The 111637-nt window shown below is 70.1% G+C and carries 112 protein-coding genes, 3 pseudogenes and 1 riboswitch; of the genes and pseudogenes, 53 read left to right on the top strand and 62 right to left on the bottom strand.

From position 1 onward, the window contains the following. Positions 1-436 precede the first annotated feature (436 nt). Together CHB84_RS10855 and CHB84_RS10860 are read left to right on the top strand one after the other, a co-directional pair. The gene (locus tag CHB84_RS10855) at positions 437-1993 is read left to right on the top strand and encodes an MFS transporter (RefSeq protein ID WP_089301451.1); all 1557 of its coding nucleotides are present in this window, start codon (positions 437-439) and stop codon (positions 1991-1993) included. A gap of 4 nt (positions 1994-1997) precedes the next feature. After that, the gene (locus CHB84_RS10860; RefSeq protein WP_089301452.1) at positions 1998-2567 is read left to right on the top strand and encodes a TetR/AcrR family transcriptional regulator; all 570 of its coding nucleotides are present in this window, start codon (positions 1998-2000) and stop codon (positions 2565-2567) included. Between the two features lie 61 nt (positions 2568-2628). Here CHB84_RS10860 and CHB84_RS22890 read toward each other — a convergent pair whose 3' ends face one another. Further along, positions 2629-2775 (bottom strand): hypothetical protein, encoded by a 147-nt coding sequence (locus tag CHB84_RS22890; RefSeq protein ID WP_176439906.1) that lies wholly within the window; start codon positions 2773-2775, stop codon positions 2629-2631. A gap of 134 nt (positions 2776-2909) precedes the next feature. Here CHB84_RS22890 and CHB84_RS10865 point away from each other — a divergent pair, with 134 nt between their 5' ends. Beyond that, on the top strand, positions 2910-4430 hold the full coding sequence (locus CHB84_RS10865; protein WP_089301453.1) for a flavin-containing monooxygenase: 1521 nt from the start codon (positions 2910-2912) through the stop codon (positions 4428-4430). A gap of 43 nt (positions 4431-4473) precedes the next feature. On the opposite strand, the gene CHB84_RS10870 is transcribed toward CHB84_RS10865, so the two are convergent. Both CHB84_RS10870 and CHB84_RS22895 read right to left on the bottom strand, forming a co-directional pair. Beyond that, a complete protein-coding gene (locus CHB84_RS10870; RefSeq protein ID WP_089301454.1) occupies positions 4474-4845 on the bottom strand; it encodes an STAS domain-containing protein in 372 nt (123 codons plus the stop codon). A 104-nt stretch (positions 4846-4949) separates the two neighbouring features. Beyond that, positions 4950-5114, bottom strand: coding sequence for a hypothetical protein (locus CHB84_RS22895; RefSeq protein ID WP_176439907.1), 165 nt, complete (start codon positions 5112-5114; stop codon positions 4950-4952). Positions 5115-5309: 195 nt separating this feature from the next. Here CHB84_RS22895 and CHB84_RS10875 point away from each other — a divergent pair, with 195 nt between their 5' ends. Further along, positions 5310-6476 carry a site-2 protease family protein gene (locus CHB84_RS10875; protein WP_089301455.1) on the top strand — a complete coding sequence of 389 codons (1167 nt, stop codon included), beginning with the start codon at positions 5310-5312 and terminating at the stop codon, positions 6474-6476. Between the two features lie 33 nt (positions 6477-6509). Then, positions 6510-7172 (top strand): dienelactone hydrolase family protein, encoded by a 663-nt coding sequence (locus CHB84_RS10880; protein ID WP_089301456.1) that lies wholly within the window; start codon positions 6510-6512, stop codon positions 7170-7172. Here CHB84_RS10880 and CHB84_RS10885 read toward each other — a convergent pair. Continuing rightward, positions 7169-7513: a hypothetical protein gene (locus CHB84_RS10885; protein ID WP_089301457.1), complete on the bottom strand. Its 345-nt coding sequence runs from the start codon at positions 7511-7513 to the stop codon at positions 7169-7171. The two genes, CHB84_RS10880 and CHB84_RS10885, sit on opposite strands and share 4 nt — an antisense overlap. Positions 7514-7685: 172 nt before the next feature. On the opposite strand from CHB84_RS10885, the gene CHB84_RS22900 reads away from it, so the two are divergent. Further along, on the top strand, positions 7686-7880 hold the full coding sequence (locus CHB84_RS22900) for a ferredoxin (protein ID WP_176439908.1): 195 nt from the start codon (positions 7686-7688) through the stop codon (positions 7878-7880). A gap of 215 nt (positions 7881-8095) precedes the next feature. Here CHB84_RS22900 and CHB84_RS10895 read toward each other — a convergent pair whose 3' ends face one another. Continuing rightward, positions 8096-8461 (bottom strand): hypothetical protein, encoded by a 366-nt coding sequence (locus CHB84_RS10895; RefSeq protein WP_089301458.1) that lies wholly within the window; start codon positions 8459-8461, stop codon positions 8096-8098. Continuing rightward, entirely contained in the window at positions 8461-8862 is a 402-nt protein-coding gene (locus CHB84_RS10900) for a hypothetical protein (RefSeq protein WP_089301459.1), read from the bottom strand. The genes CHB84_RS10895 and CHB84_RS10900 overlap by 1 nt, the downstream gene beginning before the upstream one ends. A 170-nt stretch (positions 8863-9032) precedes the next feature. On the opposite strand from CHB84_RS10900, the gene CHB84_RS10905 reads away from it, so the two are divergent. Together CHB84_RS10905 and CHB84_RS23785 are read left to right on the top strand one after the other, a co-directional pair. Continuing rightward, the gene (locus tag CHB84_RS10905; protein WP_089301460.1) at positions 9033-9890 is read left to right on the top strand and encodes a helix-turn-helix domain-containing protein; all 858 of its coding nucleotides are present in this window, start codon (positions 9033-9035) and stop codon (positions 9888-9890) included. Positions 9891-9915: 25 nt separating this feature from the next. Then, complete coding sequence (locus tag CHB84_RS23785) at positions 9916-10155, top strand: DUF397 domain-containing protein (RefSeq protein ID WP_089301461.1); 240 nt, start codon at positions 9916-9918, stop codon at positions 10153-10155. A gap of 57 nt (positions 10156-10212) precedes the next feature. Here the strand turns inward: CHB84_RS23785 and CHB84_RS10915 are convergent, their stop codons facing one another. The 4 genes from CHB84_RS10915 to CHB84_RS10930 are packed head-to-tail and all read right to left on the bottom strand — an operon-like array spanning position 10213 to position 15478. Then, entirely contained in the window at positions 10213-12237 is a 2025-nt protein-coding gene (locus tag CHB84_RS10915; protein WP_089301462.1) for a CocE/NonD family hydrolase, read from the bottom strand. A 29-nt stretch (positions 12238-12266) separates the two neighbouring features. Continuing rightward, on the bottom strand, positions 12267-13286 hold the full coding sequence (locus CHB84_RS10920) for an ATP-binding protein (protein ID WP_089301607.1): 1020 nt from the start codon (positions 13284-13286) through the stop codon (positions 12267-12269). Positions 13287-13312: 26 nt separating this feature from the next. After that, on the bottom strand, positions 13313-15157 hold the full coding sequence (locus tag CHB84_RS10925; protein ID WP_217898518.1) for a transketolase: 1845 nt from the start codon (positions 15155-15157) through the stop codon (positions 13313-13315). Between the two features lie 57 nt (positions 15158-15214). Continuing rightward, on the bottom strand, positions 15215-15478 hold the full coding sequence (locus CHB84_RS10930; protein WP_089301463.1) for a hypothetical protein: 264 nt from the start codon (positions 15476-15478) through the stop codon (positions 15215-15217). Between the two features lie 22 nt (positions 15479-15500). Between CHB84_RS10930 and CHB84_RS10935 the strand changes: the two genes are divergently transcribed. Next, on the top strand, positions 15501-16475 hold the full coding sequence (locus CHB84_RS10935) for a CPBP family intramembrane glutamic endopeptidase (RefSeq protein WP_245818679.1): 975 nt from the start codon (positions 15501-15503) through the stop codon (positions 16473-16475). A gap of 43 nt (positions 16476-16518) precedes the next feature. On the opposite strand, the gene CHB84_RS10940 is transcribed toward CHB84_RS10935, so the two are convergent. From CHB84_RS10940 to CHB84_RS10950, 3 genes are all read right to left on the bottom strand, one after another. Continuing rightward, entirely contained in the window at positions 16519-16812 is a 294-nt protein-coding gene (locus CHB84_RS10940) for a hypothetical protein (RefSeq protein ID WP_089301464.1), read from the bottom strand. Positions 16813-16882: 70 nt separating this feature from the next. After that, positions 16883-17716, bottom strand: coding sequence for an aldo/keto reductase (locus tag CHB84_RS10945; protein WP_089301465.1), 834 nt, complete (start codon positions 17714-17716; stop codon positions 16883-16885). A 97-nt stretch (positions 17717-17813) separates the two neighbouring features. Next, a complete protein-coding gene (locus CHB84_RS10950; RefSeq protein WP_089301466.1) occupies positions 17814-18389 on the bottom strand; it encodes a hemerythrin domain-containing protein in 576 nt (191 codons plus the stop codon). Between the two features lie 248 nt (positions 18390-18637). Between CHB84_RS10950 and CHB84_RS10955 the strand changes: the two genes are divergently transcribed. The 7 genes from CHB84_RS10955 (at position 18638) to thpD (ending at position 24607) form a co-directional block, all read left to right on the top strand. Continuing rightward, complete coding sequence (locus CHB84_RS10955) at positions 18638-19120, top strand: DUF4383 domain-containing protein (RefSeq protein WP_217898519.1); 483 nt, start codon at positions 18638-18640, stop codon at positions 19118-19120. A gap of 78 nt (positions 19121-19198) precedes the next feature. Then, positions 19199-19795, top strand: coding sequence for a class I SAM-dependent methyltransferase (locus CHB84_RS10960; RefSeq protein ID WP_089301467.1), 597 nt, complete (start codon positions 19199-19201; stop codon positions 19793-19795). Between the two features lie 250 nt (positions 19796-20045). Further along, a complete protein-coding gene (locus tag CHB84_RS10965) occupies positions 20046-20909 on the top strand; it encodes an Abi-alpha family protein (protein ID WP_245818680.1) in 864 nt (287 codons plus the stop codon). A gap of 271 nt (positions 20910-21180) precedes the next feature. After that, the gene (ectA, locus tag CHB84_RS10970) at positions 21181-21789 is read left to right on the top strand and encodes a diaminobutyrate acetyltransferase (RefSeq protein WP_089301468.1); all 609 of its coding nucleotides are present in this window, start codon (positions 21181-21183) and stop codon (positions 21787-21789) included. Positions 21790-21791: 2 nt separating this feature from the next. Further along, positions 21792-23042, top strand: a complete 1251-nt coding sequence (gene ectB / locus CHB84_RS10975; protein WP_089301469.1) for a diaminobutyrate--2-oxoglutarate transaminase — start codon at positions 21792-21794, stop codon at positions 23040-23042. A gap of 88 nt (positions 23043-23130) precedes the next feature. After that, positions 23131-23541 (top strand): ectoine synthase, encoded by a 411-nt coding sequence (locus tag CHB84_RS10980; protein WP_089301470.1) that lies wholly within the window; start codon positions 23131-23133, stop codon positions 23539-23541. Between the two features lie 163 nt (positions 23542-23704). Next, positions 23705-24607: an ectoine hydroxylase gene (gene thpD, locus CHB84_RS10985; protein ID WP_089301471.1), complete on the top strand. Its 903-nt coding sequence runs from the start codon at positions 23705-23707 to the stop codon at positions 24605-24607. Positions 24608-24952: 345 nt separating this feature from the next. Here thpD and CHB84_RS10990 read toward each other — a convergent pair whose 3' ends face one another. Further along, positions 24953-25837: an SGNH/GDSL hydrolase family protein gene (locus CHB84_RS10990; RefSeq protein WP_089301472.1), complete on the bottom strand. Its 885-nt coding sequence runs from the start codon at positions 25835-25837 to the stop codon at positions 24953-24955. Between the two features lie 203 nt (positions 25838-26040). Between CHB84_RS10990 and CHB84_RS10995 the strand changes: the two genes are divergently transcribed. After that, positions 26041-26724, top strand: a complete 684-nt coding sequence (locus CHB84_RS10995; RefSeq protein WP_089301612.1) for a DUF3159 domain-containing protein — start codon at positions 26041-26043, stop codon at positions 26722-26724. An 11-nt stretch (positions 26725-26735) separates the two neighbouring features. Here CHB84_RS10995 and CHB84_RS11000 read toward each other — a convergent pair. Both CHB84_RS11000 and CHB84_RS11005 read right to left on the bottom strand, forming a co-directional pair. After that, positions 26736-28183: pseudogene (locus CHB84_RS11000) on the bottom strand (carotenoid oxygenase family protein). A 196-nt stretch (positions 28184-28379) separates the two neighbouring features. Beyond that, positions 28380-29333: a threonine ammonia-lyase gene (locus CHB84_RS11005; protein ID WP_089301613.1), complete on the bottom strand. Its 954-nt coding sequence runs from the start codon at positions 29331-29333 to the stop codon at positions 28380-28382. A 147-nt stretch (positions 29334-29480) separates the two neighbouring features. Between CHB84_RS11005 and CHB84_RS11010 the strand changes: the two genes are divergently transcribed. Then, positions 29481-30347: a hypothetical protein gene (locus CHB84_RS11010; RefSeq protein WP_089301473.1), complete on the top strand. Its 867-nt coding sequence runs from the start codon at positions 29481-29483 to the stop codon at positions 30345-30347. Between the two features lie 78 nt (positions 30348-30425). Here the strand turns inward: CHB84_RS11010 and thiE are convergent, their stop codons facing one another. Continuing rightward, complete coding sequence (thiE, locus tag CHB84_RS11015; RefSeq protein ID WP_089301614.1) at positions 30426-31103, bottom strand: thiamine phosphate synthase; 678 nt, start codon at positions 31101-31103, stop codon at positions 30426-30428. Positions 31104-31170: 67 nt separating this feature from the next. Further along, a riboswitch (TPP riboswitch) is annotated at positions 31171-31284 on the top strand. Here thiE and thiO point away from each other — a divergent pair. From thiO to thiG, 3 genes are all read left to right on the top strand, one after another. Next, positions 31280-32395 (top strand): glycine oxidase ThiO, encoded by a 1116-nt coding sequence (gene thiO, locus CHB84_RS11020; RefSeq protein ID WP_089301474.1) that lies wholly within the window; start codon positions 31280-31282, stop codon positions 32393-32395. It overlaps the preceding riboswitch by 5 nt. Then, positions 32392-32595: a sulfur carrier protein ThiS gene (thiS, locus tag CHB84_RS11025; RefSeq protein ID WP_425432299.1), complete on the top strand. Its 204-nt coding sequence runs from the start codon at positions 32392-32394 to the stop codon at positions 32593-32595. The genes thiO and thiS overlap by 4 nt, the downstream gene beginning before the upstream one ends. A 37-nt stretch (positions 32596-32632) precedes the next feature. Then, the gene (gene thiG / locus CHB84_RS11030) at positions 32633-33415 is read left to right on the top strand and encodes a thiazole synthase (protein ID WP_089301475.1); all 783 of its coding nucleotides are present in this window, start codon (positions 32633-32635) and stop codon (positions 33413-33415) included. Between the two features lie 248 nt (positions 33416-33663). Here thiG and CHB84_RS11035 read toward each other — a convergent pair whose 3' ends face one another. The 5 genes from CHB84_RS11035 to CHB84_RS11055 form a co-directional block, all read right to left on the bottom strand. Continuing rightward, positions 33664-34467: an ion transporter gene (locus tag CHB84_RS11035; RefSeq protein ID WP_089301616.1), complete on the bottom strand. Its 804-nt coding sequence runs from the start codon at positions 34465-34467 to the stop codon at positions 33664-33666. A 148-nt stretch (positions 34468-34615) separates the two neighbouring features. After that, the gene (thiD, locus tag CHB84_RS11040; protein ID WP_089301476.1) at positions 34616-35443 is read right to left on the bottom strand and encodes a bifunctional hydroxymethylpyrimidine kinase/phosphomethylpyrimidine kinase; all 828 of its coding nucleotides are present in this window, start codon (positions 35441-35443) and stop codon (positions 34616-34618) included. Then, positions 35440-37110 (bottom strand): phosphomethylpyrimidine synthase ThiC, encoded by a 1671-nt coding sequence (gene thiC, locus CHB84_RS11045; RefSeq protein WP_089301477.1) that lies wholly within the window; start codon positions 37108-37110, stop codon positions 35440-35442. Before thiC ends, thiD begins: the two co-directional genes overlap by 4 nt. Positions 37111-37235: 125 nt before the next feature. Next, positions 37236-38486, bottom strand: coding sequence for an MFS transporter (locus CHB84_RS11050; protein WP_089301478.1), 1251 nt, complete (start codon positions 38484-38486; stop codon positions 37236-37238). 18 nt (positions 38487-38504) lie between these two features. Further along, on the bottom strand, positions 38505-39842 hold the full coding sequence (locus CHB84_RS11055; protein WP_089301479.1) for an FAD-dependent oxidoreductase: 1338 nt from the start codon (positions 39840-39842) through the stop codon (positions 38505-38507). 100 nt (positions 39843-39942) lie between these two features. On the opposite strand from CHB84_RS11055, the gene CHB84_RS11060 reads away from it, so the two are divergent. Beyond that, positions 39943-40794, top strand: coding sequence for a helix-turn-helix domain-containing GNAT family N-acetyltransferase (locus tag CHB84_RS11060; RefSeq protein WP_089301617.1), 852 nt, complete (start codon positions 39943-39945; stop codon positions 40792-40794). 16 nt (positions 40795-40810) lie between these two features. Here CHB84_RS11060 and CHB84_RS11065 read toward each other — a convergent pair whose 3' ends face one another. Beyond that, positions 40811-41380, bottom strand: coding sequence for a peptide deformylase (locus CHB84_RS11065; RefSeq protein ID WP_089301480.1), 570 nt, complete (start codon positions 41378-41380; stop codon positions 40811-40813). A 208-nt stretch (positions 41381-41588) separates the two neighbouring features. Here CHB84_RS11065 and CHB84_RS11070 point away from each other — a divergent pair, with 208 nt between their 5' ends. Together CHB84_RS11070 and CHB84_RS11075 are read left to right on the top strand one after the other, a co-directional pair. After that, positions 41589-41909, top strand: coding sequence for a DUF3263 domain-containing protein (locus CHB84_RS11070; protein ID WP_089301481.1), 321 nt, complete (start codon positions 41589-41591; stop codon positions 41907-41909). A gap of 11 nt (positions 41910-41920) precedes the next feature. Beyond that, positions 41921-42559 (top strand): LytR C-terminal domain-containing protein, encoded by a 639-nt coding sequence (locus tag CHB84_RS11075; protein WP_245818682.1) that lies wholly within the window; start codon positions 41921-41923, stop codon positions 42557-42559. A 111-nt stretch (positions 42560-42670) separates the two neighbouring features. On the opposite strand, the gene CHB84_RS11080 is transcribed toward CHB84_RS11075, so the two are convergent. The 3 genes from CHB84_RS11080 to moeA form a co-directional block, all read right to left on the bottom strand. After that, positions 42671-43579, bottom strand: a complete 909-nt coding sequence (locus tag CHB84_RS11080) for a CDP-alcohol phosphatidyltransferase family protein (RefSeq protein ID WP_089301482.1) — start codon at positions 43577-43579, stop codon at positions 42671-42673. Positions 43580-43584: 5 nt separating this feature from the next. Continuing rightward, entirely contained in the window at positions 43585-44334 is a 750-nt protein-coding gene (locus CHB84_RS11085; protein WP_089301483.1) for a phosphatidylserine decarboxylase, read from the bottom strand. Between the two features lie 125 nt (positions 44335-44459). Next, entirely contained in the window at positions 44460-45683 is a 1224-nt protein-coding gene (gene moeA / locus CHB84_RS11090) for a molybdopterin molybdotransferase MoeA (RefSeq protein WP_089301619.1), read from the bottom strand. A gap of 207 nt (positions 45684-45890) precedes the next feature. On the opposite strand from moeA, the gene CHB84_RS11095 reads away from it, so the two are divergent. From CHB84_RS11095 to groL, 3 genes are all read left to right on the top strand, one after another. Then, a complete protein-coding gene (locus tag CHB84_RS11095) occupies positions 45891-46502 on the top strand; it encodes an AIM24 family protein (RefSeq protein ID WP_089301484.1) in 612 nt (203 codons plus the stop codon). A 64-nt stretch (positions 46503-46566) separates the two neighbouring features. Continuing rightward, a complete protein-coding gene (locus CHB84_RS11100) occupies positions 46567-47961 on the top strand; it encodes a serine/threonine-protein kinase (protein WP_245818683.1) in 1395 nt (464 codons plus the stop codon). A gap of 396 nt (positions 47962-48357) precedes the next feature. Then, a complete protein-coding gene (gene groL, locus CHB84_RS11105; RefSeq protein ID WP_089301485.1) occupies positions 48358-49995 on the top strand; it encodes a chaperonin GroEL in 1638 nt (545 codons plus the stop codon). An 81-nt stretch (positions 49996-50076) separates the two neighbouring features. Here the strand turns inward: groL and CHB84_RS11110 are convergent, their stop codons facing one another. The 9 genes from CHB84_RS11110 to CHB84_RS11150 form a co-directional block, all read right to left on the bottom strand. After that, on the bottom strand, positions 50077-50718 hold the full coding sequence (locus tag CHB84_RS11110; RefSeq protein ID WP_089301486.1) for a DUF5701 family protein: 642 nt from the start codon (positions 50716-50718) through the stop codon (positions 50077-50079). A 75-nt stretch (positions 50719-50793) separates the two neighbouring features. Further along, positions 50794-51015: a PspC domain-containing protein gene (locus tag CHB84_RS11115; RefSeq protein ID WP_089301487.1), complete on the bottom strand. Its 222-nt coding sequence runs from the start codon at positions 51013-51015 to the stop codon at positions 50794-50796. 127 nt (positions 51016-51142) lie between these two features. Further along, entirely contained in the window at positions 51143-52045 is a 903-nt protein-coding gene (locus CHB84_RS11120) for a hypothetical protein (RefSeq protein WP_141134645.1), read from the bottom strand. Positions 52046-52149: 104 nt separating this feature from the next. Further along, a complete protein-coding gene (locus tag CHB84_RS11125) occupies positions 52150-53046 on the bottom strand; it encodes a DUF72 domain-containing protein (RefSeq protein WP_089301489.1) in 897 nt (298 codons plus the stop codon). Between the two features lie 92 nt (positions 53047-53138). Further along, the gene (locus CHB84_RS11130) at positions 53139-53375 is read right to left on the bottom strand and encodes a DUF397 domain-containing protein (protein ID WP_089301490.1); all 237 of its coding nucleotides are present in this window, start codon (positions 53373-53375) and stop codon (positions 53139-53141) included. Next, positions 53348-54238 (bottom strand): helix-turn-helix domain-containing protein, encoded by an 891-nt coding sequence (locus CHB84_RS11135; RefSeq protein WP_089301491.1) that lies wholly within the window; start codon positions 54236-54238, stop codon positions 53348-53350. The genes CHB84_RS11130 and CHB84_RS11135 overlap by 28 nt, the downstream gene beginning before the upstream one ends. 250 nt (positions 54239-54488) lie before the next feature. After that, positions 54489-55100 carry a DoxX family membrane protein gene (locus CHB84_RS11140; RefSeq protein WP_089301492.1) on the bottom strand — a complete coding sequence of 204 codons (612 nt, stop codon included), beginning with the start codon at positions 55098-55100 and terminating at the stop codon, positions 54489-54491. A 197-nt stretch (positions 55101-55297) separates the two neighbouring features. Further along, positions 55298-56935 (bottom strand): DNA repair helicase XPB, encoded by a 1638-nt coding sequence (locus tag CHB84_RS11145; protein ID WP_089301493.1) that lies wholly within the window; start codon positions 56933-56935, stop codon positions 55298-55300. 30 nt (positions 56936-56965) lie between these two features. Beyond that, positions 56966-57958, bottom strand: a complete 993-nt coding sequence (locus tag CHB84_RS11150) for an ABC transporter substrate-binding protein (RefSeq protein ID WP_089301494.1) — start codon at positions 57956-57958, stop codon at positions 56966-56968. Positions 57959-58311: 353 nt separating this feature from the next. Between CHB84_RS11150 and CHB84_RS23790 the strand changes: the two genes are divergently transcribed. The 3 genes from CHB84_RS23790 (at position 58312) to CHB84_RS11165 (ending at position 62107) form a co-directional block, all read left to right on the top strand. Beyond that, positions 58312-61128: a sensor histidine kinase gene (locus CHB84_RS23790; protein ID WP_089301495.1), complete on the top strand. Its 2817-nt coding sequence runs from the start codon at positions 58312-58314 to the stop codon at positions 61126-61128. A gap of 87 nt (positions 61129-61215) precedes the next feature. Beyond that, entirely contained in the window at positions 61216-61608 is a 393-nt protein-coding gene (locus tag CHB84_RS11160; protein WP_089301496.1) for a roadblock/LC7 domain-containing protein, read from the top strand. A 79-nt stretch (positions 61609-61687) separates the two neighbouring features. After that, positions 61688-62107, top strand: a complete 420-nt coding sequence (locus tag CHB84_RS11165) for a DUF742 domain-containing protein (RefSeq protein ID WP_089301497.1) — start codon at positions 61688-61690, stop codon at positions 62105-62107. A 34-nt stretch (positions 62108-62141) separates the two neighbouring features. On the opposite strand, the gene CHB84_RS11170 is transcribed toward CHB84_RS11165, so the two are convergent. Beyond that, complete coding sequence (locus CHB84_RS11170) at positions 62142-64481, bottom strand: helicase-associated domain-containing protein (RefSeq protein WP_089301498.1); 2340 nt, start codon at positions 64479-64481, stop codon at positions 62142-62144. Between the two features lie 156 nt (positions 64482-64637). On the opposite strand from CHB84_RS11170, the gene CHB84_RS11175 reads away from it, so the two are divergent. From CHB84_RS11175 to CHB84_RS11190, 4 genes are all read left to right on the top strand, one after another. Continuing rightward, on the top strand, positions 64638-64850 hold the full coding sequence (locus CHB84_RS11175) for a hypothetical protein (protein ID WP_425432300.1): 213 nt from the start codon (positions 64638-64640) through the stop codon (positions 64848-64850). Positions 64851-64923: 73 nt separating this feature from the next. Then, on the top strand, positions 64924-66309 hold the full coding sequence (locus CHB84_RS11180; protein WP_089301499.1) for an NAD-dependent malic enzyme: 1386 nt from the start codon (positions 64924-64926) through the stop codon (positions 66307-66309). Between the two features lie 35 nt (positions 66310-66344). Further along, a complete protein-coding gene (gene moaC / locus CHB84_RS11185) occupies positions 66345-66824 on the top strand; it encodes a cyclic pyranopterin monophosphate synthase MoaC (RefSeq protein WP_089301622.1) in 480 nt (159 codons plus the stop codon). A gap of 3 nt (positions 66825-66827) precedes the next feature. After that, positions 66828-67802 (top strand): molybdenum cofactor biosynthesis protein MoaE, encoded by a 975-nt coding sequence (locus CHB84_RS11190; RefSeq protein ID WP_089301500.1) that lies wholly within the window; start codon positions 66828-66830, stop codon positions 67800-67802. Between the two features lie 109 nt (positions 67803-67911). Here the strand turns inward: CHB84_RS11190 and CHB84_RS11195 are convergent, their stop codons facing one another. Both CHB84_RS11195 and CHB84_RS11200 read right to left on the bottom strand, forming a co-directional pair. Beyond that, positions 67912-68547 carry a transglycosylase family protein gene (locus CHB84_RS11195; protein ID WP_089301501.1) on the bottom strand — a complete coding sequence of 212 codons (636 nt, stop codon included), beginning with the start codon at positions 68545-68547 and terminating at the stop codon, positions 67912-67914. Between the two features lie 439 nt (positions 68548-68986). After that, the gene (locus CHB84_RS11200; RefSeq protein WP_089301502.1) at positions 68987-69271 is read right to left on the bottom strand and encodes a MoaD/ThiS family protein; all 285 of its coding nucleotides are present in this window, start codon (positions 69269-69271) and stop codon (positions 68987-68989) included. 172 nt (positions 69272-69443) lie between these two features. Here CHB84_RS11200 and CHB84_RS11205 point away from each other — a divergent pair. The 6 genes and pseudogenes from CHB84_RS11205 to CHB84_RS11230 all read left to right on the top strand — a co-directional run. After that, positions 69444-69857: pseudogene (locus CHB84_RS11205) on the top strand (TOBE domain-containing protein); the annotation flags it as partial. A gap of 92 nt (positions 69858-69949) precedes the next feature. Then, entirely contained in the window at positions 69950-70720 is a 771-nt protein-coding gene (gene modA, locus CHB84_RS11210; RefSeq protein WP_089301504.1) for a molybdate ABC transporter substrate-binding protein, read from the top strand. A 79-nt stretch (positions 70721-70799) separates the two neighbouring features. Beyond that, positions 70800-71564, top strand: coding sequence for an ABC transporter permease (locus CHB84_RS11215; RefSeq protein WP_245818691.1), 765 nt, complete (start codon positions 70800-70802; stop codon positions 71562-71564). After that, the gene (locus tag CHB84_RS11220) at positions 71561-72700 is read left to right on the top strand and encodes a sulfate/molybdate ABC transporter ATP-binding protein (protein WP_245818684.1); all 1140 of its coding nucleotides are present in this window, start codon (positions 71561-71563) and stop codon (positions 72698-72700) included. Before CHB84_RS11215 ends, CHB84_RS11220 begins: the two co-directional genes overlap by 4 nt. A 45-nt stretch (positions 72701-72745) precedes the next feature. Further along, the gene (locus CHB84_RS11225) at positions 72746-73549 is read left to right on the top strand and encodes a metallophosphoesterase (RefSeq protein ID WP_089301624.1); all 804 of its coding nucleotides are present in this window, start codon (positions 72746-72748) and stop codon (positions 73547-73549) included. A 424-nt stretch (positions 73550-73973) separates the two neighbouring features. Next, entirely contained in the window at positions 73974-75029 is a 1056-nt protein-coding gene (locus tag CHB84_RS11230; protein WP_089301506.1) for a DUF742 domain-containing protein, read from the top strand. Between the two features lie 27 nt (positions 75030-75056). Here CHB84_RS11230 and CHB84_RS11235 read toward each other — a convergent pair whose 3' ends face one another. After that, positions 75057-75296, bottom strand: coding sequence for a hypothetical protein (locus tag CHB84_RS11235; RefSeq protein ID WP_089301507.1), 240 nt, complete (start codon positions 75294-75296; stop codon positions 75057-75059). Positions 75297-75479: 183 nt separating this feature from the next. Here CHB84_RS11235 and CHB84_RS11240 point away from each other — a divergent pair, with 183 nt between their 5' ends. Then, positions 75480-75866 (top strand): cold-shock protein, encoded by a 387-nt coding sequence (locus CHB84_RS11240; RefSeq protein WP_089301508.1) that lies wholly within the window; start codon positions 75480-75482, stop codon positions 75864-75866. A gap of 9 nt (positions 75867-75875) precedes the next feature. On the opposite strand, the gene CHB84_RS11245 is transcribed toward CHB84_RS11240, so the two are convergent. Then, positions 75876-76436 carry a DUF2771 family protein gene (locus tag CHB84_RS11245; RefSeq protein ID WP_089301509.1) on the bottom strand — a complete coding sequence of 187 codons (561 nt, stop codon included), beginning with the start codon at positions 76434-76436 and terminating at the stop codon, positions 75876-75878. A 91-nt stretch (positions 76437-76527) separates the two neighbouring features. Further along, positions 76528-77340, bottom strand: a complete 813-nt coding sequence (locus CHB84_RS11250) for a glutaminyl-peptide cyclotransferase (protein WP_089301510.1) — start codon at positions 77338-77340, stop codon at positions 76528-76530. Between the two features lie 84 nt (positions 77341-77424). Between CHB84_RS11250 and CHB84_RS11255 the strand changes: the two genes are divergently transcribed. Both CHB84_RS11255 and CHB84_RS11260 read left to right on the top strand, forming a co-directional pair. Then, positions 77425-78234 (top strand): DUF3027 domain-containing protein, encoded by an 810-nt coding sequence (locus tag CHB84_RS11255; protein ID WP_089301511.1) that lies wholly within the window; start codon positions 77425-77427, stop codon positions 78232-78234. After that, positions 78231-81278: a sacsin N-terminal ATP-binding-like domain-containing protein gene (locus tag CHB84_RS11260; protein ID WP_089301512.1), complete on the top strand. Its 3048-nt coding sequence runs from the start codon at positions 78231-78233 to the stop codon at positions 81276-81278. The genes CHB84_RS11255 and CHB84_RS11260 overlap by 4 nt, the downstream gene beginning before the upstream one ends. 58 nt (positions 81279-81336) lie before the next feature. Here the strand turns inward: CHB84_RS11260 and CHB84_RS11265 are convergent, their stop codons facing one another. Further along, entirely contained in the window at positions 81337-81600 is a 264-nt protein-coding gene (locus tag CHB84_RS11265) for a DUF2530 domain-containing protein (RefSeq protein ID WP_089301513.1), read from the bottom strand. Between the two features lie 140 nt (positions 81601-81740). Here CHB84_RS11265 and CHB84_RS11270 point away from each other — a divergent pair, with 140 nt between their 5' ends. Continuing rightward, the gene (locus CHB84_RS11270; RefSeq protein ID WP_089301514.1) at positions 81741-82172 is read left to right on the top strand and encodes a MarR family winged helix-turn-helix transcriptional regulator; all 432 of its coding nucleotides are present in this window, start codon (positions 81741-81743) and stop codon (positions 82170-82172) included. 169 nt (positions 82173-82341) lie between these two features. On the opposite strand, the gene CHB84_RS11275 is transcribed toward CHB84_RS11270, so the two are convergent. From CHB84_RS11275 to CHB84_RS11290, 4 genes are all read right to left on the bottom strand, one after another. Beyond that, positions 82342-83118 carry an arylamine N-acetyltransferase family protein gene (locus CHB84_RS11275; protein WP_089301515.1) on the bottom strand — a complete coding sequence of 259 codons (777 nt, stop codon included), beginning with the start codon at positions 83116-83118 and terminating at the stop codon, positions 82342-82344. A gap of 188 nt (positions 83119-83306) precedes the next feature. Continuing rightward, the gene (locus CHB84_RS11280) at positions 83307-83930 is read right to left on the bottom strand and encodes a superoxide dismutase (RefSeq protein WP_089301516.1); all 624 of its coding nucleotides are present in this window, start codon (positions 83928-83930) and stop codon (positions 83307-83309) included. A gap of 193 nt (positions 83931-84123) precedes the next feature. Continuing rightward, on the bottom strand, positions 84124-84801 hold the full coding sequence (locus CHB84_RS11285) for a biliverdin-producing heme oxygenase (protein WP_089301517.1): 678 nt from the start codon (positions 84799-84801) through the stop codon (positions 84124-84126). A gap of 77 nt (positions 84802-84878) precedes the next feature. Continuing rightward, entirely contained in the window at positions 84879-86330 is a 1452-nt protein-coding gene (locus CHB84_RS11290) for a glutamate-cysteine ligase family protein (RefSeq protein WP_089301625.1), read from the bottom strand. 520 nt (positions 86331-86850) lie between these two features. On the opposite strand from CHB84_RS11290, the gene CHB84_RS11295 reads away from it, so the two are divergent. Together CHB84_RS11295 and CHB84_RS11300 are read left to right on the top strand one after the other, a co-directional pair. Next, entirely contained in the window at positions 86851-87693 is an 843-nt protein-coding gene (locus tag CHB84_RS11295) for a TrmH family RNA methyltransferase (protein ID WP_089301518.1), read from the top strand. A gap of 78 nt (positions 87694-87771) precedes the next feature. Beyond that, positions 87772-88437, top strand: a complete 666-nt coding sequence (locus CHB84_RS11300) for a DUF2537 domain-containing protein (protein WP_089301519.1) — start codon at positions 87772-87774, stop codon at positions 88435-88437. Positions 88438-88498: 61 nt separating this feature from the next. On the opposite strand, the gene sepH is transcribed toward CHB84_RS11300, so the two are convergent. The 4 genes from sepH to CHB84_RS11320 form a co-directional block, all read right to left on the bottom strand. Then, a complete protein-coding gene (gene sepH / locus CHB84_RS11305) occupies positions 88499-89443 on the bottom strand; it encodes a septation protein SepH (protein ID WP_089301520.1) in 945 nt (314 codons plus the stop codon). 164 nt (positions 89444-89607) lie between these two features. Continuing rightward, positions 89608-90735 carry a phosphoserine transaminase gene (gene serC, locus CHB84_RS11310; protein ID WP_089301521.1) on the bottom strand — a complete coding sequence of 376 codons (1128 nt, stop codon included), beginning with the start codon at positions 90733-90735 and terminating at the stop codon, positions 89608-89610. A gap of 12 nt (positions 90736-90747) precedes the next feature. Next, a complete protein-coding gene (locus CHB84_RS11315) occupies positions 90748-92139 on the bottom strand; it encodes a serine hydrolase domain-containing protein (protein ID WP_089301626.1) in 1392 nt (463 codons plus the stop codon). A gap of 131 nt (positions 92140-92270) precedes the next feature. Beyond that, positions 92271-93416 carry a citrate synthase 2 gene (locus CHB84_RS11320; RefSeq protein WP_089301522.1) on the bottom strand — a complete coding sequence of 382 codons (1146 nt, stop codon included), beginning with the start codon at positions 93414-93416 and terminating at the stop codon, positions 92271-92273. A gap of 278 nt (positions 93417-93694) precedes the next feature. Between CHB84_RS11320 and pdxH the strand changes: the two genes are divergently transcribed. Further along, positions 93695-94369, top strand: coding sequence for a pyridoxamine 5'-phosphate oxidase (pdxH, locus tag CHB84_RS11325; RefSeq protein ID WP_089301523.1), 675 nt, complete (start codon positions 93695-93697; stop codon positions 94367-94369). 63 nt (positions 94370-94432) lie between these two features. Next, on the top strand, positions 94433-95413 hold the full coding sequence (locus CHB84_RS11330; RefSeq protein WP_281251749.1) for a 2-hydroxyacid dehydrogenase: 981 nt from the start codon (positions 94433-94435) through the stop codon (positions 95411-95413). 237 nt (positions 95414-95650) lie between these two features. Here CHB84_RS11330 and ehuA read toward each other — a convergent pair whose 3' ends face one another. From ehuA to merA, 6 genes are all read right to left on the bottom strand, one after another. Continuing rightward, on the bottom strand, positions 95651-96409 hold the full coding sequence (ehuA, locus tag CHB84_RS11335) for an ectoine/hydroxyectoine ABC transporter ATP-binding protein EhuA (protein WP_089301628.1): 759 nt from the start codon (positions 96407-96409) through the stop codon (positions 95651-95653). A gap of 37 nt (positions 96410-96446) precedes the next feature. Beyond that, complete coding sequence (gene ehuD, locus CHB84_RS11340) at positions 96447-97103, bottom strand: ectoine/hydroxyectoine ABC transporter permease subunit EhuD (protein ID WP_089301524.1); 657 nt, start codon at positions 97101-97103, stop codon at positions 96447-96449. Next, positions 97100-97807, bottom strand: a complete 708-nt coding sequence (gene ehuC, locus CHB84_RS11345; RefSeq protein WP_089301525.1) for an ectoine/hydroxyectoine ABC transporter permease subunit EhuC — start codon at positions 97805-97807, stop codon at positions 97100-97102. Before ehuC ends, ehuD begins: the two co-directional genes overlap by 4 nt. Before the next feature lie 35 nt (positions 97808-97842). Next, positions 97843-98790, bottom strand: a complete 948-nt coding sequence (ehuB, locus tag CHB84_RS11350) for an ectoine/hydroxyectoine ABC transporter substrate-binding protein EhuB (RefSeq protein WP_217898520.1) — start codon at positions 98788-98790, stop codon at positions 97843-97845. Between the two features lie 167 nt (positions 98791-98957). Then, positions 98958-99584: an organomercurial lyase MerB gene (gene merB / locus CHB84_RS11355; RefSeq protein ID WP_089301527.1), complete on the bottom strand. Its 627-nt coding sequence runs from the start codon at positions 99582-99584 to the stop codon at positions 98958-98960. A gap of 28 nt (positions 99585-99612) precedes the next feature. Then, positions 99613-101028, bottom strand: a complete 1416-nt coding sequence (gene merA, locus CHB84_RS11360) for a mercury(II) reductase (protein ID WP_089301528.1) — start codon at positions 101026-101028, stop codon at positions 99613-99615. Positions 101029-101146: 118 nt separating this feature from the next. Between merA and CHB84_RS11365 the strand changes: the two genes are divergently transcribed. Beyond that, complete coding sequence (locus tag CHB84_RS11365) at positions 101147-101521, top strand: ArsR/SmtB family transcription factor (protein WP_089301529.1); 375 nt, start codon at positions 101147-101149, stop codon at positions 101519-101521. A gap of 40 nt (positions 101522-101561) precedes the next feature. Here CHB84_RS11365 and CHB84_RS11370 read toward each other — a convergent pair whose 3' ends face one another. Continuing rightward, entirely contained in the window at positions 101562-102146 is a 585-nt protein-coding gene (locus tag CHB84_RS11370) for a helix-turn-helix domain-containing protein (RefSeq protein WP_089301530.1), read from the bottom strand. A 78-nt stretch (positions 102147-102224) separates the two neighbouring features. Between CHB84_RS11370 and CHB84_RS23515 the strand changes: the two are divergent. From CHB84_RS23515 to CHB84_RS11380, 3 genes and pseudogenes are all read left to right on the top strand, one after another. Next, positions 102225-102305 (top strand): annotated as a pseudogene (locus CHB84_RS23515) (hypothetical protein); the annotation flags it as partial. 58 nt (positions 102306-102363) lie between these two features. Then, positions 102364-103152, top strand: coding sequence for an NAD(P)/FAD-dependent oxidoreductase (locus CHB84_RS11375; RefSeq protein WP_245818685.1), 789 nt, complete (start codon positions 102364-102366; stop codon positions 103150-103152). Positions 103153-103228: 76 nt separating this feature from the next. Further along, positions 103229-103957: a YwaF family protein gene (locus CHB84_RS11380; protein WP_089301531.1), complete on the top strand. Its 729-nt coding sequence runs from the start codon at positions 103229-103231 to the stop codon at positions 103955-103957. A 21-nt stretch (positions 103958-103978) separates the two neighbouring features. Here CHB84_RS11380 and CHB84_RS11385 read toward each other — a convergent pair whose 3' ends face one another. The 3 genes from CHB84_RS11385 to CHB84_RS11395 form a co-directional block, all read right to left on the bottom strand. Beyond that, complete coding sequence (locus tag CHB84_RS11385; RefSeq protein WP_089301532.1) at positions 103979-104614, bottom strand: class I SAM-dependent methyltransferase; 636 nt, start codon at positions 104612-104614, stop codon at positions 103979-103981. A 230-nt stretch (positions 104615-104844) separates the two neighbouring features. Next, positions 104845-105786 (bottom strand): F510_1955 family glycosylhydrolase, encoded by a 942-nt coding sequence (locus CHB84_RS11390; protein WP_141134647.1) that lies wholly within the window; start codon positions 105784-105786, stop codon positions 104845-104847. A 60-nt stretch (positions 105787-105846) separates the two neighbouring features. Beyond that, positions 105847-108498 (bottom strand): MMPL family transporter, encoded by a 2652-nt coding sequence (locus CHB84_RS11395; protein ID WP_089301534.1) that lies wholly within the window; start codon positions 108496-108498, stop codon positions 105847-105849. A 137-nt stretch (positions 108499-108635) separates the two neighbouring features. Here CHB84_RS11395 and CHB84_RS11400 point away from each other — a divergent pair, with 137 nt between their 5' ends. After that, a complete protein-coding gene (locus CHB84_RS11400) occupies positions 108636-109355 on the top strand; it encodes a TetR/AcrR family transcriptional regulator (RefSeq protein ID WP_089301535.1) in 720 nt (239 codons plus the stop codon). 38 nt (positions 109356-109393) lie between these two features. Here the strand turns inward: CHB84_RS11400 and CHB84_RS11405 are convergent, their stop codons facing one another. Next, the gene (locus tag CHB84_RS11405) at positions 109394-110932 is read right to left on the bottom strand and encodes a lysyl oxidase family protein (RefSeq protein ID WP_089301536.1); all 1539 of its coding nucleotides are present in this window, start codon (positions 110930-110932) and stop codon (positions 109394-109396) included. A gap of 80 nt (positions 110933-111012) precedes the next feature. After that, positions 111013-111450: a TIGR03667 family PPOX class F420-dependent oxidoreductase gene (locus CHB84_RS11410; RefSeq protein ID WP_089301537.1), complete on the bottom strand. Its 438-nt coding sequence runs from the start codon at positions 111448-111450 to the stop codon at positions 111013-111015. Positions 111451-111637: the final 187 nt, after the last annotated feature.

Raw genomic sequence — 111637 nt, forward strand, 5'->3', positions numbered from 1 at the left:
AGGGGCGAATAGTTGTAAGAGTCACGACCAGGGCGCGGAGCGACACGACGCTCACCCTGCCAGCCAGTCCCAGACCAGCCACCTGAAGACTCACAGTAGTTGTGGTGGATGTTCCAGACCTTGATCGCGGCCGACCGTTCGTCTGCATTGGTGAAGGGCGGGCGTAGAGGAGTTCCTCGGCGAGCTCGTGGGTGATCCGCTGAGCCGTGCACGTGTTCTCACGTCGCCAGGATTCGATCCGGTTGATCTCACCCGAGCAGGGACGGCATTCGGGCTCGTGAGCGATCGGTCGAGTCTTGCACCTCTCCGCCGGTCGCCGTCTCCCCTCCGCGCTGAGTGGCGCGTTCCCGTGCGGCGCAACTCTGAGCTCTGCTGTCCTCATATGTTGAACTATGGTACAACTAGTACGTAAGTTCAACTAGTTTTGGAGAGCACTATGAGCCCGGAACCGTCGGCGCGTGCGGGGTGGCGGGCGTGGGGTGGTCTCGCGCTGTTGGCGTTGCCGACCATGCTGTTGGGTCTCGACGTGACGGCGCTCTACCTCGTCATTCCGAGTCTTGCTGCGGACCTGGACCCCACGGCGACAGAGACGTTGTGGATCATGGACGCCTACGGCTTCTTCATCGCCGGGTTCCTGGTCACGATGGGGACGTTGGGTGACCGGCTCGGACGGCGCCGCATGCTGATGATCGGCATGACGGCGTTCGGCGTGGCCTCGGTTCTCGCGGCGGTTGCCCCTAGTGCCTTGTGGCTGATCGTGGCTCGGGCGCTGCTCGGGGCGGCCGGGGCAACGCTGATGCCCTCGACGCTGTCGCTGATCAGCAACATGTTCACCGACGTGCGGCAGCGAGCCTTGGCGATCGGCGTGTGGGCCACCGTGTTCGCGCTGGGGATGGCCGCAGGCCCGATCGTGGGCGGCGTGCTGGTTTCCAGCTTCTGGTGGGGTGCGGTCTTTCTCATCGCCGTACCGATCGCCGCGCTGGTGCTGGTTGGTGCACCGGCGCTACTGCCAGAGTTTCGGTCCCGTGCCGGGCGGCTCGACCTGCTCAGCGTGGGGTTGTCCCTGGCGGCGATGCTGCCGATCATCTACGCGATCAAACACGTCGCGGCCCACGGCTTCGACGTGCAGGCGTTGGTCATGCTCCTTGTCGGCAGCGGCGCGACAGTCGGCTTCGTCCGTCGTCAACTGCGCCTGACAGAACCGCTGCTCGATATGAAGCTCTTCACTACCAGCCGGGTCTTCTCCGCAGCCTTGACCATCCTCTTGATCGGTCTGGTCGGTTTTGGCGGGGTGATGTACCTGGTCACCCAATACCTACAGCTCGTCGAGGGCCTGTCGCCCACGACGGCCGGGCTGTGGATGGGCCCACCCGCACTGGCCATGCTGCTCGGAGCTATCGGTGCGCCATTGCTGGCTCGTCGCCTCCCGCCGGGCATCGTCATGGCAGCCACTCTGGCACTGTCGCTATTCGGGTACGCCTTGCTTGCCCTCGCCGACACCAATAGCAAGCTGAGCGTGGTCGCTGGATTCGCCTTCATCTACCTCGCGCTCGGGGTCATCGCCGCACTGGGAACCGATATTGTTGTGGGTGCGGCACCGGCAGAGAAATCCGGCTCTGCCGCTGCGCTATCGGAGACCGTGCAAGAGCTTGGCATCGCGGCAGGGGTGGCGCTCCTCGGCAGTCTCACCACGGCGATCTATCGGACCACGGTCGAGGTTCCCTCCGGGCTGGCCTCATCCGCGGCCGAGGCGTACCGCGACAGCCTCTCCAGCGCATCGTCCGTCGCGAGCCAGCCGGCAGCTGAGAATCTCGAGAACGCACGCGCCGCATTCACAAGCGGGCTCAACACCGCCTCCATCGCAGCAGGAATCGCCATAGCGGCTGCTGCGCTAGCCTGCGTCGTGACACTGCGACACGTGCGGCCCCTCGGGGACATCCACCCTCAGCCGGAGCCGATAGCCTCGACTGACGGGAGCGACGAAATCCGGTGAGACGATGGCGGTTGAAGAAGACACGGAAGACGGGCGCAAACGTCGCGGCCAACGCCGCCGAGCCCAGATCATCGAGGCAACGCTCACGATTGTCCGCCGCGACGGTGCCACCGGCGTCACGCACCGAACCGTCGCCAAGGAGGCCGGCATCACGACCAGCCTGACTCTCTACTACTTCGCCACCCTGGACGACCTGCTGGTAGCAGCACTGACCAGCGTCACCGATGCCTACACGCAGCGCATTCGCCAACTCATCGACACCGAGACCGACCCGCTCGACGGGCTCGCCCAGCTGATTGCCGAATCCGCCGGCCCCGGCCGTGAGCGCGCACTTGCCGAACGCGAGCTCTCCACACTGGCGGCTCGCCGACCCGTCCTACGCCCTGTAGCGCGCCGCTGGCGCGACAACGTCGCGGAACTAGCCCGAACACAGACCGACGACCCCGACATCATCGAAGCCTTCGTCGCCCTATCGGACGGCCTCTGCACAGCCATCCTCCTCGACGAACACGAAGCCGACCCGGACCACATCCGGGCAGTCCTCAGCAAAGCCCTCCCGAGATCCAGCCAATAGCCCAATTGGTCACAGCAGTCAGCACCCCAATTCGCGTCACGAATGTCCCACCCCGCAACAGCTAGTCGGGTGGTTCGATGTAGCCGTCCTCGTCACTGGTGACGTCGTCGACGATGTGCTGCTCCTCGTCAGGGTGTTCGGGTAGGGGTTCGTCGTCGGGGACGAACTCGAGATCCGGATCCACCGGTCCTCCCGGCTGACCACTCATCGTTACCTCCTCGAGGGTCGACGCCGGACGGTCGTGGTACAGGAATACCCGCCCGCTGCCGGTACACAAACCTCGCACCAGCGGCGACGGCCATCTACAGTGGTGGACACGCCATCGCGTGGAGGGCCGAGCGGATGACCGAGACATCAGCAGGGCACCTACCGGAGCAGGTGCGGATCGCGATCGTGGGAAGCGGATTCTCCGGGCTGGGCATGGCCATACGCCTCAAGCAAGCCGGCATCCACGACTTCGTGGTGCTGGAGCGCCGCGAGAGCGTCGGCGGGACGTGGAACGACAACACGTACCCGAACTGCGGCTGCGACGTTCCCTCCCACCTGTACTCCTTCTCGTTCGCGCCGAAACCGGACTGGAGCCGTACCTACTCGAACCAGCCGGAGATCTGGCGTTACCTCGCCGACTGCGCCGAGGAGTACGGGGTCACCGACTACATCCGGTACGGCGTCGAGGTGCGCTCGGCAGCCTGGGACGGCTCGGCTCTGCGGTGGCGGGTCACCACCGACAGCGGCACCCTGTCGGCCCAGGTGGTGATCAGCGCGATGGGGCCGCTGAACGAGCCCCGCTACCCCGACATCGACGGTCTGGACAGCTTCCAGGGCACGATGTTCCACTCCGCGCGCTGGAACCACGAGCACGACCTGCGGGGCAAGCGGGTCGCCTCGGTCGGGACAGGCGCATCGGCCATCCAGTACGTCCCGGCGATCGCGCCCGACGTCGAGCAGCTGTACGTCTTCCAGCGCACCGCACCCTGGGTGGTGCCGCACACCGACCGCCCCCTCACCGAGGTGGAGCGCCGCCTGTACCGCTCGTTCCCTCCGTTGCAGCGGCTGGCCAGGGCGGGCGTCTACGTGGGGCGCGAGCTGATGGTGCCGGGTTTCGTGAAGTACCCGAAGCTGATGCGCGGGCTGGAGTGGCTCGCGCTCGGCCACATGCGCCGCCAGCTGCGTGACCCCGAGCTGCGCCGCAAGGCGACGCCGGACTACACCATCGGGTGCAAGCGGATCCTGCCGTCGAACGCGTGGTACCCGGCCCTCGAACGGTCCAACGTCGAGCTGGTGACCGGTGGGGTGCGCGAGATCCGCGCGAACTCGGTGGTCGGCTCCGACGGCACCGAGTACCCGGTGGACACGATCGTGTTCGGCACCGGGTTCCACGTCACCGACATGCCCGCGGCGCACCAGGTGTACGGCAGGGCCGGCAGGCGCCTCGACGAGATGTTCCGCGGCAGCCCGCGCGCCTACCTGGGGACCACATTCGCCGGATTCCCCAACATGTTCATGATGCTGGGGCCGAACACCGGGCTCGGCCACACCTCGATGGTCTACATGATCGAGTCCCAGATCAGCTATATTCTCGGTGCGCTACGCGAGATGAACCGGCGCGATGCGCACACCGTCGAGGTGCGCGCCGATGTGCAGGACGGTTTCAACCGCTGGGTCGACGGCAAGATGCAACCGACCGTATGGCAGACGGGTTGCTCGAGCTGGTATCTGGACAGCACCGGTCGTAACGCGACGCTGTGGCCGGACTGGACGTGGCGGTACCGGCATCGCATGGCACGCTTCGACCCCAGCGACTACGAGTTCGTCGTGCGATCCCCCAGGGAACGAGCGGGCGCCATCGAGGTCGCGGGCTAGCGATGCGGGCCCGGCAGGCGGCCGGACCCGAGTTCGACGGCTATCACCGGCTCGCCACCAGGTCCGTGTGCGAGGCCACCGCCTCGTCCACGGTCGAGAAGCGCTCGACCTGCCCGGCGAAGTTCGCCGCCCGCAGCGCCCGTTCGACGCAGTGCGGGTTTCCCACCAGGCAGAACCGCCCACCACGGGCATGCATCCGGCGGCTCGCGGCCAGGATGTTTTCCACCGCGCTGATGCCGAGGAAGTGCACCCGGGAGACATCCAGCGCGACCATGGTTACCGCGCACGACAGTCTCGGCGCGAGCAGGTCGTCCAGCCGCCCGACGGTGGCGGCGTCCACCACCCCCGCAGCCGTGACGACCGCAACATCCTGGGTCGGGTGATCGAGTGAGAGGTCGATCGTGTCAGGTCGCATGGCTGTGCTCCTCCCACGGCTCGGGTGAGGTACACAGTTCCTCTCTACTAGCGAAGCCCCGGACGTTCAACCGGTGTGCGGCCACCCACTCAGGGAACGCCTGCTCACTCGGCGTCGTCGGCCGGCGCCTGCCCGACCCCGTAGTCGGGTAGGTCACCGCCGCCGTCACCGTCGCCGCCGTCCGGGCAGCCGGTAGCCAGGAGTGCCGTGGCGGCGACGGCGAGTGTGAGCCTGGCGAGCGAACGTGCGCGTGCAGATGCCGATGTCATGCCCAGTGGGTTCCCCGTGGTCACGGACGCCAAACGGGGCGGCGCGGCGGCGGGAACGAGCGGATACTGGGGGACGAGAGCGGGCGGATGCATACGGGTACCGGGCCGCGGGGTAACCGAGTACCGGGGCGAACACGCCGGCTGCGGTGCGGCGGGAACCACGCGGCCAGGGATGACGGCCAACGGGAGTGAACCATGACAGCCACTGTCACGCTCGGACGGATCGCCGGAGTCCGCATCGGGCTGCACTGGAGCGTGCTCGGGATCGTCGCGGTCCTGGCAGGCGCGGGGTTCGCGCGCTGGCCGGAGATCGTGCCCGGTTACTCCTCCGTGGCGTATGCGGTGGCCGCCGTCACCGGCGCCGTGCTGTTCCTGGTCTCGCTGCTGGTGCACGAGCTGAGCCACGCGCTGGTCGCGCGCAGGCACGGCATCGCGGTTGACGGGATCACGCTGTGGCTGCTCGGCGGTGTCGCGCGGTTGCGCGGGGAGGCGTCCAGGCCGCGCGCCGAGCTGCGCATCGCCGGGGTGGGGCCGCTGGCCAGCGTCGTCGTGGCGGTGCTTTTCGGGCTGCTGGCGTGGGTATCGACGATTCTCGGTATCGCCGGGCTGGTCACCGTCGTGCTGTCCTTCCTCGCCCTGATCAACGTCGTGCTCGCGATCTTCAACCTGATCCCGGCCGCACCGCTGGACGGCGGTCGGATCCTGCGTTCGGCCCTGTGGGCGTGGCGAGGTGACCGGTACCGCGCTGCGGTGTGGAGCGCGCGTGCCGGTAAGGGTTTCGGGTTCGGCCTGATCGTGCTCGGCGGTGTATGGGTACTCACCACAGCGGGGCCGGACGGCATCTGGTGGATACTCATCGGTCTGTTCATCGTGACCGTGGCTACCGCCGAGGAGCAGCAGGCCCGGACGAGCGTCGCGCTGGCAGGCGTGCGCGTGCGGGACGCGATGACGCCGCGGCCGTGCCGGGTGGACGGCTCCACCGGCGTCACGACGTTCCTCAGCGAGGTCGCCCCGGTCCGCAAGCACTCGGCGTTTCCCGTGGTGGACGCCTCCGGCAGGCCGTGCGGTCTGGTCTCCGTCGAGCAGGCCGGGAAGGTCCGCGCGGAGCGCAGGCACGTCACCACGCTCGCCGAGGTGGCTGCCTCGCTCGCGGACGTTCCGGTCGTCGGGCCGGACGAGGCGTTGACCGACGTGCTGCCCCGGTTGGACGGCAGTGCGGGCGGGCGGGCGCTCGTCGTCGAGGACGGCGCGCTCGTCGGCATCCTGACCTCGCGTGACGTCAGCATGATCAGCACGCTGCGAGGCCTCGACGGCAGCGCAGGTGGGCGTGGCGCGGGAACGGTATTCCGGCCGGCCGGGTAGGCCGTAGCGACCGGTGTTGGCGAGGAGGACGGTATGACGGAGTCGTTGCGGTTCCAGGTGGACGGCGCCCTGCTGGAAGGCGATCTCACCCTTCCGGACGGGGCGCAGGGGCTCGTGGTCTTCGCGCACGGTTCGGGCAGTTCACGGCACAGCACCCGGAACAAGGCGGTGGCGCGGCCGCTGCAGGACAGGGGGCTTGCGACGTTGCTGTTCGACCTGCTGCACGCCGAGGAGGAGCGGGAGGACGCCCGGACCGGTCGGTTCCGGTTCGACATCGCGTTGCTGACCGGGCGGCTGATCCACGTGATCGACCAGGTGTCCACATGCGACCGGACGCGGGGGCTGTCACTCGGCCTGTTCGGGGCGAGTACTGGGGCGGCGGTCGCGCTGCTGGCCGCCGCGCGCCGTCCCGACCTGGTCTCGGCGGTCGTTTCCCGTGGCGGGCGTCCCGACCTCGCAGGCGAGGAGGCGCGGCAGGTGCGCGCGCCCACCCTGCTCATCGTCGGCGGGCGGGACGAGCACGTTCTCGAGCTGAACCAGGAGGCCGCGCGCAGGCTCGTCGCGCCGCACGAAGTACGGGTCGTGCCGGGTGCCACGCACCTGTTCGAGGAGGCCGGTGCGCTCGACCAGGTCGCCGACTGGGCGGGCGAGTGGTTCATCGGGCACGGCTCGGGCACGCGTGCCGCAGCGGGTTAGCCCGATGCCTGACCCGGTTCGCGCGGAGACTGGCCGGGGTTGTTGGTGTTGTAGGCGAGTTCCTCGGCGTGCGCGAGCGCCTCGTCCAGCACCCGCTGTTCGCGTTCGTCCAGCTCGGCGCGCAGCTGTGGTCCCGCTGCCCGGATGAGGACGATGAGCCGCTTCGCGATGCCGCGTGCCAGGGTCAGCCGGACCCGGTCGGTGGCCAGCTCGCGCTGCGACTCGGTGATGAGTTTGCGGTAACGGTGGTTGAGCTCGGCGTGCCGGTCGAGGAGGTCGAGCGCGCCGCTGACCGCGGTGAGCTGCTCCGTGGGTATGCCTGCATCCGATGGGTCCGTCACGTCCGGCGAGCATACGCCGCCCGCGTGGCCACGGGGTGGCAGGTCTCGCCCGGTGACGTGTGGGCTGTGGCACCCGCCTTCTGTACGAGTGCTTCGATGTGCGGATACTGGAAGGTGTACCCGGCTCGGTGTCGGCCCGGGGACAGGTGAGCGTGTGGAAAGGTGCCAGCAGGTGAAGGTCAGTGTCGATCCCGACGTGTGCGACGCCCGGGGCCAGTGCGCGGTCGTCGACAGCGAGCTGTTCACCCTCGCCGAGGAGGGCTTCAGCGACATCGGCGAGGGCAAGCCGGTGCCGCCCGGCAAGGAGGACGTCGCCGAGCAGGGTGTCGAGATCTGCCCCGTCCAGGCGTTGTCCATCGACGAGTAGCCGGTATCGCGGGTGGCAGGCGGTGCTCGTTGTGACTACGAGCCGTATCGGCCCGCCATGAGTCGAAGGTCCAGCAGGCGTAGCGGGCGCGTTTTGCGTCTCCGTTTTCAGCGCAGCCCAGCTGCGCCGTGACGAATATCCCGAGCGCGGCTTCGTGCAAGCGATGGCTCTGCGATTGCGCCTTGATCGAAGCCCGCTTCTCTCCGGAGTGGCGCTCATCGCATCGCCCGGCCCGGTACCCACAGCCCGTCGGGCGCGCGCAGCCTGCGGCGCGGCGCGCCGGGCCGGTCGTTGTCGGGTAGCTCCAGGAGCGCGTCGATCACCTCGGCCACGGTTCCCGAGCGGTGCCACAGGGGTTCCGGTTCGATCTGCGCTCCCGGTGCCGGGTAGCGCGCTGCGATGGCCTCATGCATGCCGTGGACCAGGAAGGTGTCCATGACCCCGGCACGCCACCGCTGCGCGTACAGCGCGTCGACTACGGCGCCGCTGGAGTCGTACAGGTGCCGGAAGGTGAAGCCTGCGGTCACGCTGCGGCGCAGCGCCTCGATGTGCGGCCGCTCCTCGTCGCTGTGCGGGTGCATCAGCGACGCGCATCCTCGCCGGGGTGCTCGTCATGGGGCGCGGCGGCCCCCGAGGGGGTCGGGGTCGCCTCGGGAGTCGCCGCGCCGGGGTCCCGGCGCGCGGGCGCGTAGGCGCGGGCTCGCGCCCGGGCCGGGAGCTGGGGGAGCACGCTGTCGATCTCCTCGCGCGTGTAGCCCCACAGCGGGGCGCCGACGTACAGCCGCGCGGCGATGTCGCAGGCCGTACAGGTGGGGAACGGTCCGAGCGTGTGCCGTCTCGGGGCGGTGTCGGCCTCGGTGACCGTAACCGGCTCGGTGTGCCCGAGCGCGGCCACGGTGTCCCCGGCCCTGTTCGGGCACGGGCCGCGCAACCAGTAGGCGTGCAGCGCGCCGCATGCTTCCTGCCAGCGGATCTCGGCCATGACTACCCCGTTCCCCAGTCGTACGTACCGGACGTCGCGAGTGAACTATTGTTGCAAGCTTGCAAAATAGCAAGCATGGTATAGATCGTCACGACACATTTCATCCCAACGAGCGATGCGGGGGACGGTAAGGTGCGTGAGCACAAGCTGAGGGGAAAGGTGATGCAATTATGGCCAAGTCGAAAGGCCCCAGCGTCCGCGAGCGACGGGTCGCGCGGCGGCTGCGCAAGTGGCGGACCGACGTCGCCGGGATCCCGACCCTGGAGCCGGTAGCCTCGCAGCTGCGCTGGTCGCCGTCGAAGCTGTCCCGCCTGGAGAACGCCGAACAGATCGCCGGACCCGCCGAGATCATCGCGTTGGCCACGATCCTGGGAGTCGACGAGGAGGAGCGCGACCGGGTCGTCGCAATGGCGTCGCGTGAGTCAGCCGGCTGGTGGCTGGGATATACGCCGGAGATCGTGCCGAACGCACTGGCCGACTATCTGGAGACTGAGGCCGAGGCCAGCATCGTTCGCAACGTCGAGACGATGTTGGTGCCAGGCTTGTTGCAGACCTCAGCTTACGCCGAGACGCTTATCCGCGCGTGGCCTGCGCCCAGTGAGCACGCGATTGCCGAGCGGCTCAGTGTGCGTCAACAGCGTCAAGCGCGCCTCGATGAGGACCCACCGTTGCCGCTGCATGCCATCGTGCATGAGAACGCACTGCACCTACCGATCGGTGGCCGTGAGGTGATGCTCGAACAGCTGGACTGGCTGCTGTCTCGTGCGAAGCAGAGCAAGATCACGCTGCAGGTGTTGCCGATCAAGATCGGTGCATACGGCGGTATGGGCGCGAGCTATCACATTGTCAGCTTCGACGGGGATGAAGCCGCAGCGGTTTACCTGGACCGGCTTACCGATGGGCAGTTCGTTGAGGAGGACGACCAGGTCGAGACGTTCCACCGGAACTTTCAGCGATTGATTAACGTGGCCTTGGATCCTGACGCTTCGGGGGAACGTATCCTGGAGATCCGCAAGGGGTTCACGTAGCGACGACGAGTAGGAGAACCGGCAGATGGCAGCGAGCGGCTACCCCGATTGCGACTGGGCCGCAGTTCGCGCCACTGCCCGCAAGGCCCAGGCCAGTGATGGACAAGGGGCTTGCGTGATGCTGGCTCGCACCCCGGACGGTGGGGCCGTCTTCTTCGACTCCAAGCTGCCCGAGGACGGGCCGTTCCTGTACTGCACGGCCGAGGCCTTCCGCGCGCACCTGGCCGCCGTGAAGGGCGGCGAGCTCGACGCCCCGCAGGCCTGACCCCGGCCGGGACATGCGTGCGCTGCGTTTCCCGCTCGGCCCCGTCCGGCGCCATCGCTAGACGTTGTCCCTGGGGATCGTGGAGTGCCAGTTCCTGCTGAACACGCGCTCCCCATTCTCGTAGGCGTCCAGCTGGGCGTGCAGCACGAACTCCGCCGGGGTGCACGACAGCGTGGTGTGGGTGGTGGTGTGTACGCGCCAGTCATCGCGCTCGAAGCCGATGTTCCAGTCGATGCTGCCCTGCACGGAGTCGAAGTCATCGGCCACCGACTGGTACTTCTCGTCGACCCGCCTGGTGACGTTCAGCCCGATCTCCTCGAAACGGACCTTGCCCAGGTCCTTCACGACATCCAGCGCGGAGACGTAGTTGACCAGGTCCCGGGAGATGTCCCAGCGCTGCTCACCCGGCCATAGCTGCTGCGTGGCGAGCGGCGGGGTGCCCTCCGGCTCGCCGAACGGAACCGTCGGCGTCAGGTCCGGCTCCGATGTCGGCCGTACCGGCAGCACCAGCTCGCTCGACCCCGCGTACACGGTCAGGTGCACCGGCTCGGGCGGTGGCCAGGCCAGTGGCCAGTAGGACGTCGAGATCGACACTCGAAGCTTGTGCCCGGCAGGGAACACCTGGGCGACGCCGTTCAGCGAGACGCTCACCGAGTAGCGCCTGCCGGGCTCCAGCGGCTCCGGCTCGGCGTGGCTGTCGCGGTGGGTGAGGTTGAGCAGGCCGTAGGACACGCGGGTGGCCTGGCCGTCCGGGGCTATATCGGACAGCCGCACCGTGACCATCGCGTTCGGGGCGCTGGCGGCCACGTCCAGGTTGACGACGGGAGAGCCGAGGATCTCGTGCCGGTTGGTGAGCACGGCGCTGTCGAACACCAGCGACCCGCCGTCCTCCTCCCGCTGGTCGTAAGGCTGGTCCGGGGGTGCGTTGTAGGAGCACCACTTGCCCGCGAACTGCCCGACAGACAGCGGCGACTCCACATCGAGCGGGGTCTCCTCGACCTGCTCGCTGCCCAGGCAGATGCTGTTCACCCCGAGCGTGAAGTGCGCGAGCCGCACGTTCGGCGAGGGCCAGCCGGGCTCGCCGACCCAGCGGCCGGGCCGGCGCTGGTAGGTCGTCGACGGTGGCACGCTCTCCTGCATCCAGATCCGCAACATCGGATCGTCCATGACGCGGTTGTCCACCCCGGACAGCCAGTGGTCCCACCAGCGCACCAGCTCCTGCAGGAACCCGATCGCCGGACCGGGAACGCCGAGATGCGGGTACTTGTGCGACCAGGGCCCGATCAGGCCCTTGCGCGGTACGTCCAGTTCGGACAGCAGGCGGAACACCGCGTTCGAGTAGCCGTCCGCCCAGCCGCTCACGGCGAGCACCGGGACGTCGATGGCCGAGTAGTCCTCGCAGACCGATCCGTGCCGCCAGTAGTCGTCGCGGCGCTGGTGTCGCAGCCACTCCTCCAGCCAGGGCCTGGTGTTCTCCAGGCGCTCGTGCCACATCTCCCGCCACCGCTTCCCGGCGAGCGCCGGATCCGGCGGGCAGGAGCTGTAGGCGAACATCGTCGAGGCCCATGAGAGGTTGTCCGACAGCAGGCAACCGCCCATGTAGTGCACGTCGTCGGCGTAACGGTCATCCGACGAGCAGACCGTCACGATCGCGCGCAGGCTGCTCGGCTTCCTGGCTGCTATCTGCAGTGCGTTGAATCCACCCCAGGAGATCCCCATCATGCCGGTGCGGCCGTCGCACCAGGGCTGCTCCGTGAGCCAGTCCAGCACCTCCAACCCATCGGAGAGTTCTTGCTCCAGGTACTCGTCGAGTAGCAGCCCTTCGGAGTCCCCGCTGCCCCGCAGGTCGACTCGCACGCACGCGTAGCCGTGCCCGGCGAGGTACGGGTGGTGTATCGAGTCGCGCCTGGCGGTGAGGTCCCGCTTGCGGTACGGGATGTACTCCAGGATGGCCGGAACAGGGTCGTTCTCGGACGTCACGGGGCGCCAGATGCGCGCGGCCAGCCGCGTGCCGTCGGAGAGCGGGATCCAGACGTGCTCGTCCTCCTTGACGGAGTAGGGCAGGTTCGTGACGGTCCGCATGCCGGTTGCCTCCTCGGTCCGTGTCGATGTCAGTCCCGGGGTGGCGGCTCGTCGAGTTCCAGCGGCAGCTCGGCCAGGAAGGTCTCGTACTTCTCGGACAGCTCCTCCTCACTGTCCGCTCCGATATGGATAGTCGCTGGTTCGTAGCTGTAGCTGTCCCGGTTCGCGCATTCCGACAGCCAGGCTCCCTCCTCGGCGACGACCTCCGCGGTGCAGCCGGGCACGCGCGACTCGACGTGCCGGATCTCCGCCTCCGTGGGTGATCGCCGGACGTAGGAGTCGGTGAACCGCCGGACGAACCACTTCGCCGCGTGCCGGTAGGTCCCCTCACGGTGCGGGAACCGGGGGTCCAGGCCGAGGCCGAGCCGTACCATGCACTGGTGGTTGGGTGCGCCGTCGACGTGCTCGAACAGCCGGGCGTGCGACTGCGAGTGCCTGGGGTTGACCTCGAGCACAGTGACCCCCTCGCGCTCACGGTCCACGACGAACTCGATGTTGAACGCAGTGGCGTCCAGGCCGAGACGTTCGACCACAGCCCGGGAGATCGTCTCGGCACGCTGCAGCACACCTTCCGGTAGCGCCGACGGGTACTGGAACCGCAGGAAGCTCGGGCTCTCCGGGTAGGGGATCGAGTCCACCGCGCCGTACAGGTGGACCGCGCCGCCGTGGCTGTAGCCCTCCACGGTGAGCTGGGGACCGTCCACGGCTTCCTCGGCCAGGCACGCCTGCCCGCCGGTGCGGGCGACCTCGTCGGGCAGCTCGACCTGGCCGAGCACGAAGTCGAACGCGGGTCCGATGTGCTCGATTCCCGCGGAGATCTCGCTGACGGGGAAGTCCCAGTACCCGACGATGGCGTCGATGCGCCCGTCGAACGCATCTAGCTGGGCTTGTGCCCTGCTCAGCAGGTCGGGCAGGTCCACCCGCTCGCGGCGCAGTTCGGCCATCGACAGCAGCGGGTGGAAACGGTAGTCGCTCGCCCGGTACTGGCGGGCGAGCGAGTCGAGGTTGTGCCGGTCCAGCCCGAGTACGAAGACGTTCCGGTGCGCCACGCCTGCTCCCGTTCCCGCGGTGTGGATCACGACTGGTTGAGCTGGGCCCAGGCGGCGTCGATGATCGCGGAGGAGTCGATCCCGGCGTGGTGCAGTTGCTCGTCCGGCTCCGCGGAGGCGGGCATCGACGTCACACCGAGCTTGGTGACGCGGGGTGCGTCGTGCGCGTCGGTGAGCGCGTCGAGTACCGCGTCGCCGAGCCCGCCGGTCGGCCAGTGGTCCTCGACGGTGATCACCCGCCCCGTGCGCGCGGCGGCGTCCCGGACGGTCTCGCCGTCGAGCGGTTTGACCGAGTAGGCGTCGATCACCCGTGCGGCCATCCCGTGCTCGGCGAGGAAGTCGGCCGCCTCGAGTGCCTCGTGCACGGTGATACCGGCCGCGACGATCGCGACCTGGTCGTCCTCGCCCGCGCGGTGCACGCAGCTGCCTCCGACGGGGAAGGATCGCTCGGCGTCGTAGATCACCGGGGTGGCACCCCGGGTGGTGCGCAGGTAACAGATGCCGGGATGAGCCGCCATCGTCGACGTCAGATGGGCGGTCTGATTGGCGTCACAGGGGTAGAGCACCGTGCTGCCGTAGACGGGGCGGAACGCGGCCATGTCCTCCAGGCCCATCTGGGACGGGCCGTCCTTGCCGATGGAGACCCCGGCGTGCGAACCGACCAGCTGCAGGTCCGCCCGGCCGATCGCGGCCATCCGGATGAAGTCGTAGGCGCGCCCGAGGAACGCCGCGAAGGTCGCGACGTAGGGCGTCCAGCCGCGGGCCTGCATTCCCACGGCAGCGGCGACCATCTGCTGCTCGGCGATGTAGCACTGGAAGAAGCGGTCGGGATGTGCCCGCGCGAAGTACCCCGCGCGGGTGGAGTCGCTGACCTCGCCGTCGAGGGCGACGACGTCGGGGAGGGCGTCGCCGAGGGCCACCAGCGCCTCCCCGTATGCGGTGCGCGTGGCGACCTCCTGGCCGGGCTCGTAGCTCGGCAGCTTTACCGGCTCGCCAGGCATGGTGTGCCCACCGGCGGGTGCGCGCGCCGGAACATCCACGGTGATCGACCGCCTGCCGCCGAGCTCGGCCACCGCCTCGTCGAGGTCCGGCACCGGTTTGCCGTGGGCGTCCTCGACACCCTCGACCGCGCTCACGCCTTTGCCCTTGACCGTGCGCGCGAGGATGGCGGTCGGTTCCGCGGACTCCGCGGCCTCGGTGTAGGCCGCGTCGATCTGTGCGGGGTCGTGGCCGTCGATGTCGACGGTGTGCCAGCCGAGCGCGCGCAGCCGTGTCGCGTGGACCGTGGTGTCCCACCCGTAGCGGGTGGGGCCGCGCTGGCCGAGAGCGTTGATGTCGATGACGGCGGTCAGGTTGTCCAGCCGGTTCTGGCCGGCGTGCTCGAAGGCCTCCCACATCGATCCTTCGGCCAGCTCGCTGTCCCCGCAGAGCACCCATACCCGGTACGGCAGGTGATCGAGGTACCTGCCTGCCAGGGCGAAGCCGACCCCGATGGGCAGGCCCTGGCCGAGCGAGCCGGTGGCCACATCCACCCACGGCAGCCTGGGCGTCGGGTGGCCCTCCAGCCTGCTGCCCAGCGTCCGGTAGCTCAGCAGCTCCTCGTCGTCGATCGTGCCCGCGGCGGCGAACATCGCGTACAGCAGCGGGGACGCGTGCCCCTTGGAGAAGATCAGGCGGTCGTTGTTCGGCTCGTACGGATCGGTGAAGTCGTACCGCAGATGGCGTGCCAGGAGCACCGCCATGAGATCCGCAGCCGACAGCCCGGACGTCGCGTGCCCGGACTGTGCCTGGTGGGTGCAGCGGACCACGTCCACCCGCAGCTGCTGGCCGAGTTCGGAAAGTTCCTGGATCGACGGTTCGGGTCCCGACACGGTCGCCTCCTTGATTCCCTGCCTTCGTGTGCCGTTCCGTCGCCTCTTCCTGCGGTGTCAGGAAGCGCCTGTGGCGGGCGCGGAGTCGGTGAGTACGGAACCGAGGGGGTCGGCGTTGCTCCGCGCGCAGTGCGCGCAGCAGTAGACAGCCTCGCTCGTGTGAACGCCGTGCCCGATGATGCGGCACCGGCAGTGCGCGCACGTGGGCGCGAGACGGCTGATCGCGCACTCGAAGGAGTCGAACGTATGACCGGAACCATCGGGCATGCGCACCTCGAAAGCCTGCTCGAAGTCGTTTCCGCAGGTCTCACACGTAGCCATCGCGGCATCTCCTCTCGCCCGCATGTTCGGCTGGCCACTGGAGGGGTTCCCACCGGCCCGCGAGATCAAACCGCCACTACGCCCGGCGAGTGCCGCGCGCCGTATTATCCGGCGGGAGGGGAGCAGTAGGCTCGCCCATCCGCTGCCGCGCCCGGAGAGCCCGGCCCTTCACGGGGCATGCGATGCCGGGGCCGGCATCGGTCCGGTGTCGACGTGTCCAAGGGGAGGAGGACGCATCGAGGGACAGTGGACGACTCGGGAGCCGCGTGGCCGGCGCACGGGCCTGATCCTGCTCGCCGTGTTCCTGGTCTCCGAGGTGACGTTCGTCGTCGCCTCCGTGCTCATCGTGGTGCCGTTCGTGCTGTTCGGCGCTCGGGATCAGGGGCTCCCGCCGGGGGCGCTCGTGGCGTCTGTGGTGGTGCCCGCGGTACTCGCGGCCGTGGTCGCAGTGACCGGTACGGCACTGTTCGCCGGTGGCGACCGTGTGGCACGCGTGCGCCGCGAGCTCGCGGCACGGTGGAACTGGCGGCACCTCAAGGTGGGACTGGCCATCGGGGTGGCGGGGCTCGTGGTCACGGTGCCTGCCTCGATCGTCTGGGCCGAGGTCGTCGGGCGGGACCACGCCAGCTCGGCTGTCGGTGAGATATTCGCGGGCCGTCACCTGGGTGTGCTGGCCGGGGTCACGATGTTCCTGGGGGTATGGCTGGTGGCGCCGCTGTGCGAGGAGCTGATCTTTCGAGGGGTGCTCTGGAGTTCGCTCGAGCACTGGCGGTGGAACCGCTGGCTCATCCTGCTTGTCACCAGCGTCGTGTTCTCGGTGGCACACCTGGAGGTGCTGCGCAGCCCGCTCCTGCTGGTGCTGTCCATACCGATCGGTCTCGCCAGGATGTACACCGGCAACGTGCTGGCCAGCATCGTCACCCACCAGGTGAACAACTTCCTGCCCGCCGTCGCCCTGCTCTTCGCCACGACGGGATGGGTGGATATCGAGGTGTAGGCGGTCCCGCTCCCCTCGCAGGTGCGTGCGCCCGGCAGCCGGGTCAGCCCGGTTCGCCGCGCCGCTTGCGGTGCGCGACCCACCCCGTATTGACCAGCAGGCCGAGCGCCACGGCGAACAGCGCTAGCGCGAACCACAACCACCCGTCCATGCGCAGTGCGACGATGCCGGTGGCAACGCAGAAGAGGATGCCGATCCCGGACACCCACAGGCGCAGGGTCAGCGCGCTGTACATCGGGGCCGCTCCGGCCCAGCCGGCGGTCGGGTCGTGGTAGTCAGGCAGTCCGCGTGCGTACTCTTCGCGGGTGAGCGTGCGGTGCTGACGTCGTGCGGTCATACTCCCGGGATGCCCCGACACCGCCTCGCCGAAACCGCCGAATGCGTGTTCCGGCCTCGCGGGGTCTCGGTCAGAGGATCGCCAGCGGCGTGGGGGCATCCGGGGGTGGGAACTCCCGGTCCAGCTCGCGCACGTCCTCGTCGGTCAGCGCCAGGTCAAGGGCCGCCTTGTTCTGCTCGACGTGCTCAGGGGTGGCCGCCTTCGGGATCGCGCAGACGCCCGGCTGGTGCAGCACCCAGGCCAGTGCCACCTGCGCGGCCGTGACGCCGTGCCGTTCGGCGACGCGGCGGATCGTTCCGTTGCCGAGCAGCCTGCCCTGCTCGATCGGCGAGTACGCCATCACCGGGACGTCCCGGTCGCGGCACTCGGGCAGCAGGTCGTACTCGGGCCCCCTGCGGGAGAGGTTGTACAGGACCTGGTTGGTCACGACCCGGTTGCCGAGCTCCTCGCCCCACAGGTCCGCCAGGTCGGCGGGGTCGAAGTTGCTCACGCCGTAGTGCAGGATCTTGCCGTCCGAGCGGAGCCGCTCGAACGCCTCGAGTGTCTCCTCGAGCGGGACGTTGCCTCGCCAGTGCAGCAGGTACAGGTCGATCCGGTCGGTGCCGAGGCGGGTGAGACTGCGCTCGCACGCCTCGATCGCGCCACGCTTGCTCGCGTTGTGCGGGAAGACCTTGCTCACCAGGAAGGCCTCGTCGCGCCTGCCGTCGACGGCCTCCGCGATCACCTCCTCGGCCCCGCCGCTGCCGTACATCTCGGCGGTGTCGATCAGCCCGAGTCCCAGGTCCAGCCCGTGCCGCAGCGCACGCACCTCACCCGAGCGATGCTCGGCCCGTTCCCCCATCCCCCAGGTGCCCTGCCCCAGTGCGGGCAGTTGCGCGTCGTCCGTGAGTCGCAGGTACCGCATGCCGTGCTCCGTGTGGTCGATCGATGCGTACGCGGCGCTCCGCGTCGGTCACCGGGAACCCTAAACCCCGGGGCCGCGTACCCCGTTACTCCGCAGCTCACGAGCCGGAGACGTGGGACGACGTCAAGGCGTCCCGGATGCGGTCGACGATGCCGATTCCCGGATCGATGATCAGGTTGCTCGGCGGCTTGTCCGGCGCCCCCGGATGCGGATGGGTCGGTGCGCTGTCCTTGGCCAGTGCCATCTTGGCACCGAGCTGGTTGAGGTGATCGGCGCCGCACGCTGCCTCCAGCTGTGGCAGCATCCGCTCCCGCTCGGTGTCGAAACCCTGCCGGACGCGGTCGGCCAGCGACCCGAGCAACTGGTTGAAGCGCGTTTCCGAGGGCGAGGTGTGCTCAAGCTCCTTCATCGTCTCGTCCGCACGCGCGTGCTCGTCGAGCATCCGGTCGACGAGCACGGACCTGTCGGGGACCCGGTGGCGTACCTCGGGGTAGAGGTACTGCTCCTTGACGGTGATGTGCCGTACGAGCGTGGCGATGATGTGATCCACCAGCTGCCTGCGGTACTCCGGGCTGGCCATGTCCAGGTCGAGCTCGTCGAACATGCCCTCGATCTCGTGCTGCTCGTCGTGGATGGCCTGGATGAGTTCCTCGTCGCCGTTGGTCGTCGTCATCCTGCGCTCCGTTGTCTCCTGAGTGCTCGGTATTTCACCACCCGGGTACCCGTGTGACGGTCGCGACAATCCCGGCAGGGACGGCCCGCATGAGGTGTGATGACGGGGTCGTCGCGGGTAATCGCCACCCGGGGTCGACCCTCGTGTCCAGCGAGCACGGTGACTCCACAGAGGATCAACTTCGTGGCTGTCCGCCGGCGGGCCGATGTCGCCGCGCCCGGTGACGTCAGTGGAAAGGGGTGAGTCGCATGGCACACCTGCCGGTCGAGACGCCGACGACCGTCCCGATGCGGCGGTCGCCGGTGCGGTCGGTCGCGGCGGCGTTCGCGTGCCTGCTGGTCGTGCTCGGTGTGGCTGGGTTCGTTCCCGGGGTCACGACGGACCTGACGCAGCTGAGTGTGGCCGGCCCGGGCTCCGGAGCCATGCTGTTCGGCAGTATCCAGGTCTCGGTGCTGCACAATCTCGTGAACGCCGCCGCCGGTGTGTGGGGCCTGACCGCGATCGACAGGCCGATACCGGCCAGGTCGTTCCTGCTCGGGGCGGGGGTTGCCTACCTGGCACTGTGGTTGTACGGCATGTTCGTCGAGGAGCACTCCGTGGCGAACGTGCTGCCCGCCGATGCCGCCGGGACGATCCTGCACGCGGCCCTCGGGCTTGGCATGGTCATCACCGCTCTCCTGCTGGGCAGGGGGACCGGTATGGGGACGGGAAGCAACCTGATGGCCCGGTGACCGCCGAACATCGGTACCCGAGCGCAGCGGCGTGTGGTAGACAGACCGTACGGACTACTCGGCCGCTGGGGAGGGACCGTGCGTAGCGAGGACTGGGACGCGAAGTTCGCCGCGAGCGAGCCGCTCTTCTCGGATAGTCCCAACCAGTTCGTCGCGGCTGAGCTGGCGGACATGCCGCCGGGCACCGCGCTGGATGTGGCGGCGGGTCAGGGCCGCAACGCCGTCTGGTTGGCCGAGCAGGGGTGGCGAGTCACCGCCGTCGACTTCTCGCCGGTCGGGCTGTCCCGCGCGGAAGCGCTCGCCGCCGAGCGCGCGGTCGACCTGAACCTGGTGCGCGCGGACGTCACCAGCTGGCGACCCCCGGCCGCCGCCTTCGACCTGGTGCTGGTCGCGTACCTGCAGATCCCGCACGGCGAGCTGGTTCCTGTGCTGCGGGCCGCTGCGGGGGCGGTGGCCCCCGGCGGCTCCATGTTCGTCGTCGGCCACGACAGGGACAACCTCACGCACGGCACCGGCGGTCCCCAGGACGTGGGTGTGCTGTACACGGTCGACGTTGTGGCAGGTGCGCTGGACGCCCTGCGCGTGCACCGCGCCGAGCAGGTCACCCGCACCATCCCCACCGACGACGGCCACCGCACCGCCATCGACACCCTGGTCATGGCCACCACCCCATAGGGGGTGGGAGCCCAATGTCACGTTCGGCTCCTTAGAAGAACCCGGTGTCACCTTCGGCTCCTTCCCGCCGGTGTGGTGTGGGCCGGTGCGGGGCGGTACCCGGTGGAGCGGGCGCGCAGGGGAGTGCGAGTGTGTCTCCGGCAACGTCACGCCCGGCCGGTATCGCCCCGGCGGACGCGCAGTGTGATACTGCCGGTACGTCTGCGTGCTCACCCGCCGCGCGCCCGGATCCGTGTCGAAGGAGGACCACGTGGCACTCGAACAGCTCCCCGCTGGATCGCAGCGTGATCGCCGCGGCCGTGCTGACGGCGGTGGCGGGGACTCGTCCGGTGGCCTGTTCGGCATGGCAGGCAAGCTCGTCGGGCAGGCGGCACGGACCAGCTACGACCTGGCGAAACGGTTGCCGGGAGCGGAGACGGCCGAGCGCGAGCTGCACAAGCTCGAGCAGGTGGCACTGACCGAGCTGGGTAAGCGCCTGGACGATGTCACCGACCCCTACCTGGCCCCGCTGCGCAGGCCCGCCGCCGGCCACGGGGACGGCTACGGCACCGCCGGACCGGCGTCCGGGAGCGGATTCGGTGGCGCTGCCCTCCCGACGGGCTCGGAGGGCGAGCTCGAACCGCTCCGGGCGGCCATGGCCGAGCTGCTGAACCGGTCGATCGGCTACACCGAGGACGAGGCGCTGGAGTACCTGTACGCCATGGTGCTGCGGCAGCTCACGCCGGATGAGGCCCGTATGGTGTCCGCGCTGTCCGACGGGTCCCCGTTCCCCGTCGTGCACGTCGCGGAGCGCAGCGGTGTCAGCGGAACCGGCAACACCGTCCTGCGGAACATGTCGAGCCTGGGCAAGGCGGCCGGGGTCACGTTGCCCGAGCTCGTCCCGCACTACGTCACGCGGCTGTGCTCGCTCGATCTCGCCGAGCTCAGCGACGAGTCAACCACGTTGCAGACCCAGTACGAGATCCTGCTGGCCGAGGAAGAGGTCCGCACGGCGCTGGAAGCGACCAAGCGCCCGAAGGTGACGCGCAACACACTCCGCCTCTCGCGGTTCGGTGCGCGCTTCTGGCAGGCCTGTGACCCTACCGGCTGCCCGAACACGGTGGAGCGTCGCTGAAACGCTGCGCCTGCGCGAGTAGCAGAGTCCGGTGCATGATCGGTAGCGCTGCGTCGGCATCATCACACGGGTTTCACCATTACCGCAGGTAGCATGGCCCGGCCACGCGTTCGGAACGGCCGCCGGCGTGCGGTTCTGTTAGGTTGAGATCCGAGGTTTCCCGCTTCCCCGAGCCGTGGAGGAGGTCGATATTCGCCGGCGCGCCGGGCGGGAGCCACGAAAGTCAGGGTGCGTGCGTGGGGTGCACCCGTGTGTTGGATAGTGCGGTGACATGTCCGGGAACGTAGTAATCGAACAGCCGTCTGTAAGCGATGGCGCGGCCATGTGGCGCCTGGCACGAGATTCGGGGTCGCTCGACCTGAATCCCCCGTATACATACCTGCTCTGTTGTCACCAGTTTCACGATACGTCGATTGTTGCCCGTTTTGACGGGGAGGTCGTCGGTTTCCTGACGGGTTTCCGCGAGCAGCGCTCGCCGGAGACGGTATTCTTCTGGCAATTGGCCGTCGACGATTCGCAACGCGGAACCGGGCTCGCGCGAACGATGGTCGACACACTGACCACCAGGGTGGCCGAGCAGGGCGCCCGGTACATCACGCTGTCCGTCACGCCGGACAATCACGCCTCGAACGCGTTGTTCCGGTCGCTCGCCGAACGCTGGAACGTGCAGTTGACCACCAGTTGGTTGTTCGAGAAGGACGTTTTCCCGAGCGAGACCACGCACGAGCCGGAGCAGCACTTCCGCATCGGCCCGTTCCCCGGCCATCGGCGCGATGGGCGGCACGCGCCGCGCCACGGGACAATACCCACTGCCGCACAACGAAGAACAATGTATGGACCACATATAGGAGGATCGCCGACAGGCGACCGAACGGAGTAGTTGTGAGCATTTTCGAGAAGCTTGAATCGCAGGTGCGGAGTTACAGCCGCGGCTGGCCCGTGGTCTTCCACCGGGCGCAAGGCAGCTGGTTGTACACCGAGGACGACAAGCCCTACCTGGACTTCTTCGCCGGGGCGGGTGCCCTCAACTACGGGCACAACAACCCGGTGCTCAAGCAGGCGCTGCTGGACTACATCTCCTCGGACGGCGTGACGCACTCGCTGGACATGCACACCGTCGCCAAGCGCGACTTCCTGAACGCGCTCGACGAGGTCGTGTTCGGTCCGCGTGACCTGCACTACAAGGTGACGTTCCCTGGGCCGGGCGGCGCCAACGCCGTCGAGGCCGCGCTGAAACTGGCCAGGAAGGTGACCGGCAAGGAAGCGGTCATCAACTTCACCAACGCCTTCCACGGCATGACGCTCGGCGCGCTGTCGGTGACAGGCAACTCGATGAAGCGGGGCGGCGCCGGTATCCCGCTGGTGCACGCCACCCCCATGCCGTACGCCAGCTACTTCGGCGGTGCCTACCCGGACTTCCTGTACTTCGAGCGGCTGCTCGACGACTCCGGGAGCGGGTTGAACGAACCCGCCGCGGTGATCGTGGAGACCGTGCAGGGCGAGGGCGGCATCAACGCCGCGGAGCTGGACTGGCTGCGCAGTCTCGACGAGATCTGCAAGCGCCGCGAGATCCTGCTGATCGTCGACGACGTGCAGATGGGCTGCGGCCGGACCGGACCGTTCTTCAGCTTCGAGGACGCGGGGATCAAGCCGGACATGATCTGCCTGTCCAAGTCGATCGGCGGGTACGGGCTGCCGTTGGCGCTGACGCTGATCCGCCCGGACCTGGACGTGTGGGCCCCCGGCGAGCACAACGGCACGTTCCGCGGCATCAGCCCGGCCTTCGTCACAGCGGCCGAGGCGTTGCGTACTTTCTGGACCGACGACTCCCTGGAGAAGTCCACGAGGGCGAAGGGCGAGCGGGTCGGCGCGGTACTGACCGAGATCGCCGACGAGCACGCGGATCTGGGTCTGGTCGCCAAGGGGCGCGGGCTGGCGCGGGGGCTGGAGTTCCCGGACGGCGAGACCGCGGACAAGGTGTGTGCCGCCGCGTTCGAGCGCGGCCTGCTCATGGAGACCTCCGGACCCGACGGGGAGGTGGCCAAGCTCCTGCCCCCGTTGACGGTGACCGATGACGAGGTGGAGCACGGCCTCGGGATAATCAAGGAGTCGGTGGCCGCGACGCTGCGCTGAGCCAGCGGCCGCACTCCGGCCGCGCCTGCCGCGCGCGGTCGCACCGGTACGTCCCCAGGTGGCGACTACGACAGAAGGAGACCGAGAAGTGATCGTCCGCACCCTCGACGAGATCACCGACACCGAGGCCGACATCAAGACGCCGAACTGGCGCAGCAAGCGCATCGTGCTGGCCAAGGAGAAGGTCGGGTTCTCGTTGCACGAGACCACGCTCTACCCGGGAACGGTCAACGATTTTTGGTACGCTAACCATATCGAGGCCGTGTTGATTGTCGAGGGTGAGGGCGAACTCACCGACAAGGAAACCGGCGAGACCTACCAGTTGCGGCCGGGCTCGATGTACCTGCTGAACGAGCACGAGAAGCACCAGGTCCGCCCGACGACGCAGATGCGGGCGGTGTGCGTGTTCAACCCGCCGGTGACGGGTAAGGAGGTGCACGACGAGAACGGCGTGTACCCGCTCGTCGTCGAGGACGGCGAGGAAGAGGTCTCTGCCTGACCACAGCGCCCAGGCGCATAGAAGTACCCGGAAGCGGGTACACAACCGAATAGCGTTAGCACTCGCACCGCCCCGGCCGGCCTCAGCGCTGCCCGGGGCAGTGCACTTTCGTGGCCCGAACGAGGAAAGGAAGTACGTAATCTGAAGCGAGGAGGCTACTGGCATGATGCTCACGGGAACGCGAGTCGCGGACGCTTACCCGACCCGAACCGCCGGTGAGCGTGAACCGTTCGATCGGACCCATCCTGCCGTTTGGGGGACGGCGCAGGACGGTCCACTCGATGCCGCCACGTTGGCGTCGCACGAGTCCAAGGGGTTTTCCGTCGTCGATCAGCTGCTCTCCCCCGCGGAGGTGCAGGGTTACTGGCAGGAGCTGAGCCGGCTGTCGAACGACAAGGAGCTCGCCGGTGACGAGCGGGTGGTCACCGAGAAGAAGTCCGGGGAGGTCCGCTCGATCTTCGACGTGCACAGGCTGAGTGACCTCATCACCGACCTCGTGCACGACCCCCGGGTGCTCGACCGCGCCCGCCAGATCCTCGGCGACGACGTCTACGTCCACCAGTGCCGGGTCAACTACATGCCCGGTTTCGAAGGCACCGGCTTCTACTGGCACTCGGACTTCGAGACCTGGCACGCCGAGGACGGCATGCCGGCACCCCGCGCGGTGAGCTGCTCGATCGCGCTCACCGACAACTACCCGTTCAACGGGGGTCTGATGGTCATGCCCGGCTCGCACCGCGTCTTCGTGCCGTGCGTCGGCGAGACCCCGCGTGACCACTACCGGGACTCGTTGCGGGAGCAGGAGATCGGTGTGCCGAGCAAGCGTGAGATCACGAAGCTCGCGGCCGAGTACGGCATCGAGCAGTTCACCGGCCAGGCAGGGTCGGCCCTGTGGTTCGACTCGAACTTGATGCACGGCTCGGGCAACAACATCACCCCGTACCCGCGTTCGAACATCTTCATCGTGTTCAACAGCGTGACCAACGCTCTGGTCGAGCCGTTCGCCGCCGCGGAGTCGCGGCCGAACTTCATCGCGAACAGGGACTTCACTCCGCTGTTCCGCTGATGTCCACGCGCGGCCCTGCCGAGCGTATGTTTTGGGTCACGCGCGATGGAGCGAGTGACTAGGCTACCCGCCGTGGGGTGCCGAGGGCACTGATCCATCCCTCGGCACCCCACGACGGCGCGGCACCAACCCCGCTCACCAGCGCGGGTACAGGAGGCGGACGTGGGCACCAGGGCCAGGGCGGCGGACAACGGAGTGCCCGCCCCGCGGGTGCGGGCAGGTGGCCGGTCGGCACGGGTGGGGGAACGTGCCGACCGGCTCTCGCGCCTCGCTGCGGCTGCCCGGTCGGCGGCATCGCCCGCTGCCCCCAGCGACAGGCTCCGGCGACAGGCTCCGGCGGCCCCGTCAGTCCCCGCGGTGCGCCTCGACCGGGTCGCCGCCGGTTTCGGTGTCCTCCGCGGCCGGTGCGCGCGCATGACCGTTCGGCGGCACCGTCCGGATCTGCTCGTCGGGCTCGACGGGCGTGAGCTCGGGACGTTTGGGCAGCACCCCGTCGCCGAGGGACTCCCTGCGGATACGCCTGCCGATCCACGGCAGCACGTAGGCCCGCGTCCACTCGATGTCGGAGCGGCGCTGGGAGATCCAGTTGTTCTTCTCGGCCTCGCGTTCCTCGTCGGCGCTGCCCAGCGGCTTGCGCCAGTCCTCCTCGGTGGGGAGGCCGAGGGTCTCGGCGGTGCGCAGGGCGATGCGCCGGTGCGCCTCTGGTGTGAAGTGCAGCCGGTCCTCGCTCCAGGCGCGCGGGTCGCGCAGCACGTCCATCGCCCACAGGTCCACGACACTCGCCCCGTGCCGCTCGGCGATGGCGCGGATGTCGGCGTTGTAGATGGCGATCTTGCCACGCAGCCGGTTCATCACCGACATCTGCTTGGTGTCCGGGCCTGCGAAGAGCAGCACGTCGATACCCGCCGCGCGCAGCTGCGCGACCATGTCGTCGAAGCGGGCCGCGACGTCGTCGACATCGACGCCGGGTAGCAGGATGTCGTTGCCACCCGCGCACACCGTGACGAAGTCGGGTCGCAGCTCGAGAGCGACAGGGAGCTGCGTCTCGATGATCACGTCGAGGCGCTTGCCGCGCACCGCGATGTTGGCGTACTTGAAGTCCGGTTTGTCCTCGGCGAGCATGGCGGCGAGCCGGTCGGCCCAACCAAGGAAGGAGCCGTCGGGCAACTGGTCATTGAGGCCTTCGGTGAAGCTGTCGCCGAGCGCGATATAGCTGTTGAACGAATGCACTACTCACTCCCTTCCGCTGCATCGTGAACAACAGTGCCGTTGCCCCCGGGCACGCGCCGCGCACGATAGTGTTGCCGATCCCCCATGCCTGAGCCGTGCGCCACCGGCGTGCCGGAAGGCAGCGCGGCGCGTGCCGGTGCGGGCCCGTCTTTCCAGCGTACCCCCAGTATGCACGGCAGGTTAGGCTTACCTGTATGGAGCGCATGCGGCAGGGTGGGAACGTGCAGCATACCCCGTCGGCCACTGTGGAGCATGAATCGCTGGCCGGGCTGCTCGGCGGGCGTCGCGGCGCGGTGGACGCCAGCCTGCCCCCGCTGACCTTCGTCCTGGCCTGGCTCGTCTCCGGGCACTCGGTCGTATGGGGTGCAGGCGCGGCGATCGCAGTCAGCACGGTCATCGGGGTGTTCCGGCTACTCAGAGGGCAGAAGGCGCGGGCGGTGGTACTGAGCCTGGCCGCTGTGGTCGTCGCGTCGGCGATCGCGCTCTACACCGGTCGTGCGCAGGACTTCTTCCTGCTGCAGCTGTTCGCCAACATGGCGAGTGCCCTGGTGTGGGCGGGCAGCATCGTGCTGCGCTGGCCGATGCTGGGCGTGGTGCTCGGCGCCGTGCTCGGCCAGCGCACGCGGTGGCGCCGCGACCCGGACCTGCTGCGGGCGCACTCCCTGGCGAGCTGGGTGTGGGTCGGGCAGTACACCGTGCGCGTCGTGGTCTTCGGCGCGCTGTGGGCGACGGGACATGTTGTCTCGCTCGGGGTGGCGCGGGCCGTACTGACCTGGCCACTGGTGGCACTGTGCCTCGCGGTGAGCGGCTGGGTGCTCCATCGCGCGCTGCCGGACGACCACCCGGGCATCCGGCACCCGCGGCCCGCGCAGCGTGCCGAGGACTGACCTCCGGGCCGTCACCGCCCCTCGGGCACCCAGTTGCCGTGGAAGCCGTGCGGCACCCGGGCCGGCAGGTGGATGCTCGCGACGGTGTCCAGGCTGCCGGCGTCGAGCAACACCAGGTCGCTCGTGTCGTTCGGTGCGTCGTAGACGAATCCCATGAGCACCCCGTCGTCCTCGGCCGCTTCCGGGCTGTGGGGCTCGAAGACGAACTCGGCCGGTTGGCGCCCCGCGCCGAAGGAGCGGTGCCGTACCTCGCCGGTGGCCAGGTTGTGCTTGAGCACGGCCCCGCCGGGGTCCAACCGGGCACCGGTGGTGATCGAGTAGCCGTAGCGGTGCTTGCGACCGACCAGCCGCTCGTCGAGCCGGGGAACTCCTGCCCACGATCGTCCAGCCGGTCCTCGCGCACCGTCCCCGCGGCGAGGTCCACGGTCCAGCGGTCGAGGGTGGGGGTGCCCTCGTTCGGTCCGCGCAGGTCGGTGTCGAACATCTTGGGATGGCGCACCACGTCCAGCACGACGGTGTTGCCGTCGTCGTAGGCGTTGAGCGGGTGGAACACGTAGCAGGGGTGCACGTCGAACCACCGCACGTCACGCGCGTCGCCGTCGCGCGGCAGCACGCCGACGCGCGCCGGGTAGCGCGGGTTCCAGCGGTAGGGCAGGGCGGAGTTGGGGCGCAGCCTGCGGCCGACCATGGCGGTGATGGGGTCGGGTACACGTACCCGGCCGACCAGGGCGGAGAGCACCAGCCGTGCCGGCCCGCGCAGGCCGGGCGGTACCGTGGCCGCGGCCGCCTGCCGGGCGTCGAAGGTGACGGGTAGGTCGTAGAGCACCACGTACTTCTCGGTGAGCGAGAAGTCGTGCATCATCGGTGAACCAGTGACCTGGATGTCCACCGTGCGATGTGCCCGGCCGTCGGTGCCGATCACCGAGTACCGCACCGTGTTGCCCCAGCCGAAGAAGTACGACACCGCGTGCAGCTCACCGGTGTCCGGGTCGCGCTTGGGGTGGGCCGTGTAGCCGCCGGGCAGCGTGCCGTCGAAGTCGCACGGGCCCACCGTGTCGAGCTCGTGGGTGAGCTCGTGGTTCGCCACCCCGCCCTCGATGAGCGCGAGCGTGCGGCCGGCGTGCCCGAGCACGTTCGTGTTGGCCCCCACGTTCTGGAAACCAGCGGGGTGTTCACGGCCACCGTGCCGCTCACCGAGCCGCTCGGCCACGTGTGGTGTGCGTACCCAGCGATTGCGATACCACTCCGCCTTGCCGTCCCGTATCCGGACGCCGTGCACCATGCCGTCGCCCATGAACCAGTGATACGTGTCCGGGTCGATCTCCGAGACCGGGTTGGGGCCGTTGCGGAGGAACCTGCCGTCCAGGTGCTCCGGGATCGACCCGGTGACCGGCAGGTCGGTGATCGTGTGCTCGTGGCGCACAGGGGCGAAGTTCCCGGCGACGTATGGTGCGTCCATCGCGCTCTCGCCTTCGGCATAACGTTGTTATGAGTACCGTACGGGGTCGTGTATAACACCGTTATGAATGAATGGCAATGCCCCCGGACGATGTGAGGGGCTTCCGGTCAGCTCGAAACCGTGGTGTCCCCGGTCATGGACGCGGGCGGCTGGACACGCCGCCGGGTGTCGCGCGGGCGCACGTCACGGCGGCCCGTCATCCCGCGCACACGATCTCCGCGAGCAGGTCCGCGTCGATGTTGCCGCCGGAGACCACGGCCACCGTGCGCCCGGGTGGAAGCTCGTGATCGCGGTAGAGAGCCGCAGCCACCGCGACCGCCCCGCTCGGTTCGGCGACCAGCCGGGACCGCAGTGCCAGCGCGTGAACCGCATCCCGGATCTCCTGCTCGGTGACGGTCACGACCGCGTCGACGACCTCGGTCAGGTGCGCGAACGTCAGCTCGGAAGGCTGCGTGCGCAGGCCGTCCGCGACGGTGCGCGCCCGGAGTTCGCCCGGCCAGTCCACCCTGTGTCCCTCGCGCAGTCCCTGCGCGGTATCGCCCGCCAGCTCCGGCTCGACCGCCACCACGGCGGCGTGCGGTCGTAGCTGCCGGACAGCTGTGCCGACCCCGGAAGCGAGCCCGCCGCCGCCGACAGGGACGAGGACGACGTCGACGTCGCCGAGCTGCTCGACGATCTCGATGCCGACCGTGCCCTGGCCGGCGATCACGTCCGGATGGTCGAACGGCGGGACGATGTGCCTTCCGTGCTCCTCGGCGAGCCGCTGGGCCTCGCGCTCCCGGTCGGCCATGGCCACGGTGACGATCTCGGCGCCGTAAGCCGCCGTTGCGGTGACCTTGACCCGTGGCGCGGAGTCCTGCATGACGATGGTGGCGGGAACGCCGAACAGCCACGCGGCGCGCGCGACGGCCGAGGCGTGGTTCCCGCTGGAGTAGGTGACCACGCCCCGCGCGCGGTCGGCGTCGTCCAGTGCCGCGATCGCGTTGTAGGCCCCGCGGATCTTGAACGCGCCGGTGGGTTGCAGGCTCTCCGGTTTCAGCCACAGCGGCCTGCCGGTCGACCAGGGTTGCGCCAGTAGCGGCGTCCGGACGGCGGCCTCGCCTGTACGCTGGACAGCGGCCTCGATGTCGGCGATCGTCACTCGGTCCACCACGACATTGTCGCAGATATCAGAAATGTCCACTGTAGACAAAAACGTGGTAGCGGTCACCTCGGGCAACTAGTACGGCGTGACAGGCGTGGTGTAGTGCGGAAGGCGGAATGCCTTCCGTCCCCTGCGACACCATGAGCGGGTGTGATGAGCGAGCAGTCCTCGGAGAAGGCCGGGAAGAAGAGCGCCCTCCGGCCGGCGCAGGTCGGTGCCACGGCACTGGCATCGCTGACGGCCGCGTTCCTGGCGTCCACGCTCGGCGTCTACGGCACCATTGTCGGTGCGGGCATCTTCAGCTTCATGCTGACCATCGGCTCGGAGCTGTACCTGCGCTCGTTCGAGCGCACCAGGGAAGCCGCGAGGCGCGCGAAGAGCACGGCACGTGCCAGGAACGGCACCTCCGGGCTTGCCGGGGACGGCGAGACCGCCGGTGGCGGCGGCGCCACGGCCACGTTCCGGCTGCCGACCGGGCCGACCCCCGCCGAGGACGCTCCCACCGGCGAGCGCCTGCCCCCGCACGAGGCGACAGGCTTCACCGGCACGTTGGACGAGCGGGATCCCGGCTCCACAGCCGAGGAGGACGAGCTGGACGGGACCGCGCAGGAGGGGACGCGACGCTTCTCGCTGCGGCGCGTGCGCTGGCCCCTGGTTGTCGGGATGAGCTTCGCGGTGTTCCTGCTGGTGATGCTGGCCATCACGGGCATCGAACGGATCACCGGCAACGCCGTCTCCGGGCAGGGCGGCACCACCATCGGCACCGTGATCGGTGGGGACGACGGTGAGCGACCTGCGCCGTCCCCCAGGGATGACGACCAGGACGAGCAGGCGCCCGAGCCGACCTCGCCGGAGGAGACCGGAACTCCGGAACCGACCGAGCAGGAGGACTCCCCGCCTGCCGAGGAGGACGACGAGCCGGAGGAGCGCGACAGCGATCCCGTCGACGAGCAGGAGGGCGGCGCCCTCGAACTCCCCGGCGACCAGGGAGCCGCGGAACCGGACGAGCCGGCCGGCTGAGCGGGTGCGAGCCGAGGGACCTCTACGGTGCATATATGGCACCCGAGGAGCCCTCCGGCTCGCACCCCACCCGGGGTGTCAGCTGTCGCCGTCGCGCAGCATCGCGGACAGCTCGGCGGCTGCCGCACGCGGGTCGTCCGCCTCGGTGATGGCGCGCACGACCACGATGCGCTGCGCACCCGCCTCGAGGACCTCGGGCAGGCGCGCCCTGTCGATGCCCCCGATGGCGAACCACGGGCGCTGCGGCGCCGAGCCTGCCGTCGCGCGTACCAGGTCCAGCCCCGGAGCGGTCCTGCCTTCCTTGGTCGGCGTCGGCCAGCACGGGCCCGTACAGAAGTAGTCCACCCCCGCCTCCTGCTCCGCGGCCCTGGCCTGCGCGGTCGAGTGCGTCGAGCGCCCGATCGCGGGGGCCTGCCCGACGATCCGCCGCGCCAGCGAGACCGGGATGTCGTCCTGACCGAGGTGCAGGATGTCCGCGCCCACCTCCAGCGCGATGTCGGCGCGGTCGTTCACCGCGAGCAACGCCCCGTGCCGCGCGCACGCCTCGGCGAGGACCTCCAGCGCGGCCAGCTCGGCAGCGGCCTCCAGCGGGACACCGTCCCGCTTGTCCCGTAGCTGGAGGATGTCCACCCCGCCGGCCAGGGCGGCGTCGGCGAACTCCGCGAGATCGCCGCGCTCGGTCCTGGCATCGGTGCACAGGTACAGGCGGGCGTCGGACAGGCGGTTCCGGATCTGGTCAGCGGTGCATCCGGGCATGGTCGTCACGGTACCGCCCGCGCCACCGTGCACGGTGGCTAACCGGGGCTACTCGCGATACCGTGGTAACCGTCCGCACGGGAGCCCATGGATGCAGATGCCGGGCTGAGAGGGAGCGACAGCTCCGACCGTGGAACCTGATCCGGGTCATACCGGCGCAGGGAGCGTGAGAGTTGATGACAAGCGACGGACGTGTGGCCGTGGTCGGTGGCGGCGTCATCGGGTTGTCCGTGGCATGGCGCCTGTCCACCGAGTACGCGGTGACACTTTTCGACCCCGTCCCCGCCCGTGGTGCCTCCTGGGTGGCAGGCGGCATGCTGGCGCCGGCGACCGAAGCCTGGCCCGGCGAGGAGTCCGCGCTTGAGCTCGGCGAGGAGTCGCTGCGCAGGTGGCCGGATTTCGCGGCCGAGCTGCGCCAGGAGGCGTCCGATCCCGGGCTGTCCACGGCGGGCACCGTGGTGGCCGCCGCGGATCGTGCCGACGCCGAGTATCTCGAGGTTCTCGCCGCGTACCTGCACGGCGTCGGGCGGCACGCCGAGATCGTGTCCGGCCGGACGCTGCGGACCATGGTTCCGGGACTGGCGACCTCGGTGCGGCGTGGCCTGTCCGTGCCGGGCGACCTCGCCGTGGACACCAGGAAGCTGCTCGGCTCGCTGCGTGCCGCCGCGACCCGCCGTGGCTGCCACATCGTGTGCGAGGAGGTCACCGAGGTCGCCGCGGACCGGGTGGTGACGGTGGTGCGGGAGCACACGGCCGACGCGGTCGTGCTCGCGGCGGGAGCCCGCAGCGCCCTGCTGCACTCGGAGCTGCGCGAGGCCGTTCGGCCCCTGAAGGGGGAGATCCTGCGGCTGCGCGCGCGCAGGACGAGCCTGCCCCCTCCGGACGTGACGGTGCGGGCGATGGTCGAGGGCAGGCCGATGTACCTGGTCCCGCGCGAGGGCGGCGAGCTCGTGCTCGGCGCCACCCAGTACGAGGCCGGGTACGACGAGACCGTCACCGCCGGTGGCGTGCGGGACCTGCTCGAACGCGCGGAGCAGGTGTTTCCGAGCGTGGTGGAGTACGAGCTCGTTGAGGCCGCGGCCGCGCTGCGCGCGGCGAGCTCCGACACCGTCCCGCTGATCGGCAGGCTGGACGACGGGGTGTACGTCGCCTCGGGACACCACCGCAACGGGCTGCTGCTCGCGCCGGTCACCGCCGACGCGGTGCTTGCCCAGCTCGGCGGTCATCCGTTGCCCGCGCACGTCGACGCGGCGCACCCGCGTCGCTACCTCGCCGGAAGGGAGTCAGCGTGATCTCTGTACTGGTCAACGCCGAGGAGCGGCGGATCAAGGAAGGTACGACCCTGGAGCGGCTGCTCACGGATCTGGGTAAGGCGCACTCCGGTATCGCCGTCGCGATGGACGGCGAGGTGGTGTCGCGGGCCGACTGGCCGAGCAAGGAGCTCGGCCAGGGCGCCCGGGTGGAGATCCTGACCGCGGTACAGGGTGGTTGAGCCGGCTGGATGCCGCGCGGCGGCCGAGGAGGTAGTGATGGTGGAGCAGCACGGGACGAACGGGTCGGAGGACCCGCTGGTCATCGCGGGGCACAAGCTGAGCTCGCGGCTGATCATGGGTACCGGTGGCAGCGGGAACCTCAGCGTGCTCGAACGGGCACTCGCGGCGTCGGGTACCGAGCTGACCACCGTGGCGATGCGCAGGGCCGATGCCGAGGGCGGCTCCGGTGTGCTCGACCTGCTGCGCCGCATGGACATCGAGCTGCTGCCGAACACGGCGGGGTGCCGCAGCGCGGCGGAGGCGGTGCTGACCGCGCGGCTGGCCAGGGAGGCACTCGGGACCAGCTGGGTGAAGCTGGAGGTGCACGCCGATGACCGCACCCTGCTGCCCGACCCGCACGAGACGCTCGATGCCGCCGAGCAGCTGGTCGGCGACGGCTTCACGGTGTTCGCCTACACCAACGACGACCCGGTGCTGGCGATGCGGCTCGAGGAGGCCGGCTGCGCCGCAGTCATGCCGCTCGGCTCCCCGATCGGTACCGGGCTCGGCATCCGCAACCCGCACAACATCGAGCTGATCGTCGCGCGAGCGGAGGTCCCGATCATCCTGGACGCGGGGATCGGCACCGCCTCGGACGCTGCGCTGGCGATGGAGCTGGGGTGCGACGCCGTCCTGCTGTCCTCCGCGGTCACCAGGGCCCAGGACCCCGAGCGGATGGCCGCGGCGATGCGCTCCGCCGTGCATGCGGGCAGGCTCGCCAGGCACGCGGGCCGCATCCCCCAACGCTTCTGGGCCGAGGCCTCCAGCCCACCCCGCTAGGAGGTGGGAGCCGAATGTCACGTTCGGCTCCTTAGAAGGAACCGCGGTCACCTTCGGCTCCCACCACCCGGTCAGGGATCCGGCGTTCGGGGTAGGCGCCCGATGTCACGTTCGGCTCCATAGAAGGCGCCCGATGTCACGTTCGGCTCCATAGAAGGCGCCCGATGTCACGTTCGGCTCCATAGAAGGAGCCAAATGTCACCTTCGGCTCCCACCACCTGCCGGCCGTCCCGGTGCCGCGGCAGGGTTCAGGTCTGGTGCCTGCGTAACGACTCGACCTCCTCGCGTAGCGCGCGTAGTTCCGCGAGGACACGCTCGTTGCCGTCGGCCTGCTGGGTGGCTTGCTGCTCGTCCTGGGCCCGGATATCGGCACGTACCTGGTCCTCCATCGCGCTGACCACCACGGCGATGAACAGGTTCAGCACCGCGAAGCTGGAGACCAGGATGTAGATGACGAAGAAGATCCACGCGGCGGGCGCCTCGGCCATGACGGCCCCTGCGACATCCGGCCAGCCCTCCCCGGTCATGACCTGGAACAGCGTGAACAGCGACCGCCCGAGATGCCCGAAGTACTCCGGGGCGATGTCGCGGAACAGCCTGGTGGTCATCACCGCGGCCACGAAGATGATCAGCGCGAGCAGGGCCGCGATGGATGCCATCCCCGGTACGGCAGCCAGCAGGCCGGTGACCACCCTGCGCATCGCGGGGACCGCGGAGATCAGCCGGAGCGCCCGCAGGATGCGCAGGGCGCGCAGCACGGCGAACGGTCCGGAAGCGGGGACGAGGGCGATGGTGACGATGACGAAGTCGAAGACGTTCCAGGGGTCACGGAAGAACCGCCGGCCGTAGACGGCGAGCTTGACGGACAGCTCGGCGACGAAGACGGACAGCGCGACGGTGTCCAGCGCGCGGAGCAGGGGCCCGTAGTCGGCCACGATCGACGGGGACGTCTCCAAGGCGAGCGTGACCGCGTTGACCACGATGACGGCGATGATGAACCGCTGGAAGTTGTGATGCTCCACGAGCCCGCGTACCCGCCCGCGCGTGATCACACCGCTCTCCCAGTCTGCCGGCACACCTCACGTCCCGTACCCGTACTTGATAACGGACGGTGCGGCCTGCGCGCCCGCGAACACCCTGCTGTGTGACTGGAAACACGCCGGACGTCGCCGGCCGGCTACCCGCCCCGAGCGAGCCTGCCTAGCTCTCCAGGCGCCACAGCGGCGAGACGGGCCCGATGCCCGCCCCGAGCGGGTAGCTGTCGGCGACGCAGCGTTCGATGAAACGCTTGCCGTGCGCCACCGCGTCCGGCACGGTCGCGCCGCGAGCCAGCTCGGCGGTGATCGACGCGGCGAGCGTGTCACCGCCGCCATGGGTGTGTTTGGTGTCGTAACGCGGCCCCGACAGCTCGGTGAACCCGGCGCCGTCGTAGAGCAGGTCCAGGCAGTCCGTCGCACCCCTGAGGTGGCCGCCCTTGATCAGCGCGTGGCGCGCGCCCATCGTGACGAGCGCCCGAGCGGCGTCCCGCTGGCCGTCCGTGTCGGTGACGTCGATGCCGGTGAGCAGCCGTACCTCGTCGAGGTTCGGTGTCACCACGGTCGCTCGGGGCACCAGCTCGGTGCGGATCGCCTCGAGGGCTTGCTCGGCGAGCAGCGGGTCACCGTGCATCGAGGCGGCCACCGGATCGAGCACGAGCGGGGTGGGGTGGTCGGAGCCGATGCCGACCTCGTCGAGCGCGGCTGCCACGGCCCGGATGATCTCCGTCGATGCCAGCATGCCCGTCTTGGCCGCGCCCGCCCCGATATCGCCTGCCACCGACCGGATCTGGTCGGCGACCACGCCGGACGGGATCTCGGTGACCCCCTGGACGCCCACCGAGTTCTGCACGGTCACGGCGGTGATCGCGGTCATGCCGTGCACCCCGTGCGCGAAGAAGGTGCGCAGGTCCGCCTGCAGACCGGCGCCACCGCCGGAGTCGGATCCGGCGATGGTCAGCGCGGTCGGTGGTTGCTGCCGTGTCCCGGTCACGGCGCCCCGTTCCCGTCGGACTCGCTGTCACCTGCCATTGGCACGTAGATCCGGTTGCCCTGCTCGGCGAACTCCTCCGCCTTCTCGCTCATCCCGGCCTCGATGGCTTCCACAGAGGACAGGCCGTGCTTGTCGGCGTACTCGCGGATGTCCTGGGTGATCCGCATCGAGCAGAACTTCGGCCCGCACATCGAGCAGAAGTGCGCCGTCTTCGCCGGTTCTGCCGGTAGCGTCTCGTCGTGGTAGGCGCGCGCGGTATCCGGGTCGAGCGAGAGGTTGAACTGGTCGTACCAGCGGAACTCGAACCGGGCCTTGGACAGCTCGTCGTCCCAGTCCTGGGCGTACGGGTGGCCCTTCGCCAGGTCGGCCGCGTGCGCGGCGATCTTGTAGCTGATCACGCCAGTCTTCACGTCGTTCCGGTTGGGCAGCCCGAGGTGCTCCTTCGGGGTGACGTAGCAGAGCATGGCGGTGCCGTACCAGCCGATCTGGGCCGCCCCGATGGCCGAGGTGATGTGGTCGTAGGCAGGCGCGACGTCGGTGGCCAGCGGCCCGAGCGTGTAGAACGGCGCCTCCCCGCAGAGCTCCTCCTCGAGCTCGACGTTCTCCTTGATCTTGTGCATCGGCACGTGGCCGGGACCTTCGATCATCACCTGCACGCCGTGCTCGCGGGCGATATGGGTCAGCTCGCCGAGGGTGCGTAGCTCGGCGAACTGCGCCTCGTCGTTGGCGTCGGCGATGGAGCCGGGCCGCAGGCCGTCGCCGAGCGAGAACGTCACGTCGTAGTCGCGCAGGATCTCGCACAGCTCGGAGAAGTGCGTGTACAGGAACGACTCCTTGTGGTGCGCGAGGCACCACGCGGCCATGATCGACCCGCCGCGCGAGACGATCCCGGTCACGCGCCGTGCGGTCAGCGGCACGTAGCGCAGCAACACTCCCGCGTGCACGGTCATGTAGTCCACGCCCTGCTCGCACTGCTCGATGATGGTGTCCCTGTAGAGCTCCCAGGTGAGCTTCTCGGGCTCCCCGTTCACCTTCTCCAGCGCCTGGTAGATCGGCACGGTGCCGACGGGAACGGGCGAGTTGCGCATGATCTGCTCGCGCGTCTCGTGAATCCGGTCGCCTGTGGACAGGTCCATGATGGTGTCCGCGCCCCAGCGGGTCGCCCACGCCATCTTGTCGACCTCCTCCTCGACGGAGGACGTCACGGCCGAGTTGCCCATGTTGGCGTTCACTTTCACCAGGAAGTTCTTCCCGATGATGGCCGGCTCGGACTCGGGATGGTTGCGGTTTACCGGGATGACGGCCCGGCCCTTGGCGACCTCGTCGCGGACGAACCCGGGGTCCATCCGCTCGCGCGCGGCGATGAACTCCATCTCCTTGGTGATCACCCCGGCGCGTGCCCACCCGAGCTGGGTGTCGTGCTCGCGCTCGGTGATCCAGTCGGCCCGCAGCGGGTGCAGGCCACGATGGACGTCGATCTCGACCTCGGTATCGGTGTACGGGCCCGAGGTGTCGTATACGTCGAAGTGCTCGCCGTTGGAAAGCTCGATGCGGCGGGCCGGTACGCGTAGTCCCGACGGGGTTTCCGAGTAGACCTTGTGCGATCCGGATATGGGTCCGGTGGTCACCTTCGGCTGGTTGTCGACACTCGTGTCCAGCGACGTCATGAGCGATTCCTCCCTACGCCGGCATTACCCGGTCAGGTTCGTGCGGTCGGCGGCGCCGGGTCCGTCCTGCGGACTCCAGCCGCCCTCTCAGCCCGCCAAGGCGCGAGCTCCCGCGGTGGTTTCGGTTATCGGGGCAGAGCCTGCCACGAGTCGCGCCTGTGCTCAACCCCGGGTGGGATCGACGCCAGGGACAGCGCCCCGGCGAAGGCGGCCATCGCTCCCAGCGCGAGGAAGCTCATCGCGTAGCTGCCCAGCAGCGTGGCGAGCGCGGAACCGGCGAACGGGGCCAGCGCCGTCGCGATCGTCACGGGCGCGGAGAGCAGGCCGGTAAGGCGGCCGTAGTGCGCGGTGCCCCAGCGATCGCTGACCGCGGTGGCGTGTAGCAGCGTGAACACCCCGCGTGCCGTACCGGCCAGCACGGCGGCTGCGAGCAGAGCCGGTACCGGGGTGAGCACGCCGAGGAGGGTGGTGGTGGCGGCGATCGCGAGCAGGATGAGCGCCGTGCGGGAGCGCACGCCGGTCCTGCGGGTCAACGGGGCGTACCCGATCCGGCCGAGGAGCTGCCCCGCACCGCCGAGCCCGAGCGCGGTCGCGGCTGTCCCCAGGCCCGCGCCACGCTCGACCAGCACGGGTACCAGGTTGATCAGCGCGGCGAAGGTGGCGAAGGCCGCGATGCTCAGGGCAATGGTGAGCAGGATGAACGCGGGACCGCGTGCCACCGACGCCGGATCGCCGCCCGGCTGTCGCTGCCCGCTCGCCTGCCGCTGCGGCCACGGCAGATCGAGGCCGAACCAGTGGCCGGGAATCGTGATCACGGCGAGGATCCCGGCGAGCACGAGGTAGCTGCCGCGCCATCCCAGCCAGCCGGCCAGCGCCGCGGTCAGCGGAGCGAACACGGTGCTCGCCAGCCCCGCCGCCAGCGTCAGGACGGTCAGCGCGAACACCAGCCGCTGCCCGTACCAGCGGGTCAGTGCCGCGAACGCGGGCGGGTAGAGCACCGCGCCCATCGCCACACCCGCGACGAGCCACGCGGCGAAGAACCACACCAGGTTCTGTGCGGAGGCCACGCCGAGCAGGGCGACGACACCGAGCAACGCCCCCGCCGTCATCGGCAGGCGCGGTCCGTGCCGGTCCAGCCACCGCCCCACCGGGATACCGACCAGGGCCGCCACCAGCTGGCCTGCCGACAGCGCCGCCATGACAGCGGCGGCCGGCCAGCCGGTACCGGCGGCGATCTCGGGCGCGAGCACCGGGAAGGCGTAGAACAGCACGCCCCAGCTGGTGACCTCGGTCAGGCACAGCACGGCGAGCGCCCGGTGCGCCCCGGCGCCGGACACGCTCGCCGTGCTCGCCCGTGTCGTCGACGTACTCGGCATGCGGTGCGACCCCGGACGTCAGCTCGCGGTCCGTGCCGGTGCCGCGGGAGCCGAGGGACCGGTCGGCACGCCGCAGGCCGTGTCGACCTGCTCGTCCGCAGGTCCGGCGACTCCGCCCGAGCCGCTGCACACTCCGGTTTCCGGCAGCGTCAGCTCGACCCGCTCGGCCGCCGCGTGGTCCCCTGCCAGTGCCGCCGCGATGCTGCGCACCTGCTCGTAGCCGGTCAGGGCGAGGAACGTCGGTGCTCGCCCGTAGCTCTTCATGCCGGCCACGTACATTCCCGGCTCCGGGTGGGACAGCTCGCGCTCCCCGTGCGGGTAGACGGTGCCGCAGGAGTGCACGTTGGGATCGATCAGCGGGGCGAGCTCCGTCGGTGCCTGCAGGACCGGGTCCAGCTCCAGCCGCACCTCGGACAGCCAGGACAGGTCGGGCCGGAACCCGGCGAGGGCGATGACCTCGTCGGCGGCCGTCACCTCGCGCCCGCTGGTCGAGGTCAGCACCAGGCGGCCATGCCGGTCCCTGGTGACATGCTCGGTGCGGAACCCGGTCACGACGGTGACGCGCCCGCTGTTCACGGCGGACCGGGCGCGCATGCCCAGCTCGCCCCGTGCCGGTAGCTGGTCGTCCTCGCCGCCACCGAAGGTGTCGCCGAGCTCGTCCCGCCGGAGCAGCCAGGTGACGCGCGTGTCCGGGTGCCGCTCGGTGAGGGCGTCGAGGCTCAGTAACGCCGTCATCGCCGAGTGCCCGCTGCCTGCGATCACCACGTGCTTGCCGGCGTAGCGGTCCCGCACGGCGGGCGTGGAGACATCCGGGACCCGGTAGGTGATCCGGTCGGCGGCCGCCCGCTCACCGGTCGCGGGCAGCCCGTCGGCACCGAGCGGGTTCGGTGCCTGCCAGGTGCCGGAGGCGTCGATGACGGCGCGCGCCTCCAGGCGCGTCTCGGTGCCGTCGCGGTCCCGGATGTGCACGGCCAGCGGCTCGTCCGCCCGGCCGGAGTCGACGACGCGGTCCCTCCCCGTACGTGCCACGCCGGTCACCTCGGTGCCGAGACGCACGCGGGAGCCGAGAGCGGCCGCCAGCGGCCGCAGGTACCGCTCGACCCAGTCGGCGCCTGTGGGGTAGCTGTTCCCGTCCGGATGCTGCCAGCCCTCGGAGGTGAGCAGCGTCCGCGCAGCGGGCGAGGTCAGGTCGGCCCACCGGGAGAACAGCCGGATGTGCCCCCACTCGGAGACGGCCGCGCCTGCAGCGTGACCGCGTTCCAGGACGAGCGTGTCGATGTCGCGCTCGGCGAGCTCGGCTGCGGCGGCGAGCCCCACGGGCCCCGCGCCGATCACGACGACGGGCAACTCGGTCATATCCGATCCTTTCATCGAGATATATCGATTGAACGAGTTCGAATCTATCGACGACGATCGATTGACGCAAGTATCGATGGCAATCGATACACTTGGCGGTATGACGACGGAGCTGCCCAGGGCCCAGGTGCTGCCTGCCGCCGACGCGGCCACCTACTCCGAGTGGTTCGCCTGCCTGGCCGAGCCGGTACGGGTTCGGCTGCTGCACGCAGTGGCCACCAGCCCGCGCGGGATCACGGTGGGTTCACTCGTCGAGATCCTGGGTACGAGCCAGTCGACCTGCTCGCATCACGTGCGCAAGCTGGCCGAGGTCGGGTTCGTGCATGTCGAGAAGGTGGGCACGGCCACGATCGTCACGATCAACCAGGCGTGCTGCAGCGGCCTGCCACACGCGGCCGATGTGGTGATGGGGACGCTGGTGCCGCGTCCGTGTTGCCCGGCGGACCTGCCGTCCGACGTCACCGTCCGCGCCCTCGGACAGCACGACTGGCCCGCGGTGCGCCGCATCTACGGCGAGGGGATAGCCACCGGGGTCGCCACCTTCGAGACCACCGTGCCCAGCCGGACCTCACTCGACTCGACGTGGCTACCGGAACATCGCTGGGTCGCCGAGATCGGTGGCGAGGTGGTCGGCTGGACCGCGGCGGCTCCCGTCAACCGCCGCGCCGGGCACTCCGGGGTCGCCGAGACGGCGGTCGCCGTCGCCGAGGGATACCGGGGTCGTGGAGTGGGTAAGGCGCTGCTGCACAAGCAGGTCACCGAGGCCGACTCCGCCGGGTTGTGGACCCTGGAGACGTCCCTGTTCCTCGGCAACCGCGCCGGTATCGCCGTGCACCACGCCGCGGGGTACCGCACCGTCGGCGTTCGCGAGCGCATCGCGCGGCGGGACGGGGTGTGGCACGACACCGTGCTGCTCGAACGCCGCAGCGCCACTTCGCCGGACACCGCCTGACGTTGCCGGGGGCCGGTCAGCGGTACGCGAACTCCCCCTCGGACGGGTCCCAGCGCAGACCGGGCACGGTCCAGCCGTTGCGTTTGACCATCTTCTTCGCCTCGCGCGCGTACCGCCCGGTGAGCCGGTCCAGGTAGAGGTATCCGTCGAGATGGTCGGTCTCGTGCTGCAGGCACCGTGCCAGGAAGCCGGTTCCCTCCACCTCGACGGGGTGGTTCGCGGTGTCCACGCCGGTGACCCGGGCCCAGTCGGCGCGCCCGGTGGGGAAGGACTCGCCGGGCACGGACAGGCATCCCTCCCAGTCGTCCTCGGGGTCGGGCATGGTCTCCGGCACCGCCGAGGTCTCCAGGACCGGGTTGACCACCACCCCGGAATGCATCTGCCCGGAGTCGTCCGGGCAGTCGTAGACGAACACGCGCAGGTCGACGCCGATCTGGTTGGCGGCCAACCCGACGCCGGACGCCGCGTACATGGTCTTGAACATGTCGTCGACGAGCGTGGCCAACCGCTCGTCGAAGGTCTCCACAGGGCGGGTCGGGGTGTGCAGGACAGGGTCGCCTGCGATGCAGATGGGATGCACGGTCACGGCTACTCAGGATAACCGCTGGGGCGGTGCGCGGCGGCAGCACCGTCTTCCGGCGGGGACCTCGCGGCGTCGGCGTAACACGTTCGGGACGCGCCGACGGGCGATGCCAGCGGAGGCCAACCTCGCCGTGATCTAATGGAGCAGGCGGAATAACATCGATGTCATTACGGCCGTGCGGTCCCGACACGATTGTGAGGCGAGCAGCCAGATGGATGCCGCGGAGTCAACGCTCCGGAGCGAGGAACCCGCAGCCTCGGCGGCCGGCGAAGCGAGTGGGGGACTGTCCCGCCGCGATCACGAGATCCTCGCTTTCGAACGGCAGTGGTGGAAGTACGCGGGAGCCAAGGAAACCGCGATACGCGAGCTCTTCGGCATGTCGGCCACACGGTACTACCAGGTGCTCAACCGCCTGATCGACTCGCAGGAGGCGCTGAGCGCGGACCCGATGTTGATCAAGCGGCTGCGTAAGGCGCGCGCCGAGCGGCGTCGCACGCGTGCCGCGAGGAGGCTGGGGATCGAGCTGTCATGACCATCGCAGGCATGTCACGTCCGATGCGCGCCGCCGGGTTCGGCCTGCTCGGTGTCGCGGCGATCGCCACGGTGATCGGTACGGCGAGCGCGATCAGCTCGGACGAACCGTCCGGCGACACGGCGGCGCCGACCTCACCCGCGGAACCGACGCCGTCCGAACCGGACGCCACTCCGGGCGAGGACACCGAGACGCCGGCCGAGGACGGGGACGGGGACGGGGACGAGGAGCCGGACGACGAGGAGACCACCCCCGGCGACGAGGACGGCGATCAGGAGGACCCCGCGGACGGGGACGGCTCGGGAGACGGGACGGCGCGGCCCGGTGACAAGGGCCTGGACCCGGAAGCGCAGCGGACACCGGTGCGGGTGTTCAACAACAGCAACATCTCCGGGCTCGCCACCCGCGCGGCCGGAGACCTGCAGGACGCCGGGTGGAACGTCACCGGCCACGGCAACTACTCGGACGGCAGGATCCCGGCCTCGACGGTCTACTTCCGGGAAGGCACCGCTGAGGAATCCGTGGCCGAGAGGATCGGCTTCGAGTTCGGCATGCGTATCGAACCGCGCTTCGACGGGATCAAGGACTCCAGCCCCGGTGTGATCGTCATCGTGACGAAGGACTACGCGGAGTCGGGCAAGGACAACTGACGGTCAGCGCCGTACCGGACGGCCCCGCGACGGGTGACGCGGTGTGCCACCGGTCCGTTGCCGTGCGCTCCGATGCCACCGGCCGGGCCGCGGCCCGGCCGGTGGCATCGGTTACTGCTTGTAGCGGTGACGCAGCCCGATGCGCCGCCAGTCGCGTACCCGCCTGGCAGGTGTGCCGGGAGGGCCCGCTCCGGCGACGGCGCGGCGCGCCGGCCTGCGCAGTCCCAGCCTGCGGTGCGAGCGCCCGCCACGCCGGATGGCGCGGCGCTCCTTCGCCGGCACTTCCCAGGCCTCCGGATGCGCGGCCAGCCACCGGTACCGGTACACCGCGTACGGCAGGTGGGCAAGGTACAGCAGCAACGCAGCCGACAGGGCGACCAGCGGGAACTGGATGATGGCCGCGGCGAGCAGGCCCACACCGACCAGCAGCGGCGCCACGGCCTTGGCGGGTACCCGCATCGTCTTCACCGACAGGGTGGGCAGCCTGCTGATCAGCAGCGCCGCGATGGCGATCATCCATCCCCAGACCGCGACAGGATGTGTCCACCAGCCCGAACCGAACTCCAGCGTCAGCGCGACCGGCAGCAACGCGAGAAGCCCGCCGGCTGGAGCGGGGACGCCGACGAAGAACTCGTCGGCGTACGGGGGTTGCTCGGTGTCGTCCAGCAGGGTGTTGAAGCGGGCGAGCCGCAGGATCATGCACACCGCGAACACCAGCGCGGCGATCCAGCCGAACCGGTGCCCGTCGGAGAGCCAGATGAACAGGACCAGCGCGGGCGCGACCCCGAAGGACACCGCGTCGGAAAGCGAGTCCAGCTCCGCCCCGGTCTTCGAGGTGGCATCGAGCAGCCTGGCGATCCGGCCGTCCAGACTGTCCAGCAATGCCGCGACGACCACCCCGACGATCGCGATGTCGTAGCTACCGAGCAACGCGAACTGCACAGAGGACAGGCCTGCGCAGAGGGCGAGAATGGTGATCGCGTTCGGGAGGAGGCGAACGCCGGGGGCGGTTCGCGTCATGGGGGTCAACTTCCGGCGGTCGATTCGGGTGGCTGGGCTGCGCCTGGTGCCGACGGGAGTGCCGCGAGCGGGGTTTCCCCGCCGATGGCACGCTGCCCCGCTGTCACCAGGACATGGCTTCCGTGCGGGAGGTAGATGTCGACGCGGGATCCGAACCGGATCAGGCCGTAGGTGGAGCCCACCCGGCCGGCGTCGCCTTCCGTGACGTCGCAGACGATGCGGCGAGCCACCAGCCCCGCGATCTGCACCACGGTGAGCTCCTGTCCGTCCTCTGTGCGCAGTAGCAGGGCGTTGCGCTCGTTGACCTCACTCGCCTTGTCCAGGTCGGCCGAGAGGAACTTGCCAGGGCGGTAGGCGACGCGCTCGACCGTGCCGGTGGCGGGGAGCCGCTGCACGTGGACGTCGAGCACGGACAGGAAGATGCTGATCCGCGTGCGGGGCCGCTGGTCGGTTCCGAGCTCGGCAGGCGGGGTGGCCTCCTCGACGGCGGCGACGGTGCCGTCGGCCGGGGCCACCGCGAGGTGCGGGTTCGCAGGCGCCACGCGGTTCGGCTCCCGGAAGAACCACGCGAGCGCGCCCGCGGCGAGCACGCCTGCGGTGCCGAGCGGGGCGGCGATCCTGCGCAGCAGCAGCGCCGCGGCGAGGGCACCGATCACGAACGGCCTGCCTGCGGGGTGCACCGGCGGCACCGACTCCCTCGCCAGGTGCAGGATTCTGGCGACCGTGTTGTCGCCCGTGTACGAATCAGGGTTCATCGTTCTGCGCTCTATCTGCAAGGTCTGCTGGAATGCTCTCACGCTAGACCACAGCGCGGGGGCACCCGCGCGGGGCTCGACCGCCGTGCCGGGCCGGGTCGGGCTGTCCGGAACGGCACGGGCGCTCAGCTCAGCAGCAGCACATCGACCTCGTCACCTTCGGCCAGCTCCGTGGTGTCCTCGTCGACCACGATCAGACAGTTCGCCTGCGCGAAGGAGGCGAGCAGGTGGGAGCCCGGCCCGCCGTGCGGCGCGACGGTCCCTGCGGAGTCGTTTGTGGACGCGGCAGGGGTGGGTTTGTGGTAGCCGCGCCGGAACTGACGCTTGCCGCCTGGCGAGTGCAGGGGCTCGAGCAGGCGGGCGCGGGCAGCGGGGCGGTCGACGTGCGGGTGCCCTATCGCGGCGAGCAGCGCGGGACGCAGGAAGACCTCGTAGGACACGAGCACGCTGACGGGGTTGCCTGGCAGGGTCACGATCGGCACGCCGTCGAGCGTCCCGCTGCCCTGCGGGCCGCCCGGCTGCATCGCCACCTTGGTGAAGGTCATGTGCTCGCCGGTGAGGGCGTCCTTGACCACCTCGTAAGCGCCCGCGCTCACGCCCCCTGAGGTCACGACCAGGTCGGCCGCGCTCGCCCGCTCCGCGAGGGCGGCCGTGAACTCGCCGACGTCGTCGGCGACCGCGCGTAGCACGTCCACCTCGCATCCGAGCCCGCGCAGCGAGGCGGCCAGCATCACGCTGTTCGACTCGTAGATCTGGCCGTCGAGCCGCGTCGCGGGTGGGGTGACCAGCTCGGTACCTGTGGAGACCACCAGCACCCGCGGGGGCACCCGCACGGCGAGGCGATCCCGCCCGATGGCGGCGGCCAGGCCCAGCTGCGCGGCACCGAGGACCGTGCCTGCCTGCAGCGCGGGAGCGCCCTCGGCCAGGTCCTCGCCCGCGCGGCGCACGTTGTTGCCGGCCTCGGCCGGGACGGACACGCGCACCGTGGCGGTGCCCGCGTCGGTGTCCTCCACGCGGATCACGGAGTCAGCGCCCGGCGGTACGGGGGCGCCGGTCATGATCCGGTGTGCCGTTCCGGGACGCAGTTCGGGGACGTCGGTGCGGCCCGCCGGGATGTCCTCGTCGACGGGCAGTGCGACGGGATGCTCCGCGCTCGCCGCGGCCACGTCCTCGGCGCGCACCGCGTAGCCGTCCATGGCCGAGTTGTCGAAGTGCGGCAGCGGGACGCCCGCCGTGACATCCTCGGCAAGGACGAGGCCGTGGCAGTCCCGCAGCGGGAGCTCGCGCACCCGCGCCTGTGGTACCAGCGCACGGATCGTTGCCTGGTGCTCGGCGACGGAAACGGTCATGGTGTCCACCCCTCACGTAATACCTGTGCGGCGACCCTACCCCGCGCCCAGGTGGGAGCCGAATGTCACGTACGGCTCCCTAGATGGAACCGCTGTCACCTTCGGCTCCACAACATCCGTGCCGACGCCCCGTTGCGGCGGTCGCATGCGAAACTGCTTTCGCGCCGAGAGGCGGACGCAGCGGCGAAGGTATCGAGGGAGGATCCGGTGGAGGTGCACACGCGGCACACGCCGTGGTTCGGGGTCGCCCGGGTGGTGCTGTCCGCGGGGGAGGCGGTCCGGGCCGAGCAGCGGGCGATGGTCGCGACCAGCTTCGGGGTGTCCGTCGTGCCCGACGGCACGGCAGGCAGGCGAGCCGCGAACCCACCCACCACCTTTACCGCGCCCGCCGAGGGCGGCTGGGTCGACCTCGCTCCGCAGCACCCCGGTGACGTGTACGCGCTGGAGCTGCCCACGACCGGAGGCTGGTGCGTGGCACGGGACGCGGTGCTGGCCAGCCCCGCCACGATGCGGGACGACCCCCTGTGGTCGGGGTTCCGGCAGCTGTTCGGCGCGGAACCGGGCTTCCTGCGGCACGTCAGCGGGTACGGGTCACTCGTACTGGGAAGCGGCGGCCCCGTCGAGGCGTTCTCGCTGGAGGCGGGCGAGGTCTTCACCATCGCGCCCGCCTACCTGCTCGGCTATCCCGATGCCGTGCAGTGCCGGTTGCGCGCACTCGACCCGGCCGGGCCACAGTCGCTGCGCACCGGGGACGGGTTGGTGCTGGACGTCGCAGGCCCCGGGACCGTGCTGGCAAGGACGCGCCGGGCGGCGAGCTGACCCCGAGCGCGGTGGAACGGCCGCCAGTCGGTCATTCCGGACCGGAACGACTAGGCTGCCATGCGTGTCGGACGAGCATGGGGACGATCTCATAGGGCGCAAGCTGGGCAACTACCAGATCAACGCGGTACTCGGTCAGGGCGGGATGAGCGTGATGTACCGCGCCACCGACGTGCGTCTCGGCAGGAAGGTGGCACTGAAGGTCATCGGTGAGCACCTCGGGGCCGACGCGGAGTTCCGCGAGCGGTTCGTCGACGAGGCGCGCAACACCTCGGCGATCGACCACCCCAACATCGTCCCGATCTACGACTTCGGCGAGGTCGACGGGATGCACTACATCGCGATGCGGCTGGTGGACGGTTCGGACATCGCAGCCCGGATCGCCGGTGGCCCGCTCGACCCCCGCCACGCGCTTGACCTGCTCGAACAGGTCGCCGACGCGCTGGACACCCTGCACAAGCGGGGCCTGGTGCACCTGGACGTCAAACCGGCCAACGCGCTGGTCACCACGACCGGGTCGGGACGCGAGCACGTCTACGTCGCGGACTTCGGGCTGACCCGCAGGGGCGCGACGGGGCACCGCACCAGGGAAGGCGACTTCCTGGGCTCGCCGACCTATGCCGCACCGGAGCACCTGCGGGGCGAGCCGCTCGACGGGCGCACCGACCAGTACGCGCTCGCCTGTGTGCTGTTCACCTGCCTGACCGGGCGGCCACCATTCCAGGGAGACGTCCCCACAGTGATCAAGGGACACCTCACGATGGAGCCTCCGGCGGCTACCGAGGTCTCGGGAGGCCGGTCGTCGGCTCTGCCGCACGCGCTGGATGCCGTGCTCGCGACGGGGATGGCCAAGCAGCCGGGTGGGCGCTACGGGAGCTGCGTCGAGCTCGTCGCCGCGGCCCGGCGAGCCCTCCCGGCCACGGACACCGGGTCGCCTGCCGGCAGCAGTGCCGCGGGGCAGTCCCCGGAAGCGGTGCCCGCTACCTGCTCCAGCGGATCCGCTGCTGCGCCTGCTGCCGCGCCTGCTGCTGCGCCGACCGCTGCGCCTGCTGCTGCGCCGACCGCTGGGCCGACCGCTGGGCCAGCTACTGGGCCGCCGCAGGCGGGCGCCCCGCCGGCAGGGATCCACCAGGCCGGCCACCCGGCCGGGGCTCCTCCGGCCGCGCAGCCGCCGCCCTACGGCGCGTGGCGCCAGCCGTACGGCCCCGCTCCGCAGGCGCAACACGGGTACGGGCCGCCTCCGGCTCCGCCCTCCGGCGCACCACCGTGCCCCGGGCCCCAGCCGCCTGCCGCCCCGCTCGGGGATCCGGTGCGGCTGCGCCCGCCCGAGCCGGCCGCGGGTGCGGCCTTCGACGGGCCTGGAGCGGGCGGGCGTGATCGCTGGTTGGTTCCGGTGCTGGCCGGAGTGATCGCGGTTCTCGTGGTCGTGGTGGTCGTGCTGCTGATTGTCGCGCTGTGACGTCTAGTATCCTGACCAGCGTAGCTTGCACTCTCACTGTGAGAGTGCTAAACACGTAATTGGCACTCGACACCGTCGAGTGCTAGGTAGGACTCGCTGACAAGCGGGTTCTGCGTTGAAGGTCGGGACGGTGAGGCCTGGTTCGGGATCTGCTTCGGGATTCCGGGCCGGTCGTCCGTCGCGGGCACCGAGCCTGGCCGAGGACGTGTCCGGTGAGGGCTGTTCACAGCTCGCTCGCCTCGAGGGCTCTCGGGTCCACGTGGCGATGGGGGCTCCGCAACCAACGCGCGTTACGCGCGCTTGCGCGCGGGGAGCGGCCCGAACATTGAATGACGACACTGCCATGGACGCCTACAGGTGCGTCCCTGGCGCCCAATACCGGAGGACCACACCGAAATGGCCAAACAGATTGCGTTCGACGAGGACGCCCGCCGCGGGCTCGAGCGCGGCCTCAACACCCTCGCCGATACCGTCAAGGTGACGCTCGGCCCGAGGGGCCGCAACGTCGTGCTCGAGAAGAAGTGGGGCGCGCCGACCATCACCAATGACGGTGTTTCGATCGCCAAGGAGATCGAGCTCGAGGACGCTTGGGAGAAGATCGGCGCCGAGCTCGTCAAGGAAGTCGCCAAGAAGACGGACGACGTCGCCGGTGACGGCACGACCACTGCCACGCTGCTCGCGCAGGCACTGGTCAAGGAAGGGCTGCGCAACGTCGCCGCCGGTGCCGACCCCATCGCGCTGAAGCGCGGGATCGAGCAGGCCGTCGAGGCCATCACCGAGCAGCTGCACAAGTCCGCCCAGGAGGTCGAGACCAAGGAGCAGATCGCTGCGACCGCCTCGATCTCCGCCGCGGACCGCACCATCGGTGAGCTCATCGCCGAGGCGCTCGACAAGGTCGGCAAGGAAGGCGTCGTCAGCGTCGAGGAGAGCCAGACCTTCGGCCTCGAGCTCGAGCTCACCGAGGGTATGCGTTTCGACAAGGGGTACGTGTCCGGTTACTTCGTGACCGACCAGGAGCGGCAGGAAGCCGAGCTGGACGACCCCTACATCCTGCTGTACGGCGGCAAGATCTCCAACGTCAAGGACAGCCTGCCGCTGTTCGAGAAGGTCATGCAGGCCAACAAGCCGCTGCTGATCATCGCCGAGGACGTCGAGGGCGAGGCCCTGGCTACGCTCGTGGTGAACAAGATCCGCGGCACCTTCAAGTCGGTCGCCGTCAAGGCTCCCGGCTTCGGTGACCGCCGCAAGGCGATGCTGCAGGACATGGCGATCCTGACCGGTGGCCAGGTCATCACCGAGGACGTCGGCCTCACGCTGGAGAACGCCGACATCTCGCTGCTCGGCCGTGCGCGCAAGGCGGTCATCACCAAGGACGAGACCACCATCATCGATGGTGTCGGTGACGCGGACCAGATCCAGGGCCGGGTCAACCAGATCCGGGCCGAGATCGAGAACAGCGACTCCGACTACGACCGCGAGAAGCTGCAGGAGCGGCTGGCCAAGCTGGCAGGCGGCGTGGCCGTCATCAAGGCGGGTGCGGCGACCGAGGTCGAGCTCAAGGAGCGCAAGCACCGCATCGAGGACGCCGTGCGCAATGCCAAGGCGGCCGTCGAGGAGGGCATCGTCGCCGGTGGTGGCGTCGCCCTGCTGCAGGCCTCCCAGGATGCGTTCGAGAGCCTCAAGCTGACCGGCGACGAGGCCACCGGCGCGAAGATCGTGAAGATCGCCGTCGAGGGCCCGCTCAAGCAGATCGCCATCAACAGCGGTCTCGAGGGCGGCGTCGTGGTCGAGAAGGTCAAGGGCCTGGACAAGGGCTACGGCCTCAACGCCGCGACCGGCGGCTACGAGAACCTCATCGAGGCCGGCGTCATCGACCCGGCGAAGGTGACTCGTTCCGCGCTGCAGAACGCAGCGTCGATCGCCGCGCTGTTCCTCACCACCGAGGCTGTCGTTGCTGACAAGCCGGAGAAGGGCGGCGGCGGAGCCGACGCCGGCGCCGACCCGACCGGCGGCATGGGCGGCATGGGCTTCTGATCCCGTCGATGTCCTGAACGGAATAGCGACACAGGCAGAGGGCCGGGCGTGCGAGGCACGCCCGGCCCTCTGTTTCGTTCCTCAGCCCGCCCGGCCGGCGCAGCTGGCCGAACCCAGCCAGGTGTGCGGGTTGCCGTTCCAGCACCATCCGAGTTTCGGTGCCTTCTTGCTGATCCACAGGGCCGGTACGCGCTTGTCCCCGCACCGGGATGCCAGCAGGGAGAAGCAGTTGTTCTTCTCAAGCGTCTCGGGGAACTGGGTGACCAGGGCTATGCCTTCCTCGATGGTCAGCGGCGACCTTCCGCGTTCTGTGATCATCGGCATGGCATCGCGCGGTGCTACGTTGCGGGTGTCCGGCCCCCGCTCGATGTCGAAGACCAGGTACACCTCCCGGTCCGGTACGTCGACGCCGTCGATGGCCTCGAACCGTTCGAGATCCGCGTCGTCGAAGTCGGCGAACCCGGGCCTGCCGCCGAGCTCGGTAACGGTGATCGTCCGGTGGGTGGGGACCAGCTTCCTCGTGACGACGAGTACGAACGGGACTCGTGCGGGTGTGGGCGGCCGCATCTCTCGGGCGCGGTCGACTACGTGCGCACGCAGTGGGTCCACCAGTTCCCCTAGGGCCTGCGCGCTCAGCCCGGTCATGGCCGGATACCCCTTGTCGATCAAGGTCCGGGTCTGGCGGTCGAACTCGTCAACGGGGTCGAAAGAGCCTGGTGACATGCGAAGCCTCTCCGCTTGACGGGACGGGACGCCAGGCTTCAACGACCGCCCTGCTCATCGTGTTCCCGGGATCGCTCAGATCGTCTCTTCCTCGGGGATCAGCAGCCAGCCGATGGCGTAGAGCACGAGCGGGGCGCCGAGGGCGATCAGCGCTGTCGCGACAAGCACGATACGCACGATGATGGCCTCGATGCCGAAGTAGTCCGCGATGCCACCACAGACTCCCGCGATCATCCTGTTGCTCTTGCTGCGGCGGATGCGCTTGAGATTCTGGGGGTTGAAGTCGTTGTTCGTCATGCTTCCATGCTCCACGACGTCGGGCCGGTGCGCATCAGGGAAGATCCCGAGATCGGCCCTGGTTGTCCCCCGGATCGTGTGGCATCGCGGTCGTGATGACGACCCTGATGTCTCACAGGCGCGGGGGCTAGCGTCGCCACCCACCGCGCCGGAGTCCGCGTTCCACCTGCTCAGCGACCCGGGACGCCTGGTGGCGGACGGCGTACGAGGTGAACTGCAGCAGCCGCCTGCCGTCGATGGTCAGCTCGTTGTGCCGGTCGAGATCGGAGTTCCAGTTACACACTTCGAGGTGCGGGAGGCCGTGGACCTCCACCGACAGATCGAACTCCTCCCAGTCGGCGTCGAGGTAGTAATGCCCGCCCGGTCGCCGCACGGCGCGCTGCCGTGCCGGCGGCGGGAGGCCGCGTCGGCGCGTGAGCCGGTCGAACTCCCGCTCGGGCAGTGAGTGCACACCGCCACCGGCATCGTGGATCGTCTCGAGGAGTACAGCGTGGTGGACCCGGTGGCCGAGGCGGGTGAGCGCGTCGAGCAGCCGGTGCGGGGTGGTGACGCGTTGTTGCACGGCGGCGAGCACGGGGATGCGGGCTGCGCTCGGCGCGGCCGCCCTGCTGCCCATGTCCAGCACGCTGCGCTCCATGCGCGTGCGCCGGGGCGTGCGTTGGGGATGGACGTCGTCGGGCCCCAGGTGGCGGGTCCGGATCGCCAGTACGCCCGCACGCCGGAGCTTGCGCTGCTCGGCGGGGATGGCGATCCACGTCGTATCCGAGGCGAACCCGCGCAGGCCGTCGATCGCGGCGGCGGTGGGTCCGGCGAGCGCAGACCCCGGTGGTGCCGCCAGCAGGCAGACCCACGTCTCCTGCTCGGGACTCAGCGGGCCGTTGTGCGTGACCAGGACACCGCGGTGGGGTCGTTGCCAATGCCCCGAGCGGACCCGGGCGCGGACCTCGCCGCGGGACATAACCGTCAGAGCCTGCCGGAGCGTCACGACGCCGTGCTGGGAATGGAGGAGCTGGGAATGGAGGAACGTCACGGTCGCAGGGAACCACCCCGGCGGTCATGCGGGGGACGTCGCGCGCGATCTGTGGACACCGGCCTGCCGTGTGGACTTCGGGTCGCCGTGGCGACAGTTTTGCCTCACGATCCCGAGGTTGCGCGGGTGGAGTGCACCAGCGAGGCCAGCCGGGTGGCGTCGTGCGGGGCGTACCCGGCCTCGTCGTTGTCGAAGTACAGGTAGACGTCGCGCGGGCGCTCCGTGGCCTCGCCTGCCACGGTGTGCTCGGTGCGGGGGCTCGCGCCCGAGGCCCACGCCTCGATCAACCGGGCCCACTCGCGCAGCGCCTCGTCGGTGTAGCCGCCCGCGTAGAGCTCGCGCTCGCCGTGCAGCCGGATGTAGACGAAGTCGGCTGTGACGTCGTCCAGGCGGGGGAACTGCCCGGCCGAGTCGGCGACGACCAGGCCGATGCCGTGCTCGCGCAGCAGCTCGACGCACTCGGCCGTGGCGAAGCTGGGGTGGCGCACCTCAAGAGCGTGCCGCAGTGGACGGTCGGCCTCGGCAAAGGTGTGCGGCTCGCCCTTGACCTTGTCGTCGTGGCCCTTGGCGACCTCGGCGGCCTCGCCGGTGGTGCGCGGCAGCTGGTCGAAGAACCCGGCCAGCCGGTCGGCGTCGAAACGCATCCTCGGCGGCAGCTGCCAGACGATCGGCCCCAGCTTGGCGCCCAGTGCCAGGGGGCCGCTGGCGAAGTAGTTCGCCAGCGCGGACTCCACGTTGCGGAGCTGCTTCATGTGCGTGATGAAGCGACCACCCTTGAGGGCGAACAGGAAGTCCTCGGGGGTCTGCTCGAACCAGGTGCGGAACGACTCCGGGCGCTGCAGGGAGTAGAAGGTGCCGTTGATCTCCACCGTGCCGAGCTGCCCGGCCAGGTACTCCAGCTCGCGGCGCTGCACCAGCCCCTGCGGGTAAAAGCTGCCGCGTCGCCACTCGGCATACTGCCAACCGGACGTACCGATCCTGATCTCCGAAACGGCGATCACCCCCTTGGTTACCGCTTCCGTAGGTGGGAGCCGAATGTCACGTTTGGCTCCTTCTAAGGAACCGAGGTCACCTTCGGCTCCCTCGCCAGACGCTAGTTCAGGGCGGTCAGGAAGGCGCGCCACGCCTCGGCGGGCGCGTGCAGGTGCCCGCCGGCCGGGTCCTTGGAGTCGCGCACGGCCACGGTGGCCGGGTGCCAGGCCACCTCGACGCAGTCACCGTTGCCGCCGCTGTAGCTGCTGGTGCGCCAGGCGACCTCGACACAGGCGCCGTTGCCGCCGCTGTAACTGCTCGCACGCCAGGTCAGACCGGTGTGCTCGGGTGCGGACATCGCGATCCATCCTCCGCTCGGTCGTACTCGCTTGCCAGCTCGGCAAGCCACGCCCTGGATTGTCCCTCATCCAGGGCGAGCTCGGCGAGACGAGCGAGGATCCTCCGGTAGGTGGATACGTCCTCCGGGCTCTCCAGAAAAAGGCTGGCGGTCTCGTTCTCCACGTACACCATCGGCCGGTGCTCGGCGTCCTGCATGAGCCGGAATGGCCCCGACAGGCCGGGATGCGCGCCGGTGGCAGTGGGCACCACCCGGATGGAGCAGTGCGGAAGCGAAGTGACGAAGACGAGCTGCAGCAGTTGCTCGTGCATCACGCGTGCTCCACCCACCGGCAGCCGCAACGCCTGCTCGTGCACGTAGAACAGCAGTCGGGGCGGGCGGTAGCGGCGTAGCAGGCTCTGTCGCGCCATCCTCGCCTCCACCCGCAGCTGCACACCGTCAGTGGGAACGGCGGCGGAGTTGCGGACAATCTCGCGAGCGTACTCCTCGGTCTGCAGCAGCCCGTTGATCCGGGAGAGCTCGAAGCTGGTGATGGATGTTGCCGTGCTCTCCTGGATCACCAGTGAGCGCAGCTCGTCCGGTAAGGCCTGACCGTGCGGGCGCACCCAGTAGCCGTCGTCGGCTTGGCGTGCCAGCTCCAGCAGCCGCTCCAGCTCCGCACGTGCCACGCCGCAGCTGCTCAGGTAGATCGCCGTGTCTACTTCGGACGCGCTGCGTTGGCCGCTCTCCATGCGCGAGACCTTGCTGTGCGACCAGCCCAGCCTGCGTGCCATCTCGACGCCACTGAGGCCGATCGTTTCCCGGGCGTGGCGCAGCTCGGCGCCCAGCTCGCGTGCCCGGGCTGTGGAATCAGGCAGGCCCATCTCGTGCCCCTCCGTCGGTGTACTCGCGGGCCAATGTAGACCCGCAGGAGTCGCCGATGTGCTGCGCCGCGCGAGCGTCACCGCAACGGAGGTCGGTGTGCCACCTGGTCACGCAACCGGGATGTCCGTCTGCCCAACACACGGTGCCCGTCCGTGCAACACGGCATGCCAACACGCCAGACACGACATGCCCGTACGCCCGATGCGTCGAAGAGGCATCGGGCGTACGTCGGCCAGCAGGCGGCTTCGCTCAGCGAAGCCAGTGGTTGTGCCGGACGAAGCCGACTCCGGCCCATCTGCGGCCGAGTCCCCACGTGTTACCCGCGTAGACGGCTGCCAGCAGGATCAGCACCAGGGCGTAGATGAGGTGATCCTCGATGATCGGGTTGGTCGACCTCGTCAGCTCCCCGGCCTCGGTGAACCGGGCCAACGGCCACGCGGCCAACCACATCAACATCAGCATGACCGTTCCCGCTGCCGCCGAGACACGCAAGCCCACGCCGAGGAGCAGCGCGGCACCGATGCCGAGCAGCCCGGTCATGAACAACCAGTCGGCCCATGCGGCACCCGCCAGCGAGTTCATCGTCGTAGCGAAGGGTCCTACGTCGACGCCGCTGAGGTATCCCTCCGTCGGTGAACCGCCATTGACCCACGCGCTCTCCGAGGCTGTCGCGTATCCGAGACCGAAGAGCTTGTCGAGAAACGCCCAGAGGAAGACCAGTCCCATGGCGATGCGCAGCACGGCGGCGATCTTGCTGGCCGTCGTCGTCATCACCGACCCGTGCTCTGACGCGGTCTCGGCCGCTTGTTTCGGGGCCACCTGCATGGTTGCGTTGACCCGCGGTTCCTGGGTCACGGACATGATGTCCTCCTTGTCCTCGTGCGACTGGCATGGTGCCTTCAGTCTGCGCGGGGAGGCAGGGGGAGCACTGGGGTACAAGGTTCCCTGTCCCGGGGTCATTCGTCCTCGAAACACCCCGTGCCTACACACCCGACACGGCATGCCCGCACGCCCGACACGGTGGGGCACAGGTCGAGGTCCCAGCGTCGGGGCGGGGGTTACTGGAAAGCTTCGGCGTCGAGGATGCGGTAGGCGTAGCCCTGCTCGGCGAGGAAGCGCTGGCGGTGGGCCGCGTAGTCGGTGTCGATGGTGTCGCGGGCGACCACCGAGTAGAAGTGTGCCTGCCGCCGATCCTCCTTCGGGCGCAGCAGCCTGCCGAGGCGCTGGGCCTCTTCCTGGCGCGAGCCGAACGTACCGGAGACCTGGATCGCTAGCGACGCCTCCGGCAGGTCGATGGAGAAGTTCGCGACCTTGGAGACCACCAGGGTGCTGATCTCGCCGTTGCGGAACGCGTCGAACAGCTTCTCCCGCTCCTTGTTCGAGGTCGAACCCTGCACGATCGGTGCGTCCAACGTACTCGCGAGATGCTCGAGCTGTTCCAGGTACGCCCCGATCACCAGCGCGGGCTCGTCGGGATGGTGGTCCACGATGGACTTCACGATTCCCGACTTGGTGCGCGCGGTCGAGCAGATCTTGTACCGCTCCTCGGCCTCGGCCGTGGCGTAGTGCAGCCGCTCCTCGTCGGTGAGCGTGCCGCGCACCTCGATGCACTCCGCGGGCGCGATCCAGCCCTGCTGCTCGATGTCGCGCCACGGCACGTCGTAGCGTTTCGGCCCGATCAGCGAGAACACGTCCCCCTCATGCCCGTCCTCGCGCACCAGCGTGGCCGTCAGGCCCAGCCTCCTGCGCGACTGCAGGTCCGCGGTCATCCGGAACATCGGAGCAGGAAGCAGGTGCACCTCGTCGTAGATCATCAACCCCCAGTCGCGGGAGTCGAACAGCTCGAGGTGCTTGTACTCGCCCTTGGTCTTGCGGGTGACGACCTGGTAGGTCGCGATGGTGACCGGCCGGATCTCCTTGCGCTCGCCGGAGTACTCGCCGATCTCCTCCTCGGTCAGCGACGTCCTGGCCACCAGCTCGCGCTTCCACTGCCGCCCGGCGACGGTGTTGGTCACCAGGATCAGCGTCGTCGCCTGCGCCCGCGCCATCGCCGCGATCCCGACGAGGGTCTTGCCCGCCCCGCAGGGCAGCACCACCACGCCGGAGCCACCGGCCCAGAACGCGTCCGCGGCCTGGCGCTGGTACTCGCGCAGCTGCCAGCCGTTCTCGGCCAGCTCGATCGTGTGTGCCTCCCCGTCGACGTAGCCGGCGAGGTCCTCGGCGGGCCATCCGATCTTGAGCAGTGCCTGCTTGAGCCGCCCCCGCTCGGACGGGTGCACCGTGACCGTGTCGTCGTCGACGCGCTGCCCGATCATCGGTGCGATCTTCTTGTTGCGCAGCACCTCTTCGAACACCGCGCGGTCGGTCGTGGTGAGCACGAGCCCGTGCACCGGGCTGTTGCTCAGCGTCAACCGGCCGTACCGGCCCATCGTGTCCACGATGTCGATCAGCAGCGGCTGCGGCACCGGGAACCGCGAGTAGGTGGTCAGCGCGTCCACGACCTGCTCGGCATCGTGACCCGCCGCCCTGGCGTTCCACAGCGCCAGCGGCGTCACCCGGTAGGTGTGCACGTGTTCCGGCGCGCGTTCCAGCTCGGCGTACGGGGCGATGGTCAACCGCGCGTCGTCGGCTTGCGGGTGGTCGACTTCGAGCAGGACGGTCTTGTCCGACTGCACGATCAGTGGGCCTGTACTCACACCCCCTTTATAGCGTGCTCCGCGGCTCGCTCAGGATCCCGCCTGCTCGGACTCGGGTAGCAGCGACAGCACGTCCAGCCGCTGACCGAGCATCCCGGCGTCGTGCATGAGATCAGCCACCCGCTGTAGCCGCGGGCCGTTCAGCGCGGTCGGGTAGCTGCCGAGGGCGACCAGTGCCGAGTCGGTCTCGTCGATGGAGGTGAACTCGGGCAGCAGCCCGCGGATCGTCGGCGGGTCACTGCCGAGCTCCTGGGAGCGCTGGAGCAGGCTGCGGAACAGGTCGAACGTGTTCGGGTTGGCCTCTGCGGTGTCCCGCACGGCCACGTAGCTGGACATGGGGAACTCGTGCATCTCGCCGCGCGCGGTGTCGGCCAGGAGCGTCGCCCCGAACTCCCGCTGGGCGGTGCTGATATCCGGCTCGGACAGCCACGCGGCGTCGGCCTTCCCGGTGCTCAGGGCGCGCATGGCGTCGTCGAACGGCCGCTCGGTGAACGTGACGCTGCCGGGGTCGATCCCTTCGGTCTCCAGCCGCGAGCGGGTGGTCAGCTCCCCCGCCGAACGTTCCGGACGGACCGCGATCGTCGCCTCGTCGAGGTCACCGAGCTCGTCCGGGCCGGTCCCGGGAAGCGTCACCAACGCCATCGTCTCCGGGCCGGAGATGTAGGCCTCGCCCTGGAACTCGTACGGGGCGCCGTCGGCGGCCCGGTCGAGCACGGTGACGTTGCAGGCGTAGGCGACATCGACCTCGCCCGCGGACAGCGACTCGAGGACACCGGCTCGTTCGTCGTGCTCCACCAGCTCGATGTCGAGTCCCTCCTTGGCGAAGATGCCCTGCGCCACACCGAACCGCAGCGGGACGGTGCCGATCGAGTCGAACACCCCGACTCGCAGGGTCTCCAGCTCCAACCCCGGATCCGCGCGCTGCCTGGACTCGCCGGAGACCAGCGTGCAGCCGCCGCTGAACAGGACGAGCACGAGCGCGAGTGCGATGCTGCTCGCGCGCTGTACCGCGCGTGTTGGCATGCGTGCCTTCCGCGTCGAGTTCCCCGGCGTTCGTCACACGCCGCCTCGTGGCTCGTTCGGCGTGCGGCCAGGATTGTAACGCCCGCCCGCCCTGCCCGGACGGTCCCGCGTGTCTCGCTGCGCCGGGTGTCCGGGGAGCGGGTCCGCCGGTGGGGCAGCGCGTCTTTCGCGGCTCGCGACCGAAGGCTACCCTCGGGTAGCCGGTAGGCACGGCCCTCGGTTGGTGTCTTTCGGTAGCCGGTAGACACCGTCCTCGGCCCGTACTGGCCGGCGGCCGGTTGGGTACCGTCCTGGACCGAAGGAACAGCGCGCCGTCAACGCCGCAGCGTGTGGACGTGGAAAGGAACCCGGGTGTGGCCCGTCGCAGCAGCCGTCGTTCCGGCGACGCTGCCGGTTACCCCGGCGGCGGGCGGGACGGCACCGATGCGGCCGGGGTACCCGTCCCCACTGCGGGGCAGTCCGGCCGGTGGCGCCTGCGCAACTGGTCGCTGCGCACGAAGCTGCTCGCGGTCCTGCTCATCCCCACCCTGACCGCGGTCGCGCTGATCGGCTTGCGGCTGGCGAGCGAGCAAGAGTCCGCCGACCGGCTCGAGCAGCTGACCACGCGGGTGAGCATGGAGACCTCGCTGGCGAAGCTGGTGCACACGTTGCAGCGCGAGCGTGACATCACGGTGCGCTATGTCGCGCGCGACCGCGACGGCGATCTGGACGAGGTGCGCACGCAGCGGGAGCGGGTCGACGAGCAGCTCGGTACGTTCAGCAACGACTTCCGCTCGGCACGCGACGACCTCAGCGAAGACAGGGTCGCGGCATTCGACGAGGTCGACGAGCGCATGAACGTGCTGACCGGCCTGCGGTACGCCTCGGAGCACTCGGAGTACCCCCCGGACGCGGTGCGGCGTTCCTACACCGAGCTGATCACCAGCCTGATGGCCATCCGGAAGCAGGCCGTGGCCACGATCCGCGAGCCGGAACTGGTGCGCGCGCACCTGGCGGCGTCGACGCTGGCGCGGGCCAAGGAGAAGATGTCGGTCGAGCGCGCGCTGATCGCCGAGGGCATCAGCCGGGGCGAGCTCGACCAGCAGTCCACCCGTGACCTGCTCGGCGCGCGGGCCGAGCGGGATGCTGCCGTCGCGGACTTCCGCACGTTCGCCAGCTGGGAGCAGCAGCAGATCTACGAGGACACCATGACGGGCCTGATCGTGGACAACGGCCACGACATCAGCGAGGCCGTGCTCACCAGGGCCGAGAGCGACCGTTCCCTCAGCGACCTCGATGCCGGGGAGTGGGACACGGCCTCCACCTACACGATCAACCTGGCCGCGGAGGCCGAGGACGCGCTGCTGACCGGTATGCAGGAGCGGACCGACGAGCTCGCGAGCCGGACCAGTACCGCCGTGGTGCGGGACGGCGCCATCGTCCTGGGGTTGCTGCTGCTCGCGGCCATCCTCACGATGGTGATCGCCCGGTCGCTGCTGCGCCCGCTGCGCACGCTGCGCACGACGGCGTTCGACGTGGCGCAACGCAGGCTGCCCGCCGCGGTGCGCGGGATGCGGGACGACCCGGGCGCGCAGTGGTCGACGGAGGTCGCTCCGGTCCCGGTGTACAGCAGGGAGGAGCTGGGGCAGGTCGCGCGGGCCTTCGACGCCGTGCACGGCGAGGCCGTGCGGCTCGCCGCGGAGCAGGCCGCGTTGCGGACGAACGTCAACGCCATGTTCGTGAACCTGTCGCAGGCAGGCCGCGAGCTGTCCGAGCGCCAGCTTGCCGTGCTGGACAGGATGGAGGCCGAGGAACGCGACCCGGAGAACCTCGCGAACCTGTTCGAGCTGGATCACCTGGCTGCCCGGCTGCGCAGGATCGGCGAGAACCTGCTTGTGCTGACCGGGAACGACTACGTGCGGATGCTTCCCGGCACCGTGCCTGCCGCCGAGGTGCTCGGCGCTGCGCTGTCCGAGATCGACCAGTACCAGCGGGTGCGGATGCTGGACCCGCCGCCGATCGCGATCCGCGGGGACGCGGTCAGCGATGTGGTGCATATCATATCCGAGCTGCTGGAGAACGCCACGAACAGCTCCGAGCCCGATACCTCGGTGACCGTGGCGAGCTCGATGAACCACCGCGGGCAGTGGCTGGTGGAGATCACCGACTACGGCCCGGGTCTGTCCCCGGAGGCGATCGATCGGGCGAACGCGCGGCTGGCCGACCCCCCCGAGATCGACGTGGAGGCGACCCGGCGCATGGGCCTGTACGTGGTCGCCTGCCTCGCCCAGCGGCACGACCTCGCGGTGTGGTTGCGCAACGCCCCGTCGGGCGGGTTGACGGCCTCGCTGCTCGTGCCTGCCGAACTGATCAACGACCTGCCCGCGGATGTGTCGGACTCCTCCTCGGTGGGGCCGTTGCGGCGGCCGGACCTGCGCAAGACGGATGCGCTGGAACGCCCCGGGGAAGTGGGGGGTGAGCACAGCCCTGCGCCGGCACCGGCCGGACCGCCGAAACGGGCCCCTGTTGTGGGCGATGGCCCGGCTACCGGCAGTGAAGGCGTGCAGCCGCACCCGCTCGACGACGAGCAGCCCACCGAACGCTTCCCCGCTTACCAGGACTTGCTGACGCGATGGTTCGAGGCCCTGCGCCCCGGCGAGGCCGGTGACCAGCAGGCGGGCGGTGCCGCGCCGGAGGAGACCGGCTCGGAGGGGGAGCCGGGCGCCGACGAGGAGCGCGAGGGCGCAGGAGAGGGGGAGTCACCGGACCCGGCGCACGGCGGCGCGGAACGCGACGGCGCGGGGCATGACGGCGCGGGGCATGACGGCGCGCGCGGCGCTGGTGCGGGATGGCTGGACGCTCCCACAATCCGGAACATCACACGCGCGAGTGCCGCCATTGGGGTGAACTTGACGGAGGACGACGGCTCCGGCGATGCGGCGATACCCCCGGCGAGCCGGGGCGAGCTCGACCTCGGGGACGGCCTCGCTGAGCTGGTCGACTACGCGGGTTCCCCTGCCATGGAAACCGTCCGTGACCTGGCCGAACACCGCCGCGAGCCTGCTGCGGCCGGGGTGAACGGCAGCACCGCGCTCGAGGTGGTGTCCCGCGATCCCGATGCCGTTCGTCAGCGGATGGTGGGCCTGCTGGACGGCCTGCGGCGGGCTCGACAAGACAGTTCGGGTGAATAGGCTGGCCCGCGATGAGGCCATGCGTGCGGTCGTGTGAAACTGCGGCCCGTGGTCGGGACGGTTGGGCACGTCGAACGAGGAGAGTCCGTGACGAGCTCCGCTGGCCGGCCGACGGGTCGTGAACGGCTGATCACGGACTTCGTCGAGCGAGTGCCGGGTGTGGCGCACGGGGTGATCGTGTCGGCCGACGGCGATCTGCTCGCCGGTTCGGCCGGGTTACCCCCGGCCCGCGCCGGGGAGCTGGCCACGGTCGTCACGGGGATGCTCGGCATGACGGCCGGTGTGGCGGACTGCCTCGCGGCCGGGCGCGTGCACCAGGCAGTCGTGGAGATGGAGCTCGGCTTCCTGTTGCTGATGACCGTCAGCGACGGGTCGTGCGTGGCGGCGCTGGCATCGCCACGCAGCGACATGGGCACGGTGGCCTACGAGATGTCGCTGCTCGTCGAGCGGTTGGGGGAGCAGCGTGCTACTAGCGAGTAGCTTATCGTGTCGGGTACGTGGCACACTCGCATAGCCGGGCCGTACGGCCCGGGTGACGACACGACACCGGGGGTGAGGCGTGACGAACGAGCGCGACGGTGACAGCAGGCTGCATGTTCAAGCGCCGCCCCGCGCGTCCTCGGTCGCCCCCGAGCAGCGCAGGAGGTCGCTGGTGCGCCCATACGCGCGTACCGGGGGCCGCACCCGCCCCGAGCACGACCTTGAGCTGGAGGCGATGGTCTCGACAAGCGAGACCGGTATGCGGTACGAGGGCGTGCGGACCGCGGAGCAGCGCAGCATCTGCGACTTCTGCACCCAGCCGAGGGCGCTGTCCGACGTGGTGACCGAGCTGGGGTTGCCGCTGGGCGTGGTGAAGGTGATCGTCGCGGACATGATGCGAGCGGGCCTGGTGCACGTGCACGACCCGGGCCTGCCCTTCGGCGAGGCCTCCTCGAAGGAGTTCCTCGACCGGCTGCTGAGCGGGCTGCGTAACCTGTAGCGCCACGCCCGTTTCGCACGCGACGGACCCGTCCTTACGACTCGACGAACGCCGCCGATGTGATGCGGTGCAGCGGGTAGCGCTCGTTGTCGTCGCCCTCGAGTACGCCACCGCCCACGCGCGTCGGGGTCACGATGTGCTGGCTGGCCGTGCCGTGCCCGTCGACGAGCCCGATCCAGACCTCCCTGCGCTGCAGGCTCGCGCGGGTCAGCAGCTCCAGCGTCGCCGACGTGTCCCCTTCGCCGCCGGGGTTTCGGACGCCTGCGACGCGCCGGGTCGACGCGGCACGGTCGCCCGAGCGGATGCGCGCGACGACGTCGGCGATGCGCTCCGAGGTACTCGCCCCGCTCGCCCCGGTCGCGCCTTGGGCCCGCCTGCGCGCGGGAGCCCGCTTCGGGGTGCGCTGCTCCTCGGTGCGCACGTCCAGTACCCGGCCGTCCGGCCCCTCCGCTGCCGGGGTGAACCCGCGCTCGCGCAGCCCGTCGAGGACCTCGGCCAGCGGCGACCCGCTGACGAGCACGGTCGGCGCGACCCTGCGCAGGTCGAGCTCCCCTGCCGCCGGGCTGTTGAGGATCTCCGCGAGCACGACCTCGTCGTCGCAGCGGAGGAAGGACGCGCAAGTCCCCGCGCGCAGCCTGCCGTGCCTGCGTGCCACGTCGTCGATGAGGTAGGTCAACCCCTGCGGCACCGGCGTGCGTGAGGTGCGGGCGAACAGGTCGTGCAGCTCCTCGGCACTGTGCCCCGAGTCGAGGGCGCGGCGGACGGAGTCCTCGGTCACCCGGTAGACCGTGGCGTGTCCCGCCGACTCGACGTCGGCGACCGCCGTGATCTCGGCAGCCAGGCCCGGTTCCAGCGGCCCCGGCGCGACGATGGTCAGGTCGGCCTGCACCAGCACGTGATCGACCGGCGCGGGCATCGCCACGGCCATGGCGGCCGTGGCGCGCCGCCTGCGCTCGTCCACGGACTCCCCTGCGGACTCGTCCCCGGCCTCGCCGGTGGGTTCCCCTGTGGACTCCTCGGCAGGCTCCAGCAACGTGCGTGCTGCTGAGGTGACAGCGCCGAGAGCGACCACCCCGAGAGCCGATGCCTCCCACAGCGCGGCACGGACCATCTCGTCGCGCAGCGGGCCGTCCCGGCGCGGGTTGCGCCAGGCCAGCAGCGTGACGAGCTGTTCCCCGCCCGCGATACCCGTGCCGTCCGGCAGCTCGGCGAGCGCCTCGAGAGCGCGGCGGCGCGCGGTCGCGGCGCGCGGCTTGTGCAGCTGGGTGGACAGGGGTGCTGGCTGCTTGTCCTTCTCCCCCGTCCCGCCTGCGCGCGCCGCGGCCGCGCTGTAGGCGAGGCAGGGCAGGCGGGGCAGGTCGAGCCACGCCGTGGCAAGGATGGCCCAGCGGTGCGCCGGTGGCGAGCCCAGCCAGCTGTCGGCCAGGTTCGTCAGCAGCCACTCCGGCTCGGTGGCTGTGCTCTCGGCCACGAGGTCGGCCCCGTACGCCAGCTCGGCGAGCAGCACCGCGCGAGCCTCGTCGATCTCGAGCTCGCGGGCGATCCTGCGCACCTCCCGCACGCCGAGCCCACCGGCCTTGAGCACCGGCGGCGGCGTTCGCGCCCACGACTCCAGCAGCGACTCCATGTGCCGGTTCAGCTCCATCGCCTCACCGGCGGCCGTGCTGTCCACGGTCTCCGTGGTATGCGGGTAGGTCTCCGGCGCGGGTTCGGTGCGCACCGCGTCCGGGAAGATCGGCTTCCCGCGCACCGCCAGCCCCAGCTGTCTGGGCAGCTCGACGGTGCCGCTGTCCTTGCGGACGAGCAGGCCGCGGGCGAGCAGGCTCTGCACCGGCGTACGGGCCTGCTCCAGCGGGATGTCCGAGCCGGCGTCCTTGGTGTTGCCGACAGGAGGTCCGGCCGCGAGCGTGTCGAGCAGCTTGCGTTCCGGCTGGGTCAGCGCCTCCAGCTCCGTGTGTACGTCCGTGCCGCGCAGCTCGGGAACGTCCCTGCCGAGCCCTGCCGGGTAGGGGCCGAGCACCTCGCGGGCAGCGGGCACGGTGCTGACGGCGCTGTCGTCTCCCCAGACCAGCGCCATCCTGCGCAGCCGGGTGAGCGCGCGACGGGTGGACGCGCCCGCGAGCTCGTCCACGGCCTCCGCGGTGACCGGTCCGGCATCGGCGTCGAGGACGAGAAGGGCCTCCAGCACGGCCAGCGTGAAGGTGTCGAGGTCCTCGCAGGCCCGTGCCACCGAGCCCGCGGTGCCCGCGCGGGTGGCGAGCACGTTCGTGTCGGCAGGTGGCGGCGTCGCCAGGTCGCGCCGGGCGGCGAGCATGCGGGCGAGCTCGTCGTCGCTCACCGAGCGCAGCCAGTGCGCGAGAGAGGTCGCAGACACGGCGCCACGATACCGAGTGCGTGCGCGCGCGGCCCACGAGGCGTGGCACGGCGAGCGCCCGGCGTCGCCGTGGGACCACCGCGACGGGAGCGATCGGGGTACGGCAAACTAGAGGCAGGCGTGTCGAGAACGTTGACGCACGACACTCGACGCATCATCGAGCGCACCGCGGAGGATGACGTGGCAGACAGCAAGAAGGTGGACCCGGACCGTATCGACCCGCAGTGGCCGCAGCTCGGCGACGGACAGACACCGGTTTCCGAGCTGGTGTCCGACACGCAGGGTTCGCAGTCGCCGTACGGTGATGTCTCCTTCCCGCTCGACTCGGTGCCGTACGAGCACCCCGAAACCGAGATCAACCGCTCCTGATCCCGCTGGGAACCAGCAGGGTTAGGGTCTGAGACGAGCCTCACACGCACCCACATGTCGATTCGGGGTTGCCATGCCTGTACCAGGTCCGGGATATTCCATCACCGTCCGTGCCGAGGCGCCTGCCGCCGCGAGTAGCGCAGGCGAGCTGACCTCAGCCGTCGGCGACGTCGGCGGCGTGCTCACCGCTTTCGACATCGTCGAGTCGCATCACGACAGCGTCGTCGTGGACATCAGCGCGAACGTGCTCAACGAGGAGCACGCCACCGAGGTCACCAACGCCCTCGACCAACTCGACGGGGTGCACGTCCGTAAGGTCTCCGACCGGACGTTCCTGCTGCACCTCGGCGGCAAGCTCGAAGTCGAGTCCAAGGTCGCGCTGCGCAACCGCGATGACCTCTCGCGGGCGTACACGCCGGGCGTCGCGCGGGTGTGCAAGGCCATCGCGGTCAACCCGGAGGACGCCCGCAGGCTCACGATCAAGCGCAACACGGTGGCCGTGGTCACGGACGGTTCGGCGGTTCTCGGCCTCGGCAACATCGGCCCGGCTGCCGCGCTGCCCGTGATGGAGGGCAAGGCCGCGCTGTTCAAGAAGTTCGCCGGTGTGGACGCCTGGCCGGTGTGCCTGGACACGCAGGACACCGAGGAGATCATCCGGACGGTGCGCGCGCTGGCCCCGGTATACGCCGGGGTCAACCTCGAAGACATCTCCGCGCCCCGGTGCTTCGAGATCGAGGCACGGCTGCGGGAGTCGATGGACATCCCGGTGTTCCACGACGACCAGCACGGCACGGCCATTGTCGTGCTCGGGGCCCTGCGCAACGCGTTGCGGGTGGTGGACAAGCCCATCGAGGACTGCCGGATCGTGGTGTGCGGCGTCGGCGCCGCGGGCTCGGCCATCATCCGGCTGCTCAAGCGCAAGAACCCCGCCGACATCATCGCGGTGGACAGCACCGGCATCCTGACCACCGACCGCGACGGCCTGGACGACAACCTGCAGTGGGTCGCGGACAACACCAATGCGGACGTGCGCTCCGGCACGCTGCACGACGCTCTCGCGGGCGCGGACGTGTTCATCGGGGTGTCGGTCCCGAACCTCATCGGCGCCGACCAGGTGGCGACCATGGCGCGTGACCCGATCATCTTCGCGCTGGCCAACCCCGACCCGGAGATCGACCCGCTCGAAGCGCACAAGCACGCCGCCGTCGTCGCCACCGGGCGCAGCGACTACCCGAACCAGATCAACAACGTGCTCGCCTTCCCCGGCATGTTCCGCGGCCTGCTCGACGCGCACGCGCACCACATCACCGATGACATGCTCGTGGCCGCGGCGAACGCGATCGCGGACGTGGTGGACGGGGACCGGTTGAACGCGTCGTTCATCGTGCCGAGCGTGTTCGACTCCGCCGTGGCGCCCGCGGTGGCGAGCGCGGTCAAGCAAGCAGCGACCGGTGGGTGATCGGTGCGGTACGCCCACGCACTATCCTCGTATCGATGAGTGAGTTCAGCCACCTCGACGAGTCCGGCGCCGCGCGGATGGTGGACGTCTCGGAGAAGACCGCCTCCGCGCGCACGGCGGTCGCCTCGGGAACGTTGCACACCACGGCCGAGGTGGTGGCGCTGCTCGCGGAGGGCGGGTTACCGAAGGGGGACGCGCTGGCAACGGCGCGGATCGCGGGGATCATGGGCGCCAAGCGCACCCCGGATCTGGTGCCGCTGTGTCACCCGATCGCGCTGTCGGGTGTCGACGTGGAGTTCGAGCTCGGAGACAGCGAGGTGCGCGTGACGGCCACGGCGCGCACCACCGAGCGCACCGGGGTGGAGATGGAGGCGTTGACCGCGGTCAGCGTCGCCGGGCTGGCGCTGCACGACATGGTCAAGGCCGTCGACGCTGCCGCGTCGATGGACGGGGTACGGCTGGACCGCAAAGAGGGCGGCAAGGCCGGGGTGTGGACGCGGCCGGAAGGGCGGTAACGCATGGGCAGCCGGATCGCGCGCGTTGTGGTGGCCTCCAACCGGGCCGCCGACGGTGTCTACCCGGATCGGACGGGCCCGATCATCGCGCACTGGTTGACCGAACGGTCATTCGACGTCGCACCGCCGGTCGTCGTGCACGACGGTGAGCCGGTGTCCGCCGCGCTGCGGCAGTGTGTCGCCGAGGGCGCGCACCTGGTGATCACCACGGGCGGCACGGGCATCTCGCCGACGGACCGCACGCCGGAGGCCACGGCGGCCGTCCTCGACTACCGGATTCCCGGGCTGTCCGACGCGGTTCGGGATGCCGGGTTGCCCGCCGTCCCTACCTCGATCCTGTCCCGCGGGATCGCCGGAGTGGCAGGTAGGACGCTGGTCGTGAACCTGCCCGGCTCGAAGGGTGGGGTGACCGACGGGCTCGCCGCGCTGGAGGGAGTGCTCGAGCACGCCCTCGACCAGCTGGCCGGAACGGACCACGCCGCGGGGCATGCGCCCGGTAGTACTACCGCTGGTGATGCCGCGGGGCATGCGCCCGGCGAGCAGGGGGCGGAGCCGCCTGCGGTGCCGGTGTGCCGGGTGACCGGGGAACCGATCGCGAGCGAGGAACACGCCGCTGCCGTGGCCGAACGGGCCGCGGGCGCGGTGGTCACGTTCGCCGGTGCGGTACGCGACCACGACGGCGGCAGGCACGTGCGGTCACTGTTCTACGAAGGGCACCCGAGCGCGGAGCAGGTGCTGGACAGCGTCGTCAGGGACGTCTCGGCCCGCCATCCCGCGGTGCGGGGAGTCGCGGTGAGCCATCGTGTCGGTGCGCTCGAGATCGGTGATGTGGCCCTGGCGTGTGCGGTCGCTTCCCCGCATCGCGCGCAGGCGTTCGCCGCGTGCGCGGACCTCGTCGAGGAGGTCAAGCAGCGGTTGCCGATCTGGAAGCACCAGGTTTTCGCCGACGGGACCGAGGAGTGGGTCAACTCGCCCTGAGCCTCGGTGCACGACGTGGGCCGTGCTGAGCTCGTGGGCTCCACCGCCGGGGGATAGCGGTGGAGCCCACGAGTGATGCGATGGAGCTATCGCCTACTGCTCAGCGAGATCACTCGGTGGCGATCTTCTGGCCGACCAGGATGTAGTCCGGGTCGCTGATGTAGTCGTCGTTGAGCTCGTGCAGCTTCTGGTAGCCGCCGTCGACGTCCTCCTTCTTCGCGATCTCGGAAAGCGTGTCGCCTTCCTCGACCTCGTAGTCCCCGTCGGGGTTGGACTCGGCGACGCGGGTTACCTCAGGGGCGGCCTGCTCGGGCGCGGCCTCCTGCTCCACCTCCTGCTCGGCGGGCTGCTCTGCGGAGCCGCCGGTGTTGGTCCCCTGGTAGCTGCCGCTGGCACCGGCCTTCTTGCCACACACCGGCCATGCGCCGATGCCCTGGCCTTCCAGAACGTTCTCTGCGACACGGATCTGCTCAGCCCGGGACTGCTCGTGCGGCATACCGCTGCCGCCATAAGCACGCCAGGTGTTGAGGTTGAACTGCAGACCGCCGTAGTAGCCGTTGCCGGTGTTGATGCTCCAGTCACCGCCGCTCTCGCACTCGGCGATGGCATCCCAGTTCACGCTCTCGGCCTGAGCTGGGGTAGCGGCCACTGCAAGCGGAGCACCGAATGCCAGGCTCGCGACTGCGGCGCGAGCGATGTTGCGGGTAGCTGTCGAGGTCTTGCGGTGCTTAGCTCGGTGAGACATTTGGCATCGTCAACCCTCCGCGCCGCGTTCCGCTCGGGCCGTGCCCGCTCCCTGTCCCGGAGTTACTTTCGCTCGGGGTATGGGCCGGGGGTCCGTTGGACAGGGATTGGCGCACGGATCCCCGGGTCTTGCCGTGGCTGGTCGGGGCCAACCGCAGACGACGGTACGTAGCTATGTTCATGATCGGAAATCGAGAGCTATGTGATCTGGATCACTGTAACGACCGAAAACTTGTGACGATTCCGATATATTCGCAGGTCAGAGGCCTGTTACCGAACCGTGTCCTTCTCGAAATCTTTCACCCTAAGTGAGGTCTGTGTCACGCCGTTTCCGGCCCGCTGGTCCGTTCGTGCAGGGCTCGTCGACTACGAAGAAGAGTGCAAATAGTACGAAAAGGTCGTGCCGGTTGCCCGCTGGTTGTCGGCGGGTTGCCTGCTCGTCATCCACCGGCGAACGGGGGGAGAACATCGATCGCCGCGTCGGTGTCGATCCGGTACGCGGCGTCCCGGATGGCGACCCCGTCCACAAGCAGGCTCGCCACGGTCAGGATCCGGTCCAGCTCGGCGGAGTGCTCGGCGCGGAGCCGGGCCACGACGTCGCCGAGGGTCGAACCGGCAGGCATCTCGAGTGCCCGTTCCTCGCTCCCCGCCGCCGCGCGCGCGGAGGCGTAGAACCGCACGCGGACCGTCACGGTTCGCGCGTCGGGGTCGGCGGGCGTGCTCATGACCGGTGATCGTATCCGGCGATGACCGGCGTCACGGCACCCAGGGTGGTGTACGGCACGGGCCGCGGATCACTCCGGATGGACATATGCGGATCTATCCTGGTGTCGAGTTCCGCGAATTCGGAGTTTTGACCCCTGTTCGAAACGCAGTCACGGATCTATGCTTGTCCGCGTGACTGTCTTCCGGTTCGCGCAGGCGGCCCGCCTGCTCGGCGTGAGTGACGACACCGTACGGCGGTGGGCGCGCTCCGGTGAGCTGCGTACCGGGGTGGACGTCGCAGGCCGCAAGATCGTGGACGGTCAGGAGCTGGCCGCGTTCGCCCGGCGCCAGGCCGAGCGCCGGCCTGCGGGCGAGAGCGACGCCACGGCTGTCGCGCGCTCGGCACGCAACCGCTTCGTGGGCCTGGTCACCGAGGTCCGGCGGGACTCGGTGATGGCGCAGGTCGAGGTGCAGTCAGGGGCTCATCGGGTGGTGTCGTTGATGAGCGCCGAGGCAGTCGACGAGCTGGACCTGGAACCGGGTGCCCTGGCCGTGGCCGTGGTCAAGGCCACCAACGTCATCGTGGAGACGCCGGGCGGGTCCGAGGCGGTCCCGCCCGGCACGGCGGACAGGCCCGAGGAACACACCGTGGTCGAGGTGTATCCGCCGGACGATGAGCTGGAGAGCTGGGGTCGCTGATGCGGCGTGCGTTCGGACCGCTGCTCGCGCTGGCACTCTCGGCGGTGTCGGCCGTCGCGGCCTGCGCCCCGGGCGGCGACCGTGAGGTACTGACGGTCTTCGCGGCCTCCTCGCTCACCGAGGTGCTCGGCGAGGTCGACGACTCGTTCACGGCCGAACATCCGGACGTGGACGTCCGCGTCAACCTGGCGGGCTCCTCGCGCCTGGCGCACCAGCTCACGGAGGGAGCCCGTGCCGACGTGTTCGTCTCCGCCGACCCGGTGACCATGCGCACGGTCGCCGAGCAGGGCATGCTCGCGGACGATCCCGAGGTGCTGGCGACGAACACGCTCACCATCGCCACGGCTCCCGGCAACCCGCACCGCATCGCGGGCCTGGACGACCTCGCCGACCCCGAGCTGCACGCGGTCACCTGCGCCGTCCAGGTTCCCTGCGGGCGGGCGACGAGGCGGCTCGTGCGCGCGCACGACATGCGCCTGCGGCCGGCAAGCGAGGAGCTCAGTGTCAAGGCGGTGCTGCAGAAGGTGCTGACCGGTGACGCCGACGCGGGAATCGTCTACCGCAGCGACGCGCGGGCGGCGGCCGACTCGGTCGAGTCGATCGACATCGCGGGGGCGGAGTCGGTCGTCAACGAGTACCGGATCGCGGTGCTGGCAGACGCCGCGCAGCCTCGGTTGGCCCGCGAGTTCGTGCGGTTCCTGCGTGCCGAGCCGGGGCGCCGTGCGCTCACCGCAGCCGGGTTCGGGGTCGATGATGGCCGGAACGGGTAACGCCGCCGGCGCCGCGGGCGCCGGGAGCATCCGGGCAGGCCGCTCGGACGGGACGACGGTGGCGGTCGGCGTCCCGCGGTTGCTGCGCATCCCCGCCGCGCTCGCGCTCGCCCTGGTCGCCCTGCCGATCGTTGGGTTGCTGCTGCGTACCGAGTTCACGCGGCTACCCGAGCTGCTGAGCTCGCAGGCCTCGTTGCACGCGTTGCGGCTGTCGCTGATCACAGCGTCACTGTCCACACTCGCCTGCATCGTTCTGGGTGTGCCGCTCGCGGTCGTCCTGGCCGGGACCGCCGGAAACCTCGGTGCACTGCTCCGCACGGTCGTGCTGCTTCCCCTCGTGCTCCCACCCGTGGTCGGCGGGCTCGCGCTGCTCTACCTGTTCGGTGTGAACGGCTTCCTCGGATACCTGCTCGACGTGGTCGCCGGGGCGCGGGTGCCGTTCACCACGGCGGCTGTCGTGCTCGCCCAGACCTTCGTGGCGATGCCGTTCCTGGTGATCAGCCTGGAGGGATCGTTACGCGCGCGCGAGGAGAACTACGAACGGGTCGCTGCCACGCTCGGTGCGCGTCCGTGGACGGTGTTCACCAGGGTGACGTGCCCGCTACTCCTTCCGGCGCTGGTGTCCGGCACGGTCCTGTGTTTCGCACGGGCGCTCGGGGAGTTCGGGGCGACGATCACCTTCGCCGGGAGCCTGCAGGGCGTGACGCGAACCCTTCCGCTGGAAGTCTACGCACAGTCGGAGTCCGATATAGACAGCGCCATAGCGCTGTCCCTGTTGCTGATCGTGATAGCTGTCGTGGTGATCGGTATCGCCAGGCCCCGCTCACTCCGGGGGCGGTCGTGAACCCGGGCGGCGGGTTGGACGCCACGGTGGAAGTCACCCGTGGCGACTTCCGGCTGCGTGCCGACGTCGGCATCCCGCCGGGGGGCGTACTCGCGGTGCTCGGACCGAACGGCTCGGGGAAGTCGACGCTGCTCGAGTGCATAGCGGGGCTGCGGCACCCGCACGGCGGCTCGGTCACCCTCGGGGATCGGACGCTGACCGACGTCGCGCGCGGTGTCCACATCCCGCCGCACCGGCGTGGCATCGGAGTGCTCGGCCAGGCCCCGCTGCTCTTTCCACACTGCACGGCACAGGACAACGTCGCGTTCGGACCGCGCGCGAGAGGTGCCGGTCGAGCGGCGGCGCGGAAGGTGGCACGGGAATGGATGGAGCGGCTGGCCGTGGCGGAGCTGGCCGCGCGCAAGCCGCACCAGCTGTCCGGGGGGCAGGCCCAGCGGGTGGCATTGGCACGCACGCTGGCCGACGAACCGGGGCTGGTGCTGCTCGACGAACCTCTCGCCGCGCTGGATGCCGACGCCGGACCGGCCATGCGGGCCGTGCTCGGGAGGGTGCTGCGCGACGGGGACGCGGCGCGGTGCGGGCTGCTCGTCACGCACGACCCCCTTGACGCGCTGACGCTCGCGGACAGCGTCATCGTGCTCTCCGACGGTGCCGTCGTCGAACGGGGTGCGACCAGGGAGGTGCTCGCCGCGCCCCGGACCCCGTTCACCGCGCGTATCGCCGGTCTGAACCTGGTGACCGGCCGCGCCGTGGCAGGCGGGCTGCGCACCGTGGATGGCGCCGTACTCTCCGCGGCGTCGTGCGACGGCGTGCCTGTGGGATCCCCCGCCGTCGCCGTTTTCCCGCCCGGAAACGTCGCGGTGCATCCGGGTCACCCTGCGCAGGGGCGCGGTGCGGGCAACCACAGCAACTCCGGCAGCGCCGTCGTGGAGAGCCTGGAGCCGCACGGGTCCGTCGTGCGGGTCCGCATCGGGGTGCCCCATGACAGCCCGGAGCACGCGTGGGTGGCGGGCCTCACCGCGGATGTGGCTCCTGCGGCCGTGGCCGAGCTGGGGCTCGAACCGGGACACCCGGTCGAGGTGGCGGTGCCTGCCGACGCGGTCGGCGTGCACGAGGCGTTCACCGGTCGGAGCTAATGGTGCGCGTGGCCGGTGAGAGCAGTGGGGCTTATCGTCGAGACTGTGAGTGACGATCAGCAGCCGACCTACGTGGTGGGCGATGTGCACGGGCACCGCGAGGCGCTCGAGGACGCACTGGCCGAGCACGGCATCGTGGACGAGTCGGGCGACTGGTCGGGCGGGTCGACTCACCTGTGGTTCGTGGGGGACTTCGTGGACAGGGGCCCGGACGGCATCGGCGTCATCGATCTGGTGATGCGGCTGCAGGAGCAGGCGGCCGATGCCGGTGGGTACGTCCAGACCTTGCTGGGTAACCACGAGATCCTGTTGCTGGGTACGCACCGTTTCGGGGACACCGAGATCGCTCCGGACACACCGGGCCGCACGTTCGCGCGCAGCTGGCTCATCAACGGGGGGCAGGCAGACGATCTCGAGCACCTGCGGGACACGCACGTCGAGTGGCTCGTGTCCCGTCCCGTCCTCGCGCATGCCCTCGACCACCTGCTGTTGCACTCGGACACGATGGAGTACCTGCACTGGGGAGACGATCCCGCGGAGATCAACGCGGCTGTGCAGTCGGTACTGGCAGGGGACGACCTCGAGCAGTGGTGGGAGCTCTGGCGCAGGCTGACCACGCGGTACGCGTTCCGTGGGGGCAACGGTGCGGACGCGGCGGAACGGATGCTGGAACAGCTCGGTGGCACCAGGATCGTGCACGGTCACAGCGTCATCGCCGACCAGGTCGGGCTGGCCCCGATGGAGATCAGCGGCCCGCACTCCTACGCGGGCGGCCGGGTGCTCGGTATCGACGCAGGAGTGTTCGCGGGCGGGCCGTGCCTGGTCGTGCGGCTGCCGTGGGACAGTTGACGTACCGGAGTCCGCGCCGGCGCCGGCACGACCGCAACGCTAGCTCGAGCAACACGTGAGGAAACTGCAACGTGCGAGCATGGCACGCCTCCTCGCACCTCAACTACGATCGTTCGGTCGGGCGCACGTGATCAGGCACGCAGGAGGATCGAGTGGTGGCGTGGTGAACCCACTGGGCGAGACGACTCGGCGCGGGACGTGGCGTGCACCACTACCAGTCGTGCACGGGACCGCCCTGCCGAGTGAACCGCGCTGCGGCCCGCGAACCGGAACCGTGCGCCGGGACGCGATGACGCCGCGGCGTGGTGCAGCGCAGCGTCGGTCGGTGAGCGGATGCGGGACGGGGACGTCGTCGGAGTCAACGGCCCGGGTCGCGAGCTCGGGCACGGGTGCCACCGGCAGTGACCGTGAGGAGTGAGGGGACGTGTCGGCAGAGGACAGGTTGGAATCCGCGGCCGGGGCGGATGATCACAGCGAGCTCGATCCGGGCGCCGCGCCGCGCGAGGGGGACACCGGCGATGCGCACGTGCCTGGCGACGAGGTCGCGGGCGACGAGTCCGCGCCGGAGGACACGGCTGTTGACGACGCAGCCCACGATGCCGCGACCAATGACGCCGCGGGAACGCTCGGGGCTGAGCACCGTGATGACGCGGGAGCGCTCGAGGACGGCCCTTCCGGGGCGAGTGCACCGGATGTGAACGACAGGGCCGCGAGCGCTGCGGTGGGCTCGTGCTCCGGTCAGCTGGACGGGGTGGATGCGGCAGCCTCCGGTGATGCAGGCGCCCAGCGGGACGAGGCCCAGCAGGAGGAGGCCCAGCAGGACGGTGCCGCGCACGAAGGTACCGAGGACGGAAGCACGGAGGACGGTGCTGGCGCGACGGCCGTGCAGGACCAGTCGCAGACCCACCAGGAGTCCCGGCAGGAGGACGCGGCGGGGACCGGGTCGGGTGACGACGCGGAGGAGCCTCCCGATGATTCCGCGAGTGCCGGGTATCCCGCGGTCGAACCTGCTGGGGAACCCGCTGGGGAGCCCGCTGGACAGGACCCGGGACAAGCCGAGGCGTACACGCCCGACGAGGCGAGCTTCCCGCAGAGCGATCCGGACGGCGACCTCGAGAACGACCTCGCCGATGCCGAGGCCGGTTCGTGGGTACGGCCGTACGTCTGGACGGGCGGGCGCACCGGAAGCACCGTGGAGTTCGCGCTGGAAACCCTGGTCAGTGCACGCTCCGGAGCGGCGGACACCGACCCGGACGCGATCCGTGAGGAGCACAGGCGGGTGCTGGAACTGTGCGAGCACCCCCGGTCGGTGACCGAGATCGCCGCCCGGTTGTCCGTGCCGCTCGGCGTCGCCAAGACTCTGATCGGCGCCATGGCCGAGGAGGGCATGATCGTGGTGCACAGGGCGGGTTCCGGCCCGGACTCCGGTCCCGACCTCGAGCTGATGGAGCGGGTGCTACGCGGCCTGCGGAATCTCTGACCGCCGGGCAGCCACAGGCCTGGGCAGTCACAGGCTTCGTGCTTCGCGGACCAGGGTTACCAGGCCGGAACCGAAGCCGACCGAGGTGAAACCGATCGCGCTCACGCTCAACCACACGGGCAGGTCGGTGTGACCGAGGGCGAACAGTACGAACACCGCGGCGACAGCGATCATGCCGATGACGAACAGGCCGACGGACAATGCCATCATGCGGGACGGTCTGCTGCGGGGCGTAGCGGAGTCGCCGTGTTCGGCGTGGGCGGACATGGCGTACAGGCTAACGGTTTCTCCTCGCGGAGCTAACCGCGATAGGCTGGGTAGTGACGCGCGTCGGTGGGTGGGGCCACCCCCGAGGCGCGTTCGTCGTGCGGGTCAGGGAAGCTTCCCACTGGGCATGCTCTCCGACGGCGTACGGCGCGCGGTCCGATGAGCGAAGGAACGGTGAGTACAGTGCCGACCGGCAAGGTCAAGTGGTACGACGCGGACAAGGGTTTCGGCTTCGTCACCCAGGACGGGGGCGAGGACGTCTATATTCGCAAGTCCGCGTTACCTCAGGGGGTTGACTCTCTCAAGTCTGGTCAGCGACTCGAGTTCGGCGTTGCCGACGGTCGGCGCGGCCCGCAGGCACTGTCCGTGCGGCTCCTGGACACGCCGCCGTCGGTCGCCGAGGCGCAGCGCAGGCCCGCGGAGGAGCTGCACGGCATGGTCGATGACATGATCAAGCTCCTCGAGGCGCGTGTGCAGCCTGTCCTGCGCCAGGGACGTTACCCGGAGCGCAAGAACACCAAGCGGATCGCGGAGGTCATGCGCGCGGTGGCGCGGGACCTGGATCCGTAGCGCGCACGTTCACGAGCGGGCTTCGAAGGCGACCGGCCAGATCCCGCGCGTGACCGGCTGCATGGCTCCCTCCTCGTCGCGGATCGGCTCCCCTTCCTGATCCGCGGCGAAGGCTGCGCCCATCTGCTGCACCTCGACGATGAGCAGCGTCGCATCCGGGCTGGGCGGTTCGGCGGTGAACGCGTGTGCCTCCCCCGGGGAGAAGTACTCCTGCTGCACCGGAAGTGGCGTGCCGTCCGCGTCCGCCGCCTGGACGTTCACCAGCCACGGGGTCTCCGCGACCTCGCCGGGCACGGAGATCTGCGCGGGCTGGCCAGGACGGGTGGGCAAAGCGTACTCGTGCGTCTCGTCGTTGTCGCATTCGGTGACTTCGACGTCGCAGTAGGTGAACGGCTCGACCTGGATGGCCTCGCCGTCGGAGTAGATGGTGATCTCGGGGGGACCGACCTCGCCACAACCCGCCACGGCGAACACGGCGCCCGCCGTCCCGGCGAGCACGGCCGGCTTCACGCCACGGCGCGGGCGTCGCTCCCCCGCCGGATCCGGTGACCGCGCGTCACGTACTGCCATGGTTGTCGAGACTACGGGCGCGCTGTCGGCGCGCCGAGCGAGGGTGCCTCGGTGTGGTCTCCGCGACAACCGCCCGCTGCGTGGTGTTCGGTCACGACGCGGCCGGGACGAACCGGACCCGGAACACAGCGGGCCAGTTCTTGCCCGTCAGCAGGAACCGATCGGTGCCGGGCACGGAAGCGATCCCGTTGAGTACCCCGGCCTCGTCCTCGTCCTGGGGGTCGAGCAGGCCGGACGCGTCGATCTCGGCGGTGACCGCCCCGTCTGCGGGGTCGATGCGCATGACGGTGTCGCTGCGCCAGACGTTCGCGTAGACGTCCTCGCCGACACACTCCAGCTCGTTGAGCCGCTCGACCGCCTCGCCCGCCGACGTCACCGCGACGTCGTCGAGCGGGGCGAAGCTGTCCGGGTCGCGGAAGGTCAACCTGTCCGACCCGTCGCTCATGACCAGGCGGTCGTGCCGTCGCTGGTAGCACAACCCCCACCCCTCACCCTCGTAGCCGACCCTGCGCAGCTCGTCGAGTGTCTCCCGGTCGCGCTCGATGGCGATCTCACTCTTCCAGGTCAGCTGCCATACCCGGTCATCGACGACGGTGAGGCCCTCGGCGAACAGTGGCGCGGCGAGCTCGGCGCGCGCCAGCTCCGTGCCGGTGTCGATGTCGGTCGCGCGGATATCCGACTCGCCGACGAGCCCGGTGCTTTCGTAGAGTGTGCCGTGAGCGATCTCGAAACCCTGTGTGAAAGCGGTGGGGTCATGTGGAAGCGTCTCCAGAACGTCGGCGCGCAGGTCTTCCGGAGGTGGGGTAGCGCCGGACCCCGGCGACCCGCACGCGAGCACGAGACCGGCGGTGAGGGCACCGCAGACCGCGACCGGTCGCCGGGCAGTTCGACTGAACGCGCGCACGACACCAGCCTCGCACGCCCCGGGGAGCACGCAGGGACGGCGGCGGACACCGGCGTGTCAGCGCGTGGGACTATCCTGGAGGATATGAGTTCGACGCCGACCGCTGCCGCCACGCAGCCGCAGCCGGGGCCGTGGCTGGTCGACGCCGCGGGGCTCGCCCGTGACGCCGCCAGGGAGGAAGCGGCCGACCGCGGGTACGACCCGGATTCCACTGTCGGGTCGTACTGCGGAGTGCGGCACGAGGACGATGTCAGCGTCACACACCTGTTCGACGCGGCGGTCCCCGGTTACGGGGGGTGGCAGTGGCAGGTGACGGTCGCGAGTGCCGGTGAGGACTTCCCGGTCACCGTCAGTGAGGTGTTGCTCCGCCCGGGCCCCGGCGCCCTGATCGCCAAGGACTGGGTTCCGTGGGAGATGCGGGTCCGGCAGGGCGACCTGGGCATCGGAGACGTCCTGCCGGTCAGGGAGGACGATGAGCGTCTCGTACCCGGCTACCTGAGTTCCGACGACCCCGGTGTCGAGGAGGTTTCCTACGAGATCGGGCTCGGCCGCGCGCGCGTGCTGTCCAGGCGTGGGCGGCTCGATGCGGCGGAGCGCTGGCGCGGCGGCGAGTTCGGGCCCCGTTCGGACATGGCGCGCAGCGCACCGCAGCCCTGCGGCACGTGCGGGTTCTACCTGCCGCTCGCGGGCTCGATGCGCGCGGCGTTCGGGGTGTGCGGTAACGAGGTCGCGCCCGCTGACGGGCACGTCGTGCACGTCGAGTACGGGTGCGGAGCGCACTCCGAGGCCGATGTCGACACCGGCGCCGTCGTACCGGTAGCGCAGCTCGTCTACGACGACTCCCGGCTGGACGTCGACGGCGTCGAGTCCTCCGGCGCCGGACTGGAGTCGTGAGCGGTACGCCCGACCAGGAGGCCGATCCCTTCGGCACGGCCGCGCTGCGTGCCGCTGTGTTGGATTCCTGGCAGCGGTCGCCGACCAGGTTCACCGAGGACGCCAATGCCGAGGAGGACCTCCGGCTCGGCGCGTACGCCGACCGGCTGTTCGTCGAGCTGGCGCAGAACGCCGCGGACGCGGCCTCCCTGGCCGGGGTCGGTGGCCGGATGCGGGTGTCCGTCGTCGAGGGGGAGCTGCGGGTTGCCAACACCGGCGCTCCCCTCGACCGGGACGGCGTGACGGCCCTGGCGTCGCTGCGTGCCTCGGCCAAGAGCGGGGCGAGCACGGTCGGCAGGTTCGGTGTGGGGTTCGCCGCGGTCCTGACCGTGTGCACCGAACCGCGGGTGGTCTCGCGTACGGGTGGGGTGGCCTTCTCGGAGGCCGGGACCCGGCGGTGCGTGGCCGACATCCCGGAGGCGCGGCGGCAGGCGGCCGACAGGGGCGGCGCGGTGCCGGTGTTGCGCCTGCCGTGGCCCGTTCCGGGTGCCGAGCCCGACCTGCCGGAACCGTTCGACACCGAGGTGCGGTTGCCGCTCGCGGACGGCGTCGACGCGTCATCGTTGCTCGCGGAGTTCGCGGACGAGGTCACCGACGTGCTGCTGACATTCCCGGCGCTGGAGCAGGTGGATATCGCCGGGGACGTGTGGACCCGCAGCGACACGGGCGAGGGCGTCGTGGAGATCGCCCGGTCCGGCTCGACGAGCACGCGGTGGCTTGTGCACTCGACATCCGGTGATTTCTCCGAGGAGCAAGCTGCGACACTGGGAATCGAGGCGGCGCACCATCCTCGATGGACTGTCCTCTGGGCACTTCCAGTGGACGGTGAGAACCGTCCACAACCGGTGGACCGCGATGTGCTGCACGCGCCGACGGCTACCGACGAGCGGTTGTCGCTGCCTGCCAGGCTCATCGCCAGTGTCCCCGTCGAGCCGTCGCGCCGCCGGGTGCGCGGTGGCCCCGCTGCCTCGGCAGTACTGGCTGCGGCCGCGGACGCCTACCTCGATCTGGTGCGGTGCGTGCCCGCGCGCCGGCGTCTCGAGCTCGTGCCTGCCGCGGGGTTCCCGGCATCCGATGTGGACGGGGAGCTGCTGGAGCTGATCGGTGCGCGGCTGCGGGAGCAACCGTGGCTGCCCGCCGCGTCCGGAGGCGGCGACATCTCCGGTGACCGGGCCGCGGTGCTCGACGTCGACGCGCCCGGGCTCGCTGAGCTGCTCGGTGAGGTGGTCGCCGAGCTGGTCGCCGCGCCGCACGTCGGGGGCCGCGCGGCGGGCGTGCTGGCTCGCGTCGGGGCGCGGGTGCTGGATGTGGCCGCCGCGCTGGACGCGCTGATGGGCGTCGAGCGGCCGCCGCGATGGTGGTACCGGCTCTACGACGCGCTGCTGGCGCTGCTCGACGACCGCTCCGTCGACCAGGAGGCGCTCACCGGCCTGCCCGTCCCCCTCGCCGACCACCGCACCACGCTCGGGCCGCGCGGCGTACTCCTGCCCGGTGGAGGAGCCGAAGGTGACACCGGGCTCCATAGAGGGAACGAAGGTCACCTCGGGCTCCCAACCGAGCTGCTGGAGTTGCTCGGCACGGCCGGGGTGACCGGGCTGCGCGTGGTGCATCCCGACGCGGTGCACCCGCTGCTGGAGCGGCTCGGCGCGGTACCGGCGGGGCCCGCCGAGCTGCTGGACGCCGCCGAGCTGCGCGCGGCGGTGGAAAGCAGCGTGGACGACGCGGTGTCCGGCCTGGACACCACACCGCTCGCGGAGCTCGTCCTGCGCCTGGTCGCCGAGACCGGAGCCACCATCGACGAGCGCCCTGGCATCGCCGCGCTCGCCCTCACCTCGGCGAGCGGGGACGCTCGCAGGGCCGACGAGCTCGCGCTGCCGTCCGCGCCGCTGCTCGAGGTGCTGGACCCGGAGGCTGTCGGGCCGCAAGGCCCGCTGGACGTGCTTGCCGAGGACGTGGCGCGGCGCTGGCCCGCGGAGGTACTGACCGCGACCGGCGTGCTGGACTCGTTCGCCGTGGTGACCGACGACGACCCTGTGGGGCCGGAGCACGACCTGCCCGAGGAGCCCGAATGGTGGGGCTCGACGTCGCGACCCCCGTCCAGGGTGCTCGCGGTCCGCGACCTCGACCTGGTGGCCGACGACAAGTGGCCGGCGGCGTTGCGGCTGCTGGCCGAGTCCCCAGGCAGTGGGCACGCGCTTCGCGAGCCCGGTGGGCACACCGGCTGGTGGATCGCCAGGTTCGCCGATCTCGGCGGGGCCGCCCCGCGGAGCTGGCGGATGCCGGACGCGGCGGCGCTGGACGGCCTCTACGACCCGGTTCCCGATGTGGGGCTACCGCGGGATGTGCTCGTGGCAGCGGGTGTGCGGGAGGAGCTCGCCGTCCGCGATGCCGCGGACGCCGCCGACCTGCTCGCCCGCCTCGCCGACCGCGACCGCGCGCCACGCCCCGGTGTGGTGCTCCGGGCGCATGCGGCGCTGGCCGAGCTGGCGGCCCGTCCGGGGTTCGACGTTGCCGAGGTCGACGCGCCGGCCGAGGTGCGAGCGCTGGACGGTGGCGTGATCGACGCCGGCCACGCGTGTGTGCTCGATCAGGCGTGGCCGCTGGAGGTCGTCGATGCGGGCCTGCTCGTCGGTTGCGGGCGCGCGTGCGACTCGCTGGCCGAGCTGCTGGATCTCCCGCCGGCCCGCGAGGTGTATGCGGGTGAGGTGACCTCCGAGGGCGACGTCCTGAGTTGGACGGAGCTGAGCGCGATTCGCGACGTGGCCGACCTGCTCGGCACGGCAGTGCCGGAAGGGGGGCTCTGCCTGCATCCGCGGTTGACGGTCCGGGTGGACGGGAAGGACCGGCAGGCGCGCTGGTGGGTCGCGGCGGACGGGCTGGTGCATGCCGAGGACAGCATCGACGGGCTGGCGCGGGCCTACGCGTTCGCCGCCGACCGGTGGGAGGCGCGCCACCAGATCGCCGCGCTGCTCACCGACCCGGAACCCGCTACCTTGTTCGGGTGACAGACGAGGGTCGGCCGACTCGTCGTGGATGGTCCGCCGTGTGCGATGGGAACTCCGTCTACAGGCCGCGCTGCGCACCCCTCGAGCCGCGCCGGGAAGCGTAGCGCTGCCAGGCGACCAGGAACATCCCGACCGCGCCGAGCGTGAGCCCCGCGCTCGCGGTCGCCAGCCAGATGCCCACGCTGTACCCGAGCAGATACAGTACGACGAGGATGCCGAGCGCGACCGCCCAAGACGCGCTGCCCAGGACAAGGGCCGGACCGAGGTCGGTCAACGGCTTGGGCAGGTCGGGTGGCGGTATGCGTTCGTGTGAATCGACCACACCGGGAAGGCTACCGGGCTCGGTCTGGGGTGGCGGGACGAGTACGACACGGATGCCCTGTGTGTGCGTAAGACTCCTGGTCGTGACGAACGGCCCGGCTTGCGGGCGGGGTCGCGAGGGCGGGTAGGTAGGCTGTGAGAATGGCCGATGCTGGGCAGGAACGCACGCTCGCGAGCCGTTTGCGGCTGGCAGTGGTACGTCTGAACCGGAGGTTGCGCGCGCAGCGGTTGAGCACCAATGTCTCGCTCACGCAGTTGTCGGCCCTGTCGACACTGCACAAGTGCGGGGCGATGACGCCGGGTCAGCTCGCCGCGAAAGAGGGAGTGCAGCCGCCGTCGATGACGCGCGTGATCGTGGCGCTCGAGCAGCTCGGCTATATCGCGAGGACGGCCCACCCCACGGACGGGCGGCAGGCCATCGTGGAGCTCAGCCAGGCAGGTGTCGACTACGTGCACGCCAACATCACGATGCGGGAGGCGTGGCTGGACGAGCGGCTCGCCCAGCTGTCCGAGGAGGAACGCGCGGTGCTGGCCAGGGCAGCGGAGATCATCGAACGGATGGCCGCGCAGTAGTCGCGGCGGTAGGGGTATGAGCCCATGGGAAAGAACCCCTTGCCGAATAGATGAGGTTAGGCTAACCTTATACATGTCCGCTTCGTGGTGGGAGCGGCAGTCAGTTCGGGAACAGGCGGGGTCCCGTCGCGGCACTGTCCGTGGCGGGACCCCGTGCTCGTAGGGAACCCTACCGGTGGTGCGCCACGGCGGGCACGCGATCGAGCTCGACGCCGAAGCGGGAGCGGTAGGTGGCGAGCACATCCTCGTCGGTGTCCAGCACGGTCTCGCTGCGTCGCTCGTGCACGGACTCGATGAGCCGGTTACCGCTGACGGTGACGCGCCCGCCCGGCACTCGACGTGAGCAGGTCGTGTTCCTCGTGAAGTGGGACTCCGGGCAGGTGGCGTGATACCAGCAGGTCGGCACGAAGTCGCGCAGCTCGCGGCCCCGTGCCTCGAGCCGGTAGGTGGGTGTGTCACTGCGGTAGACGTCATGGTCCCCGTCGCCGACCGGCACGATGCGGTACTCGCCATCCTCGTCGGGTTGCGGCTCGCGGGAGTCGAGCCGCAAGGGGCGCACGGGGCCGCGCCCGAAGCCGACGTCGACCAGCCAGGGCTCGTCCAGGTCGACCCGTAGCGCGAGGTGGTCGAACGGTGGGCCGAGGTCGCCGTCGCCGGTGTACACCCGTGCCGACAGGTGTGTGACGGTGAACCCCAGGGCGCGCAGCAGCATGGCGAACGCGCCGTTGAGCTCGTAACAGAAGCCGCCTCGTCTGCGGTGGACCAGCTTGTCCACCAGGCCGGCCTCCTCGAGCTCGATGCGTTCGCCGAGGTGGATGGACAGGTTCTCGAAGGGGACGGTCTCCAGGTGCCGGACATGCAGCTCCGCAAGGGTCTGCCGGTCGGCCGCTGTGACGTGCGGCGCTGCGATGCGGTGCAGGTAGGACTCGACGGTGACGGGATCCATGAGTGCAGAGCGTGTCACTTCGAGCGCGGTCGAAGTCAATCGGTTTCCCGCGGCGCCTGGATGCCGGGTTCCCACCCCCGCCGACCGGCGGGTGACACGAGAAACGGGGCCCTCCCCTCGCGGGGAGAGCCCCGGGGCCTGTGCACAGGCCGGCTGATGCGTAGGGACGCGAGACGGGCCGCGCTCGATCAGGAGAGCAGCAGGCCGTTACCGCCGTTGCGGGCGTTGTCGAAGCGGCGCCCGATCTCCGCCCAGTTGTAAACGTTCCACAGCGCCTTGACGTAGTCCGCCTTCACGTTCTTGTACTGCAGGTAGAACGCGTGCTCCCACACGTCGGTCATCATGATCGGCACGGTCGGCAGCGCCAGGTTGTTGTGGTGGTCACGCAGCTGCTGGATGATCAGCTTCTTGCCGATCGGGTCCCAGGACAGCGCGGCCCAGCCGTTGCCCTGGATGGTGGTGGCAGCGGCGTTGTAGTGCGCCTGGAACTTGTCGAACGAGCCGAAGCTCTCGTCGATCGCGGCCGCGAGCTCGCCCGTGGGCTTGTCGCCGCCTTCCGGGTGCAGGATCTTCCACCACACGACGTGGTTGGCGTGCCCGGCCAGGTTGAAGGCCAGCGTGGTCTCCAGGCCGACGATGGAGCCGTAGTCACCCGCCTCGCGGGCGGCCTCGAGCTTCTCCATCGTGTCGTTGGCACCCTTGACGTAGGTCGCGTGGTGCTTGCTGTGGTGCAGCTCGTTGATCTCGCCGGAGATGTGCGGTTCGAGCGCACCGTAGTCGTAGTCGAGTTCAGGAAGCTCGTACAGGGCCATGCGCCCTCCTTGGGTTCGGTTGTGTCACTGTACCGATGACGTTCGCTTACCCAACCTAGTAGTGCGCGCGGTAGCGGGCGAACGGGGTGCACCGGTGATCTTCCGGCGCCACCTTGCTCCTTCGAGCACGCTCGAAGTCAACGCGAGTGTTGCGGGAACCACATCGCGCTTATCTATATATCGACAAATTTCCTTATGCTGCCTGGAGTTCGGGGATGTCCTCGGCGAGCTCACCGAGCACCGCGATGTTCAGCTCGTAGGCCAGCAAGGACTCCTCCACGACGGACCGTCGCTCGCGGTCGGTCCACGGCGAACTGTCCAGGAGCGCGCGATACGTGGTGCGGAACGCGTGCGGGTTCGTGATGCGGTCGAACCGGTAGAAGAGTGCACCGTCGTCCGTGATGCCGTACGTGTCGCGCAGCAGCCGCCGCACGACCTGGCCACCGGCGAGGTCGCCGAGGTAGCGGGTGTAGTGGTGCGCGACCAGCCCGGCCGCGCTGTCGAACGCGACCGCGCGCATCCGCTTGCAGTACCTGCGCGTGGCGGGTAACGGGTCGATCGCCGTGCGCCACCCTGGGCCGAGCAGGTAGGCGAGGTCGGCGGAGAGCGCGGGTAGCCGGGTGAGCTCGTCCAGCGCGAAACGTCCCCCGAGCGGGTGGTGACGCATCGCGCGGGTGGCTTCCTCCAGCGTGTGGTACACGAAGTAGTACTGGCCCGCCAGTTGGGCGTAGCTCTCGATGCTCAGCGACCCCGCGAGCAGCTCGGTCATGTATCGCGACCGGTGCGCGCGGTCGTGCGCCTCGCGCGTGGCGCTCCGCAGCGCCTGGGACAGCGAAACCAGATCCGTCGGGTGCTGCGGTGCGTGCGCCATGAATGACTCCGTACCGTGTTCGAAATGTCACAAGCCGTCAGTGTGAGCTTAAGGTACGGGGGCGTCCGGGACCACCCCTAGAGCAGGCTCCATTCGTGTACCGGCGCGCCGTCCACGGCGCGGTCGATGTAGCCGGCGAGCATCCGGTTCAACGCCTCGCGCCGGTCGAAACCGCGCGCCTCCAGCCGCATCACGGACTCGCGCTGCCAGTCCGAGCCGTTACGCCGGGCGATGCACCGCTGCCGCAGCACATCGAGGTAGTGGTCGGCGAGGGCAGCGGGGACGCCGGAGGACCGCAGGCCCTCGTGCGCCAGCGGGATCAGCACCCGCAGGGCGAGCTCGTCCGGGGGGACCCACCCGATACCCGGCCAGTACAGGTCCGCGTGCATCCCGTGCCGCGCACCCGCGTAGAGGTTCTCCTCGGCTGCCTGGAAGGACATCTGCGTCCAGACCGGCCGCTCGGCGTCGGCGAGGGCGCGCTGCGCACCGTAGAAGAACGCCGCGTTGGCGAGCATGTCGATCACGGTAGGGCCTGCGGGCAGCACGCGGTTCTCGATGCGCAGGTGGGGAGTGCCGTCGACGACGTCGTAGACAGGGCGGTTCCAGCGCCAGACGGTGCCGTTGTGCATGCGCAACTCGGACAGCTGTGGTGCCGCCCCTGCTTCCAGGGTCTCCAGCGGGTCCTCGGCGTCCGTTTCGGGCAGCAGGCCGGGGAAGTACCGGACGTTCTCCTCGAAAAGGTCGAAGATCGAGGTGACCCACCGCTCGCCGAACCACACCCTCGGGCGTACGCCCTGGGTCTTCAGCTCCTCCGGCCTGGTGTCGGTGGCCTGCAGGAACAGCGGTACCCGCGTCTCGTGCCAGAGGGCCTTGCCGAGCAGGAACGGGGAGTTGGCGCCGATGGCGAGCTGTACGCCGGCCAGGCACTGGGCCGCGTTCCAGTGCGTGGCGAAATCCTCCGGCGCTACCTGCAGATGCAGCTGGGCCGAGGTACACGCCGCCTCGGGAAGGATCGTGTCGGCGTAGCTGTACAGCCGGTCGGGCGAGCTTCCCGGCAGCGGCTCCCCGTCCATCTGCAGCAGCGTCCGTTCGCCCCGCGCAGCCAGGATCTCGTTGTTGAGCAGGCAGTACCGCTGGTTGTCCGTCAGCCACTCGGTGCGGAAGTGCTCGCTCGTCAGTGTGGGCAGGATGCCGATGGTCACCAGGTCCCCGCACGCGTCGCGGGCAGTCGAGGCGGCACCCGTGAGGTACCCGTGCAGCTCTCGCTCCAGCTCGCCGAGGGAGTCGCCTGCCAGTGGCCGAGGGCGTACGTTGAGCTCGAGGTTGTGCTTGCCCAGCTCCGTGGTGAACACCGGGTCGCCGAGCCGCTCGAGCATCAGCGTGTTGCTCATCGACGGGCGCAACTCCGGGTCCACGAGATTCAGCTCGAGCTCGAGACCGATCCGCTTGTGCGGGAAGGAGAAGCTGCCGTCGGCGAGCATCCGCTCCAGCGCGTCCAGGCAGCGCTGCACCTTGTGCCGGTACGGCATCCGGTCGCGCGGGCTGAGCGGCTCGGCCGCGGCAGCGGTTCCGGCAGGTTCGGCACTCACGTCGCCGTGCCCCGCACCGCCCTGGTGCGGGATGTGCGTGTAGCTCTGCCCGGTATGTTCGCTATCGGCGGCCCAGGCGCGGCTCTCCGGGAAGCTGACAGGTTCCTCCTGCGCATCCGTAGCTGCGCCACAGCTTGTTGTCACCACTCACCTCGACCATCACTCTCTCGACCGCACGCACTCCTGGATGGCACACCTGTGGCGGACCCCGACGGCTCACCGTGACACAGCACCTCCGTGGCCTGCTAGCGGCCAAATTGGTGCACCCGTACGGGATTCTGATCACTCTGTGCATTGTCAGCGGGCAGCTTCGCGTACGACGACGAGTATGCGGGTGAAATCGCCGGGCTCGCGCCGCCGGTCGGGGCGCTACGCGTAGCGGTGCTCGTGCACCGTGCGAACGGCACGTGGCGCCGGTGCGCGGCTCGTGGCGGACCAGCCGGGTGGCACACTCTGAAGGATGGCCGAGGTGATCCGCGTCGCCAGCAGTACCGACCGGAGGGTCGATGACTTTCGTGATCTCGCCCGCGCGGACCGCAGGCCGGACCGCCCTGGCGGGCGGGGACTGGTGATCGCGGAGGGAACCGTGGTCGTGCGGCGCATGCTGGCCTCGCCGTACCCGATCCGGGCCGTGCTCGGGGTGCAGCGCCGGGTGACCGAGCTGGCCGACGATCTCGACGGGTTGGACGTGCCGGTGTACGTCGCCTGCGCGGATACCATGGCGGAGATCGTCGGGTTCCACCTCAACAGGGGCGTCCTCGCGGTGGCCGGCCGTGCCTGCCTTCCGGACGCGGAGGCCGTCGCGGGACAGGCGTCGACGGTCGCGGTGCTGGAAGGCGTCGGTGACCACGAGAACCTCGGAGCGCTGTTCCGTAACGTCGCCGCGCTCGGCGTGGATGGCGTCCTGCTGGGGCCCGGGTGTTCCGACCCGCTGTACCGCCGCAGCGTGCGGGTGTCGATGGGGACGGTGCTGCGGGTACCGTTCGCGCCGCTCGCCCCGTGGCCGGACGGCGTCGACCTGCTGCGCGGGTACGGCTTCCACGTCGCGGCACTCACGCCGTCCGCAGGCTCGCAGGATCTCGCCGGGTTCGCCGGGCGCGGTGACCGGCGCGTGGCCCTGCTGCTCGGCTCGGAGGGTCACGGGTTGTCCCGGGAGGCCATCGAAGCGGCGGACACCGCCGTGCACATCCCCATGGCGGACGGGGTCGACTCGCTCAACATCGCGACCGCGGGCGCGGTCGCGTTCTACGAGCTGACCAGCAGGGTCGCGCACGACCCGGACAGGGGTGGCGTGCGTGGCTGATGTGTGAGCCCGCAGGATCCGGCGGGGAGGGCAGGCTACCGTGAAGACACCGATCCTGGGCTGACGAGGAGGTGCGGGGTGGAGCTGCGGATCCACGACGGGCGCGCGGTGCTGGCCGAACGCGACGGCGCCGGCGGCGAGGACGCGGCTCGGGAGATCCGGCCCGAGCAGCTCCCGCTCGGCGCGGAGCTTGCCGCGGCGCTGCACGAGTGGGCGCGGGTGGGCAGCGCGGTGCAGCAGGCGCGGGACGGCCGCAAGGCAGGGCTCAGTGAGCCCGGACAGGACGCGATGGGTCTGATCACGCAGCGGGGACGCCAGCTTGCAGGCAGGGTGGCCACGCAGTTGCGCAGGCCCGTGCACGTGATCGACCCGGTGAGCGGGGCAGCGAGCGTCGCGGTGCCCGACCCGGCCGCGAGCGAGCAGGGCGGCCCCCGGCACGCCAGCCCGCACGGGACGCGACTGTTCCGCAGATCCCCCGGGGAACCGACCCCGTGGGGATCCGGGCTGGCCGTGTCCGCGTTCACGGGGGTCTTCGTCTTCGTCGGGCTGCTCGCGCTGGGCAGGGCCACCGACGGCGGTTCCGGCGACAGCTGGCACTCGCTGGCGGCGGCGCTGCTTGTCACGCTCGGCCTGGCGCCGTCGCTCTGGCTGGGACGCCGGGTACCTGTGCTGCGCTGGGTGTGCTTCGGGGCCGCGGCCGGGGTCGTCGCGTCCTGGGCGGCATTGCTGGTCACCTGGTTGTAGCCGGCACGCACCCAGGGTTCGAGCCCTCGGCAGCAGGGCGGTACGGGGCGTTCGCCCGGGCTCAGCTGCCGCGCTGGGAACGGACGCCGAGCAGCACATCCTCCCAGGCAGGCACCACCGGGTGGTGCTTCCTGCGCCGCACGCCGGACCCGTCGGCGTTGTCCGGACCCGCGGGAACGGTGGGCAGCTCGGTGGTGTCGTCGTCGGGTTCCGGTGCGGGCACGTCCGCCCCGGTCATGCCGGTACCGGAACGCTCGGTGCCGTGCGTGGCGGGTGGTGTGCCGCCGTGGGGTAGCTGCCCGTTGTGCGCGTGGTAGCTCTCGCCGTCGGCGTCACCGTCGGCGTCGAGCGTGGGCTGCTCGGTGACGGGCGCCGTACGGGCAGCGGAGATCGGCTCCACGGGGCGCAGCGTGCGCGGGCTGCGATGCGCGTGCGGGTTGAGCATCTCCTCGGCATCGGCGTCGAGGTCGGTGACGGTGCCGCCGTGCGATCCCTGGGTGAACACCCAGTGCGCGGTGTTGTCCGAACGACCGGCCGCCCACCGTAGCTGGATGACCCACTTGCCGTCCTCGCCGCGCCACGCGTCCCAGCCTGCCTTGGTGTAGTCCTGACCGCGCACCCCGAACGCGTGCGCGACCACTTCACCGAGCGTGCGGACATCCGGCCCGTCCTCCCGGACCGGGTGCGCCTGCTGGGCGAGCTCGGCGATGCGGGCACGCTCGAGCAGGACGGGGTGGGCGTACCGCTCGACTCGCTGCACGGGGATGCCGGCGCTGGTCGCCACGTGCTCGACGGACTCCCCGCCCCGGATCCGCGCCTGGATCTCGCGTGGCCGCATGTGGCTCTCCAACTCGATCTGGATCTGTCCAAGCCGCGTGATGTCGCCGCGGGCGGCCGCGCGTAGCCGGTCGTCGGCGGGAATCTGGAACTGTTCGCCGGTGTCGGGATGCTCGCAGACGACGGACGTGCCGTCCTCTTCCAACCCGACAACCCTCAGCGTGCGCATCTCCCGCCTCCCACGACGTAACGTACTGCGCGCTCAGGATAGTTCGGCGAGTCGGCTTGACCCGGCAGGCACGCCGAGTCGTGAGTGATCTTGTCGCGAACGACAGCGTGGTGGTCACCCGTTCGGGGTGACCACCACGCGTGATTCGATCGGTTTGCCGAGTATTACGAGGTGCGCTCGACGATCCAGTCGACGGACTGGATCAGGGCGCTGATGTCGTCCGGCTCGATGGCAGGGAACATGCCGACGCGGAGCTGGTTACGACCCAGCTTGCGGTACGGCTCGACGTCGACGATGCCGTTGGCACGCAGCGTGGCCGCGAGCTGGGTGGCATCGACATCGTCGGCGAAGTCGACGGTGCCGACCACGTGCGAACGCAGCTCGGGCTCGGAGACGTAGGGGCTGGTGTAGCTGGTCTTCTCGGCCCACTCGTACAACCGGCGCGCGGACTCCGCGGTGCGCTTCGTCGTCCACTCCAGCCCGCCGCCTTCGAGCATCCACTCGATCTGGTCGGCCAGCAGCAGGAGCGTGCCCACCGCAGGGGTGTTGTACGTCTGGTTCTTGCGCGAGTTGTCCAGTGCCGTCGTCAGGGACAGGAACTCGGGAACCCACCTGCCGGAGTTGCCGATCTCCTCGATCCGTTCGACGGCGGCCGGGGAGGCGAGCGCCACCCAGAGCCCGCCGTCGGCCGCGAAGCACTTCTGCGGGGCGAAGTAGTAGACGTCGAAGTCCTCGGCGGCCACGGGCAGCCCGCCCGCACCACTCGTGGCGTCGATCGTGACGAGTGCGCCCTCGCTGCCCGCGGGACGTCGCACGGGCACGGCGACGCCGGTCGAGGTCTCGTTGTGCGCCCAGCCGACGATGTCGGCGCCGGGCTGGTAGGTGATCTCCGGGGCCGTGCCCGGCTCGGAGGCGACCACGATCGGGTCGGAAAGGAAAGGCGCGCCCTCGGCGACCTTGGCGAACTTCGAGGAGAACTCGCCGTAGGTGAACAGTTGCGCGCGCTCACGGACCAGACCGAAGGCCGCGGCATCCCAGAACGCCGTTGTTCCGCCGTTGCCGAGCAGCACTTCGTACCCGTCGGGCAGGTTGAACAGGTCTCGCAGCCCCGTGCGCACGCGACCCACGAGGTCCTTGACCGGCTTCTGCCGGTGCGAGGTGCCCATCACGGCCGCGCCCCCGCTCGCGAGGTGCGCGAGCTGCTCGGTGCGGACCTTGGAAGGGCCACAGCCGAACCGCCCGTCGGCTGGTTTGATGTCGTCGGGAAGTGTCAAATCAGCGGCATCGGTCATGGGAACAGTCTGTCACGCGCGCCAACCGCGCTCGTCGACACCGCCGGGGATCGGTGCCCGCGGGTCGTACGGAGTGCGCGTGAAGACGAAAGTCGCCAGCTCCAGGTGCCGGGGTGTGCCGTCCGTGTCGCGGCCGACACGCAGTGTCTCGCCGGAGTAGTACCCGTCGAGCCCTTCCCAGCGGTCCTCGCCGAGCGGGCGGAACCGGGACGCCCTGCCCTTGCCGGATGCCGGGGAGAGGTCCAGCCACCCTTCGGGAAGCGCTCGCACGTGGAACGGGGTGGGGCCCCAGTGCCACAGGCCGGTGAGCTCGAGCAGCGCCGGGTCGACGTGCGCGGGCTGCCACGGTGCGGGCAGGACCGGCTCGTGCTCGTCGGCCAGCCCGACGAGGTCGAGGACGAGACCGAGTATCGCCGGGCCCGAGGTGGTGTTGGCCATCGCCAGCGCGCCGGTCCCCGTCGCAGGGTCGATCATCGCCGAGGCGAGGAACCCGGGCATCGAACCGGTGTGCCCGGCCAGGATGCGCCCCTGGTGGCGTACCAGCTGGAAACCGAGACCGTATCCGGCGATCCAGGCGTCGCTGCTGTCCACGGCCGCCACCTCGCGCATCTCGGCGATGGTGTCTGGGCGCAGGACCCCGCCGGTGTGCCCGCCGACGAGCGCGACGAAGCGCGCGAGGTCGGTGACGGTGGACCACAGCTGCCCGGCAGGGGCCATGGCACCCGCGTCGTGTGCGGGTTCGGGCAGCACGACGTCGGCGAACGGGTGCACGGCCCACCCCGTGGCGTGGCGCCCGTGCGGGTGGGCGTCGGTGCGGTGCATACCGAGGGGAGTGAGGATCTCGGCACGCAGCGCGTCCAGCCAGCTCGTGCCGCGGTGCCGGGCGACCAGCTCACCGAGGGTGCCGTAGCCGACGTTGGAGTAGTGGAAGCGCCCGCCCGGCCGGAGCTTGAGCGAGCCGCTGTCCAGCCGGGAGGCGAGCTCGGACCAGTCGGTTCCCGGGCTGCGTTCCCACCATTCGCCCGGGGACTCCGCGGTCAGCCCCGAGGTGTGGGTCAGCAACCGGGCGACGGTCAGGTGACCGAGTTCGGTGCCGGGCAGGTGCCGCTCGAGCGGGTCGTTCAGCTCCAACGCTCCCTCGTCGCGCAGGCGCAGCACCAGCAGGGCGATGAAGGGCTTGGTGATCGAGCCGATGCGGTACTGCGTGTCGTTGTCCGGCTCGACCCGTTGGGCTGTTCGGGGCCCGTCGCCGGACCCGTCGCCGGGCCCGTCCAGGTAGCCGCGCGCGCCGGACCAGGTGATCTTCCCGTCCCGCACGACGGCAGCCACCAGGGAGGGCGCGCGACCGGTGGCCTGCTCGGTCGCGATGCGCCGCAGGAGCGCGAACTCGGTCGTCGGTAGCATGCGCGCCATTCTGCCGCCCGACCGTTGTGCCGCCCGCCACACCCCAACCGGGGTTGTGCTGAATGACGCTTTCACTCCATACGGAAGGCTGAATGACGCTTTCAGCTCGCACAGTGGACTGAAAGCGTCATTCAGCACACAACTTGGGGTGGGGTGACGGTCTGCCAGCCGTCCACAGCGTCGGGGTGGCGCGGGCCGGGGCCGACATAGGTGGCCGAGGGGCGGACCAGGCGACCGGTGCGCTTCTGCTCCAGGATGTGGGCGCACCAGCCTGCCGTCCGGGCGCAGGTGAAGATCGCAGGCATCATGTGCGTCGGGACCTCGGCGAAGTCCAGGATCATCGCCGCCCAGAACTCGACGTTGGTCTCGATCGGCCGGTCCGGCCGCCGCTCGCGCAGCTCGGCCAGTGCGGCCTGCTCCAGCGCCTCCGCTGCCTCGAACCGGGGTGCGCCGAGCTCCTTGGCTGTGCGCCGCAGCACCCTTGCCCGCGGGTCCTCGGCCCGGTACACGCGGTGCCCGAAGCCCATCAGCCGCTCGTTGCGGTCCAGGATGCCGCGCACCACGGCGCGGGCGTCGCCGGTCCGTTCGACCTCGTCGACCATCGGCAGCACCCGCGCGGGCGCGCCCCCGTGCAGCGGGCCCGACATGGCACCGATGGCGCCGGACAGCGCAGCCGCCACATCGGCCCCGGTGGAGGTGATCACCCGTGCGGTGAACGTGGAGGCGTTCATGCCGTGCTCGGCCGCCGAGACCAGGTAGGCGTCGATCGCCTTCACGTGCGCCGGGTCCGGGTCGCCACGCCACCGGGTCATGAACCGCTCGGCGATTGTCGACGCCTCGTCCACCCGCGCCTGCGGCACCGCGGGCTGGTGGATGCCGCGCGCCGACTGGGCCACGTAGGACAGCGCCATCACCGCGGCGCGCGCCAGCTGCTCGCGGGCCTGCTCGTCGCTGATGTCCAGCACCGGCTCGTAACCCCAAATGGGCGCGAGCATCGCCAGCGCTGCCTGCACGTCCACCCGTACGTCGCCGGAGTGCACGGGCAGCGGGAACGGCTCGGCAGGCGGCAGGCCCTGCCCGAAGGAGCCGTCCACGAGCAGCGCCCATACGTCGCCGAAGGTGACCTTGCCTGCGAGGTCCTCGATGTCGACCCCGCGGTAACGCAGCGCACCGCCGTCACGGTCGGGTTCGGCGATCTCGGTGCGAAACGCGACCACACCTTCCAGCCCCGGCCGGAAGCCGTCGTCGAGATCCTGCTCCTGTGCCGGCTGTGTCATAGCGACTCCTCACCTTGCCTGACTAGCGGGTGCTGATCGCTCGCATGGCGGAAGGTGGACGCCACGCTGCGTTAGCTGCGCTTACTGTGCACTGCCTCTCGGGGGTCGGGCAATCGGCCGTGTGGTGTGATCGGTCACGTCTACCGATCATCGCAGAGTGCCGGACCGCACGCTGGGGGAGGATTCGGCGGTGAGGTGGGCTCGAAAGGGCTCTTTCGTGATCGTGGCGGCACCCACTACCGTCGTCACGTTCGTCTTCGTGCGGGAGGGTGGCCGATATGACCGAGTTCGCAGCGGACGGCAAGAATGCCGGGGTGGTTCTGCCCGCTATGCGGGTCTCGTACGAGGGGACGTCGCTCGACGTGTCCGATCTGGCCGATACCTGGACCGAGCAGCTTCAACGCTGGTTGGACGAGGCTGTCGCTGCCGGGGTGCCCGAGCCGAACGCGATGGTGCTGGCCACTGCCGACGACGAGGGCAGGCCGTCCTCGCGCACGGTGCTGTGCAAGGGCCTGAGCGAGCGTGGCATCGCCTTCTACACCAACTACACCTCCGCCAAGAGCCACCACCTCAGCGGTGTGCGGTACGCCTCGGTGACATTCCCGTGGTACGGGCTGCACCGGCAGGTGAACCTGCGCGGGGAGGTGGAGAAGGTCGATGCGGCCGAGACCGCGGAGTACTGGGCTTCCCGGCCGCGCGGATCCCAGCTCGGCGCATGGGCATCGCCGCAGTCCGGGGTCGTACCCGACCGCAGGAACCTGGAGAACGCGCTGCAGGTCGTGGAGCGCCGTTTCGCCGACACCGACGAGATCCCGCCCCCGCCGCACTGGGGCGGATGGCGGATCCGGCCGGAGACGGTGGAGTTCTGGCAGGGCCGCGAGAACCGCATGCACGACCGGCTGCGCTACGTCCGCCACGACGGCGAGTGGCGGATCGAGCGGCTCGCGCCGTAGCAGCGCAGCACCGTGCCTGCCGGGGACGGGTACACCGCGCGGCGCACCGGTAGCCTGCATGACGTGAGTCACGGGCATGTTCTTGTCACACGGGAGCTGACGGACGCGGCCATGGCCTCGGCGCGGGAGCTGGGTCGTGAGGTCGTCGTCGGGGGTGTCGATCCCCCGGAACGCGGTTGGTTGCTCGACGCTGCGCGCGGTGCGAGTGCGATCGTGTGCACGCTGACCGAGCGGATCGATGCGGAGGTGCTCGACGCCGCGGGGCCCGGGCTGCGTGTGGTGGCGAACGTGGCCGTTGGCTACGACAACGTGGATGTGCCTGCTGCCCACGAGCGTGGGGTCACGGTGACCAACACGCCGGGGGTGCTCGACGCGGCAACCGCCGACCTGACCATGGCGCTTCTTCTCGATCTGGCGCGCCGGGTGTCCGAGGGTGACCGGTTCCTCCGCGCCGGGACGCCGTGGATCTGGGGCCCGCGTATGTTCGTGGGTCTGGATGTCTCGGCGGGCTGCACACTGGGCATCGTGGGCTACGGACGGATCGGCCGTGCCGTGGCTCGCCGCGCGAGAGCGTTCGACATGCGGGTACTGGCCTACAGCCCGAGCCTGCAGCGCTCCGGAGGCGACGCGGACGGTATTGAGTACGCGGACCTGTCCACGGTGTTCGAGGCCAGCGACATCGTGTCGCTGCACACCCCGCTGACGGCCGAGACCAGGCACCTCGTGGACGGCGCGGCACTGGCGTCGATGCGAAGGCACGCGCTGCTGGTCAACACGGCGCGTGGCGGCGTGGTGGACACCGACGCGCTGGTAGCCGCGTTACGGGCGGGGGATATCGGGGGTGCGGCGCTGGACGTGTTCGAGCACGAGCCCCGGGTGGACCCGCGGCTTCTCGAGCTCGACAACGTGGTCCTCACACCCCATGTCGCCAGCGCGGGACAGTCGACCCGCGACCGCATGGGGATGCTGGCGGTCGACAACGCCGCCGCCGTGCTCGCCGGTGAGGCGCCGCCGACACCGGTGGCGGTGGACGGGGCACGTTAGGCAGACCGGCCGGGCCGCTGCGAACCTCCTGGCGGCGGGATACTGACAGGATAGCGTAGACGGCCGAGTCGAGCGTGCTTTCGGTCGGCACCAAGGGAATCCGGGTGGACGTACGTCCGGTTGCGCGCGCTACCCGTGCCGGCCGTGCCCGCGCGACGCTGACGTGTCCGGTGCGCGCTCACGGCCGTGCGACGTACCGGTCGCCGGGGCAACCGATTCGCCACACGCCCCGGCGCGTCAGTGCTCGAGGACGGCGTGCAGGAACCGCCTGGTGCGTTCGTTCTCCGGGGCGCGCAGCACCTGCTCCGGGGGGCCCTGTTCGATGGCCGTTCCGTTGTCGAACATCACCACCCGGTCGGAGATCTCCTCCGCGAACCGCATCTCGTGGGTGACCATCAGCATCGTCATATCCGTGCTCGTTGCGAGGTCGCGGATGACGTTGAGCACCTCACCGATCAGCTCGGGATCGAGCGCAGACGTGACCTCGTCGAGCAGTAGCACCTTCGGGCGCATGGCCATGGCGCGCGCGATGGCGACCCGCTGCTGCTGCCCGCCGGACAGCCGGTGCGGCTTGTGGTCGAGGTGCTTGTCGAGACCCACCATGTCGAGCAGGCCCTTGGCGCGCTCGTGCGCCTCGTCCTTCGACATCCCGAGAACCTGGACAGGGGCCTCCATGACGTTCTCGATCGCTGTCAGGTGCGGGAAGAGGTTGAACTGCTGGAACACCATGCCGATCTTGCGCCGGGTGAGCTTCATCTGCTTGCTCTCCCGCCGGATACGGCGACCGCGTACGACGTTCCACAACTCGTCCCCGTCGACGGTCACCACGCCCTCGTCCGGATGCTCGAGTGTCATGAGTATTCGCAGGATCGTCGTCTTCCCCGAACCGGAGGCACCGATGATGGATACCTTCTCGGCCGGTTCGACGTGGAAGTTCAGGTGCTTCAGGACGTGGTTGTCGCCCCAGCTCTTGTCGACGTTCTCGAACGAGATCATCACGTCCGAGGCACGCTCGGACATGCCGGGCTCGAGGTCACGATGTGATGGCAAGGCGTCGCTCCAATCGCCGGATGAGCACTGCTGCCGGGTAGCTGACGGCAAGGAACAGGATGCCGACGATGGTCAACGGTTCGAGGTAGCGGAACTCGCTCGAACCGATCGTCTGTGCCACGTTCAGCAACTCGTTCATGGTGATCAGGGAAAGGATCGCGGAGTCCTTGAACATCTGGATCCAGTAGTTGCCGAGCATCGGGACGATCGACCGCACGGCCTGCGGCAGTACGATGCGCGTCCAGGTCGGCCGCACGGGCAGGCTCAGTGCGGTAGCCGCCTCCCACTGCCCCTTGCCCACGTCCTCGATCCCGGAGCGGTACACCTCGGCGGTGTACGAGCTGTAGTTCACCCCGAGGACGATGATGCCGGTGATGAGCGGGCTCAGCACGATGCCGTAGTCGGGCAGGATGTAGAACGCCGCGAATGCCTGCACCAGCAACGGCGTGCCACGCACGAACTGCACGTAGAACCCGAATACGGCGGACAGGACCGGGATCCGCAGGTACCGGATGACCGCCACGACCAGGCCGAGTGCCAGCGCGATCACGATCGCAGCCATGGTGGCCTGGATGGTGACCCACAGGCCACCCAGCAGGTCGGGCAGGATCGACAGCGCGAACTCGTTGTCCCATGTCATGTCGTGCCTCCCCGGCTGATCCCCGGCAGGCTCAACAGCCGCGCACCGTTCGCCTTGCCCACCCGGTCGATGGCGAACCGGCGTTCGGACCACTTCACCAGGAAGGACAGCAGCACGGACAGGACGAAGTAGACGACGAGCAGGGTGGTGAACACCGCGGTGGTCTCACCGGTGATCGCCCTGATTTCCTGTCCTTTGTAGGTCAGGTCGAGCACGGTCACGGCCGACACGAGGGAGGTGTTCTTGAGCAGGTCGACAACGACGTTGCCGAACGCGGGCAGCATCGCCGGGATCGACTGCGGGATCAGGATCCGGCGCATCCTGGTGACCGGGCCGATGCCGAGCGCGATGCACGCCTCGGTCTGCCCCGCGGGCCGGGACTTGATGGCACCGCGCACGACCTCGGCGGCGTACGCGCCCTCGTTGAGCGCGAGCACCAGAACCCCGACGGCGAAGCCAGGAAGCTCGATACCCAGCATGGGCAGCGCGAAGAAGAACCAGAAGAGCTGGACGATCATCGAGGTGCCACGGAACACCTCGATGAACACGGCAGCGGGGAACCGCACGAGGAACTGGCGCGACATCCGGGCGAGCCCCGCCGTGAACGCGATCACCAGTGTCAGTACCGAACCGAGGACCAGCAGCTGGAGCGTAACGAGCAGGCCCTCCCACAGGCGCGTGGAGTGCTCGATGATGGTCGACACTTCTCAGTTCCCTTTCCGGTGCGCGCTGGGAAAGGTCAGCCTTCGGTCGCGCAGAGCTCCTCGGTGGTTACACCCTCCACATCAGACGCGTTGAATCCCCATTCCGCGAGGATGTCCGCGTACTCGTCGGACTCCTTCATCTCGGCGAGCGCGGCGTTGTACTCCTCGTGGAACTCGGTGTCGTCCTTGCGGAACGCGTGTCCCGCACCGGTGACCGGAGCGTCCTCGACCGCGTCGGTCACCTCCATCTCGTCGTCGCCCTCGAGCAGATCGTTGAGGGACAGTGTCGGCAGGAAGAAGGCGTCGGCCCTACCGGCCTTGACCGCCTCGATGCCGCTGCGACCGTCCTGTACCGGCACGATCTGGTCCTCGGGTACTTCGGCGTCCTGAAGGATCCCCTCCTCGAACGCCCCGCCGAGTGCGGCCACCTTCACACCGGAGTTCTCCTTGACCGATGCGACGGTGGTGATCCCCTCCGGGTTGCCCGCCAGCACCGCGAACGACTCCGTCGAGACGATGGTCGGCTCCGAGTACAGCACCTCGGCACACCGCGACTGCTTCATGAACAGCCCGGCCGCGACCACATCCCAGCGGTCGGCCTGCAGCCCGGGGATCATCTGGTCGTACGGCGTGACGATGCCTTCGATCTCGTCGATGCCGAGGTTCTTCAGCACGGCCCGCAGCACGTCCGGCTCGACACCGGTGACCTCCCCGGATGCGGTGACCTCGGTGTAGGGCGGCTCGTTGGCGATGCCGACCCGCACCAGACCCTGCTCGCGGGCCCGCTCGAGGGTGTTGCCGCCGCGCCCGCGCGGCTCACCGTCGTCGCCGTCGCCGCAGGCCGACAGCAGCGCGGGGCCACCGAGGGCCACCGCTCCCGCCGTGGCCGCACGGGTGAAGAACTGCCGGCGTGTCCACCCTTGAGTCACCATCACGAACTCCCAACCGCCAGAGGCCGCCTCGCGGACCTGTGTAGTGCTCACAACCTAGGTCCCACACACAACCGCGTTCAAGAGCCGAGCACGAACCGGCGAGCATGGAGCGGCGGTACGCCCGCCGCCGGGACGCCCGATGCCCTGCGGCGTCCCTGTTGCGGCAGCCTGATCAGGCAGCTCACGGCGCGTCCTCGTCAGGTCACGATTGCACTACGTCATGCACACCCCTCGCGGAGCGGGCGGGTGAGCCGCTGGGCGAGCGTGCGGGCCTCGGCGACGGGGAGCACGCTCGCTTCGGGGTGCGCGCGGTGCCAGTCCTGAGCGGACACGGGGTCGCTGAAGAAGTGCACCTGATCGCAGAAGGCCTGGCGCACCGAGCTCTGCGACTGCGGGGTGACGACGGAGAGCACCGCGGTGGCGGGCTCCACGCTTGTGATGCCGGCCGGTGTGACGGTGAGCCGTACCGGTTCGCCGGTGGCACGGCACGGGGACTGCACGAGCGCGGTGCGGTCGAGCACGGCGGGAAAGATCAGGGTGTCCAGCGCGCACCAGGTGTAGAGCGCGACACCGTCGACGCTGAAGCTGTGCGGCGTCGGCCGCTGGGTGAGCCCCCAGCCGACGATCCGCCCGTGCTCGTCGTACTCGGTGTCGGACAGCCGTGCCAGAGCCCGCCGCACGTCGGGTTCGGTGCGGCCGGTCGCCGCGGCCAGCCGCGCGACGGTTACGGGGCTGCCGCATGCCAGGAGCCGTAGCAGCGGCGGCCACAGCCAGGAGAGATCGGGGTCGGCGAGGTTGGGGCTCAGCGTCTCGCTGAGCCGGTCGGCGAGGTACTCGTCGGTCATGCCTGCTCCTGTGGTCAGTGTGGACTGGTTACGCGGCGCAGCAGGAGAGCTTGGTGATGTCGCGGGTGTAGGTCTGGGCGGCGAGCTTGAGAGCCTCGGCCATGGTCAGGTACGGGCACCACAGCTCGCCGAGCTGGTAGACGCTCATGCTGCTGTGCAGCGCATGGACAGCGGTGGCGATGACGTCCCCCGCGCCCTCGGCGAGCATGTGCGCGCCGAGCAGGCGCCCCGTACCGTGCTCGGCGACGAGCTTGACCAGCCCTCGGGTGTCGCGGTTGACCTGTGCGCGGGGCACGTGCTCCATGGGCAGCACGCGGGTGTCGCACCGGTACCCGTCCCGCTGGGCCTCGGCCTCGGTGAGCCCTGCGGCCGCGACGGCGGGCTCGGTGAAGGTCACCCGGGGGAGGTGGTGATAGTCCAGCTCGCGCGCGGCTCCGTGAAAGGCGTTGTCGACCACCAGCGTGCCGTGCGCGCCTGCGACGTAGACGAACTGCGGGTGCCCCGTGACGTCGCCTGCTGCCCAGATCCGGGGGTTGCCGGTGCGCAACTCCGAGTCGACGGCGACCTCGCCGCCCTCGCCGAGCCGCACGCCGACGGAATCCAGGTCGAGCCCGTCGGTCACGGGAGTGCGGCCGGTGGCCACCAGCAGCTCCTGCACGCGCAGCTCGTGCGAACCCCCGCCGGGCACGTGCAGCTCCGCGACGATCCCCTCGCCCTCGCGGCGCACGCCTGCCAGGGTCGTGCCTGCACGCACCCCGATCTTCTCGTCGCGGAAGACACCGGCAACGGCCTCGGAGATCTCGGGTTCCTCGGCCGGTGCCAGCCGGTCGCGCATCTCCACCACCTCGACCCGCACACCCAGCCGGGCGAGCAGCTGCGCCTGCTCGAGCCCGACGTAGTTGCCGCCGACCACCAGCACCGACTCCGGCAGCTCGGACAGCTCCATCGCTGTGGTCGAGGTCAGGTATCCCACCTCGGCGATCCCGTCGACCGGTGGCACCGACGGGGTCGACCCTGTCGCGATGAGATAGTGCGTGGCCTCCACGGTGCGCGTGCCTCCCTCGTGCAGCTCCACGCGCAGCGCTGGGCCCGGCACGAAGCGAGCGGTACCTGGCAGGATCTGCCAGCCGTACTCGGTGGCCAGTCCGGTGTACTTCTCGGCCTGCATCCCGGCAACCAGGTCCGCCTTACCCGCGTTCAGCTCACCGGCAGCGACCTCGCCCGCGCTTGCCGTGATCCCCGGAAACCTGGTTGCGGCCCGGGCCCCGTGCCGGGCCTCGGCCGCGGCGAGCAGCGCCTTCGACGGCACGCAGCCGGTGTTCACACACGTCCCGCCGGTCGTGCCGCGTTCGACCATCACCACCGACAGTTCCTGCCTGCGGGCGGCGATCGCCGCGGCGAACGCAGCGCCCCCCGAACCGATGATCGCCAGGTCGAACTCCATGAGGGGCCTCGATTCCGTCCGTCCGCGCTCTCTCCGCGATCGTATCCGCTAATGCGAATATACTGGCATGATAGTATCCGCGTACGCAAATATGTTCCGCTCGCTTGGAGGTAGCCCGATGGGCAGCGCCACGGAGCAGGCGGCCACGCTGCTGCCGGACAGCGGGGACCAGGTGGGCGTGCTCGCGAAGTTCTTCCGTGCCCTCGGCGACCCCACGCGCCTGCGGCTGCTGGAGTTCCTGCTCGACGGTGAGCACTCGGTCAGTGACTGCGTCGCCCATGTCGGGCTCTCCCAGGGGCGGGTATCCACCCACCTGGCCTGCCTTGCCGACTGCGGCTACGTACGGGCTCGCCGCCACGGACGCTGGAACTACTACTGCGTCACCGACCCCCGCGTGGCCGAGCTCGTGACGCTGGCCCGGGCGCTGGCCACGGACAACTGTGCTGCGCTGTCCGGCTGCGAACGCATCGATGCGGCCGGCGACAGCGCCTGAGGCGGTACCGTGTCCGCCGGTACGGGCCGGGCCGGTGACGCTAGGAGTCGCGCGGGCGGGTGCGCAGGTGCATCCGCCCGCCCTGGCGACCGAAGATGCTGAGCATCTCGACCGGACCGTCCCCCGTGCTGCCGAACCAGTGGGGCAGGCGAGTGTCGAACTCGGCGGCCTCGCCCGGCTGTACGATCACGTCCTGGTCGGCGAGGACGAGGCGTAGCCGTCCACTGAGGACGTAGAACCACTCGTACCCCTCGTGCGGTTGCGGGTCCGGCGTGGTCCTGGTGGCGGGAATGACCGTCTTGAACGCGTGCAGGTTCCCCGGCTGCCGGGACAGCGGGACGACGGTGAGCTCTCCGACGCGTCTCGGTTCGAGCCGGACGCGGGGATCACCGACGGGCGGGGCACCGACCAGCTCGTCGAGAGGGACCTGGTGTGCCTGCGCGATGGGCAGGAGCAGCTCGAGGCTGGGTTTACGGCGGCCGCTCTCCAGGCGCGAGAGCGTGCTGACCGAGATGCCGGTGGCCCTGGCCAGCCCGGCCAGCGTGGACCGGCGCTGCTGGCGTAGCCGTTTCAGCCGCGGGCCGACCTCGGTCAGCAGGGCATCCAGCCCCGTATCCTGGTTCATCCATTCATTGCAGTCTTGGCAACTTAATTTGTCAAGGCCGCGACCCGTGCAGCAGCGTTGGTCGCGGAGGTGGTCCACATGACCGAACGGCACAACGATGTCGTGATCATTGGTGGTGGCGCGGCCGGGCTGAACGCCGCTCTGGTGCTGGCGCGGGCCCGCAGGCAGGTTCTGGTGGTGGACTCCGACGCGCCCCGCAGCCGCCGCCGCCGCCCACATGCACGGGTTCGTCACCCGGGACGGCACGTCCCCTGGCGACCTACGCGCGATGGGGCGTGCCGAGGTGACCGGCTACGGGGCCGAGATCGTGCAGGGGAACGCACGCGAGGTGGCGCGGGCGGCGGAGGGTTTCGCGCTCCGGCTGCTCGACGGCCGGGTCCTGCGCGCGCGGAGCGTCCTGCTGGCCAGCGGACTCACCGACGAGCTGCCCGAGATCGCCGGGCTGGCCCAGCGCTGGGGACGTGATGTGGTGACCTGCCCGTACTGCCATGGCTGGGAGGTGCGCGAGCAGCGGCTCGCCGTCGTGGGCACCGGGCCGATGTCGGTGCATCAAGCGTTGATGCTGCGCCAGTGGAGTGACGACGTGACCCTGATCCGCCACGGTACGGGCGAGATCGATGCCGGGGACACGCGGCGGCTCGACGCGCGGGGCATCCGGGTGGTCGCAGGTTCGATCGACCACGTCGTGGTGGCAGGCGACAGGCTCACGGGGATGGCGCTGGCCGACGGTAGCGTGGTTCCGTGCTCGGCGGCGTTCGTCGCGACGCGGATGGTCGCCAACCACGAGGTGGTCGCCTCACTGGGAGTCGACGTCGAGCGGGACGCGCTCGGCGACCGGGTCGTGACCGATGACGCCGGGCGCACCAGCGTCACAGGGGTGTGGGCGGCCGGGAACGCCACCGACCGCTTCGCGTCGGTGATCGTGGCGGCGGCAGGCGGCGCGAAGGTGGCCATGGCACTCAACGCCGAACTGGTCGAGGAGGACATCGCCGCCCGGCTCGGGTAGGCGGTGCCGCCGCGGCATGCCACGATCGTTGCCCGTCCGTGGTCGGCGGGGTGGGTAGCTGGGTAGCCTCGTGCGTATGGTGCTGCTCGCGCCTGCGCGGGAATTCTCCGCGTACGGGCTGTCGCACGGGATCATCCTGCTGCTCTTCGCGGTGGGGGCGGCATCGCTGGTCCGGGCAGGGCGCAGGCACGGTGACTCGGTCACGGCCCGCAACGTCGCCTGCGTGGTCGGCGTGACGCTCCTGGTGGTCAAACTCGGGCTGATCCTGTCCGAGATGCTGCCTGCCCGGTGGAACGTCGAGGGTTCGCTGCCGTTGCAGCTGTCCGATCTGGCGGGTGTGCTCGCCGCGTACGCGCTGCTGTCCCGCCGGCGCTGGGCATGCGTGCTGACCTACTACTGGGGGTTGGTGCTGAGCACGCAGGCGTTGTTCACCCCGGCGCTGCACGCCGACTTCCCGGCGGCCGCGTTCTTCGAGTTCTGGGGGATGCACCTGTTCGTCATCTGGGTGGCGATCTACCTGACCTGGGGACTGCGGATACACCCCGACTGGCGTAGTTACGGCATCGTCGTCGCCGTCACGGTCGGTTGGGCCGCCACGGCATTCACCGTCAACAGCATCGTGGGCAGCAACTACGGTTACCTCAACAGCAAGCCCGGCACGGCTTCCCTATTGGATGTGCTCGGCCCGTGGCCGTGGTACCTGGTGCCCGTGGCCGCGCTGGTGCTGACGGCGTGGGCGCTGATGACCTGGCCGTGGGTGCGTCTCGACCAGCGCCGCGACGAGCGCGCACGCCCGCCGGCGTGACGCGGCCGGCGGCGCGCGGTGTCAGGCTTCCACCGGGCGGCGTGCGGTGAGGCGTTCGACGAGGCCGTGCTTGAACCGCTCCCGGTGCTCGATCTCGAACCCGGCCTCGCGGACCGTGTTGAACGGCCTGCGCAGGAAGTGCTCGCCGCCGAGCGGGACGGTGACCAGCTCGAGGCCGCGCTGGATGAGGCGCGCCGGCCCGGAGGCGGCTTCGACGTGATCCAGCAGCACCAACCGCCCTCCGGGTCGCATCACCCGGCGCATCTCGTCGATGGCGGTTCTCTCCTCGGGAATCGTGCACAGGCCCAGCGTGCACACCACGGTGTCGAACGAGGCGTCGGCGAAGGGAAGCTCGTGCGCGTTGGCCTGCCGCAGCTCGACCGAGCGGCCGAGCTGCTCCGCCCGTTTGCGGGCGACCTCGAGCATCTCCGCGCTGAGATCGACCCCGGTCAGGGTGACTTCGTCGGGATAGGACTCCAGGTTCAACCCGGTTCCGATGGCGACCTCGAGCGTGTCCCCTGTGGCCTGCTCGCAAGCCCACTGCCGCGATCCCGCGAAGAAGATCCGATCCATGAGCCGCATCTCCCGGTCATAGGTCCGGGCGTGCTTGTCCCAGTAGCGGTGCCACCGCTGGTGTCGGTCGTGTTCCGTCGTCATGCGTCCAGTGTCTCCTATCAGCGGTTGAGCGGGACGAGCCGAAGGTCCCCTTGGGTACCACATATGTACCGAGGGGGTCCTTCGGCTCGCTCTGCTTCCGTGCCCCTCGCTCCAGTAAACACGCCAGCACGGGCAGGAGCATCAGGGAGATTCCCGGAGAGTGCCCGGAGAGGGTCATAACCGGTGCGCGCCGCACCGGTTCCACCGCGACGGAACGTCACGCCTGGCTGTCAGCCGAGTTCGTGGAAGACGCCGAACGACTCGCCGCCGTCGGTGGAGTGGTAGATGGCGGTGTCGGTGGCGACATACACCTCGTTGTCACCGTGCGCGGTCAGCGCGGCCGCGTCACCGTCCACGGTGTCGCCTTCGGTCCAGGTGTCACCGCCGTCGGTGCTGGTGTGCACCGTTCCCTCCGTGCCGACACCGACGAGGCTCCCGCTGTCGCGCCAGTCGAGGAACAACAGCGGCGGAGCGCCGCTGACCGGGGTGAGCTCGTTGCCGCCGTCGTCGCTGCGTACCGGCCCCTGCTCGGTGGTGGCCACGAGGAGATCGGGGTCCTCGGGTGAGACGGCGATATCGGCCATCGGGACGTCCGATCGTGGCTCCCACTCCCGCTGGTCGGCGCTGACCATGAACCGGCCGGTTACGCCGTCGAAGCCGTAGACCTGGCCGTGCGCTGCCTCGAGGGCGTGGAAGTCGGCATCGCCGTGCAGCGAGACCGGTTCCCACGACACGGCAGCGTCGGTGCTCTCGATCAGCCCGAGGTGGGGCTGCTGGTCCGGGTCGTCGGCACCGGGATGGCCGCTGGCAAGGAAGTGGTCCGGCCCGACGATGGTGAACCCCATGACGTCCTGGGTGTGCCCGGCGACCCGGACCGGCTGTTCTCCTTCGGGCAGGTGGAAGACCCCGAAGTGCGTGGCCACGTACAGCTCGTCGTCGGCAGGGTTGATCCCGAGGCCGTGGATGTGCGCCATCTCGGCGCCACCGGAGTCGGTGCCGTGCCCGCCGTCTCCGTCGTGTCCCGTGTGCTCCCCGGCGCCATCGGCATCGCCCTGGCACGCGCCGACCAGCAGCACGGCGGCAGCTGCCTGGCCGAGCCATTGCCACCGGGGTGCACGGGCGCGTTGCCGCTCGAACCGCTCGATCACGTCTCGTTCCTCACTCGGGCTCACCGGAGGCTGGGTAGGTGAGACAGTACTCGGTTCCCGGCGGGCAGCCGGCCGCGCCCGGTGTCATGCGGGCTGTCCTGCCGCGACAGCTGCGCGCGGCGTCCGGGCGGTGTAGGGGTCGCGGCTGACGTACCACAGCAGCCCGGGTAGCACCAGCAGGCAGGACGCCAGCGCCAGCACGATCATCACCGCGGTGAGGAGCCCGAACCCGGCGAACATCGGCATGGGGGCGAAGGACAGGATGACGAAGCCGGCCGCGCTCGTCGCCGCGGAACCGGTCAGCGCGGCACCGGTGCCGCGCGTGGCCGCGTGCAGCGCGCTCGAACGGTCCGGCGCGGAGCGAAGCTCCTCCCGGTAACGCATGGTCATGTGCGTGGCGAAGTCGATGCCGATGCCGATGGAGATCGCCCCGATCGTGGCCGTCACCAGGTTGACGTCGAACCCGGCGAGGCTCATGAAACCGTACAGCCAGATCACGACGAGCACGATCGGAGTGACGGTGACCAGGGCGTAGCGCGCCGAGCGCAGCGCAACCCACACACATACCAGGCAGAGCACGACCGCGATGGGCAGGGAGACCTGCAGGGAGCGGGTGACGGCGTCGAGGCCGGCCTGCCGCACGATCGGGTCGCCGGTCAGCACCGCCGAGGCGCCGCCGTCGAGCTCGGACAGCTCGGCGTCCAGGTCGGCGACGAGCGGGTCGAGCAGCTCGCGCGCGGCCGCCACGTTCTCCTGCGCGCGGCTGCCGACCAGGCCGACGCTGAGCTGGATGGCGGTGCGGTCCGACTCGCCCGGCTCGGCGATGACCTGGGACCGCTCGGCGGGGCTGAGCAGGCTCGCGCCGCTGAGCTCGTCGAGTGCCTGCCGGTCGACCGCGACCCGCCCGTCGCGGTCGTGCGCGAGCAGCTCCGTGTCCACGGCGGCGAGCCGTTCGGTGAACCCGTGCACCGCAGCCAGCGCGGCCGGGTCGTCGAAGTCGGCCGTGACCAGCACGACGGCGGGTTCACCGCCCTGGTCGCCGACGTGCTCGTCGAGCTTGTCGAGTCCGGTGACGAAGCCGGTGTCCTCGGCGAAGAAGTCCTCCACGTCGAAGCTGACCGGGACCTGCACGGCGAAAACCGCGGATCCAGCGGTCAGCAACCCGGCGAGCGGCAGCACGATGGCCCGGCGTGCTGCGACGGCGACGGCCCGGCGTGCTGCGACGGCGACGACGCCGCGCGCCAGGAGCGTGAACGGGGCGCCCGTCGAGCCGGGGCGGGATGCCCTCGCCGGTTCGGCGGCGCCGCGAGCTCTGCGCCCCGCGAGCCAGGCCGGGACCAGCACGAACGCCAGCAGGTACCCGGCCAGCAGGGCCAGGCCCGCGGGCGGGGACAGGAAGACCAGCAACAGCACTGTGGCCATGACCGTCCCGGCGGCAGCGAGGCCGCCGAGCACGGCGAGCGTACGGCCGAAGCGGCGTGTGGTCGTGGTGACGCGCTCCTCGGTGAGGGCCAGTGCGGCGGGAACGACGACGCCGAGCACGAGGAAGGCCGAGGTGAGTGCCATCGCCGCGGCGATGCCGAACTGCGTGATCGACTCGATGGGGCCGGCCGTGGTCGCGAGGAACGCCAGTGCCCCGGTACCCAGCGTGAGCAGCAGGGCCGGGGTCACCGCGCCGAGCCCGCGACCGAACGCGGTGCGGGGTTCGCGATGCGCGGCCCGCTCCTCGCGGTAGCGGCCGAGGGAGTGGAAGGCGTAGTCGACGCCGAACGCGATCATCGCGATCGGTACGACGGTGGCGAGGATCTGGTCCTCGGCGAGCCCGACCAGGTTGGCAAGGCCCTGGAGCCACACCAGGAGCGCGGCGAGCGCGCCGCCGACGATCGCCAGGATCCAGTAGCTGCGGAACGCCGCCCCCGCGAGCAGCACGATCGCCAGCACGGTGAAGCCGATGTAGGGGCCCGCCGCCTGCCCCTGCTCCTCGGCTGTGAGGTTCTGGTCGAGGGCGATGCCGTGCACGTCCAGCTCACCGGTGGCGTCGAGCACGGCGAGGATCTCGCGCCCCAGTTCCTCGACGGCGATGTCGCTGCCGAAGCCTGCTCCTGCCGAGTCGCCGTCGCGCTCCGCGGGCTCGGCGAGCACGGACAGGGTCATGGCGGGTGCGCGCCACGTTCCGGTGTCCTCGTCCCGGCCTGCCAGTTGTGACAGGTTCGCGGTCTCGGCCCCGTGCGAGTCGATCAGCTCGTCCACGGTGGCGCGCACCGCCGCCTCGCTCGCCTGGTCGAGCCCACCGTGCCCGTCCCGGCGCAACGCGACGTCCACCGTGTCGGCGAACGAGGCGATCCCGAGGGTCTCCGCGCCGGTGATCGGGTCCGTCCGGGTGGTGAGGATGGGGCCGAGCTCCGGATCCTCGCGCAGCGCCTCGGCGCGCTCGTGTACAGCCAGCAGGGCGTCGCGCTCGAGGACGTCGCCCTCGGCGGCCTCGGCGATGAAGAACCAGCGCTCGACATCACCTCCGAACCGTTGGTCGATGGTGTCGCGCGCGTCGAAGGCGGGCCCCTCGGGTTCGGTGGAGGCGAACTGGGTGGGTGCCATCGCCAGCAGCGGTATCGCAAGGGCCGCGGTGAGCAGCAGGGCCGTGGTCACGACCGCGCGGGCGTGCCGCGCGGCCCACTCGCCGAGACGTCGGGCGTACGGCACGGGCCGGGGATGGTTCGTCGGGCTCGGTTCGGACATGGTTCCCTCGTCCTCGCAGTATCTTGACAGTGGATAGATTTCCAGGAGAACTTTCCACTGTCAAGATGTCGTCTATACTTGCCGGGTACATGCACAGGAGCCCGCGAGGAGGGCAACGGTTCGACAAGGAGGTGCGGATGAGCGCGGAGCAGGGTCGCTACCACCACGGCGATCTTCCGGCAGCGATGCTGTCGGCGGTACGCGAGATCGTGCGCGAGCAGGGAATCAACGCGGTCACCCTGCGAGCGGCTGCGCGCCGCGCAGGCGTCAGCCATGCCGCGCCCGCGCACCACTTCGGCGACAAGGTGGGGCTGCTGACAGCGTTCGCCACCGAGGGGTGCGAGATGCTGCGGGCGCGTCTCCTCGCCGCACGGGACGCTGCGGACTCCGAGCCCGCGCTACTGGTGATCGGTACGGCCTACGTCCGCTTCGCGCTCGACGAGCCGGAGCACTTCGCCGTGATGTTCCGCGCCGACTACACCCGGCGCGACGACCCGACCTACCGGGAGGCGCGCGAGGGAGCGTTCGCGGTGTTGCTCGATACGGTCCGCGAGGTCCGGGAGGGCCGCGAAGCAGGCTGCGCGGCCGGTGAGGACGGCGAAGGGGGCCGCGAGGGCAAGCAGGATGCCGAGAAGGACGCCGAGAAGGACGCCGAGAAGGACACCGACGAGGACGCGTTGCTGTGCGCGGCGACGGGCGCCTGGTCGCTTGTGCACGGCATCGCCACCCTGTGGCTGGACGGCAACCTGGACGCGCGGATCACCGACCAGTCAGCCGAGGACGCCGCTGCCTCGCTGATGACGACCCTGACCGGGACAGTGTTCGAAGCGGCAGGCGATGCGTCCACCTACCAGTGAGCGAGTGCCCTGCGAGCGAGTGCCCAGCTAGTGAGTGCTCAGCGCATCGGGATGTCGTGCGTGTCCAGCAGGTGGTCACCGGAACGCAACGTCGCTACCGCCCGCGCATCCCGGAGCTCGTCCCCGGTGACGCCGGAGGCGAGCAGGCAGGTGTACGGCCTGCCCGCGGGGACCTCCGCCTGACACGAGCCGAGGGACCGGCCGTCGCCGATGACCGCCAGATCGACCGTTCCCGAGTGCCAGGGGACGGTGCGGGCGAGCAGCTCGCCGTGACGCAGCTCCACCTGCGGCCGGGCGAGCGGCGAGCCGCCGGGGTCCGGCAGCGGTTCCGACACGTCCGGCGCGCGGCGCCGCTCGCTGTCGCCATCGGAGCCGGTCGGCACGCCGTGCGCCTCACCAGGGCCCCTGGGCGTCTGCACCGCGCCTGACGTGACGTCGGCCCGCTGTTCCGCGTCGCCACCGAGGGTCACCGGAAGTGGCGCCTCGCCGACGTCGAGCGATGCGGTGGCCTCCCGCGGGCTCCTGGGGAACTCGTTGCCCCGCTCCCGCGCGGAGAACCGGAAGCTGTCCGGGCCGGAGTGCCCGGGTTGCGGGATGTAGGTGACCGAGGACCCGGTGAACCACTCGCCTTCCGATTTGTCCAGCACCCCGTTCTCGGGTGCCTCCTCGATGCGGAACCGTGGCTCGTCGACGTCACCGAACGACTCCACCGGAAGCTCCAGCCTGGTCGGTTGCGACCACGGGACCTCGACGGCGAACGGCTGGGCCACGTACCCGGGTACCACCGTGTCGGCGAACGCAGGCGGGTTGGTCTCGTCTTCCTCGATCACCACGCCCTCGGGGTCGACCTCGGAACGCAGCGCGTACCGGCCGGGGGTGACATCGGAGATATCCACCCACTGGAACGCCAGATCCCGGTGGTAGATGTCGCGCCACCCCGGCGAGACACCCATGTCGAGCTCATCCGCCTCGGGGTTGTGTTGCTCGCAGAAGTTCAGCCCGTCGACCGTGTACGCGGCCTCGTCCGGCCCCCACGGGTCGACGTGCTCGGAGTCGACGAGGCAGAAGCCGACCTTCTGGGCCGGCGCCACCTCCTTCGTCCGGTTCTCGTTCCACAGTGAGTACGCGGCGGCATCGTGCAGGTGCCAGTGGCCGTGGCCGTCGGCGTTCTCGAACAGGATGCGAGGCGCAGGACTGGTCGTGCGGGCCTCGGAACCACCGTCCGAGTCGTAGAGCCGCTGGTACACCTCGGTCATCTCGCCGGAGGAACGAGCCGTGCCGTACAGCTCGAGCGGGCCGCTGCCCTGGTTGTGCACGTAGCCGTCGAAGCGTAGCAGTGCGCGGGTCCCCGAGGAGTCGGTGTAGGTCGTGGTGATCGCCCTGCCGACCGGGTCGGCCACCAGGTCGGGAAGCTCGTCCGTGCGGTCTGCGGGATCGGCGCCCGCCGTCGGCCCGAGGCCGGCCGCGAGCATTCCCGCCGCGAGCATGATGGCCGGGCAGGTGCGAGCCAGGGTCCGGCGGGGCCGGCTCGACCGGGCACGAGCGACCCGGCTGGTGGACGTCGCGGGCTCCGTCATGCACGACAGGATGCCCGGTGCCGGCAAGTCATGCCACCCCCGTGGCGAGTCATGCCACCCCCGTGGGACGCGTCGCGCCGCTACTCCATGAAACCGCGCACGCGCGTGACGTCTATGCGCAGCGCGGCGGGGAACTGCGCGCCGAAGGCCTCCGGGCTCCCGCTGACGTGGACCATGCCTACGCGGTACTTCTCCAGGTACGCCGGGTGCTCGTGCGGCGGGGGCGCGTCGTCCACCGGGGTGGCCGTGCCCCGTAGCACCACGATGTCGCCGCCGCTCGCGCCGCTGTTGAAATGCAGGGACACCCGCGGACGGTGCCGGATGTGGGTCAGGCGGTGCGCGCTCGGGAGGTTGTACACCAGCACGCTGCCGTCCTCCCACAGGAACCACACGGGGTTCGGCTGCGGCGTGCCGTCCTGTCCGACGGTGCTCAGCCAGATCAGGGCGTCGTCGCGGAGCCGCTCGCGGACGCGGCGGCCGAAGGCTGTCTGCGGGTCGGGAAGCGCGGCGGACGTCATGAACGCCAGGCTAGCGCTGCCGGAACGTGGCGCGCACAGCGCAACGGCCGGGCCGCTCACCGCCTGCGGGAGAGGCGCATGCGGCCGGTGCGGATCACGCGATGGCATACACCCGAGCGTGCAAGAGGTCCGGCGCGGGATGATGGGGGACACAACTCAACTGGATCCCGGCAGGGCGCCACAAGCG

Origin of the sequence: Haloechinothrix alba (genome assembly GCF_900188115.1) — a bacterium.
Lineage (GTDB): Bacteria > Actinomycetota > Actinomycetes > Mycobacteriales > Pseudonocardiaceae > Haloechinothrix > Haloechinothrix alba.

Coding starts and splice junctions, on each gene's coding strand:
- CHB84_RS10855 (WP_089301451.1), top strand. CDS start 437: ATGAGCCCGGAACCGTCGGCGCGTGCGGGGTGGCGGGCGTGGGGTGGT.
- CHB84_RS10860 (WP_089301452.1), top strand. CDS start 1,998: ATGGCGGTTGAAGAAGACACGGAAGACGGGCGCAAACGTCGCGGCCAA.
- CHB84_RS22890 (WP_176439906.1), bottom strand. CDS start 2,775: ATGAGTGGTCAGCCGGGAGGACCGGTGGATCCGGATCTCGAGTTCGTC.
- CHB84_RS10865 (WP_089301453.1), top strand. CDS start 2,910: ATGACCGAGACATCAGCAGGGCACCTACCGGAGCAGGTGCGGATCGCG.
- CHB84_RS10870 (WP_089301454.1), bottom strand. CDS start 4,845: ATGCGACCTGACACGATCGACCTCTCACTCGATCACCCGACCCAGGAT.
- CHB84_RS22895 (WP_176439907.1), bottom strand. CDS start 5,114: ATGACATCGGCATCTGCACGCGCACGTTCGCTCGCCAGGCTCACACTC.
- CHB84_RS10875 (WP_089301455.1), top strand. CDS start 5,310: ATGACAGCCACTGTCACGCTCGGACGGATCGCCGGAGTCCGCATCGGG.
- CHB84_RS10880 (WP_089301456.1), top strand. CDS start 6,510: ATGACGGAGTCGTTGCGGTTCCAGGTGGACGGCGCCCTGCTGGAAGGC.
- CHB84_RS10895 (WP_089301458.1), bottom strand. CDS start 8,461: ATGCACCCGCACAGCGACGAGGAGCGGCCGCACATCGAGGCGCTGCGC.
- CHB84_RS10900 (WP_089301459.1), bottom strand. CDS start 8,862: ATGGCCGAGATCCGCTGGCAGGAAGCATGCGGCGCGCTGCACGCCTAC.
- CHB84_RS10905 (WP_089301460.1), top strand. CDS start 9,033: ATGGCCAAGTCGAAAGGCCCCAGCGTCCGCGAGCGACGGGTCGCGCGG.
- CHB84_RS23785 (WP_089301461.1), top strand. CDS start 9,916: ATGGCAGCGAGCGGCTACCCCGATTGCGACTGGGCCGCAGTTCGCGCC.
- CHB84_RS10915 (WP_089301462.1), bottom strand. CDS start 12,237: ATGCGGACCGTCACGAACCTGCCCTACTCCGTCAAGGAGGACGAGCAC.
- CHB84_RS10930 (WP_089301463.1), bottom strand. CDS start 15,478: ATGGCTACGTGTGAGACCTGCGGAAACGACTTCGAGCAGGCTTTCGAG.
- CHB84_RS10935 (WP_245818679.1), top strand. CDS start 15,501: ATGTTCGGCTGGCCACTGGAGGGGTTCCCACCGGCCCGCGAGATCAAA.
- CHB84_RS10940 (WP_089301464.1), bottom strand. CDS start 16,812: ATGACCGCACGACGTCAGCACCGCACGCTCACCCGCGAAGAGTACGCA.
- CHB84_RS10945 (WP_089301465.1), bottom strand. CDS start 17,716: ATGCGGTACCTGCGACTCACGGACGACGCGCAACTGCCCGCACTGGGG.
- CHB84_RS10950 (WP_089301466.1), bottom strand. CDS start 18,389: ATGACGACGACCAACGGCGACGAGGAACTCATCCAGGCCATCCACGAC.
- CHB84_RS10955 (WP_217898519.1), top strand. CDS start 18,638: ATGGCACACCTGCCGGTCGAGACGCCGACGACCGTCCCGATGCGGCGG.
- ectA (WP_089301468.1), top strand. CDS start 21,181: ATGTCCGGGAACGTAGTAATCGAACAGCCGTCTGTAAGCGATGGCGCG.
- thpD (WP_089301471.1), top strand. CDS start 23,705: ATGATGCTCACGGGAACGCGAGTCGCGGACGCTTACCCGACCCGAACC.
- CHB84_RS10995 (WP_089301612.1), top strand. CDS start 26,041: ATGCGGCAGGGTGGGAACGTGCAGCATACCCCGTCGGCCACTGTGGAG.
- CHB84_RS11010 (WP_089301473.1), top strand. CDS start 29,481: ATGAGCGAGCAGTCCTCGGAGAAGGCCGGGAAGAAGAGCGCCCTCCGG.
- thiE (WP_089301614.1), bottom strand. CDS start 31,103: ATGCCCGGATGCACCGCTGACCAGATCCGGAACCGCCTGTCCGACGCC.
- thiO (WP_089301474.1), top strand. CDS start 31,280: ATGACAAGCGACGGACGTGTGGCCGTGGTCGGTGGCGGCGTCATCGGG.
- thiG (WP_089301475.1), top strand. CDS start 32,633: ATGGTGGAGCAGCACGGGACGAACGGGTCGGAGGACCCGCTGGTCATC.
- thiC (WP_089301477.1), bottom strand. CDS start 37,110: ATGACGTCGCTGGACACGAGTGTCGACAACCAGCCGAAGGTGACCACC.
- CHB84_RS11050 (WP_089301478.1), bottom strand. CDS start 38,486: ATGCCGAGTACGTCGACGACACGGGCGAGCACGGCGAGCGTGTCCGGC.
- CHB84_RS11055 (WP_089301479.1), bottom strand. CDS start 39,842: ATGACCGAGTTGCCCGTCGTCGTGATCGGCGCGGGGCCCGTGGGGCTC.
- CHB84_RS11060 (WP_089301617.1), top strand. CDS start 39,943: ATGACGACGGAGCTGCCCAGGGCCCAGGTGCTGCCTGCCGCCGACGCG.
- CHB84_RS11070 (WP_089301481.1), top strand. CDS start 41,589: ATGGATGCCGCGGAGTCAACGCTCCGGAGCGAGGAACCCGCAGCCTCG.
- CHB84_RS11075 (WP_245818682.1), top strand. CDS start 41,921: ATGTCACGTCCGATGCGCGCCGCCGGGTTCGGCCTGCTCGGTGTCGCG.
- CHB84_RS11080 (WP_089301482.1), bottom strand. CDS start 43,579: ATGACGCGAACCGCCCCCGGCGTTCGCCTCCTCCCGAACGCGATCACC.
- CHB84_RS11085 (WP_089301483.1), bottom strand. CDS start 44,334: ATGAACCCTGATTCGTACACGGGCGACAACACGGTCGCCAGAATCCTG.
- moeA (WP_089301619.1), bottom strand. CDS start 45,683: ATGACCGTTTCCGTCGCCGAGCACCAGGCAACGATCCGTGCGCTGGTA.
- groL (WP_089301485.1), top strand. CDS start 48,358: ATGGCCAAACAGATTGCGTTCGACGAGGACGCCCGCCGCGGGCTCGAG.
- CHB84_RS11110 (WP_089301486.1), bottom strand. CDS start 50,718: ATGTCACCAGGCTCTTTCGACCCCGTTGACGAGTTCGACCGCCAGACC.
- CHB84_RS11115 (WP_089301487.1), bottom strand. CDS start 51,015: ATGACGAACAACGACTTCAACCCCCAGAATCTCAAGCGCATCCGCCGC.
- CHB84_RS11130 (WP_089301490.1), bottom strand. CDS start 53,375: ATGTCCGCACCCGAGCACACCGGTCTGACCTGGCGTGCGAGCAGTTAC.
- CHB84_RS11135 (WP_089301491.1), bottom strand. CDS start 54,238: ATGGGCCTGCCTGATTCCACAGCCCGGGCACGCGAGCTGGGCGCCGAG.
- CHB84_RS11140 (WP_089301492.1), bottom strand. CDS start 55,100: ATGTCCGTGACCCAGGAACCGCGGGTCAACGCAACCATGCAGGTGGCC.
- CHB84_RS11150 (WP_089301494.1), bottom strand. CDS start 57,958: ATGCCAACACGCGCGGTACAGCGCGCGAGCAGCATCGCACTCGCGCTC.
- CHB84_RS11180 (WP_089301499.1), top strand. CDS start 64,924: ATGCCTGTACCAGGTCCGGGATATTCCATCACCGTCCGTGCCGAGGCG.
- moaC (WP_089301622.1), top strand. CDS start 66,345: ATGAGTGAGTTCAGCCACCTCGACGAGTCCGGCGCCGCGCGGATGGTG.
- CHB84_RS11190 (WP_089301500.1), top strand. CDS start 66,828: ATGGGCAGCCGGATCGCGCGCGTTGTGGTGGCCTCCAACCGGGCCGCC.
- CHB84_RS11195 (WP_089301501.1), bottom strand. CDS start 68,547: ATGTCTCACCGAGCTAAGCACCGCAAGACCTCGACAGCTACCCGCAAC.
- CHB84_RS11200 (WP_089301502.1), bottom strand. CDS start 69,271: ATGAGCACGCCCGCCGACCCCGACGCGCGAACCGTGACGGTCCGCGTG.
- modA (WP_089301504.1), top strand. CDS start 69,950: ATGCGGCGTGCGTTCGGACCGCTGCTCGCGCTGGCACTCTCGGCGGTG.
- CHB84_RS11235 (WP_089301507.1), bottom strand. CDS start 75,296: ATGTCCGCCCACGCCGAACACGGCGACTCCGCTACGCCCCGCAGCAGA.
- CHB84_RS11245 (WP_089301509.1), bottom strand. CDS start 76,436: ATGGCAGTACGTGACGCGCGGTCACCGGATCCGGCGGGGGAGCGACGC.
- CHB84_RS11255 (WP_089301511.1), top strand. CDS start 77,425: ATGAGTTCGACGCCGACCGCTGCCGCCACGCAGCCGCAGCCGGGGCCG.
- CHB84_RS11270 (WP_089301514.1), top strand. CDS start 81,741: ATGGCCGATGCTGGGCAGGAACGCACGCTCGCGAGCCGTTTGCGGCTG.
- CHB84_RS11275 (WP_089301515.1), bottom strand. CDS start 83,118: ATGGATCCCGTCACCGTCGAGTCCTACCTGCACCGCATCGCAGCGCCG.
- CHB84_RS11280 (WP_089301516.1), bottom strand. CDS start 83,930: ATGGCCCTGTACGAGCTTCCTGAACTCGACTACGACTACGGTGCGCTC.
- CHB84_RS11285 (WP_089301517.1), bottom strand. CDS start 84,801: ATGGCGCACGCACCGCAGCACCCGACGGATCTGGTTTCGCTGTCCCAG.
- CHB84_RS11290 (WP_089301625.1), bottom strand. CDS start 86,330: ATGCCGTACCGGCACAAGGTGCAGCGCTGCCTGGACGCGCTGGAGCGG.
- CHB84_RS11295 (WP_089301518.1), top strand. CDS start 86,851: ATGGCCGAGGTGATCCGCGTCGCCAGCAGTACCGACCGGAGGGTCGAT.
- sepH (WP_089301520.1), bottom strand. CDS start 89,443: ATGCGCACGCTGAGGGTTGTCGGGTTGGAAGAGGACGGCACGTCCGTC.
- serC (WP_089301521.1), bottom strand. CDS start 90,735: ATGACCGATGCCGCTGATTTGACACTTCCCGACGACATCAAACCAGCC.
- CHB84_RS11315 (WP_089301626.1), bottom strand. CDS start 92,139: ATGCTACCGACGACCGAGTTCGCGCTCCTGCGGCGCATCGCGACCGAG.
- CHB84_RS11320 (WP_089301522.1), bottom strand. CDS start 93,416: ATGACACAGCCGGCACAGGAGCAGGATCTCGACGACGGCTTCCGGCCG.
- pdxH (WP_089301523.1), top strand. CDS start 93,695: ATGACCGAGTTCGCAGCGGACGGCAAGAATGCCGGGGTGGTTCTGCCC.
- ehuA (WP_089301628.1), bottom strand. CDS start 96,409: ATGATCTCGTTCGAGAACGTCGACAAGAGCTGGGGCGACAACCACGTC.
- ehuD (WP_089301524.1), bottom strand. CDS start 97,103: ATGACATGGGACAACGAGTTCGCGCTGTCGATCCTGCCCGACCTGCTG.
- merB (WP_089301527.1), bottom strand. CDS start 99,584: ATGACCGACGAGTACCTCGCCGACCGGCTCAGCGAGACGCTGAGCCCC.
- merA (WP_089301528.1), bottom strand. CDS start 101,028: ATGGAGTTCGACCTGGCGATCATCGGTTCGGGGGGCGCTGCGTTCGCC.
- CHB84_RS11365 (WP_089301529.1), top strand. CDS start 101,147: ATGGGCAGCGCCACGGAGCAGGCGGCCACGCTGCTGCCGGACAGCGGG.
- CHB84_RS11370 (WP_089301530.1), bottom strand. CDS start 102,146: ATGAACCAGGATACGGGGCTGGATGCCCTGCTGACCGAGGTCGGCCCG.
- CHB84_RS11375 (WP_245818685.1), top strand. CDS start 102,364: ATGCACGGGTTCGTCACCCGGGACGGCACGTCCCCTGGCGACCTACGC.
- CHB84_RS11380 (WP_089301531.1), top strand. CDS start 103,229: ATGGTGCTGCTCGCGCCTGCGCGGGAATTCTCCGCGTACGGGCTGTCG.
- CHB84_RS11385 (WP_089301532.1), bottom strand. CDS start 104,614: ATGACGACGGAACACGACCGACACCAGCGGTGGCACCGCTACTGGGAC.
- CHB84_RS11395 (WP_089301534.1), bottom strand. CDS start 108,498: ATGTCCGAACCGAGCCCGACGAACCATCCCCGGCCCGTGCCGTACGCC.
- CHB84_RS11400 (WP_089301535.1), top strand. CDS start 108,636: ATGAGCGCGGAGCAGGGTCGCTACCACCACGGCGATCTTCCGGCAGCG.
- CHB84_RS11405 (WP_089301536.1), bottom strand. CDS start 110,932: ATGACGGAGCCCGCGACGTCCACCAGCCGGGTCGCTCGTGCCCGGTCG.
- CHB84_RS11410 (WP_089301537.1), bottom strand. CDS start 111,450: ATGACGTCCGCCGCGCTTCCCGACCCGCAGACAGCCTTCGGCCGCCGC.